This window comes from Vibrio galatheae, from assembly GCF_000967545.1.
Taxonomy (GTDB): domain Bacteria; phylum Pseudomonadota; class Gammaproteobacteria; order Enterobacterales; family Vibrionaceae; genus Vibrio; species Vibrio galatheae.
Genome location: NZ_JXXV01000016.1, coordinates 344526 through 436599, shown reverse-complemented (window position 1 = coordinate 436599; position 92074 = coordinate 344526). Strand labels below are relative to the sequence as shown.

Annotated in this window: 81 protein-coding genes and 2 pseudogenes (1 of these 83 running past the window's edge); 44 read left to right on the top strand and 39 right to left on the bottom strand. The window is 45.7% G+C overall.

Going from position 1 to position 92074, the window contains the following annotated elements:
• Positions 1–1193 (bottom strand): Ig-like domain-containing protein (locus tag TW81_RS10630; protein WP_045955675.1); only part of this gene is annotated, 1193 nt, incomplete at its 3' end.
• A gap of 416 nt (positions 1194–1609) precedes the next feature.
• Here TW81_RS10630 and TW81_RS10625 point away from each other — a divergent pair.
• The 3 genes from TW81_RS10625 (at position 1610) to TW81_RS10615 (ending at position 3982) form a co-directional block, all read left to right on the top strand.
• Positions 1610–2917, top strand: a complete 1308-nt coding sequence (locus tag TW81_RS10625) for a TolC family outer membrane protein (protein WP_045955674.1) — start codon at positions 1610–1612, stop codon at positions 2915–2917.
• A gap of 1 nt (position 2918) precedes the next feature.
• Positions 2919–3530 carry an OmpA family protein gene (locus tag TW81_RS10620; RefSeq protein WP_045955673.1) on the top strand — a complete coding sequence of 204 codons (612 nt, stop codon included), beginning with the start codon at positions 2919–2921 and terminating at the stop codon, positions 3528–3530.
• Between the two features lie 98 nt (positions 3531–3628).
• A complete protein-coding gene (locus TW81_RS10615) occupies positions 3629–3982 on the top strand; it encodes a DUF2750 domain-containing protein (RefSeq protein WP_045955672.1) in 354 nt (117 codons plus the stop codon).
• A gap of 76 nt (positions 3983–4058) precedes the next feature.
• Here TW81_RS10615 and TW81_RS19675 read toward each other — a convergent pair.
• The 4 genes and pseudogenes from TW81_RS19675 to queE form a co-directional block, all read right to left on the bottom strand.
• Positions 4059–4400, bottom strand: a pseudogene (locus TW81_RS19675) (methyl-accepting chemotaxis protein); the annotation flags it as partial.
• 195 nt (positions 4401–4595) lie between these two features.
• Positions 4596–5360: pseudogene (locus TW81_RS19670) on the bottom strand (PAS domain-containing protein); the annotation flags it as partial.
• A gap of 160 nt (positions 5361–5520) precedes the next feature.
• Complete coding sequence (gene queC / locus TW81_RS10605; protein ID WP_045955670.1) at positions 5521–6216, bottom strand: 7-cyano-7-deazaguanine synthase QueC; 696 nt, start codon at positions 6214–6216, stop codon at positions 5521–5523.
• A 10-nt stretch (positions 6217–6226) separates the two neighbouring features.
• Positions 6227–6895: a 7-carboxy-7-deazaguanine synthase QueE gene (queE, locus tag TW81_RS10600; protein ID WP_156980940.1), complete on the bottom strand. Its 669-nt coding sequence runs from the start codon at positions 6893–6895 to the stop codon at positions 6227–6229.
• A gap of 154 nt (positions 6896–7049) precedes the next feature.
• On the opposite strand from queE, the gene TW81_RS10595 reads away from it, so the two are divergent.
• Positions 7050–7859 (top strand): Cof-type HAD-IIB family hydrolase, encoded by an 810-nt coding sequence (locus tag TW81_RS10595; protein WP_045955668.1) that lies wholly within the window; start codon positions 7050–7052, stop codon positions 7857–7859.
• Between the two features lie 20 nt (positions 7860–7879).
• Here TW81_RS10595 and TW81_RS10590 read toward each other — a convergent pair whose 3' ends face one another.
• The 8 genes from TW81_RS10590 to TW81_RS10555 form a co-directional block, all read right to left on the bottom strand.
• Entirely contained in the window at positions 7880–9301 is a 1422-nt protein-coding gene (locus TW81_RS10590; RefSeq protein WP_045955667.1) for an NUDIX hydrolase, read from the bottom strand.
• Between the two features lie 21 nt (positions 9302–9322).
• Positions 9323–9799, bottom strand: a complete 477-nt coding sequence (locus TW81_RS10585; protein ID WP_045955666.1) for a GNAT family N-acetyltransferase — start codon at positions 9797–9799, stop codon at positions 9323–9325.
• A gap of 117 nt (positions 9800–9916) precedes the next feature.
• Complete coding sequence (locus TW81_RS10580) at positions 9917–11794, bottom strand: propionyl-CoA synthetase (RefSeq protein WP_045955665.1); 1878 nt, start codon at positions 11792–11794, stop codon at positions 9917–9919.
• A 52-nt stretch (positions 11795–11846) separates the two neighbouring features.
• Positions 11847–13025, bottom strand: a complete 1179-nt coding sequence (prpF, locus tag TW81_RS10575) for a 2-methylaconitate cis-trans isomerase PrpF (RefSeq protein WP_045955664.1) — start codon at positions 13023–13025, stop codon at positions 11847–11849.
• A 6-nt stretch (positions 13026–13031) separates the two neighbouring features.
• The gene (acnD, locus tag TW81_RS10570; protein ID WP_045955663.1) at positions 13032–15623 is read right to left on the bottom strand and encodes a Fe/S-dependent 2-methylisocitrate dehydratase AcnD; all 2592 of its coding nucleotides are present in this window, start codon (positions 15621–15623) and stop codon (positions 13032–13034) included.
• A 59-nt stretch (positions 15624–15682) separates the two neighbouring features.
• Entirely contained in the window at positions 15683–16825 is a 1143-nt protein-coding gene (gene prpC, locus TW81_RS10565; protein WP_045955662.1) for a bifunctional 2-methylcitrate synthase/citrate synthase, read from the bottom strand.
• A gap of 108 nt (positions 16826–16933) precedes the next feature.
• Positions 16934–17830 carry a methylisocitrate lyase gene (gene prpB, locus TW81_RS10560; protein WP_045955661.1) on the bottom strand — a complete coding sequence of 299 codons (897 nt, stop codon included), beginning with the start codon at positions 17828–17830 and terminating at the stop codon, positions 16934–16936.
• Between the two features lie 11 nt (positions 17831–17841).
• Positions 17842–18537: a GntR family transcriptional regulator gene (locus TW81_RS10555; protein WP_045955660.1), complete on the bottom strand. Its 696-nt coding sequence runs from the start codon at positions 18535–18537 to the stop codon at positions 17842–17844.
• 330 nt (positions 18538–18867) lie between these two features.
• Between TW81_RS10555 and TW81_RS10550 the strand changes: the two genes are divergently transcribed.
• From TW81_RS10550 to TW81_RS10445, 22 genes are all read left to right on the top strand, one after another.
• On the top strand, positions 18868–19599 hold the full coding sequence (locus tag TW81_RS10550; protein WP_239424326.1) for a hypothetical protein: 732 nt from the start codon (positions 18868–18870) through the stop codon (positions 19597–19599).
• 255 nt (positions 19600–19854) lie between these two features.
• The gene (locus tag TW81_RS10545) at positions 19855–21837 is read left to right on the top strand and encodes a type VI secretion system Vgr family protein (protein ID WP_045955658.1); all 1983 of its coding nucleotides are present in this window, start codon (positions 19855–19857) and stop codon (positions 21835–21837) included.
• Positions 21837–22409: a DUF6931 family protein gene (locus TW81_RS10540; RefSeq protein ID WP_045955657.1), complete on the top strand. Its 573-nt coding sequence runs from the start codon at positions 21837–21839 to the stop codon at positions 22407–22409. The genes TW81_RS10545 and TW81_RS10540 overlap by 1 nt, the downstream gene beginning before the upstream one ends.
• Complete coding sequence (locus TW81_RS10535) at positions 22406–22705, top strand: PAAR domain-containing protein (protein ID WP_045955656.1); 300 nt, start codon at positions 22406–22408, stop codon at positions 22703–22705. Before TW81_RS10540 ends, TW81_RS10535 begins: the two co-directional genes overlap by 4 nt.
• Positions 22706–22917: 212 nt before the next feature.
• The gene (locus TW81_RS10530; RefSeq protein WP_045955655.1) at positions 22918–24345 is read left to right on the top strand and encodes a type VI secretion system protein TssA; all 1428 of its coding nucleotides are present in this window, start codon (positions 22918–22920) and stop codon (positions 24343–24345) included.
• A gap of 29 nt (positions 24346–24374) precedes the next feature.
• Positions 24375–24896: an Hcp family type VI secretion system effector gene (locus TW81_RS10525; RefSeq protein WP_045955654.1), complete on the top strand. Its 522-nt coding sequence runs from the start codon at positions 24375–24377 to the stop codon at positions 24894–24896.
• Positions 24897–24915: 19 nt separating this feature from the next.
• On the top strand, positions 24916–25419 hold the full coding sequence (gene tssB / locus TW81_RS10520) for a type VI secretion system contractile sheath small subunit (RefSeq protein ID WP_045955653.1): 504 nt from the start codon (positions 24916–24918) through the stop codon (positions 25417–25419).
• Positions 25419–26897, top strand: a complete 1479-nt coding sequence (gene tssC, locus TW81_RS10515) for a type VI secretion system contractile sheath large subunit (RefSeq protein ID WP_045955652.1) — start codon at positions 25419–25421, stop codon at positions 26895–26897. The genes tssB and tssC overlap by 1 nt, the downstream gene beginning before the upstream one ends.
• Positions 26898–26948: 51 nt before the next feature.
• On the top strand, positions 26949–28346 hold the full coding sequence (locus tag TW81_RS10510; RefSeq protein WP_045955651.1) for a type VI secretion system contractile sheath domain-containing protein: 1398 nt from the start codon (positions 26949–26951) through the stop codon (positions 28344–28346).
• Positions 28346–28771 (top strand): GPW/gp25 family protein, encoded by a 426-nt coding sequence (locus tag TW81_RS10505; protein WP_045955650.1) that lies wholly within the window; start codon positions 28346–28348, stop codon positions 28769–28771. Before TW81_RS10510 ends, TW81_RS10505 begins: the two co-directional genes overlap by 1 nt.
• Entirely contained in the window at positions 28764–30515 is a 1752-nt protein-coding gene (gene tssF, locus TW81_RS10500) for a type VI secretion system baseplate subunit TssF (RefSeq protein WP_045955649.1), read from the top strand. The genes TW81_RS10505 and tssF overlap by 8 nt, the downstream gene beginning before the upstream one ends.
• Positions 30516–30531: 16 nt before the next feature.
• Complete coding sequence (locus TW81_RS10495) at positions 30532–31461, top strand: type VI secretion system baseplate subunit TssG (RefSeq protein WP_045955648.1); 930 nt, start codon at positions 30532–30534, stop codon at positions 31459–31461.
• A gap of 56 nt (positions 31462–31517) precedes the next feature.
• Positions 31518–34130: a type VI secretion system ATPase TssH gene (tssH, locus tag TW81_RS10490; protein WP_045955647.1), complete on the top strand. Its 2613-nt coding sequence runs from the start codon at positions 31518–31520 to the stop codon at positions 34128–34130.
• 28 nt (positions 34131–34158) lie between these two features.
• Positions 34159–36702: an MFS transporter gene (locus TW81_RS10485; RefSeq protein WP_045955646.1), complete on the top strand. Its 2544-nt coding sequence runs from the start codon at positions 34159–34161 to the stop codon at positions 36700–36702.
• Positions 36699–37706 carry an ABC transporter substrate binding protein gene (locus tag TW81_RS10480; RefSeq protein WP_045955645.1) on the top strand — a complete coding sequence of 336 codons (1008 nt, stop codon included), beginning with the start codon at positions 36699–36701 and terminating at the stop codon, positions 37704–37706. Before TW81_RS10485 ends, TW81_RS10480 begins: the two co-directional genes overlap by 4 nt.
• Positions 37703–38404 carry a type 2 periplasmic-binding domain-containing protein gene (locus TW81_RS10475; RefSeq protein WP_239424332.1) on the top strand — a complete coding sequence of 234 codons (702 nt, stop codon included), beginning with the start codon at positions 37703–37705 and terminating at the stop codon, positions 38402–38404. The genes TW81_RS10480 and TW81_RS10475 overlap by 4 nt, the downstream gene beginning before the upstream one ends.
• 3 nt (positions 38405–38407) lie before the next feature.
• A complete protein-coding gene (locus TW81_RS10470) occupies positions 38408–39355 on the top strand; it encodes an FHA domain-containing protein (protein ID WP_045955643.1) in 948 nt (315 codons plus the stop codon).
• Positions 39355–39834 (top strand): type VI secretion system lipoprotein TssJ, encoded by a 480-nt coding sequence (gene tssJ / locus TW81_RS10465; RefSeq protein ID WP_045955642.1) that lies wholly within the window; start codon positions 39355–39357, stop codon positions 39832–39834. The genes TW81_RS10470 and tssJ overlap by 1 nt, the downstream gene beginning before the upstream one ends.
• Positions 39835–39849: 15 nt before the next feature.
• Positions 39850–41181: a type VI secretion system baseplate subunit TssK gene (gene tssK, locus TW81_RS10460; RefSeq protein WP_045955641.1), complete on the top strand. Its 1332-nt coding sequence runs from the start codon at positions 39850–39852 to the stop codon at positions 41179–41181.
• Between the two features lie 4 nt (positions 41182–41185).
• The gene (gene icmH / locus TW81_RS10455) at positions 41186–42385 is read left to right on the top strand and encodes a type IVB secretion system protein IcmH/DotU (protein WP_045955640.1); all 1200 of its coding nucleotides are present in this window, start codon (positions 41186–41188) and stop codon (positions 42383–42385) included.
• Positions 42386–42387: 2 nt separating this feature from the next.
• Positions 42388–45762: a type VI secretion system membrane subunit TssM gene (tssM, locus tag TW81_RS10450; protein ID WP_045955639.1), complete on the top strand. Its 3375-nt coding sequence runs from the start codon at positions 42388–42390 to the stop codon at positions 45760–45762.
• Positions 45763–45764: 2 nt separating this feature from the next.
• Positions 45765–46508 carry a protein kinase domain-containing protein gene (locus tag TW81_RS10445; protein ID WP_045955638.1) on the top strand — a complete coding sequence of 248 codons (744 nt, stop codon included), beginning with the start codon at positions 45765–45767 and terminating at the stop codon, positions 46506–46508.
• On the opposite strand, the gene TW81_RS10440 is transcribed toward TW81_RS10445, so the two are convergent.
• On the bottom strand, positions 46474–49617 hold the full coding sequence (locus tag TW81_RS10440) for an HD domain-containing phosphohydrolase (RefSeq protein ID WP_045955637.1): 3144 nt from the start codon (positions 49615–49617) through the stop codon (positions 46474–46476). The genes TW81_RS10445 and TW81_RS10440 overlap by 35 nt on opposite strands.
• 374 nt (positions 49618–49991) lie before the next feature.
• Between TW81_RS10440 and TW81_RS10435 the strand changes: the two genes are divergently transcribed.
• The 7 genes from TW81_RS10435 (at position 49992) to TW81_RS10405 (ending at position 58086) form a co-directional block, all read left to right on the top strand.
• A complete protein-coding gene (locus TW81_RS10435) occupies positions 49992–50963 on the top strand; it encodes a tripartite tricarboxylate transporter substrate binding protein (protein ID WP_045955636.1) in 972 nt (323 codons plus the stop codon).
• Positions 50964–51162: 199 nt separating this feature from the next.
• Positions 51163–51681 (top strand): tripartite tricarboxylate transporter TctB family protein, encoded by a 519-nt coding sequence (locus TW81_RS10430; protein ID WP_045955635.1) that lies wholly within the window; start codon positions 51163–51165, stop codon positions 51679–51681.
• 17 nt (positions 51682–51698) lie between these two features.
• A complete protein-coding gene (locus tag TW81_RS10425; protein ID WP_045955634.1) occupies positions 51699–53225 on the top strand; it encodes a tripartite tricarboxylate transporter permease in 1527 nt (508 codons plus the stop codon).
• Positions 53226–53375: 150 nt separating this feature from the next.
• Positions 53376–54776: a TolC family protein gene (locus TW81_RS10420; RefSeq protein ID WP_045955633.1), complete on the top strand. Its 1401-nt coding sequence runs from the start codon at positions 53376–53378 to the stop codon at positions 54774–54776.
• A gap of 9 nt (positions 54777–54785) precedes the next feature.
• A complete protein-coding gene (locus tag TW81_RS10415) occupies positions 54786–55766 on the top strand; it encodes an HlyD family secretion protein (RefSeq protein ID WP_045955632.1) in 981 nt (326 codons plus the stop codon).
• Positions 55767–55777: 11 nt separating this feature from the next.
• Complete coding sequence (locus tag TW81_RS10410) at positions 55778–56941, top strand: ABC transporter permease (RefSeq protein WP_045955631.1); 1164 nt, start codon at positions 55778–55780, stop codon at positions 56939–56941.
• Positions 56938–58086: an ABC transporter permease gene (locus tag TW81_RS10405; RefSeq protein WP_045955630.1), complete on the top strand. Its 1149-nt coding sequence runs from the start codon at positions 56938–56940 to the stop codon at positions 58084–58086. The genes TW81_RS10410 and TW81_RS10405 overlap by 4 nt, the downstream gene beginning before the upstream one ends.
• Before the next feature lie 16 nt (positions 58087–58102).
• Here TW81_RS10405 and TW81_RS10400 read toward each other — a convergent pair whose 3' ends face one another.
• The 4 genes from TW81_RS10400 to TW81_RS10390 form a co-directional block, all read right to left on the bottom strand.
• Positions 58103–60304 (bottom strand): putative bifunctional diguanylate cyclase/phosphodiesterase, encoded by a 2202-nt coding sequence (locus tag TW81_RS10400; RefSeq protein WP_239424324.1) that lies wholly within the window; start codon positions 60302–60304, stop codon positions 58103–58105.
• The gene (locus TW81_RS19545) at positions 60280–60819 is read right to left on the bottom strand and encodes a CHASE4 domain-containing protein (RefSeq protein WP_239424322.1); all 540 of its coding nucleotides are present in this window, start codon (positions 60817–60819) and stop codon (positions 60280–60282) included. Before TW81_RS19545 ends, TW81_RS10400 begins: the two co-directional genes overlap by 25 nt.
• Positions 60820–60958: 139 nt before the next feature.
• A complete protein-coding gene (locus tag TW81_RS10395; RefSeq protein WP_045955629.1) occupies positions 60959–61396 on the bottom strand; it encodes a DUF3859 domain-containing protein in 438 nt (145 codons plus the stop codon).
• Positions 61372–61767: an ATP-binding protein gene (locus TW81_RS10390; protein WP_045955628.1), complete on the bottom strand. Its 396-nt coding sequence runs from the start codon at positions 61765–61767 to the stop codon at positions 61372–61374. Before TW81_RS10390 ends, TW81_RS10395 begins: the two co-directional genes overlap by 25 nt.
• 130 nt (positions 61768–61897) lie before the next feature.
• On the opposite strand from TW81_RS10390, the gene metA reads away from it, so the two are divergent.
• A complete protein-coding gene (gene metA, locus TW81_RS10385) occupies positions 61898–62839 on the top strand; it encodes a homoserine O-acetyltransferase MetA (protein WP_045955627.1) in 942 nt (313 codons plus the stop codon).
• A gap of 252 nt (positions 62840–63091) precedes the next feature.
• The gene (gene pilW, locus TW81_RS10380) at positions 63092–63790 is read left to right on the top strand and encodes a type IV pilus biogenesis/stability protein PilW (protein ID WP_045955626.1); all 699 of its coding nucleotides are present in this window, start codon (positions 63092–63094) and stop codon (positions 63788–63790) included.
• A 211-nt stretch (positions 63791–64001) separates the two neighbouring features.
• On the opposite strand, the gene rlmF is transcribed toward pilW, so the two are convergent.
• The gene (gene rlmF / locus TW81_RS10370; protein ID WP_045955624.1) at positions 64002–65054 is read right to left on the bottom strand and encodes a 23S rRNA (adenine(1618)-N(6))-methyltransferase RlmF; all 1053 of its coding nucleotides are present in this window, start codon (positions 65052–65054) and stop codon (positions 64002–64004) included.
• 2 nt (positions 65055–65056) lie between these two features.
• Complete coding sequence (locus TW81_RS10365; protein WP_045955623.1) at positions 65057–65560, bottom strand: M48 metallopeptidase family protein; 504 nt, start codon at positions 65558–65560, stop codon at positions 65057–65059.
• A 113-nt stretch (positions 65561–65673) separates the two neighbouring features.
• Here TW81_RS10365 and TW81_RS10360 point away from each other — a divergent pair, with 113 nt between their 5' ends.
• Entirely contained in the window at positions 65674–65907 is a 234-nt protein-coding gene (locus TW81_RS10360) for a glutaredoxin family protein (protein ID WP_045955622.1), read from the top strand.
• Here TW81_RS10360 and TW81_RS10355 read toward each other — a convergent pair.
• The 3 genes from TW81_RS10355 to TW81_RS10345 form a co-directional block, all read right to left on the bottom strand.
• Complete coding sequence (locus tag TW81_RS10355; RefSeq protein ID WP_045955621.1) at positions 65904–66149, bottom strand: Rho-binding antiterminator; 246 nt, start codon at positions 66147–66149, stop codon at positions 65904–65906. The genes TW81_RS10360 and TW81_RS10355 overlap by 4 nt on opposite strands.
• A gap of 12 nt (positions 66150–66161) precedes the next feature.
• A complete protein-coding gene (modF, locus tag TW81_RS10350) occupies positions 66162–67646 on the bottom strand; it encodes a molybdate ABC transporter ATP-binding protein ModF (RefSeq protein ID WP_045955620.1) in 1485 nt (494 codons plus the stop codon).
• A 116-nt stretch (positions 67647–67762) separates the two neighbouring features.
• Positions 67763–68632 (bottom strand): LysR family transcriptional regulator, encoded by an 870-nt coding sequence (locus tag TW81_RS10345; RefSeq protein WP_045955699.1) that lies wholly within the window; start codon positions 68630–68632, stop codon positions 67763–67765.
• A gap of 107 nt (positions 68633–68739) precedes the next feature.
• Between TW81_RS10345 and TW81_RS10340 the strand changes: the two genes are divergently transcribed.
• A complete protein-coding gene (locus TW81_RS10340; protein ID WP_045955619.1) occupies positions 68740–69975 on the top strand; it encodes an MFS transporter in 1236 nt (411 codons plus the stop codon).
• Positions 69972–70544, top strand: coding sequence for a DUF1415 domain-containing protein (locus TW81_RS10335; protein WP_045955618.1), 573 nt, complete (start codon positions 69972–69974; stop codon positions 70542–70544). Before TW81_RS10340 ends, TW81_RS10335 begins: the two co-directional genes overlap by 4 nt.
• Positions 70545–70607: 63 nt before the next feature.
• Here the strand turns inward: TW81_RS10335 and TW81_RS10330 are convergent, their stop codons facing one another.
• Entirely contained in the window at positions 70608–71684 is a 1077-nt protein-coding gene (locus TW81_RS10330) for a sensor domain-containing diguanylate cyclase (RefSeq protein WP_045955617.1), read from the bottom strand.
• Positions 71685–71858: 174 nt separating this feature from the next.
• Between TW81_RS10330 and TW81_RS10325 the strand changes: the two genes are divergently transcribed.
• Complete coding sequence (locus TW81_RS10325; protein ID WP_045955616.1) at positions 71859–72434, top strand: nucleoside triphosphate pyrophosphohydrolase family protein; 576 nt, start codon at positions 71859–71861, stop codon at positions 72432–72434.
• A 298-nt stretch (positions 72435–72732) separates the two neighbouring features.
• On the opposite strand, the gene btuD is transcribed toward TW81_RS10325, so the two are convergent.
• The 9 genes from btuD to TW81_RS10280 form a co-directional block, all read right to left on the bottom strand.
• Complete coding sequence (gene btuD / locus TW81_RS10320; protein WP_045955615.1) at positions 72733–73488, bottom strand: vitamin B12 ABC transporter ATP-binding protein BtuD; 756 nt, start codon at positions 73486–73488, stop codon at positions 72733–72735.
• Positions 73475–74470, bottom strand: a complete 996-nt coding sequence (gene btuC, locus TW81_RS10315; RefSeq protein WP_045955614.1) for a vitamin B12 ABC transporter permease BtuC — start codon at positions 74468–74470, stop codon at positions 73475–73477. The genes btuD and btuC overlap by 14 nt, the downstream gene beginning before the upstream one ends.
• A gap of 85 nt (positions 74471–74555) precedes the next feature.
• Positions 74556–75584, bottom strand: coding sequence for a succinylglutamate desuccinylase (locus TW81_RS10310; RefSeq protein ID WP_045955613.1), 1029 nt, complete (start codon positions 75582–75584; stop codon positions 74556–74558).
• Between the two features lie 233 nt (positions 75585–75817).
• Positions 75818–77608, bottom strand: coding sequence for a M3 family oligoendopeptidase (locus tag TW81_RS10305; RefSeq protein WP_045955612.1), 1791 nt, complete (start codon positions 77606–77608; stop codon positions 75818–75820).
• 13 nt (positions 77609–77621) lie between these two features.
• Entirely contained in the window at positions 77622–78254 is a 633-nt protein-coding gene (locus TW81_RS10300) for a histidine phosphatase family protein (RefSeq protein ID WP_045955611.1), read from the bottom strand.
• A complete protein-coding gene (gene cobU / locus TW81_RS10295; protein ID WP_045955610.1) occupies positions 78247–78789 on the bottom strand; it encodes a bifunctional adenosylcobinamide kinase/adenosylcobinamide-phosphate guanylyltransferase in 543 nt (180 codons plus the stop codon). The genes TW81_RS10300 and cobU overlap by 8 nt, the downstream gene beginning before the upstream one ends.
• Positions 78789–79562 (bottom strand): adenosylcobinamide-GDP ribazoletransferase, encoded by a 774-nt coding sequence (locus TW81_RS10290; protein WP_045955609.1) that lies wholly within the window; start codon positions 79560–79562, stop codon positions 78789–78791. Before TW81_RS10290 ends, cobU begins: the two co-directional genes overlap by 1 nt.
• Positions 79562–80593 carry a nicotinate-nucleotide--dimethylbenzimidazole phosphoribosyltransferase gene (cobT, locus tag TW81_RS10285; protein ID WP_045955608.1) on the bottom strand — a complete coding sequence of 344 codons (1032 nt, stop codon included), beginning with the start codon at positions 80591–80593 and terminating at the stop codon, positions 79562–79564. Before cobT ends, TW81_RS10290 begins: the two co-directional genes overlap by 1 nt.
• A 9-nt stretch (positions 80594–80602) precedes the next feature.
• Entirely contained in the window at positions 80603–81214 is a 612-nt protein-coding gene (locus tag TW81_RS10280; protein WP_045955607.1) for a flavin reductase family protein, read from the bottom strand.
• 596 nt (positions 81215–81810) lie between these two features.
• Here TW81_RS10280 and TW81_RS10275 point away from each other — a divergent pair.
• Positions 81811–82422, top strand: a complete 612-nt coding sequence (locus tag TW81_RS10275) for a Rossmann-fold NAD(P)-binding domain-containing protein (RefSeq protein WP_084715854.1) — start codon at positions 81811–81813, stop codon at positions 82420–82422.
• Positions 82423–82618: 196 nt separating this feature from the next.
• On the opposite strand, the gene TW81_RS10270 is transcribed toward TW81_RS10275, so the two are convergent.
• From TW81_RS10270 to rbsD, 6 genes are all read right to left on the bottom strand, one after another.
• Positions 82619–83629 (bottom strand): substrate-binding domain-containing protein, encoded by a 1011-nt coding sequence (locus TW81_RS10270; protein WP_045955605.1) that lies wholly within the window; start codon positions 83627–83629, stop codon positions 82619–82621.
• 15 nt (positions 83630–83644) lie between these two features.
• Positions 83645–84565, bottom strand: a complete 921-nt coding sequence (rbsK, locus tag TW81_RS10265; RefSeq protein WP_045955698.1) for a ribokinase — start codon at positions 84563–84565, stop codon at positions 83645–83647.
• A gap of 177 nt (positions 84566–84742) precedes the next feature.
• Positions 84743–85621, bottom strand: coding sequence for a ribose ABC transporter substrate-binding protein RbsB (gene rbsB, locus TW81_RS10260; RefSeq protein ID WP_045955604.1), 879 nt, complete (start codon positions 85619–85621; stop codon positions 84743–84745).
• A 77-nt stretch (positions 85622–85698) separates the two neighbouring features.
• A complete protein-coding gene (gene rbsC / locus TW81_RS10255; protein ID WP_045955603.1) occupies positions 85699–86682 on the bottom strand; it encodes a ribose ABC transporter permease in 984 nt (327 codons plus the stop codon).
• Positions 86679–88184 (bottom strand): ribose ABC transporter ATP-binding protein RbsA, encoded by a 1506-nt coding sequence (gene rbsA, locus TW81_RS10250; RefSeq protein WP_045955602.1) that lies wholly within the window; start codon positions 88182–88184, stop codon positions 86679–86681. Before rbsA ends, rbsC begins: the two co-directional genes overlap by 4 nt.
• A 24-nt stretch (positions 88185–88208) precedes the next feature.
• Entirely contained in the window at positions 88209–88628 is a 420-nt protein-coding gene (gene rbsD / locus TW81_RS10245) for a D-ribose pyranase (protein ID WP_045955601.1), read from the bottom strand.
• Positions 88629–89105: 477 nt separating this feature from the next.
• Between rbsD and sbcB the strand changes: the two genes are divergently transcribed.
• The 4 genes from sbcB to cdd all read left to right on the top strand — a co-directional run.
• A complete protein-coding gene (gene sbcB / locus TW81_RS10240; RefSeq protein WP_045955600.1) occupies positions 89106–90530 on the top strand; it encodes an exodeoxyribonuclease I in 1425 nt (474 codons plus the stop codon).
• Positions 90531–90659: 129 nt separating this feature from the next.
• On the top strand, positions 90660–91025 hold the full coding sequence (locus tag TW81_RS10235; RefSeq protein WP_045955599.1) for a CidA/LrgA family protein: 366 nt from the start codon (positions 90660–90662) through the stop codon (positions 91023–91025).
• Complete coding sequence (locus tag TW81_RS10230) at positions 91025–91702, top strand: CidB/LrgB family autolysis modulator (protein ID WP_045955598.1); 678 nt, start codon at positions 91025–91027, stop codon at positions 91700–91702. Before TW81_RS10235 ends, TW81_RS10230 begins: the two co-directional genes overlap by 1 nt.
• A gap of 235 nt (positions 91703–91937) precedes the next feature.
• Positions 91938–92074, top strand: the start of a protein-coding gene (gene cdd / locus TW81_RS10225) for a cytidine deaminase (RefSeq protein ID WP_045955697.1). Its footprint extends 751 nt past the window's final position; 137 of the gene's 888 nt are visible here — the first part of the coding sequence; it begins with the start codon at positions 91938–91940; the stop codon falls past the right edge of the window.

The following is a 92074-nucleotide window of genomic DNA, read 5'->3' as shown; positions in this document are numbered from 1 at the left end:
AGTAACTGACCGTTAATGTGCGTCACACTTAAGCTGTCGTTTTCTGGATCGCTGTCTTTGCCTGCGCCCGTGTCGTCGCCAATCAGGTTGCCTGACACGTTACCGCCTTCGTTCACATCGTAGCTGTTCGCCGTCGCGGTTGGGCCGTCGTTGGTTCCCGTAACCGTGATTGTTAGTGTCGCTGTATCCGTCGCACCTAAGTCATCAGTTACAGTAACTGGCACTTCAATTATAAATTCTTCACCTTCTGCCAAACGGTCATAAGATGATGCATCAAACGTGTAAGTACCATCTGGATTTAGAGTTAAACCTTCTATTTGTGAAGTAGTTGTAAATAACAATGACTCTCCTTCAGGGAGATCCACATCAGTCCCAGTCATACTGCCAGTAATAACTTGGTCTTCCAGTAGCGAACGATTTTCTGGTTCTGCTACTGGCGCATCATTCACTGGAGTCACATCGATATTTACTACAAGTGTATCGGTGCCACCGTTTCCGTCGTTAACGATAACAGTAAAGCTGTCTGGGCCGTTGTAGTTTTCGTTGGGAGTATAAGTCCATTCGCCAGTTTGTGGATCGAGTTCAACACTACCATTCGAAGGCGCGGAAGACTGGGAGAAAGTTAGGACGTCAGATGGATTTTGGTCTGTTGCGACTAGAGTGCCGCTGATCGGTGTGTCTTCATCTGTAACAACAGCAAGACTTTCACCTAGTGGGTCATTATTTAGGTCAACAAAAATTGGCTCGTAGAGACGGAATTGGTTAAGTAGTGTCAAGCTTTGCGTTGGGGAAAGGCCCAAAGACTCAAAGCCTTGCGTAGCAAAATCTGTACTTGCGATGGTTTCTGTTCCATCACGTACAACAGACCCTGAAGAGGTCAAACTAGAGCCGGTTTGCCCACCGGCGGCAGTCGCGAACTCGTCACCGAGTTGGGTTGGGTCTTGCCCTTCTTCTAATGCAGCAAGAATATCTTCAATTTCTGCTGTCAGATCTTGAGACTGGCCATTGTCATCAACCAGCTCGACTTGCAGTTGTTGACCATCTTCACCAGCTTCTGCATTAGACTGAACGATGACTTCACCTGGTTTAGGTAGTTCACCTTCAACTAAAACACGGACATTGCCATTCGCATCAATCACGATGACTTGGTTAGCTGCAAGATTACCCATTGCTACGTAAGTACCAAAACCCATATTTAAGTCCTTTATCCTTGACCACTTTCTTATTCTATTTTGCCAGTGACAAATAATTGGCAACAATTAGATTCATTACTGTTATAAATTAGCATTTTTCTAGTCAACGCTAAACTTTATTTCTCAATAAAACACTCAATAAACATGATACAGGTTTCATTTCTCAACATTGAGAAACTGAACCAAGATCGCACGAAACACGCCAATTAAAGAATACGCCATACTTATAGACACACCAATTACGATGAGTGACCCAGCTCAAAATTAGCAATTTAACAACAGCTTAAATGTCCAATAGATTAGTTTTACCAAGCTCATGGTGTTATTTTATTGACACTATTAATTAATACATCTCACTATTGAGACAAAAAAGTTGAGTATTATCCTCACCCACGAGCACTTCGAGGAGAGTCAGAGTGAATTGGAATAAGTTGAAAGTACTAAGCTGCGCGGTTGCACTTAGCTTTCCTGCACACAGTCAAACATTGGAACAAGCCGTCGCCTTTACCATTACCACCAACCCTGAAATCAAAGCGTCATACAACGAATTCAAGAGTAAATACTTTGATGCTGAAGCATCAGGTGGTGCATATATGCCAACATTGGATTTGGATGCAGGTATTGGCTATGAAGCTATTGATCCTGCCACAACAGCACCAGAAACAGACCTGACTCGCAAAGAAGCCACATTGACCTTAACTCAGCTACTATGGGATGGTTCAGCAACGCTAAACGATATGGATCGCACCGCTGCAGATGCCGAATCGGTTCGATTTCAATTGATGTCTGATGCTCAAGATATCGCTCTTGAAGTCACGAAAATCTACCTTGACGCAACTAAGGCCTACGAAATCCTTACGCTTTCTGAAAGCAACCTTGCTGTACATAAAGAGATCTATACAGACATTAGGAAACGTGTCGAGTCGGGTATTGGCTCTACTGCGGATATGTCCCAAGTTGAAGCGCGTATAGCCAAAGCACACGGTAACCTTCTTGCTGCGCAAAATAATCTGTTTGATGTACACACCCAGTTTAAACGTATCGTCGGTCAAGCTCCGTTAGGGCTGACTTTTCCTCGCGCAGACCAAACAGCGATTCCGTACACAGTTGACGATGCATTAGAGTCTGCATTTAACGGTCACCCTGTAATAAAAGTCGCACAAGCCGACGTCGATTCAGCCCGTTTCCAATACGATCAAACAAAAGGCGTAAACTATCCGACGATCTCTATCGAGGCTAACCAAATCTGGCGTGATGATGCAGGTGGTATCGAAGGCAGTAGCGATGAGTTTTCTGCTATGCTACGTCTACGTTATAACTTGTACAACGGCGGTTCTGATTCAGATCGAACGGAAAGCGCCGCCTACCAACTCAACAAAGCTAAAGATTTTCGTGATAGAACCTATCGCAGCGTCGAGGAAGGTCTACGTCTATCATGGAGTGCGCTGGATTTAACTGTGCAACAAAAAGAGTTTTTAGCAGACCACGTAGATTCGGCATCCGACACCGTAATTGCATACGAAAAACAATACCGGTTAGGAAAGCGCACCTTGCTTGATCTACTCAATACCGAAAACGAGCTTTTTGAAGCGCGTAAAGGTTATTTAGACGCCAAATATGATGAGCAATACGCCAAATACCGTGTCATGAATGCTACAGGCAACCTGTTGGCCGCATTGCGTGTCGATACACCTAAAGAGTGGAACGAGAAGGTAGAATACTGATATGAATAAATCACTCCTAACCTTAGCGATTGTCGCTGGCATAGTCACCGCTCCGCTTAACGCTGAAGATGTATATGAGTATATTGATACGCCAACACCGGAGCAGATTGACGATCTACTTGATGATGACAACGATGGTGTGATCAACGCCCGTGATTTATGCCCACAAACTCCGTTAATGGCCGAGATCGACAACGAAGGCTGTGGCACTTACGTCAAAACAGAACAAGAGCTCAGCTTACATATTTTGTTTGCCAACGACTCTGATAAAATTCAGTCTGATTTTCTTGCTCAAATTCGTGAGATGGCCGAATTTCTCAAAACATACCCTTCTACATCTATTGAGCTTCAGGGGTATGCGAGCAAGGTCGGCAACCCTGATTACAACATGCAATTGTCAGAGCGCCGTGCAACCTCCGTTGAAGATGCGTTAATTGGCAATGGCGTTGAGTCAGACCGAGTACGCATTGTCGGGTACGGTGATACACATCTAGACGCTGGCGGAATAGATGAGATCAGCCACGCGATGAACCGAAAAGTTGTTGCGACAGTTGTTGGCCACAAAGGTAGCGTTAAAGAAGAGTGGACAATTTTTACTAAGATTAAAAAATAACACTTTTAGCATAAAAAGGGGGCTTGGCTCCCTTTTCTATTTTGCTTTGTGGTTATGAGTGTTAACCTAGCGTCGAATCCACGTATGAGATGATACCAATGAGCAAATTAACTTCTGATATTCAAGCAAACCTTGAGCTTTTCGTTGCTGAAACTCAACAATCTAAACTCGTTTGGGGGATGCGTAATGAAGAAGGATGGCTGTCTTGTGACTCAACAGAATTTGAAAACAGCGAAGTGATGCCTTTTTGGTCTTCGAAAGAAGATGCGCAAACGCATAATGTTGAAGAATGGTCAGATTTCGAAGTTCTTGAAATTCCTTTAGATATCTTCGTTGAAGATTGGCTTTTGACTCTAGCAGAGGATGGTGTATTGGTTGGCACCAACTGGAACAGTCAGCTTGAAGGTAAAGAGTTGGAGCCTTCAGATCTCGCGAAAATGTACCTCGACTAACCGCGCAGGTATTTTACACATAAATTAATGCCGCTCTATCACGCGCGGCATTAATTGCCCCCTTCTCAAACCGCTTCTAAGAGAGCTGTTCTACCGTTTTAGACACCTTCTCAGCATCATTAATGATGTCATCGACCACGCCAGATATTTCTTGTGCTTTTTGCCCACTTTGAGCCGTTTCATCTGTCACTGCTTTAATCTTGTCTTGTAACTCTTTAGTAATGGTACTGTTGCGGTTAATAACATCAGTAATTTCTGCAGTAGATTCTGACGTTCTCGCCGCCAATTTACGCACTTCATCGGCCACCACAGCAAAGCCACGCCCTTGATCACCTGCTCGTGCTGCTTCAATCGCCGCATTTAAGGCCAGAAGGTTGGTCTGCTCAGCAATGTCACTGATGGTTGAAATAATGGTTTCCACACTTCTAGATTGTCCGTTTAGCTCTGCGACCAATTCGTTCATTTCATCGACTGAACAATCAATGCCTTGAGAAATAGCTAATAGCGCAGAAATGGTTTCTTTACCAATGTTTGCAGAATCGACGGTTTGCTCAGCAATAGCGTGAGCCGTTGTTGCGGCCTCTTTTACCAGCACCGCCTTTTCGACGCGCTCGGTAATATCGCTGGCTAACTTAATGATTTTAATGACTTGGCCCGTATGGTTATATATGGGATTGTAAGTTGCCTCTAACCACATGCGATTGCCGTGCTTATCTTTGCGTTCAAATAGTCCGCTTTTAACTGAGCCCGAACGTAGCTCTTGCCAAAAATTGGGATTGTTGTGATAAAACTCATCCAAACAGAAAATTCTATGGTGCTTGCCTTCAATTTCGCTCAGGGTATAACCCATATGCTCGAGGAAATTTTTGTTCGCCGTAATGATTGTCCCGTCCGGCTCAAAATCAATCACGGCAAGAGACTTGTCTAAAGCAGCCAACAACGCCCGGTTTCGTTCACGCTCGCGCTGTGCTTCGGTGACATCTGAGGCGACTTTTGCGACATACTCTACCTTGCCATCTTCAGCACAAACAGGAAAATAGGTCGCTTCAACCCAAACCGCTTCTCCTTGCTTATTTTTACGGATAAAGCGACCATTTCGATATTTTCCTTGTGCGAGATCTTGCCACAGTGCACGATACTCTGAGGTATTGACATCTTCGGGAAAACAGAGCGTGCTGTGATGGGTATCGACTAACTCATCTAATTGATATCCGACAACAGTCAAAAACTGAGCGTTCGCATAACGTATATGGCCATCTGTCGTAAACTCGATATATGGCACAGACTCTTTTACGGATAATTTGAAGCTGTTTGCAAGCTCTAACGCTTTTTCCAACTGCAAATTTTTTTCATGCAACTTGCTGCTACGTTTAAACATCAACAATCCTTCACCAAAAGGTATTTGTGTATGTGAGTAGTTTCAGCTTAGTGGGTTTTTGGCGAGATTTCTAACTCGGATAGACGCTTTTTGGAAGGTAAGGTATTGAGATTAATGGGCGAGTTGTTGATTCAACTCACCCAAGATTAGAGTGAGATGATTAACTTTCTGTCGTCTGTTTACGTACAAGTTCTGCCATAACCGCTTCACGGTTAGCAAGGTAATCATTTAGCCCGACTTTTCTCAGTTCGCACGAAGGGCAATCGCCACAACCATCACCAATAATGCCGTTATAACAAGTTAGGGTTTTTTCTCTCACCAATTGCAAAGCGTCATATTGGTCTGCTAACGCCCAGGTTTCCGCTTTATTCAACCACATCAGAGGCGTTGCAATCTCTAACGGACGATCCATACCCTGAACTAGCGCACTATTCATCGCTTTTACGAAATCATTTCGACAATCTGGGTAACCGGAAAAATCAGTCTCGCACACACCGGTAATGACCGTTTGCGCACCGATCTGATAAGCGTAAATACCCGCTAGAGTAAGGAACAAAATATTACGACCTGGAACAAATGAGTTAGGTAAGCCGTTGTCTTGTAACTCGTGGGAGACAGGGATGTCGTCTCGGGTCAATGAACTGATTGCCAACTCATTGAGTAAACCAACATCCATTACCTTGTGTGCTTTAACACCCAGCTCTTTGGCTAAACTCTGCGCGACTTCAATCTCAAGTTTATGACGTTGACCATAGTCAAAGGTAATCGCATGAACTTCATCAAACTCTTTAAGTGCTTGAACTAGACAGGTAGTGGAATCTTGGCCACCGCTAAATACAACGACTGCTTTTTTCATCTGGAATCCTTTATGCAATGCTGAGATATTTATGCGTTTGAATCGATAAACGCCAGTTTCGTGCCACGCATACATCAATGCAAAGTTGCGTTGCGCGCGGCTTTTGGCTAATGGGTTGCAGTGCAATCGTCGTCTCTGCAGAGACACCAGCACGCACCAATAGCTCATCTAACTGATCAATGTCTTTTTGTGTCGCGACAGGATGCTTAATTTCGTTAGCTCGGAGTAGCGCCGAGTCGAGTACTGGGAGCTTACCTTTCATGGCAATCTTTGGTGACACTGTCACCCAGGTGTTTTCACTGGTGCGCACCTCAGATGTACCGCTGGTTTCTATCTGACACTGGCAATCTATCGCTTCAAATGCAGTAGAAAGCGGCGTTAAATCATAGATACAAGGCTCACCGCCCGTGATCACGATATGCTTTGCCGTGTAACCTTGTTTTTTATATTCATCAACGATTTGTTCCGCCGTCACTGAGCACCAAGTCGGCGAATCTTCCTGCTTAGCAAGAATCTCATCGAGAGGACGCTCATCTTGCGGCGTAGCATCCCAAGTTTGCTTAGTATCACACCAAGCACAACCGACCGGACACTCTTGTAAGCGAACAAATACAGAAGGAACGCCTGTGTAGACCCCTTCCCCCTGAATGGTTTGGAACATTTCGTTAATTTTATACAAGTTAAACTCAGCCTAATTCATCATCAAAATTCTGCAGGAACGAGACCTTAAAGGAGTCATCTGGTAAGGTCAACTAAATCATAAATTGATCAATCGAATAGTAGCGATTATTCTGATTGTTTTTGTCTTTCTGTAGTTAGATTTTAGGTAAGTTATGTATAAACTGATAGCCCTCGATATGGATGGAACACTACTGACCAGTGATAAAACCATTTCGCAAAGAACCAAGCTAGCAATTGAACAAGCGCGTCAGAAAGGGGTAAAAGTAGTGCTTGCATCGGGTCGGCCACTCGATGGCATGCAAAGCAAGTTAGATGAGCTTAACATCGAAGGTGACAACGAGTTTGTGGTTTACTTCAATGGCTCTATGGTTAAAGAGATCGGAACCAGCCGAGTGATTCACTCTGCGATTATCGATGGAAAACGAGCGAAACAGGTTGCTCGTTTAGCCGAACAATTCGGACTTGATTGCCATGCTTTTAGCACCGAATATGGGCTGATTACACCAAGATTGAACGAGTACACGGATATAGAATCCACTATTAATCAGATCCCTGTCAGTGTAAAAGAGTTTGATCAACTCGACGACGACCACCCTATCATCAAAGCGATGATTGTCGGCGATCCTGACAAGCTTAGTGCAGCCATTAAGCAGATCCCAAAGGCATACCATGAACAATTCACCATTGTTCAAAGCGCCCCATTCTTTCTCGAATTTCTAAACCTAGGCAGCAATAAAGGGGTTGGCATCAAAGCTATCGCAGATCATCTAGGTATAGATTCTAGTGAAGTCATCTGTATGGGTGACGCCGAAAATGATCACCATATGATTGAGTACGCAGGTCTTGGCGTAGCGATGGAAAATGCGATGGAGCAAACTAAAGCCATCGCCGATCACATCACCTTGAGCAACAACGACGATGGCGTAGCTGTTGTCATTGAAGATTTTATCCTCAAGGGCTAAATCAAGTTGCGATTGCCTGATTATACAGCTTTCGCCACTTTTCTGATTGCTAGGGTAAATACCACCATTAATAACGGGTAACGCAAAGCTTGAGCAACGAGTGATGCAATACTGCTGCTGGAAACGTAACCCGTTAGATTCTCTAGTACGAGATTCAACGCCACAAGTATAGCGGTGATACCGATGAGCGATTTGCCTGACGCGCTTGCTCCTTCCCGTCTGCTTGTGGGCGCAAGGACCAACAGAGTCAAAACGATCACCAGCCAATATGTGAAACTAGGCGTCGGCCAGATTATGGTCAAGACAATGCAAACGAGCGTGAGAATAATCCAAAGCGTTTTCGACGTAATGAGTGACGGAAAGTCCATGTCAGGACTTGATTGTAAACGAATGAGATGCCAAGCGCAGAGAGAGCCCAATAAAGCACCGCTCAAGCTATCGACTAGAAATGCAGCGGCGCTATAAAATTGGGCGAGAGCAAGCCAGCTAATAAGCACAACCCATACTATAGTGTAGCGGTTTACTGACAACTGGTGGCCTCGGCTCAATGCAAGAGCGCCAACGCATGACCAGATCGCAATAGGTAGATTTGGTAAGCTAAAACCGTAACTGGTTATCAGTGCAAGATCGGGGGAATAAACATGAGGCCGTGCCAATGTAAACCCTTGCTGCGCAACCAAACTGAGTAGCGAAGTTACCGTCACAGCAAAGATGACCGTATAACTAAACTCGCGACCAAAACGCCAATAGATGAGCGGAAACATTACAACCATAAGTGATGGCGCCGCTAAGCCATTTCCTGCCACCAGCAGTCGTTCGACGAAATGAAAAAGACCACTAGGAAATGACGAAAACAGATCCTGCAAAGCCCTCAACCAACGCAACTCACGTTGATGAAACTCTGGCGCGGCTTGTGTTAACTCGCTAACCAACACCACACCTTGATCGGTCGCCTGTGGTAACAAGTTCGCTAACCAATCTAGCTGTTCGGGAAAACGATACTCATCTTTATCCACTTTCCAAGGTTCGATCAGCATCGCCGAAGCCACTTCCACACCGTAGTGAGGCGCAAACCAAACGGGCAACTCATGACCACCGATAGCGTTGCTAGACTGAAACGCTACGATGTCAGAGTCAGATACGCAGTCATAAAACACCGCTTTCTCATAACGACCAAGCTCGCTTTTGGCGGTAACCACCAATCCCGTTTCTTCCCAAGCTTCGCGCTGAGCAGCCAACTTAGGGGATTCACCCTGCTCAACTCCCCCAGCCGGAAGAGATAGTTTATCGGTCAGAATCTCTTTTATAAGTACTAGCTTGTCACCGGAGCGAATCACGCACGCCGCAGCGGATATCGAATTATCGCTGGCTACGCTAAAAGTTGAGAATAAAAGACAAGCCAGCGCGACAAACAATGTGAAGATTTTGGGAATAAGCTTCATAAAAAATAGCTATCTAGTTAATTATTTTACGGATTTTCTTAGCCAGTGGATGTGGTGTTCAAAGCCGAACTGCTTATAAAACGCTAATGCAGACTGATTGAACTCCCAAACCTCAACAAACACTTCCTTTACACCATATTCGATAAATCGCTCTTCTATCTGCTGACACAATTTCAACGCAATGCCTTCACCCCGTCTATCTTCAAAAATATAAAGCTCATCAATACTCCCCATCTGTACTGGCTTGCTCACAGTGGAAATGAGTTCACAAAAATGACCAGTGACAAAACCAATCAGGCTATCTTGCTGACAGGCCACAAAAACCAAACACTCAGGATCATCCAAATATCGAGCGATGCTCTTTTCTTGCTCGATCTCCTCTGCGGTTTTAAAGTAGTTTGGGCATTGCTGATGATGTTCATCATGAAGGGCAAACATTAGTTCGTTTAACTGCTCGAGATCGCGCGCAGTAGCACTTCGAATGATCATATGGGACATAAATATTATCGCATCACAAATAAAGGCACAGTTTGGCGGGTTAATGCGATTATTTCAATAAAAAGCCCCTACTGTTAGGGGCTTAGTACGTAAATACAACGGCTCTATGAACTGTAGCTATGAGTGAAGCGCCTTCTCGATTTCTTCTAAGCTGGTTGGATCATCAATGGTGGACGGCACCGTATATTGCTCACCGTCGGCGATCTGGCGAATAGTACGGCGCAAAATTTTACCAGAGCGAGTTTTAGGTAAACGCTCGACCACCAAAGCGTGCTTGAAGCAGGCCACCGCGCCAATTTGGTCGCGAACTTTACCGACCAGTTCACCTTCTAACTGGAGATCGTCTATTTTCACCCCATCTTTAAGCACGACTAATCCTAGTGGGAGTTGGCCTTTCAAATCATCATGCACACCGACAACCGCACATTCAGCAATGGCAGGGTGAGCACCAACGATTTCTTCCATTTCACCGGTAGATAGTCTGTGCCCTGCTACATTAATCACGTCATCGATACGTCCCATGATAAATAGGTAACCCTCTTCGTCGAGATACCCACCATCACCAGAAACATAATATCCCGGGAACTGGCTTAAATAACCGGACTCAAAGCGGTCATGATTACGCCACACCGTCGGTAAGCAGCTTGGTGGTAGAGGGCGTTTCAACGCAACAAAACCCTGCTGATTAGGTGCAACTGGCTCACCCAGCTCATCCAGAATTTCAACTTGATAACCTGGGATTGGCTTAGTCGCTGACCCCGCTTTGATGGGCATAACTTCAATCCCCGTCGGGTTACCTGCAATCGCCCAACCAGTCTCAGTTTGCCACCAGTGATCCACAACTGGCTTAGCCGTTTTGCTCTCTACCCATTCCTGTGTCGGAGGGTCTAGACGTTCACCTGCCATAAAAATGGTTTTCAGATTCGACAGATTAAACTGCTTGATAAGCTCTCCCTCTGGGTCCTCTTTTTTGATCGCACGGAAAGCCGTTGGTGCGGAAAACAGCACATCAACTTGATACTCTTCACACACGCGCCAGAATGCACCCGGATCTGGAGTTCGCACTGGTTTTCCTTCAAACAGCACGGTAGTACAGCCGTGAATAAGTGGAGCGTAAACGATATACGAGTGGCCGACCACCCAGCCAACATCTGACGCCGCCCAGTACACGCCGTCTTGCGGAACATCGTAAATCGCGCTCATAGAATACTTCATCGCCACGGCATGACCGCCGTTGTCTCGCACCACGCCTTTCGGTTTACCTGTCGTTCCTGATGTGTAGAGAATATAGAGAGGATCCGTTGCTAACACAGGTACACATGCATGAGGCTTAACCCCTTCAAGCGCCTCCGCCCAATCAAGATCTCGTTCGGACTGAAGCTCGGCTTCACATTGCGGCCGCTGTAATAAGATAACGCGTTCAGGCTTCCAGCGGCTATCCATAATGGCTCGGTCAACTAACGGCTTGTATGGGATCACCTTATTAATCTCAATACCGCATGAGGCGGTCATGGCTACTTTTGGCTCCGCATCTTCTAAACGAACCGCAAGTTCATTGGCCGCAAAGCCGCCAAACACGACCGAATGTATCGCACCTAATCTTGCACAAGCCAACATTGCCATCGCCGCTTCCGGGATCATCGGCATGTAAATCACCACACGATCACCTTTAGTTACGCCCTGCTCCGCCAACATTCCCGCAATGTTTGCCACTTGGTCCCTAAGTTGTGAGTAGGTGAACTGCTGCTTACTATCTGTAACGGGTGAGTCGTAAATGAGTGCGACCTTCTCACCCCGGCCTTGCTCACAATGATAATCGAGCGCTAACCAAGCAGTGTTAAGCTCCCCATCAGGAAACCAACGCTCAATACCGTTCTCGTCATTGGCGAGTATGGTTTGCGGTGCTTTAAACCAGTCGATGTTTTTGCTTTGCTCTGCCCAAAACGATTCTGGCTGTGACAACGCCCATTGATACTCTTTTTGATATGCAGACATATTGCGTCCTCCAGTATGTCTTGACATGGCTTTCAGTAATTAACAGTGCCAATTACGCAAAGATATCAGAGGGTACACGCACAAATCCCTCCATGATGATTCGAGCGCTGCGGCTCATAACGGCTTTTTCTACGACCCAGCCTTGTTGGTTATGTGAGGCGCTCGCCCCAACCTTTAAAGTTCCTGATGGATGACCAAACGTGACAGACTCCATGTTTCCTCCGCCCGCTGCGCGATTCACTACCGTCCCCGGAACACAAGATGCTGAAGCAATGGCGACTGCGGCCGTTCCCATCATTGCATGGTGGAGTTTTCCCATCGACAAAGCACGAACCAATACATCAACATCCGTTTCGTTGACAGGCTTTCCACTTGAAGACAGGTAGCTCTTCGGTTTAGAAACAAAGGCTATTTTCGGTGTATGTTGACGCGTCGCGGCTTGATCAATTGATTCAATCAGCCCCATTTTTAGCGCCCCGTAGGCCCGAATGGTTTCAAAACGCTCCAACGCGTCGGCATCGCTATTAATGTCGTCTTGCAGTTCTGTCCCGCTATATCTAAGCGCCTCTGCGTCAATAAAAATCGTTGGAATCCCAGCATTAATCAACGTCGCTTCAAACGCACCAATGTTAGGTACCTCCAGTTCATCGATGACATTACCAGTAGGAAACATACTCCCTTCACCATCGGCGGGGTGCATGAAATCAACCTGTATTTCTGCGGCAGGAAAAGTTACCCCATCCAGCTCGAAATTGCCTGCCTCTTGAACCATACCATCAACAATCGGTACGTGAACCACAATGGTTTTGCTGATGTTCACTTGCCATACTCGAACAGCGACGATGCCGTTGTTGGGAATACGCTCTTCATCGACTAATCCGGCATGAATGGCAAACGGGCCAACTGCTGCGGATAAATTGCCACAGTTACCACTCCAATCAACAAACGGTTTGTCTATCGATACTTGACCAAACAGGTAGTCGACATCGTGATTTGGTCTGTCGCTTTTCGACACGATCACCGTTTTACTGGTACTGGAAGTCGCCCCGCCCATCCCATCAATTTGCTTCTCGTAAGGATCTGGGCTGCCTATCACGCGCAATAACAGTTTGTCTCTTGCCTCACCCGGCTCCTGAGCTGTTAAAGGTAGGTCTTGTAAACTGAAAAACACTCCTTTACTGGTACCGCCTCGCATATAGGTAGCAGGGACTTTAATTTGATTTATCATCATCGCCACCTATTGAGATAAGAAATCTTGCGCAAAACGTTGCAACACACCACCTGCGTTGTAGACGTTCACTTCATCTGCTGTGTCTAAACGACATGTCACGGGCACATCAAACTTTTCACCATTGACGCGCGTCACCACCAACGCTAAGTCCGCACCGGGTTTAATCTCTCCAATAACGTCATAGAGCTCACTACCATCAAGCTGCAGCGTCTTGCGGTCGGTTCCTGCTTTAAATTGCAACGGCAACACACCCATCCCCACTAAGTTGGTGCGGTGAATTCGTTCAAAACCCTCGGCAACAATCGCTTCCACTCCCGCAAGCCGCACCCCTTTTGCCGCCCAGTCACGTGACGAGCCCTGTCCGTAATCCGCACCAGCGACAATGATCAGCGGTTGCTTGCGATTCATGTAGGTTTCAATTGCCTCCCACATGCGAGTCACTTTTCCTTCTGGTTCGATTCGTGCCAGTGATCCTTGTACCACATGACCGTTCTCTTGCACCATTTCGTTAAATAGCTTGGGATTGGCAAACGTGGCGCGTTGAGCCGTCAAGTGATCACCACGGTGCGTAGCGTATGAGTTAAAGTCCTCTTCGGGCACATCCATTGAGGCTAGGTATTCCCCAGCTGCGCTGCTGGCAAGGATCGCGTTCGAAGGTGAGATGTGGTCAGTGGTGATGTTGTCACCCAATACCGCAAGCGGCCGCATACCAGATAAGGTTCTTTCTCCTGCCAGCGCCCCTTCCCAATAGGGTGGACGGCGGATATAGGTACTTTTCGCACGCCAATCATAAAGTGGATTAAGGTTGCGCTCACTCTCATCCAGTTTAAACATCTGAATGTAAACCTGATTGAACTGCTCAGGCTTAACATGTTTACCCACTACCTCATCGATCTCTTGGTCGCTTGGCCATAAGTCGTTGAGGTAAATTGGCTTACCTTGCGGATCGTGGTCCAGCGCATCACGTTCTATGTCAAAACGAATCGTGCCAGCGAGTGCGTAAGCCACCACCAAAGGTGGAGAAGCAAGAAATGCCTGCTTCGCATAAGGGTGGATACGGCCATCAAAATTGCGGTTGCCAGACAACACCGCCGTGGTGTAAACGTCACGCTCAATGATTTCTTGCTGAATTTCTGGATCAAGCGCGCCGCTCATACCATTACAGGTGGTACACGCATAAGCGACAATGCCAAAGCCGAGCTTTTCTAGCTCAGGCAGCAGTCCCGCATCTTCAAGATATAGTTTGGCTACTTTCGATCCCGGAGCAAACGACGACTTGACCCAAGGTTTTCGTACCAGACCCAGCTCGTTAGCCTTTTTCGCGACCAAACCTGCGGCAACCACATTACGCGGGTTGCTGGTATTGGTGCACGAGGTAATCGCTGCAATGATCACTGCGCCGTCTGGCAGCTGCCCTTTAGTCTCTTGAAGGTCACTCTGTTTAGCAATCCCTCGCTCTGCCAGCTGTGAAGTAGGCAACCGACGATGTGGATTTGAAGGGCCTGCCATATTACGCGTCACAGACGATAAATCAAACTCGAGCACGCGTTCATATTCAGCAGTGACAAGAGAATCTGCCCATAGCCCCGTTTGCTTGGCGTAGGTTTCTACCAACTCGACTTGCTGTTCATCACGGCCAGTCAGCTTTAAGTAGTTGATGGTCTGTTCATCAATGTAAAACATCCCCGCCGTTGCGCCATACTCTGGCGTCATATTTGAGATAGTGGCGCGGTCACCGATGGTAAGATCTTTTGCGCCTTCACCAAAGAATTCTAAATAGGATGAGACAACTCGTTCACTGCGCAAGAATTCAGTGATGGCTAATACGATATCAGTCGCAGTAATACCCGGCTGGCGTTTACCGCTTAGTTTGACACCAACGATATCCGGTAAGCGCATCATCGATGCTCGACCAAGCATGACGGTCTCGGCTTCTAACCCGCCGACACCAATCGCGATAACACCAAGCGCATCAACATGGGGAGTATGACTGTCAGTACCAACACAGGTATCGGGATACGCGACTCCTTGTTTTGCTTGAACGACTGGTGACATCTTCTCAAGGTTGATTTGGTGCATAATACCGTTGCCAGCAGGGATCACGCTGACATTTTCAAACGCGGTCTTACACCACTCAATGAAGTGGAAACGGTCTTCATTGCGACGCTCTTCAATCGCGCGGTTTTTTTCAAATGCTTCTGGGTCAAAACCGGCATGTTCAACCGCCAATGAGTGGTCCACAATTAATTGAGTTTCAACTACGGGGTTCACTTTAGCCGGATCACCACCTTGCTGAGCGATAGCGTCTCTCAACCCAGCCAGATCGACCAATGCGGTCTGACCAAGAATGTCATGACATACGACACGAGCAGGATACCAAGGAAAGTCTAAGTCACGTTTTCGTTCTATAAGTTGCTCAAGACTTTGATTGAGAGTGCTTGGATCGCAGCGACGGACTAACTGCTCAGCCAGCACACGCGAGGTATACGGGAGCTTTTCGTAAGCCCCCGGAGAAAGGGCGTTTACGGCTTCACGGGCATCAAAGAAATCTAGATGGGTTCCCGGAAGCGATTTTCGGAATTGGGTATTCATGCTCATATCTACTTCCAATTAGCTAGAGTTTTGCTCCCTTATGCGCAGGGAGCAACAAGAGAGGACTATCGTTTTTCGATAGGCACCCAGTCTTGATGATCTGGCCCAGTGTAGTCGGCACTTGGACGGATAATTCGATTGTTAGCACGTTGTTCAAACACGTGTGCCGCCCAGCCTGTCAATCGGCTCATAACAAAGATAGGTGTGAACAACTTGGTCGGAATATCCATAAAATGATACGCAGAGGCGTGAAAGAAATCCGCGTTACAGAACAGTCCCTTCTCACGCTTCATCACCGCCTCAACTCGCTCTGATACCGCGTAAAGGTGGGTGTCACCGACGGCTTTTGACAACTCTTTAGACCAACGTTTTATCAATGCATTCCTTGGATCGCTCTCGCGATAGATAGCATGACCAAAGCCCATGATTTTGTCTTTGTTCGCCAGCATCTGCATGATGTTCTCTTCGGCTTCGTCGGGGGTTTGCCAGTCTTGGATCATCTCCATTGCGGCTTCGTTGGCACCACCATGTAACGGACCGCGCAATGTACCGATTGCCGCTGTAATACATGAGTGAAGGTCAGAAAGTGTTGAAGCACATACTCGCGCCGCAAATGTAGAGGCATTAAACTCATGCTCCGCATACAGAATCAACGAACAATGCATCACCTGCTTGTGTATCTCGGTCGGCTCTTTATCGGTGAGCATTTTTAGGAAGTAACCGCCGATACAAGTTTGTGACTGGTCTTGCGTATCGATACGTACGCCATCATGACTAAAACGATACCAATAACAAATGATCGCTGGGAACAATGCCAGCATTCGCTCAGTTGCATCTAACTGCTCGGCAAAACTCATCTCTTGTTCCAAATTGCCGAGCATCGAGCAACCTGTTCGCATCACATCCATTGGGTGCGCGCCAGCAGGAATCAATTCTAACGCTTGCTTAAGCTCGTCAGGTAGACCCCGCATCCCTACCAAACGTGTCTTATAATCGTCCAGATCTTTTTGGTTTGGCAAATGGCCGCGTAACAATAGGTGGGCAACTTCTTCAAACTGAGCATTATTGGCTAAATCGGTAATATCGTAACCACGATAAGTCAGCCCTGTCCCTGTTTTTCCGACCGTACACAAAGCTGTGCTACCGGCACTTTGACCTCTAAGGCCAGCGCCACCTAACTCTTCACTCTTTTTCGCTGATAAAGGCATTTTGAACTCCTTTTCTGTTTGATAGCGCTCTCTTAGCGGAGCATGTAATATCAAACCGTTTCACATTATTGGATTGAACTTAAATGGGTTTCTTGGGCTTACGCCGTGCTATTGTCCTTCAGTGAAAAGCTGATCCAGCTTGTCTTCATAATCATGGTATTTAAGATGCGCGTAGAGCTCGTTACGGGTTTGCATAGACTCGGTCAACGCTTCTTGATTACCCACCTCAAGCAGATGTTTGTATACCGTTTCCGCCGCTCGGTTCATTGCGCGGAAAGCACTAAGCGGGTAAAGCACCATATCGACTTTAGACTTAGCTAATTCATCACAGCCATAGAGTGGCGTTTGACCAAACTCAGTAATGTTAGCCAAAATAGGCACATGTTTGCCCGTTGCACTTTCAAGCGCCTCAGAGAACTGAACATATTGCTCGAGCTTGTTCATGGCTTCAGGGAAGATCATATCCGCCCCCGCTTCAACGCAGGCAATCGCTCGTTCAATCGCGCTATCAATACCTTCCACCGCCAATGCATCGGTACGCGCCATAACAACAAAACTGTCGTGGTTGCGAGCATCGACCGCCGCTTTAACGCGATCAACCATCTCTTGTTGGCTCACAATCGCTTTATTCGGTCTGTGTCCGCAACGTTTTTGCGCGACTTGGTCTTCCATGTGCACAGCTCCTGCACCTGCTTTCTCCATCGCTTTTATGGTACGTGCGATATTGAAGGCGCCGCCAAAGCCAGTATCAATATCGACCAAAAGCGGCAAGTCACACGCATTGGTAATTCGTTCCACATCCACCAGCACATCGTTCAAGGTCGTGATACCTAAATCTGGCAAACCATAGGACGCATTGGCAATCCCACCACCCGACAAGTAAATCGCTTGATGGCCGAGATTTTTCGCCATCATGGCGCAGTATGGATTGATGGTTCCTACGATTTGTAATGGATCGTGTTGCTCGACAGCCAGTCTAAACTTGGCACCTTGCGTTAAACTCATGGCACTTTCCTCTAGTCCCTTAGGATCTGTTGTTCGATTAGGGTTCGACTACCTGAGATATGACGACGCATCAGCATCTCAGCCAATTCTTCGTCTCTGTTCTTGATAGCTTGCAAAATGTACTTATGCTCATCCAGTGCTTCGACAGGACGAGATTGTGCTCTAGGTGATTGATATCGATACATACGCAGCAAGTGGTACAGTTCATTACACAATAGCGAAATCAGTTTACTGTTGCGGCTGGCCAAAATAATTCGATAGTGAAAGTCAAAATCACCATGCTGATGAAAGTAAGAAGCCCCTTCCACCTCGTCGATATGATCGGAATGTGTCGACAATACCGCTTCTAATCTCGCAAGCTGTTCGGCGGTAATGTGCCTCGCGGCTAAACGTGCCGCCATGCCTTCTAACGCTTCTCGTACTGCATAAAGTTCGACCAACTTCTCTGGTGAGAAAGTGATAACACGAGCACCAACATGCGGAATTCGCTCGATAAGACCTAACCCCTCTACACGCATTATCGCTTCGCGTAAAGGCCCGCGGCTAACTTGATACTGCTTGGCTAATTCAGGTTCAGAAATCTTGCTACCTGGAGCAATGTCACCGTTGACGATCGCTTCTACTAAAGACTCAGTCAAACTTTCAGACTTGGTGTTTTCCTTTTCAGGGGCACCTTCTTTTAAGCGAGTTTTAAGTTCTATATTCATCTTATTTCGCACTCAATGCTTTGATAGCCATCTGTCTACAATCTGTTCCAATACGTTTAAAATAGACCATAACATTGTCGACAATCAAGAGTATTGTCGACAATTTAGACCAAGGTAGTAGAGGAGCGGCTAGAAAACGCATCATTTTGATAGACACCTGCTATGTGACCTAGGACGACATATTCGCAAACGCTACTAGGAGCGAGTGGTGATATAAGATTAGTATCTTAGCTATAGAAAGGATTCTTCTAGAACAATAGGCTTATGGACAGCGTAGCGATTAAATTGATTTTCTCAGCATTACTCACCACGACGCTTTGTGGTTGCTCGATGTTTACTTCAGATGCACGAGATCCATACTATCCCCTGTTAAGAGACAGCACTTACTCTGAAGAAGAGATAGCCGTCATTGAGTCTGATAATGTGTTGAAATCAGCCTTAAAACACAACCACTATGTTCTGGTCGATGACCAAAATCAGGTCAACCAATCGGTCGACAAAGTCTTCGCAGAAGCGATCCGTAACCGCGCAATTTCTATAACAGATTTGAAAGACAAACCGTTTCATCAGGGGTTGGAAACCATCATCAAGCAGTTTACTTGTGAACTGTACGCAAGCCAGCAACCCTCTGATTCAGTTCAACTCTGCCCACAATCCAACCAAATTGTCGACAATGGGCTTGGCTATTTGCCATTTCAGGAAGGGTTGCGCTTTACACAACGAATCAGAACCGCAGAGCAAAATGCCAATGATTCATTATTACTAGAAATGTTTCTTAAAAGCACCCATGAGCGACCGCTGAACTCGCTGTGGGGCGCCGTCCATGAACTGGGTCATTTCAAAGGCAGTCGACTGCCTGCTGAAAGTTTGGTTCTTACCGTCAACTTACAAGCGTATAAAAAGGATTCCAACGCGCATATGTGGCGCTATATGCATCATGAGCCGCTTATTTTCTTTGTGGTACTTCCATCTGTCGATCATCTAATCAACCGACCTAACGAAATTGAGAGCATGGATTTCGCCTATCGCAGCGCTAAACTGCTCGTGGTTGATAGTCGCTGACATTTGCGGCTGGCGCCAGTTTGGGCGACATTTGGCTGTGAAATTCTTCGGTCTATTCACTTAAATTCGTATCATTGGTTCACAATTTCAGCAAATCAGCTCCTACCACCTTAGTCTTACTTATATATCCAGCTAAATTTGATTTATTTACGAATAAATACCTGCTACTTTTTAATGAATTATTAACAGGCGTTACAACTTATTGTTTCGAATAGATTTACTCGAAGCATTTTCGTCAGTTTTAAAGGATGCAATATGGCTGAAAGATATTCGGCGTCGGCAAGCCCTATGTCTGCAAAAGATTATAAAGGGGTAGAACACAAGGTAAGCGAATTTTCCGTCACTCAAGCGCTATCGGATCTTTTTTCAATTTCCGCAACCCTTGTCTCTAGCAGTTTCGATGCTAAAAGTCAGCTAGGTCAGCTTCTCACCATCAATCGTTACTCGAACAACTCAGGCAGTGCGACTTTAACACGCTCTTTTAATGGCGTGATTACCCGGATTGAAAACTTGGGTATGGACAGCAATTTGCAATACGTGTTGTATCGAGTCACTCTGAGTCCGTGGCTGGGTTTACTCAAACATAGTCATGCGTTTCGTGTTTACCAAAACCAGTCAACCAAAGACATCGTCAGCGACATCTTCGACAATGCGGGTTTCAAAGGCTGCTACAAGATAGCGAAAATGCCAACAACCAAGCGGGAATATTGTCTGCAGTACAATGAGTCTGACTTTGACTTTGTTATCCGTCTACTTGCAGAAGAAGGAGTGCACTACTTTTTCACCCATACAGAGAAAGAGCACACCTTGGTTTTGCAAGATGCTCAGTCGCCATTCGACAAAGCGAGCACGAGCAAGTTTGATATGGCAGAAACACCATCAGGATCTTTGCCGTTATTAGCATCATGGGCTCCAGATCTCGCGTTTCATGGCGCGAGTATTGAACTCACTGCGTACGACTATACACAAAGTAAGCTCGTAACCAGCAAAGCTCAAAAGAGCAGCCACTCAATCGCCAACAACACGAAACTCACACAAGTCCACTATCCACCTCTTGGCATCTCCGGAGACAAAACCGATCTTGCTAGTAATTTGGCAAAACGCCGAATCGAGCAATTGGGACAAAACTACCAAACCATTCAAGTGACTGCGAAACACGATTTGTTCGATATAGCGACTTGGTTTTCTCTTGCGAGCCATTTGGACAAGTCACAACTGTCTGACTACTCAATTGTCGCGCTGCACACTCGCTATACAGAGGATGTTGTCTCTCCGAGTGAAGTAAAAGTCATACCGAAAGCTACAACTTACTACCCAGATCCGATCGATAAACAGCAAGTCCATGGTTTACAAAGTGCAACGGTTGCAGGCTCGACTATTGGTGAAATCAACCAAGACGATCAAGGTAGAGTCAGAATCCAGTTTCATTGGGACACCGAAGCAAGTGGTGATAAGACAAGTTGTTACGTTCGAGTTGCTCAAATGATGGCTGGTAACGGGTATGGTGCGCAATTTGTTCCTCGGGTTGGGCAAGAAGTGCTTGTCGCCTTTATTGATGGAGACCCAGATCAGCCAATCATTACAGGTAGTGTCTACAACAGCAAAAACGTGCCGCCCTATAAAGAAGCAAACACAACCAAAAGTGGCATAAAAACCAAGTTGGCTGGTCAATCAAATGAATTGTATTTCGATGATAAGAAAGACAATGAGCTGATTTATTTACACGCTGCCAAGGACATTACTCAAGAAGTAGAGAATAACCATACTGAAACCATTAAAGGCGAGTTGACCCAAAAGGTTACCAAACAAATGTCTATTTCGACGGAAGACAACTACAGCCTTGCAGTAACAAAAGCGATGTCCGAAAAAGCAAAATCTATCACGATAGAAGCTGATGACAGCATAGATATTAAAGTGGGTTCGAGCAAAATATCGATCTCCTCTTCCTCCATTTCAATCGAAGCGTCGAATATCGATATAAAAGCCAGCAGTGCTTTAAGCCTTGAAGGTACCAACGTAACCAGTAAAGCGACTTCAGCAAATAAAATCTCTGGTACCACAACTGCTTTGGAAGCAACAAGTTCCAATTCTATCAAGGGATTAAGTGTTGCCATTAAAGCCGACACCACACTTTCCGCAGAAGGTTCACTCAGCGCAGAATTTAAATCCGGCTTAAAAGCGACCTTCGACGGCGGTGTTATGGGTGAAGTTAAAGGGGCAATCGTTAAGGTAAACTAATGATTTATAAAAAAATTCCTTATCAAAATTGCGGTCAGATCTTACCTAGATTTACCGCATCTGAAGAAGCTAAACAGCAACTTGACGATACTTTCACAATCGAACAAACGATTCAGTTGCTGATAGACAACGAACTCTACAATGATTTGATGCAGTTTCTTGCACATGCACTTCCAGTCCGTGAAGCCATTTGGTGGGCAAGCTTGTGTATTCAATTGCGCCAAGATGTTTGGAATACGACCCAGATCCAATGCATTCAAACCGCCCAACAATGGGTGCAAAGTCCTGCAGAAGAGCTAAGACGAAAAGCTGAACTGCTTTCTAATCGATTGAACCTTAATTGTGGGCCATCTTGGTTAGCTCAAGCAGTGTTTTGGAACGGGTCTGCGAGCATAGTTGCGCCCGACCTCCCTGCTGTACTTCCAGACCCATATCTGTACGCGAAAGCAGTCGCTGGCTCTATTAACCATGCAGCGGCCTTACCCAACTGGGACGGAACATCAGACTACTACTTACAAGCAACAAATTTTGCGCTTGATATTGCCAATGGCGGCAACGGAGGAAAAGGATGACTTTAGCTGCGCGACTAACCGACATGCACGTTTGCCCAATGCAAACCCCTGCTACACCTCCAATTCCTCATGTGGGAGGACCTATCACAGGGCCAGGAGCACCTACAGTACTGATTGGCAATATGCCAGCCGCCACATTAGGTGATGTCTGTGTGTGTGTTGGCACGCCAGATTCTATCGTGAAAGGCAGTGCAACAGTGTTGTTTACCAGTAAACCTGCCGCTCGTATGGGGGACACTACTGCACATGGTGGCACAATAGTTTTAGGCATGCCGACGGTGTTGATTGGTGGTTAAAAACCTTTCCATCAACAAGGGCTTAATTGAAAATTAACCGTCCTCCGTCCAATTTTCTAGATGTGCATCACCTTTTTGTGCAAATTATAAATTTGAACGGGCCTTTTAAAAAAATAAGCCTAGACTATGGTTTGTGATCAAATACCACTTAATTGCAAATCTAACAATTACTTGAATTAACTAAGTTATAACAATTACGTAACGGAACTTACATGGTAGATATTGCTCAATTATTGACACCCATTTCTGAAGAGTCTCCTACAGGAAATTACCTCAAGCTTGATCGCTCGGCTTACCGTGCCTTACGTAACAGTTACAACACTGCGCAATCTTCTTTCCGTCAATTGATAGAGACTCCTGACGCTTCTAGCGATGAAGCTCTATTAGTTGCTAACGAGTCGAATTGGGCTGAGCTAAGTCGAAATACGCTAGAAGCGCTGACACAAGCCACCAAAGATTTAGAACTGCTTGGTTGGTATATTTCAAGCCAGTTGTTTACCTCTCAGCCATACCAAAACCTAGCTGATTCAACCCAAGTGTTAAAAGGCTTTATTGAAACTTTTTGGTCAGTGCTCCACCCTACCGTTCCTGACAACAAACTTAAAAGTGACGATGAGCAAGGTAAGCTAAAAGAGTTGGCTGATTTTCGCATTAAGCCACTATTGCAACTGGTTGGTGAGAGTAACGATTCGACGGCACTGTTTATGCCACTGCAACTGATTGGCTTAATCGGGGATGTGACATTTGGCGATTACTTACGCGCAGAACGCGCTGGTGAACTTGAACAACTCAAACAAAAAGCAATGCAACAGTTCAGCGCTGACGTTGAACAAACTGTTGTATTGTTATCAGAATCTTATCAAAACTTTTCTCAAGCTGAACTTGCTATAGCGAAAGAGTGTCAACAAGTCGGTGTGACTCCAATTAGCTTTCGCTTCGTCAAAGCCAATATCGCAGATTCGATTAACGCAATCCGTTTTCTATGCGAAGAGAAGTTTTCATTTTGGCCGTTAGATGAGCAGTACCAGCTACAAAAGGAAGACGCTGCCCTAAAGCAGGCGATGAGCGAAACCGCACAGCAAAGTAATCCTAACTCAGAGCCAGAGCAAATAACTCATTCAGAACCATTACCCGCAGCAACGCTGCCTCAAGTAGAGCAGCCTAGCCAAACACATACAGCGCAACATGTTGTTGCTGGTGCCGCACTGCAGGTAGGCACTGAACAGGTCGTAAACCGAGATCAGGCTTTCCAAGAACTCAGAAAAATATCCGAATTCTTTAAAAAAACGGAGCCACATAGCCCTGTTTCATTTTTGCTTGAGCGCGCGATTCGTTGGGGGTATATGAGCCTTCCAGAATTAATGCAGGAAATGACGGCGGGAAACAACGCTGTTATGCAACAAATTAATTTGTTGACTGGGATGGATAACCTAAGCCAACTCGATTTAGATGAGAAGAAAATCTCAAGCCCATCAATCATCAGTCACAGCGCAGTTGCAACCCAAGTTGCGACTGACTCAACTCATCAGACTTTTCCTGTAGAAAATGACAATCAGGACAAGGCCGATACTAATCAAACATTACAAACCGAAGCAAGCTCCACCGAATCATCAGGTTCTCTGAATGACTTTGAGTGGTAACCAAATGCAGATCAGCAAAGGAGAATAAAATGGCTTCTATTTTCATGAGAATCGATGGAACCAAACCTAAAGGTGCGGCAACAGTAGAAAAAATTGGTGGTAAAGATGGTTTCTTCGCTATCGATACCATCACTTGGAACGCAGTGCGCGGTGTCGGCATTGATGTTGGTAATGCGAATAACGCCGACCAAGGTATGGTTGCGCTTGGTGAAGTAAACATCACACGTGGCTGTGACGGTGCAACACCTCACCTAACGACTTTCCTTTACGCTCCGGGTGCAGAAGGCAAGACAGTTGAGATTGTTATGACTAAGCCTAACCGCGAAGGCTCAGGTGCCGATCCATATCTAATCCTAACCCTTAAGTCTGCTCGCATGGCTAGCTACAACATGTCTGCAACGGACGGCGCCCTTCCAAGTGAAGCATTTAGCCTAACCTATACGCAAATTTCTAAAGCGTACTACATCGAAGGTGAAGGCGGAAAAATCGAGAAAGGTCCTGAAGTGGGCTTCGACGCTACGACAGCTAAAGTGACGTCGACTGCAGCGTAATTGAATAAGGAGATCCACTGTGGCACTAAATTCCCAACACAAACGCGTAAGTAAGAACCGCGTAAGTATCACTTACGATGTGGAAACTAATGGCGCGGTAGAAACCAAAGAACTCCCATTTGTCGTTGGGGTAATTGGTGACTACTCTGGTCATAGACAAGACAAGGAAGACGTTGAAGACCGTACTTTCTACAACGTTGATAAAGATAACTTTGATACTGTCATGAAGCGTATCGGCCCTGAACTAAGTATGAAAGTAGACAATGTTCTGGCCGATGATGACAGTCAATTTGAAGCTAATCTTAAATTTAGCTCAATGAAAGACTTCACACCTGAAGCTATCGTTGAACAAGTGGAGCCGCTCAAGAAGCTGGTTGAAACACGCAACCAACTTAAGGTTCTACTTTCAAAAGCTGACCGCTCTCGTGATCTTGAGAAGCTACTTAAAGAAGTTCTTCAAAGCGCAGATACCATCAACGCGCTATCTGAAGAACTAGGTATCAATAAAGAAGGAGCTGAATAATGAGCACAGAAGCTGAAAATCAAGCCCAACCAGAAGCTGCCGAAGGTACTCTTAGTTTTCTTGACAGAGCAATCGAGGCGACCACTCAGACCCCGGCTGATACAACAAAAGAACTCTTCTCTGTTTTAGCAGAACAGGCACTTTCTGGCACGGTTACTTGGGACAAGAACCTCACTAAGACCATTGAAAATGCCATTTCAGAAATTGATAAGAAGCTTTCAAAACAGTTGTCGCAAGTGATGCAACAAAATGACTTCCAAAAGTTGGAAGGTTCATGGCGTGGACTACAAAAGTTGGTTAAAGAAAGTGAACTCGGTCGTGACCTAAAAATCAAAATGGTCGACTTCACGCAAGAAGAGCTTCTAGAGCAATTCGAAGATGCGCCAGCAATTGACCGTAGCCCTCTGTTCAATGCTGTATACCAAGGCGAATTCGGCACTGCTGGTGGTGAACCTTATGGTACCTTCATCGGTGACTATGAGTTCAGCGCTAAGGACGAAGACGTTGCCCTACTTCGTTATATGGGTGAAGTGGCTGCGGCATGTCACGCTCCATTTATTGCAGCGGCTAACGCACAAATGTTTGAGTTCAATGACTTCACGACATTTGATGAAGGTAAACCAGTAGCAGCGGGTTTTGATTCACCAGCATACGCGGCTTGGAACTCTTTCCGTGAAAGCGACGATGCGCGTTACGTAACACTCACCTTGCCTCGTACTATGGCGCGCTTGCCATACGGTGCAAAAGGTCTTGGCACTAATCTATTTGATTACGAAGAGCTAGGCACTGATATGGATGGTAATCCAAACCCAGCAAGTAATGACGAACTTGTTTGGTCTAACGCAGCATACGATCTGGGTCTGAAAATGACACAATCGTACACGGCGTCTGGTTGGTGTACCGCAATTCGTGGCCTAGACAATGGCGGCAAGGTAGAAAACCTACCTAACCTAACCTACAAGACTGAAGCTGGCGATCTCGTGCAACAATGCCCGACCGAAGTTAACTTAACCGACGAGCGCGAAAAAGAGTTGAGCGATCTCGGTTTCTTGCCTCTCGTTCACTACAAAAACTCAAACTACGGCGTGTTTATTGGTGGTCAAACGACTCAAAAACCAAAAACTTACACCGACCCAGATGCGACAGCAAACGCGGCGATTTCTGCACGTTTGCCTTACATCATGGCGAGTGGTCGTATCGCGCACTATCTCAAAGTTATGGGCCGTGACAAATTGGGTTCAAACCTTGAAGCTCCTGATATCCAACGTGAACTTCAACTATGGATTGACCAATACACCAACGCGGGTGCTATCGGCAATGAGCAGCGTGCGAAAACGCCTCTTGCAGAGTCTCGCATTGAAGTAGTAGAGCAACCAGGCCGCCCTGGTTCATACTCTGCTGTCGCTCACCTCCGCCCTTGGTTGCAACTTGAAGAACTGACCACCTCAGTTCGAATGGTCGCGAAAATCCCAGGCTAACTATAATAGTGGCCGGATACGTCCGGCCTATTTTCTCTATCGCAGGACATTATGAATTTGCATTTCGATTCACAATGGCAACGAAAGTTTTCCGAACTAGACAATAAAGACAACGATTTTTTGCAAGAGTCGCTTTCTCTGCTGTCTGAGATATCCCCTCAAGCGCTGACTAATAAAGGCACGCTGGTTGCGTTTATTACTCGAATAATCAGTGAGTTAGATGAGAAAATATCGCAACAAGTCGATGAAATTATTCATCATAAAGAGTTCGAAACCCTCCACAGTAGTTGGCTAGGTTTAGAAGGGCTAGCCAAGCTGCCAGTCAGCCGCCAACGTACCAAACTCAAGTTACTCAATATGGATTGGTCTGAGATATCGAACGATGTCAATCAGGCGTATACCATAAAAGGTTCAGAGCTCTACAATAAAATTGGCAACAAAGAGTTAAACACACTGGGCGGGCACCCTTTCGGCACGATTGTATTCACGCACAAAATCTCCCTTGATATGGATTTTGACGCTGATTACGACGATCTTTTCACTCTAGAGCTGTTAAGCAAGCTTGGAGAGTTGACCTTATGCCCTATGCTATTTTCTCCAGACGAACACTTTTTTGTTCAATCAAACGCAGACTGGCTATCTGACACTAAACGGATAGAAAAAATTCTCAACGGCGTCGATTTTAAGCCTTGGCAAACTCTACGACAAAAATCGTCATCTAAGTTTATTGGCTTAGTAATGCCTTCTATTCATATGCGCAATCGTTATAAAAACGCCAAAATGGGTTTCATTTACAATGAATCTGGAAAAGGGCTATGGGGTAACGCTGCCTTTGCTTTTGCATCGACCATCATGAGGGAACATCACAGGGTCAATTGGTTTGGTTTTTTAAAATCCCGCTGGAATGACAAAGCCCAAGGTGCGCTGGTCAATATTGAAAATCATGAAAGCCAGTTTCTCTCAGCGCCAGAAACAGATGTTGTCCTGTTCGGACAGATTTCAACCTTCTACGCGCAAAGCGGCTTTATACCGCTAAGCAAAAGCGCGCTCAGCGATAAATATTATTTTAATGGCAACAACTCCATTTGGCAGAATTCGGTCCAGACTGACAATGAAAAAGTGTTGACCCAAATACAAACAAGTCTGATGTCCTGCCGTATTGCTCACTACTTGAAAGTCCAAGTCCGTGAAATGATTGGTAGCTTTAACACTGCCGCTGAATGTGAACTGTTTCTAACTCATTGGATAGAAAAGTTTTCCAGCAACGTATCATTTGCGAACGAAGAAACGCTGTCAAAATTTCCACTCAGTTTCGCCAAAATCAGTGTGTTGGAGTCACCCCACCACAAGGGAAGTTTCTCTTGCACGCTACGCATTGTTCCTCAGTACCAGTATGACCACTTTACGGGTGAAGTCGTATTGACGACAGAATTGGATGAGGTGGCGTAATGAGTTTCTGGAAAACCTTCGTACAGCCTCACGAATTATCTGGCCCTAATGACGATATTGAAGACATCAAATACAACTTAACCAAGCTACTTGAGTCGGAGGCGTCTCTACTTGAGATCGATGATAGATTCATTGAACTCCAACGCTCAAATTTTCGCTTTGGTATCGAAGATGTACAACTGTTAAGTGCGAACTTGGACCAAGCTCAGTTGACGCTGCGTATCGAAAACTACATCAGATACTTTGAGCCAAGACTGAGCAACATTATGGTTGAACTGGCTGAGCGCAAGGATAACGAAAATGCCATTGCCTTTAACATTATTGCCAAAGCCAAGACCGCTCAAGGAGAAACCGAGTTGGTATTTGACTCCAAAATTTCATTAAACGATCTTAAGACCGTAATGACGGAGGATAGTTATGAGTGATCCGTTATTAAGGTATTTCGAACAAGAATTAACACTTGTCAGACGTGCACTGGGCCAGTTTGGTCATCAACACTCAACTCACGCTGAACGCCTTAATATTCATCAGGGACAAATTGAAGACCCTAGCCTTACTCGCTTGCTAGATGGGGTAGCTTTACTTAATGCAACCGTTGAGAAAAAACTATCCGATCAGTTGCCAGAAGTCATCGAAGGTTTACTTGGCGTTCTATACCCTAGCTACATCCAAACTGTTCCAAGTGTCGCCTATCTTCAATTAGAGGACAGCGCCGATCTCTCCGAATCAGTGATCTTGCCCAAAGGCTCTCAATTTTCTGCCAATGCACAGGGCCATAGTTGTACTTTTACAACCGTTGATGAGCTGAAAACGACCTCGTTCCAACTCGTCGATACCTCAGCATCCAGCGCACCATTTAAATTTAATCGGCCATCTGGAACTGAGCAAACGACAGCGGTTATTCAACTGCAGTTTTCAACCAATGATCCAGCGGTATTCTTTTCATCCGTTGATTGCGAAGACTTAGATTTTTTTGTTCAAGGTTTTGAAAACAATGCAGACTCTTTAGTGGAGTTGTTATTGGCGGAAACACAAGCCATTTCCATCTCTGATAGCAAATGCGAAAAGCACGTCGTTCTCGACCCTGAACGTTTAAAAAGCCGTATCAGTGATAGTCAGTTTCAATTTCTGCCTCAAAAAGGCAATCAATTCGCTGGCTATCAAATGCTTAGCGAATTTTTCTTCTTTAAAGAAAAACGTCAGTTCTTCCGCTTAAAAGAGTTTGGCAACGCCATTAAGCAATTTGACACATCGAACATAGTGCTAAATTTATTTATGCACAGTTTACCGACTGAATTTATGCGTTTGTTCGACAATCACGTCTTTAAGTTGAATATTGTTCCTGCAATTAATTTGTTCGAGCAAACAGGCGAGCCTACCACATACGATCAGCGTAGCTTAACATTGCCTGTCAATGCAGATGCACACAACGGTAGCGATGTAGAAATTGTCGAAGTTCAAGAGGTGTTTGAAATCACGTCAATGGGTGAAAGAGCACTCACCCCTTTATTTAGAGACACATATCGTTCCAATTCAAGCGCTGACCACTGGCAATCTCTGCGTGGTAGCGACAATGAATTTCTGCTTGCTATTAGCTTAAACAACCAACAAGACCTTGAATTTAACAAGCTTTATGGCACTCGCTTACTGTGTACCAACGGCAAACGTGCTTGTGCGATTCAAGGCGAGTTTGAGTGTTTAGAGAGCATTGATTTACCCGGTGCATTTAGCGCAATTTATCCGCCATCAGCGCCGATTTCTCGTGAGAAAGATCCACACTTACACTGGCAGTTTATCGCCTTGCTCAATGCTAATTTTGTCTCTTTACTGCATGCGGAACAGCCGGAAGAAGCGTTAAAGAGAATGCTTCGTTTGTGTAGTCGGAGTCAGATTTCATCGGACGAAATCCAAGCGATTAGAAACGTAAGTTTACGTTCGCAAGTCTCTGCGTTGCGAATTCTAGGTCAAAATGTCTTTTCACCGGGCACAGAAATCGAAATTACGCTCGATACCACAAGCGGATTCTTAGCTTTCAGCGATGTACTCAATCGTTTTTTCCAGCAATTCTGTAGCTTCGATCGCTATATTCAGCTGTCAATTAAGGTCTACGGCCGCGACGGCTATGCAAAACGTTATCCAAAAATGCACGGTAGCCAGAGCGCTCTTTAGGGTTAGGAATTAACAAATGAATGTCGTACACGACCTAACCCACAATGCACAGAAGTATGATTTCGCTCAAGCGATTCGTATGCTTTCACATTTTGTGGCCTCCTCTCCTGAACGTATTCGGCTGGTCCTTAAAGCGGAGGTCATGCCGACCGGAGACGCGAGTGAAGTGCAGTATTTCTCGCTCAAAAATAATAACGCTAAGCTGCGATTGGCCAAACAAGCGCTCTCCGGCGTAAAGGGAGTCATTCCGTTCTACATTTATGAAGAACTTCTTGCAGCGTTGCATGACGATGACCATGCACTCAAAGATTTTTTAGATGTGTTTAATCAGCGCTATTTCGAGCTTGTCGCACAACTAGAAGTCGCCCCATGGCTAATCGTGCAAAATGAACTTCACCCAGACAAAACAAGCCTGCTGAACAACATTGCGGCACTAGAAGAGCGACACAAGAATTTTTTCCAATATTCTTTTCTGTTGAGTCAAAACAGTCGCAACTTAGCCAGCCTACAGCAGATATTAAATGACTACTTCCCGTTCGACATTGAAGTGTCAACCAAACAACAAGAGCGTCGCCAACTGCCGATGGACTCCTTAACCAAGCTCGGCGCCAAGCGCAATTTTAACAGCCGCATTGGTCAAGGATTTTTACTCGGCAAAACGTGCATGATCCACTTTAGCCATATTGTTGTGTCCATAAAGCCAGCAAATGAACAAGATCTGCTCGACATCCAAAGCGATCGAATGTTAGCGCGCAGCATGCGCGAACTTATTCAGCACTACCTGCGTGATCACACGCCCGTTTCTATTTACCTTAAAGTTAAGCGCGAGTACTTATCTCGCCCAACCCTTTCCAGCAATAAATCTCGTGCCGCCAAACTCGGAGAAGTCGACTGCCTTGCTCCAGAGCGAAAGCCGCACAAAATGATAAGTATCTTGCTCAAATAATGGGAAATAATACGTAGCTTCGTTGTTTTGATGCTTCGAAATACAAGGAAAAATGTATGACACAAGTAACACTGACCAATTTAGTCGCCAAGCTGTCTTCTGAGCTTAAACAAGCGCTTGAAGTCTCTGCAGGCGCTGCCATGAATCAAGGCGTTCCTTCAATCGAGATTGAGCACTGGCTATTGCAGCTAATTTCTCAGCAAGATGCGAACTTGAGCAACCTAATCCAGACACAAAAATTATCTCAAGAAAACCTTGTCAATGAATTGTCGTCCAAGATTGCCCGCCTGCCCAAAGGCAATGAAGGTCAGCCAACGTTAAGTCACGGACTTACGGAACTAATCAAAGATGCGTGGATGATTGCCTCTGTCAATTTTGGTCACGGCGAAGTGATAAGCTTACATTTAGTACAAGCGCTATTGCAGCAAAACGTACTCGGAGTGAACACGCTACAGCTTGAAAGCTTGCAATCCGTATCTCTCGAATCTTTGCAAGGTTTGATCAACAAAACCGCCGTTGCGCGTAACAAAACATCGTCTGTGGAAGGTGGTATTGCGTCAGGTCAGCCAACCGCTAATGATGCTTTAAGTAAATACACGATCAACCTAACTCAGCAAGCACTTGACGGTAAAATTGACCCTATTTCAGGGCGAAATGCGGAAGTACGCAAAGCGATAGATATTCTGTGTAGAAAACGTCAGAACAACCCGATTATGGTTGGTGAACCAGGTGTCGGTAAAACAGCCGTTGTCGAAGGTCTTGCACTTAGAATTGCAGCCGATGAAGTACCTGGTGCACTTCAAGGCGTACAAATTCACTCGTTGGATCTGGGCTTACTGCAAGCTGGCGCCAGTGTTAAAGGTGAGTTTGAGAACCGCTTAAAAGATGTCATCAACGAAGTAAAAAATAGCGAAGTGCCGATCATCGTATTTATTGATGAGGCGCACACCCTTATCGGTGCTGGCGGTGCGGCTGGTCAAAATGATGCTGCAAACCTGCTAAAACCTGCCTTAGCGCGTGGTGAGTTCAAAACAATCGCAGCAACAACATGGGCAGAGTACAAAAAATATTTCGAAAAAGACCCAGCGCTCACACGCCGTTTCCAAGTTGTGTCAATCGAAGAACCAAACGCAGAAGATGCTAAGCAGATGTTGCGTGGCGTTGCCGCTTCATTGCAAAAACACCACGGTGCCTTTATTGCCGAAACGGCTATTGATGCCGCTGTGAATTTATCCATTCGTTACCTACCAAGTCGCCAACTTCCTGATAAGGCGATCAGCTTACTTGATACCGCCAGTGCGAGAATCGCACTTACGCAAGGCGCTAAGCCAGAGATCATCGAATCGTTAGAACAGACCATACGCTACCAAAACAACGAGAAAGCGGCGCTTGAAAAAGAAAATGCCCTGTTTGGTATTGCGGAAGATGAAATCAAGCAAATAACCGATGAAATTCGCGCCAATGAAGTCGAGCTGGAATCTCTTAACGTACGTTGGCAGAAAGAAATTGAGTTGGTCGATCAAATCAAATCATTGCAAGAAGAGATCAGCAATGCGGAAGGTCCAGCTAGCCAAGACTTGAGCAAACAAAAAGCACTTAATGAGACTCTAGATCAGTTGCATGCATTACAGGGGGATCACCCACTGGTGAATGCCATGGTCGATGACAACACCATTGCACAGATCATCGCTAACTGGACGGGAATCCCAGTCGGCAACATGATGAGTGATGAAATCGTCCGCCTGCTCTCGTTAGAAGAAGAACTCGATAAACGCGTAATCGGTCAAGACGTTGCCAAGCAAGAGCTGGCAAAAGCGATCCGTATTTCTCGCGCAGGATTAACCGACAGCCGCAAACCGATCGGCGTCTTTCTCATGTGTGGACCGAGTGGTGTTGGTAAGACTGAAACGGCTATGGCGCTCGCAGAGCAGCTATACGGTGGAAGCAATGATCTCACCGTCATTAACATGACCGAATTTAAAGAAGAGCATAAGATCTCTATGCTACTTGGTTCGCCAGCGGGATACGTAGGGTTTGGCGAAGGCGGTGTGTTGACAGAAGCAATCCGTCGCAACCCCTATTCTGTGCTGTTATTAGACGAGATGGAAAAGGCGCACCCAGGCGTGCACGATCTGTTCTATCAAATCTTTGACAAAGGCCATATCAAAGATAGTGAAGGTCGTACCGTAGACTTTAAAAATACCATTATCATCATGACGTCAAACGCCGCTGATCAAGCGATTTGTGATGCTTGTGAAGATCGTGAACAACGTATGACCAACGAAGAGCTTTTGGAGAGTATCCGCCCAGACCTGCAGCATTACTTCAAGCCAGCATTTTTGGGACGAACCACAATTGTGCCTTACTACCCATTGAATGATGGCGAGCTCGCTAAAATTACTGAGATCTCACTCAATCGAATTAAAAAGAAACTGGCTGAACAGTACCAAGCCAGCTTCACTTGGGACCAAGGTTTTGTTGATTTCGTGGTCAATAAAAATACCGACCCAACGACCGGAGGTCGTGCTGTCGAGCAAATCATCAACCGTTCTCTAATGCCTAAGCTTGCTGAAGAGTGCATTAGTCGTTTAAGCCAACAGCAACCGATCACACAGGTTTCGGTTGTCGCTGCGACGGATCCAAGCGGCTTTGAGTTAACAATCCAATAAGTCGTTATTGCCAAGGAAAGCAGTAAGTATGAACCCTAATCCAATCACTTCACGTCGTACGTTTTTCTCATTGCGAGTCAAACTTGTGTTGGCGATTTTTGCCGTCTTACTGTTTTCCAATGGTTTGAACAGCACACTTAACTACCTAAATTTTGAAAAGAGGCTTACCGAAACAAGTGACTCAACCTATCAAGTTGTCCTGAGTGAAACGGATCAAGATATAAAGCAAGCGATCAGTTTAGGTTTACCGCTCGCGTCAATTTCTAACATTCAGGCTTTACTTGAAAGACGCCTTTCACTTGTTGACGGTATTAGCCGAATGCAGGTTGTCAATGAGAAAGGCGATGTACTGTATTCTGCGGGTAAAGCCTCCGACAATGAGCGTCTGCTAATTGCAGATATCCATAATACCTTTGATGTCAAAGAAGGCGCACTCCAGCTTTATTATTCAACAGACTACTTAGATAGCATCAAGCATAACCTGCTGAAGCAGCAATTATTTGATACTTCGCTGTGGATATTAATTGCGTCTGTAGTTGGCTACTTTGCCCTATACTCGGGGCTTGATTTCCTACTAGTGAAACTGAAAAACATCTCAACCACGCTAGAGCGAGCTGATCTTAGTGACAACGAGCTGATAGAAAACGCCAACCAACGCTTTTTCACTAAAGTAGGAAAGAATAGCTGGCAGCGCTTTAGAGATAGATACTTTCCGCTGCTGATCATCATACTGGCCATCGTGCTGACCATAACCTCTAATCTAGGCAGTTCGTATCAAGCGTTAGATAAATTTTCTACCATCTACCAGACACAATTAGAACAAAAGTCGACCGTCATTGGTGACACCCTGAGTGGAATGATTAATCGACTGCTCAATCAAGGTGTCCCTTTAGATAAGCTGTATGGTCTAGAAGATGAATTTTCTGAATATATAAGAAAGAACAAAGAGTTACTGTCTATTTCATTGCAACAGGCCGATACGCCTTTGTATCAATACCCTGAAAACTTTACGGACAATGACCACTCGTCAAGCATCGATCTTGCCATTGATGCACAGTCCCTAACGCTGATAAAGATGACAACCGACACCAATATTATCCCTAAGCTGATTGAAGATAGCTTGATGGATATGTTAACGGTACTGATCGCCTCTGCCCTAGTGGTCATCGAAATTATTCTATTTGTGTGTAATTTCATGATTATTAAACCTTGGCATCAGATCAAACAATTGCTTATGGATGCAAAGATCGGCGCGTCATTTTGGCTCGCTCATATTTCTGCGCATGATGAGCTAGGTAAAGTAACCAGCGCAATCAATACCATTTTGCAACGTCAGCATTCAACGCAACAGTTGCAAGTGCATAACCTCCAAGATTATCGCTTTATTCGTCTACCCTTGTTTATGCTGGTATTTGCCGAAGCGGCATCTCTCGCCTTTTTCCCAAGTTTCGTCGCCAGCTTACCTCGTTCACAAGATTGGATACCAGATAGCTTAGTTACCAGCTTACCTATCTCACTATTTATGTTCTGCTGGGCGGTGTCTTTACCATTTGCTGGCTATTGGTCAGATAAAGTTGGGCGCAAAAAATCCTTGATAGTGGGTGGCATGATCACCAGCACAGGTTTAGCCCTTACAGCCGTGTGCCAGAGCTTGGAAGTGTTGCTTATCGCACGAGCATATACTGCGGTTGGTTATGGCATCGTATTTATATCGGCTCAAGGCTATATTACCGATACGACAACGGCGAAAAACCGTACCAAAGGAATGTCGACCTTTTTATCTTCATTTTTCTCAGGCTCCCTGTGTGGGGCGGCTATTGGCGGCATTTTAGCGGATAAACTCGGCTACAACGTCACCTTTATGCTCGCATCCATTCTTGCATTGGTCAGCGTAATATTGGTAATGAGCTTCTTCAGTCATGGCAGCACTAACGCTCAGAGTAAACCTGTTCAGCTTAACGATTTTAAGATCCTGCTCAGCAATAAGTACTTCTCATTAATCACTTTCTTCAGTGCGATTCCTGCCAAAGTGGTACTCACAGGGTTCTTATATTATATCTGCCCAGTTTATCTGCAGCACATGGGAGAAAGCAGCGCGGTATCAGGTCGAGTGATGATGAGCTACGGTATCGCGATAATTGTTATCTCACCACTAAGCGCACTACTGGTCGATCGCTGGGACAACAAAATGAAATTCATCGCTTTTGGCGGTCTGCTCTCTGCACTCGCTTTGCTCAACATCGTCTTACTTCCTGGCACTTTTGGCCTACTCATGATCGTGGTACTGATCGGAATCGCACATGGAATAAGCGTATCCCCGCAGATTCCATTGGTCATTGATTTGCTCGCCAATGAAGGAATCGATAAAGGCAAAACTATCGGCATTTTCCGACTAACAGAACGCATCGGTAATATCGCAGGCCCATTACTCGCGGGCTTATGCCTCAGCTTGTTTGGTTTCCAAGACACCATTATTTTGTTTGGTGCCACACTGTTCATTAGCTCAACTGTTCTAATGGTATTTTACGGACTGTTTACTAAAAAAGATCGACAAATGGAGGTAGCCAAATGAGAGTCATATCATTAATTTGTTTGGCGTTAGTCTCGCTATTTGCTGTTCCAACAATGTCCGTTGCAGCAGAGAAGAAACACGTTGTCATGCTGCTGTGGCGGGGTGTGACAGACGCTGAGAACGGGTTTATGGAATATCTGTCGAGTAAAATGCCGGTCAGCTTTACCTTGTTAGACGCTAAAAGAGATAAAGATACTTTGGCGGCTTATGTCGCCAATATAGACAACTATCAGCCAGATCTGGTTTACGCATTTGGCACCACGACAACGCTGTCGCTCCTAGGTACTCAAGACAAGCCGACCTTGTTTCGACGCCAAGGAAATACGCCAGTCGTATTTAGTATTGTCACCGACCCTGTCGGCTCCAAGATAATCAGTACCGATGATACTGAAAAGCGCAACTTCACTGGTGTCAGCCATATTGTTCCTCATCAGGTTCAGTTCAATGCGATTCAAAAACTGCCGAACATCACCACCATGGGTGTGCTATTTAACCCTCTGGAAAGCAACTCTGTCATTACAGCCCGTAAGATACAGATGTTGTCCGCCAAGTTCGGTATGGACGTCTACCTATACCCCTTGCGCACGCAAAACGGTAAGCCCGAGCTGAGCTCACTATCAGCGATTATTGACACTATGCTAGAAGACAAAGTTCAGCTCGCTTACCTGCCGCCAGATTCATACATTATTAGTCAAAGTAAGGGCATTGTAGAAGGTCTTCACTCAAGAGGCATCGCAACATTTTCGGCAACCGAATCTCCTATTCGCAATCATAGCGCTCTGTTTGGTATAGTTAGCCGTTATTATAACGTGGGTGAATTTGCGGGACATAAAGCGGAACAAATTCTGAGTAACAAAAGTACCGCTCAAGATTTGCCTATTGAACCGCTGAGTCAGTACTCCTACATTGTCAATGTAAGTGCTGCGCGCGCTTTAGACTATTATCCCCCAGTTTCAATTTTAAAGATTTCCGAGTTAATTGGAGGAAATGAATGGTCAGAATGACTTTCTGCCTACTAACGCTTATTGGGCTGTTCAGCAACGCTTCTCTGGCTGCACAAGCAAGTATTGGCCCTGGTCGATTGCTGTTAACAACCCAAGAATGGCCGCCTTATCAAGAGTATAAAAACGGCGAAATGCTAGGTATAGCACTTGACAAAGTAAAGTGTGCCTTAAGCAAAATGGGGCAACCTTACCAACTGACGATGACCAGTTGGTCTGACGCTCAACTGCGTGTACACAGTGGCGCACAGCACGGCTTTTTTGTTGCAACACAAACAGACGAGCGTGATGAATACGCGACACTTTCTGCTGCTATTGCAGAGCAAAACTTGATGTGGTATTTCGGCCCCGGCGTTGAACCTAAAATTGATGAGTTGTCAAAACTTAACCTTAAGTTCTCGGCTAAATTTGGGTCTAATAAGTGGTTTTGGCTAAAACGTAACGGCTATAACGTAGTCAAACAGCCCAGAGATGCTAAAGTATTACTAAAGCTTTTAAAACAAAGGGAAATTGATATCGCGTTGGAGGACGACTTAGTCTTTCAAAGCGAATTAGATGAAGCAGGTTTGCCCAAAGATTATTTCCAATCTCAGCTTCTCGAATCTGAGCCGATGGGTGTCTATTTTTCTGATCGTTTCCTAACTAAGTATTCTGGTTTTTTGTCTGCATTTAATGCAGCTGTATCTAAGTGTGAGAGGTAACTAGTGGCTGTCAGTATTCACTTGATTTCTGTACCCACTGAAGAGGTTGTAGCCTCAAGAGTTGTGTATCTTCCTGAGTCAGGAGGCACTCTTGGTCGCGCCCCTGCTTGTGATATCTGTCTACCCGACCAAAGTAAACGAATTTCCCGAACTCACGGTGAGATTCGCCTGACCGAGCGCGGTTACGTACTGATTAGTCGTGGTCAAAATAGTGCCTTACTGAATGATAAATCCATGGCGCGCGAAAAAGAATATCTCCTCAATGATGGCGATATCATCAAAATTGAAAACTATACGATGTTGGTTTCAACCCTTGTCTCCGCTAGCGCTAAGCTATCCGCGCAAGATGACGAAAATGATATATTTTCACAGCCGTTTGAACTAAACCTCAACGATGATGATACCGAGTTTCTCGATCAAACCGACGCTCCACAGCCTAAGCAAAGCAATACCGTTTTTTCGCATAAGAATGTACTCAGTGATGACCCTTTTGCCGCCGATCCATTTGAAGACATTGAGAGCGAACAAATCGCTGCGCATATTGAAGTGGATGAAGTTGAGCACGAGGAACCGTATAAACAACCCGTTGATCTAGAATATTTCCCTGTCAACGCATCAAATCAAGGTACTCAGCTGGAAGCCTCAATAGAAAAACTGTTGACGCTATCTGAAAAGAATCAGCAATATCTGAACAACCCTATGCTTCATCATGACGCGTTATTCGACGCGCTGGAAAAGACGGTTGACCAGTTCCTCGTCGACTTTTCACCACATGCTTTAGAAGAGCAGTTCAGCGAGTATTTATCTGGTGGGTTGTTTAGCAGCAAAGAGAAAAAGTATTGGAATATCTACCGTAAACACTTCAAACATCGCCAGAAAAATGGAGATTTTCGCAGACAGTTCAAAGCTTTGTTTTTAGAGAACATGCAAAAGCAGAGAGAGGACAACTAATGAGACTGTGGTTTTTGGCCGCGATATTTTTGCTCGCAGGATGTTCATCAGATCCCGTACCTGTGGTCTCTCAATACAAATTAGTGATGACATCAGACGCAGCAATAAACCCGTCGGATTCGAATACAGCAAATCCAGTCGTGGTTAGATTGTATCAATTGACCGACGTACAAATGTTCAAACAGTTGCCATTTATCGACCTGTATTCCAATGATATTCAACTGTTAAGCGCCAATTTAGTGTCGAAGCAAATGTTACCCGTGGTGTTGCCTGACACAAGTTCAACGCAAGTGTTAGATATTAACCAAACCACACAGTACGTGGCCGTTTTGGTCGAGTTTGTTAACTACCAAAGCAGTGAAACTAAAGCATTTTCGACTTTGCCTGTGCAAGACGATCAATATCTTCAGCTCAGCATACAAGGCACAAAAGCCTCATTAGAAGTAATCACACCAGAATCGAGCTGGTGGCCATTTTAGTTATAGGGAATTTACGTGGACGCGTTTAAAAAAGTAGTTTGGCAAGAAGGCATGTTTATTGCCCCACAACATTTTCAACAACAAGATCGCTATGTACAGAACTATGTTCGTCAAAACGTAGAAACACTTGCTGGCTTTGCTCCCTTTTATGGTGTAACGGAACTCACCATCAATCACGAATTATTAAAGATTGGCAAACTTTCCATCGCGAGTAGCGCAGGTGTCTTTCCTGACGGCACTCAGTTTGAGATGAACTATGAAGTTGCGCGAGATGTCATCCAGGGCAGTATCGAAACCGTTGTTTATCTGGCTTTACCTATTTCTCTTCAAGGCAACAACGATTACGGACAAGAGCAAGCAGATCAAGGCCGCTACCTTAGTCGCTCGATCAATGTATTCGATACGTCAACATCAGAAAATGCCAGCGTAGAAATCGATGTTGCTCATCTAAATATATCAATCAAGCTAGAGGGTGAAGACACGTCTGGTTTTACTCTTATTCCAGTAGCCAAAATATTGGAATGTACCGAAGCGGGTGAAGTGATCCTTGATCGCGCCTTTATTCCTGCCTGTCTTCACTATGGTGCGTCTCAACTGTTGCTCGAGCGTCTTAAAGAGATCCATGCTCTTACTGCCAACCGCGCAACAACTTTATTGCAAAGAATTCAGGCTGGTCAGGGACAAAAAAGCCCGCAATCCATGATGCAAGACTATCTGTGGCTACAAACCTTGAACAGTTGGTTACCGTGGTTCGACTTGACTATCACCAATCCTAAGACGCAAACACATCATGTGTATGGTGAGCTGCGCAAGTTCGAAGCGCAAATTATGGCTCTTACTCCGGCGATTCCTGATACTTGCCAGCCGTTGAAATATCATAAGCTGTATGAAAGCTTCAATCCTCTATTCGCATCGTTGAGAAATATGCTCACCTTAGTGCAACAGGACTCTGTGCTTGAGTTCACTTGGGACAGCTCACTGTTCGAAAAACGTAGGCTGCTAAGAACCTTGATTAAGGATACGGCAAGCGTCGCAAATCGCCGCTTTGTTTTGTCGGTTAAATCCAACATCAGTAGCGCTGAGTTAAACGAGCTGTTTCCAATTGCCGCTAAATTGAGCAACAACGCAAGAATTGTTGAAATTGTTAGAAATGGTCTGTCAGGAATCGCACTGTCTCCACTTCCGGTTGCACCAAGCGAATTAAAGCCGATGCAAGGGGTTTCTTATTTTGAAGTCGATACCGCCGACCGAATGTGGTTAGAAATGCTTGAAAATCGTGACGCAATCGCACTACACGTTGATACACGCATCCTAGATCTTGAAGTTATGCTGTATGCATTGAGATAGCGATATGAATTATTTGGATGAAGATACCTTAGTCTGGGATGCGCAAGAGTCCGAGTTTGTGGCTAAGCAAGACGATGTCAGCGATACGACTTGGCTGCCAGTGGACGCAAGTCGCGGGCGCAGCGAGTTTTTGCATTACTTTGATAAGGCAGAAAACCAGCTACTCAACATCAGTAGTGAGCTGCTTGCAACGACGCTTAAAGTTGCAACCCTCCCAGAACCTGAGGATGTGGCGACTTTGCGCCACCAACTTGTTGACAGTATTAACGAAATCAAAGCAAAAGGCGCAGAACTCTCCTACCCTGTTGCTGTGATAGACAAACTGTGCTTTTTGTACGCGGTTGTCTTGGACGAGTTAATCATTTATAGCGAATGGGGCGAGTCTCGAGGTTGGGAAAATAAAACGTTGCTCAGTGAACTGTTTGGAATGAGAAACGGTGGCGAACTCTTCTTTACCGTTGCTGACAAAGCGCTCAGACAGCCACATAAGATGATTGATCTATTAGAGATCATCTACATCTTCTTGAGTATTGGTTTCAAAGGTCAGTATCGCGAATCAGGCAATGATCAGCTAAAAACGTTTATTCACCAACTTGAGCAGCTTATCAGTCAATACCGTCAAACCAGTACGATGTATTGTCATACTCGCACTAAGCTCCCGAAGGTGCGTAAGCCAACGCGTCGCAAACGCTACTTAGTCACCTCTGTATTCTTCTTATGTCTCATCTCGACCTGTGTGGGTTTAACCTACTTTTGGTACGACAAAACTCACTCTCAACGTGCCAGAGATTTCAATAACTTACCTGATTTCAGCACTCGATATGTGATGTCTGGTCAAGTGAGCGACATCGTGTTTATTAGTGAAGACACTGATTTAGAAACGGCGCCTCAACGTGCGAGCAAAGTGGAACTGGTTGATGCACCAGCACCAGCTAATCTCGCGACCAGTCAATCATCATGGCTGGTTCAGTTGGCAACTTTTACCACCAAAAAAACGGCTGAAAGCTTTATATCTCAGTTATCCGCATCACAATACAGCCCCATCGTTGATGAGTACGAATCCTATTTCCGCGTCATTGTGCAAAGCGACTCTTCAGAGCAAGCGCGAGACATTAAACGTTGGTACACAGATAAAGACAAACTCACTCCCATCATCGTGAGAAACATGCAAGGCAAAAAGAATAATGAGAACGAGGCACAATAACGATGAGTGATGCTAAACCTGCCCAGAATACACGCAAGCGCGGACTAATAGTGTCACTCGTACTCGCTCTTCTTGTCCTGCTAATTGGGGGAGCAATAACTTGGTGGTTGGGTTATCCAGAGAAACTGATACTTGGTAGCGTATTAACGCTAGTTTCTGCACTAGTTACTGGCTTGATTACCTATTGGCTAATGCAGCGCAACAAAGAGACGGAAAGTACCCCAGACCAACAGAGATTATTGATTCAAAAGCGCAGTAAACTCCTTGCACAACACTTTAAGCTGATGCTTGGGGTACAAAAGCGTAAGAAACGTCTCAATAGTCGTTATGATCAACCTATTTACCTATTGTTGAGTGATGAACCAAGTAAAGATAAAAGCATCATCACTCAAATGGGTTATGAAGCATACAAGGTTGATGATTTCGGCAACGACATTGAATTCCCGGTGTTATTTTGGCTTAGTGAGCATTCGATCCTTATCTCTATTAGCATGGGCGAAGATCAGCAGCCTCAATATCTTAAAACACTCTCTGCGTGTTTAAATAAATGGCGTCCAAGACAAGCGGTTAATGGCATTCTTTTAACCACAGAAGTGGCAACCTTACTAGGAAGTAAAGAGAAGCTAACCCAACGTGCAGATGATGTTAAATCCACTATCAAAACGTTTAATGATACGTTCGGTCTTAGCCTCCCGGTTTATAACCTGATTACCAACATGGGTCAGATCAACGACTTCTGCCAGTTCTTTTCAGCCTTTGACGAAGCGAAACGTAATGATGTGTTTGGTGCTACGTCACCCGTACTCAATAATGGCGGCATTGATGCAGATTGGTTCCACCAAGAGTATGACTATCTGATAAGCCAGTTGATCGCCAATACAAGTAGTGCCCTCTCTTCTCAGCTCAATCAGGAATATCGCAACTCTATTTGTGCCGCACCTTATCAATTCGGGTTGCTCAAACAGAACTTTTGGCATTTCTTACAGCGTCTTTATCGAGGTGACCAGCTCAATAACGGGCTTAATTTTCGTGGCTTTTACTTCACTCATAGTGGTTCTAGTGAGCAACAATACGATCTGCTCGCCAACGTGGTAAACGAATCACTTGGCAATGAGAAGTTTCAACAGCAGCAACAGATCCCGGTCACTCAAACGTTATTTGCTCAGCATATAATGAGCCACGTGGTATTAAATGAAAATGCTCTGGTGGGCGTAAACCGACGCAAAGAAAACATGCTGCTGTTCTGGCAAGGCGCTTATACAGCGGCTTGTGTCGTTTTACTGGTCTCAGTACTTGCGATCATTAAACTCGATTTTGATTATCAGAATGCGCGTGAAACACGTGCTGACAATATGCTTGAACGCTACAAAGAAGCCATTAGCGCTTCTCCCTATGATATCGAGAATATGGCGGACAACATTCCCAACCTATATTCACTGAATCGAATTTATGCGCTCTACCTTCAGCCGGATCCTTGGTACACCTTGCCATTCATGCCAAGTTCAAGCATCAAACAAGAGGTTGAAACCGCCTATTTTGATGAGCTCGCTCGTGTATTGATCCCTTCAATGGAAAATACACTCGAAAAGGACCTGTTCGTTTACGTCAATCTGGAAGACCAAGCCAAGACCTTAGCTCTGTTAAATAACTACCGCCTGCTATTTGATCCTCAACGGACAAATATTGAAGAGCTAAAGAGTTACTTCATGTCAACTTTAGCTGATCAAGGCGAAGCAGACAGTGTCAACCTCGCGCAATTAAAACTTCTGCTCGATGATGTCTTCGCTCAAGATTTAGTGCCGACAAAGGCTAACTACGATCTTGAAAAGCTGGCACAAAAAGTCATCAATCAGACAGGTATAGAAACCTTACTTTATGAACATATTGTCAATTCTCCAACCTATTCAAAGCGTATTGACGTACGCCAAGAGCTAGGGGCGAATTTTGCTCAGTTATTTAGTTTTTCACCAAACTATGTTGGCTACCTAGTTCCATATCTATACACGCCTTCTGGTTTTAATGAGTTGGATCTCTCCGTCGGCTCACCGGTGCTCAATGAAGCGCTACAAGCTTACGAAGGAGTGGCCGGCAATTCACCAAGTGCTCTGGAGTTATATCGTATCAGCCGTGATCTCAAGCAGATGTATCAAAATGACTATATCAACTACTGGCGAGACTTCACCTCACACATTGAAGCCAATCAGGTCGATACCGCTGATACGTTAAAGAGCACTATGTCGGTGTTGACGACGGCTTCTGATAACCCACTTGCTCAACTCTATGGCACCATCAGCAAATACACGTCGGTTGAGATAGAAGTTCCTCAAACTGAAGAGGGTCAGCAACCACCAGCTCAAGATACGGATAAGAAAGAGTCTGCACGCCAGATCTATATTGCGTTTATGCCCTATCACCAACAGGTAGAGACCAACGATCAGGGTATCAAGCCGATTGACACTCTGCTTGGTCTATTTACCGATATGGAAATATATTTGGAGAAGTTTTACTCTGCCGATAAGCCGCAGGAGCTTGCTTTTACAACGCTCACCGCTGAGCTCAAAGTCAGTAATCCGGTGTCTGCTGTTGCCAAAACAACCGGCAAGCAACCTCAGTTATCGACCGATATTATTGCCGCTGTCACTAAACAGGCCGACGAAATGGTGATGTATTTAGCTCATGGTTACCTGAACAGCGCTTGGAAGTCGGAGGTGTTTCAAACCTATCAAAATACCATTGCCGCGTACTATCCGTTCAATAAGTCTGCAAGCGTAGACGCGACCACCAGTGATGTCGCTTCATTTTTCAGAAGTGAAGGTGTGCTGGATAAATTCTATCAAACCAAGCTAAAAGGGTTTTCAAACGATGAGCGTTCGCCTTCCCTACCTGGCTTACTGCCTAACTCTGGCTTAGCCCTCGACCCGACGGTATGGCAGATGATTAGTAAAGCGACAGATATACGCAATGCGCTGTTCCTACAAGACCCACAAAATTTGTCTTTGCAGTTCCAAGTGAAAGCGATGGAGATGAGTTCGAATTTAACGCAATTCTCAATTATTGCGGAGAAATCGCTCTTTACCTATCAGCATGGGCCTAGACTTTGGAGCCAACAAACTTGGTCGGCCAAAGATATTGACAAAGACTCCATTGGATTTACATTACAAGCTCAAGATGCGCAAATCGCAGATGAAAAGTTCACGGGGAGCTGGGCTTGGTTCAAGCTCATTGAGCCAAGAGTGGTGTCGACTACCTCTCAAGATACGACCGTTAAATTTGTCTATGACAACAGTCTGGTACAGCTCAATATTAAGACCCAAGGGCAGAACAACCCGTTCGTACCCAACTTCTTTTCGGCGTTTACGCTACCAGCCAGTATTTAGCTATGCTTGATGCTAGTAAAAACCTCCACCCTAGCATCAATAACTGTATGCGAGCATTGGGCCTTTCCCAATGCTCGCACATAAGTCATTCCGTCTTTCGAGCTTATCATCCGCTATATGGCGAATTAGTGGCAAAATTCGCTTTGTCGACTCGCGCTAAGTTTCAGCTACGTAGTGAGGCTCATTTTCTACAGCATCATCAATCGCCATACTGGCCCCAGTTTTTCGACTCGAATAGTCACCAGCATGTTGACTGGCTAATGATGTCACTAGTTGAAGGAAAATCTCTAGAACAACAAGAAGATCGCTTCAACGTTAGACAAATTAAACAATTGGAAACGGGCCTGCATGCGATTCACTGCACAGGATTTATTCATGGAGACATCAAACCCGCAAACATAGTCATTAAACCAGATGGTAGTGCTGTTTTTGTTGATTTTGGTAGCGTATTACCAATCAGCAAACACTATTTCGAACAACCCTATTCATCTGTTACTCCACGCTTTGCCAGTTTCAACGCATTAGTGCGTAATGACAGAGTTCGCGCATACGATGATTTCGCATCACTGGCGATAGTTGTTCACACCCTAATGTATTCTCACCCTTTTTCTGGACTGTCTGTGGCTGAATTTTCCCAAACGAACAAAAAGACAAAAATCGCCCAGATACCCGCTAAATATCAACTCATTCTTACCCAAGAGCTCGAACGTGCTAACCATTTTCATTCTCGGTTAAATACTGACTGATATCCACATCATCAATTTGGCTCTCTGGTAAATAGGCTTTTGCGTATTGTAGATAGACCCCGCTTTGCAGAAACAGGGTAAAGAGCTCTTTGTCGACGTGATCATCCAACGCCATCTTGTGTAGAATATCGATAGCGACACTGATAGGCTTCGCTTTTTTGTACGGCCGGTCTGCCGCAGTGAGGGCTTCAAAGATGTCGGCAATAACCAGCACTCGTTCTGGAATAGAGAGATCTTCACCTGTGAGTTTTCTCGGGTATCCAGTGCCTTTCAGAGTTTCATGATGCGTTGAGGCGTAGCGCGGAACACGGCTCAACTCTTTAGGAAACGGCAAGGCTTCCAGCATTTTTATCCCGCTGATCATGTGCTCGTTAATCTTGAATCGATCCTCAGCAGTTAACGTACCGCGTGAGATCGACAGGTTATACACTTCGCCGAGATTGTATTGATAGCGCGGGACTTCGACATTTATGCCAAATTTCTCGTCAAACTCCAAAGGACGCACCCGCTGATGTATGTGTTCCGGCTTGTCCGACAGCAGCCGTTCTGTAGTAGGTAACGTGACTGATTGCTTTGACTGGCTCAAGTTTTCCAACGGCGAGAGCCCAATACAGTCATCAAAATGCCGTTGCCAGGTTCTCTCACTAATCTGTTTTATCCGATCGATGTCTTCCTGGCTCATAAACTCACCGCCCACATTGGCACGAGCAACAAACTCAAACTCTTCCTGTAACGTACTCCTCATTGACTCAAGCTCATTCTTCGCTTGTTGCTTGTCTTTGGATTGGTTTAGCTGTGAGGTCAAAAACTCTATTTCAGCGTCACGCCACAGAACTTCAAAGCGCATACGTATTTCGTGAATGCGATTGTAAATGGCTTCAAGCTTAGTGCCTTTATCGACAATATGCTCAGGCGTAGTGATCTTGCCACAATCATGTAACCATGCTGCAATTCTGAACTCCCTCCTTTCGTCATCATTGTTGAAGCGGAAATCCTTAAACTTACCGTACTGACACTCTTCTACCGCTTGTGCCAGCATCAGACCGAGTTCAGGAACGCGATTACAATGCCCAGCGGTATAAGGAGATTTGTCATCGATCGCTTGTGCAATCAGCTTAATGAATGACTCAACAAACTCTTCTTGCTGCTTTTCATGTTGCTTCAGCTCTGCGCCCATTAGCGCAATCGACTCAGACAGCTCTGACACTTCTTTGATACGCGTGTTAACCAGAGTCACCTCATTGTAACGCCGCTCGCGAATGGCTTTGGTCTCTTGTCTTAATGCTCGAATCGGAGCAACGATTGGCGAGCTGAAACGCCACGCTAATGGAAGCAGCCCTAACATGATTAATATCGACAACACGATAGAGGTTAACAACCTCGGCCAAATTTGCGTAAAAATGATATCGGCGGGAAACACGACTGCGAAGTATTCAAGATGATCTTGCGCTGACAGCATTGGGCTGACATACATAAAATACCCTTTACCTTGCCTATCGAACTCAATCATCCTGTTATGCAGTGCCGGATTCTGCGCCAATTCAATCACTTCAGGATAAGGGACATAAGTTCCCCGCCACTGTTGTGAGTCGAGCCATTTTTGTTGTAAGACTGCGCGCTGAGAATCCGTGATCGCGGCTAGCGCTCGATCGATCACATCAACCAGCGCTCGGTTTTCACTCTTCATATACAAATGAAATGCTAATGTCTCGGTATCATTAAGTGATGAAATCGACACTGGCTTATCTTTAGGAAACTCGTTTAGCTCGAGCAAGGTATGATAAGTATCTATAATGTAATCGATTTTTTGCTCAGAAAGTCGCTGTTTCGCCTCATCTAAACTTGAGAGTTCAACAATATTTAAGTTCGGCTGTCGATTTAGCAACCAAGACTTCATACCATAGCCACCGACGACCCCTACCTGCTTGGCGGACAACTCGCTGAGCGATTCCACCAACTGGTTATTGTGAGATGCCACCGCCAACTGACCAAAAAACATCGGGTCACTTCTCGCGCCATTGACCGACTCCGTGTCGACTACAGACTGTAAGACATCAATGTCGCCATTGCGATACATCTCCGCGAGAGTGGCAGAATCAAATCCATTAACAAATTCGAGCGTGAGTCCGGTCATCTGAGAGATCAACTCCAATACGTCAATCGCATAGCCTTTAGGCTGACCAGATTGCGCATAGTCATAGGGCCCCCAATCGTTTTGATTCGAGACCTTAAGTGATCCGACATTATCTAGAAGTGCCAATTCTGACTGAGCAAGTTGCAACGGCTGCGAGCTAGGGATAGTAATATCATCAAGCAGGCGCGCATTGGCTGCGATCACCTCACCTGCACGATTGAAAACAAAAGATTCCGTGCCACTATCCGATGCCAACCCCATTTGCGCAGGGGCCATTTTCTGCTTCATCGCTGAGTGAACAATATCGACACCAATGACACCATCATTGGTACGAATTGAATAAGTTTGTCCGGTAATCTTAAGGTGCTGGAAAAGGTAAGGTTCGGTTTTAGCAATCTGCTGGTGCTGCGTTACTGAGTACCAAGGTCGTTGGGTTGGAAAGTAGTTACTGATCTCGGATGTTTTTTTGCTCAGTGTAAAGTCGGCGGTGTAGTATTCGTTGATTCGTGTGCGCTGACGCTTATCCCCAGAGATTTTAATCACCACCCAGCGATCACTCTCCGCTGCAGAGATCTTTTCACGCACTATGGGAGACGATTCCAAATTAATGACTTGAAAAAAATCATCATTATCTTGGCCATAATAAAGGCTATAGAACAGAGGATTGTCGGTTAGAATTAAGGTAAAAATGTCGCGTATTTCTCGCTCAGACAGTGAGTTTTCGCTCGAATTTGTCACTTTTTGCAGCAGTTGAACGCTTTTAGTGGCATTTTTATCAACCAGTTCGAAGTACGAACCAATATCTGACGACGCAGTGGTTAACTTCGCTAATACATTTTCTTCAGACAGTTTCTTACCGAAATAGTATTGCAAGCCAATCGCACACGTAGCGGTAAATAGAGTTGCCAATAAAAACATCGTTCCCACAGTAAACTGTATGGAGAACTTCCTAGCCAGACGTAAATCGCTTTTCATTGCTTAAAGTCCCCTAATGACCAAGACATAGCGAACATGTGTTGTATTAAGTAATTAATTCTCAATTAAGTATTTGAATGGAATCCTCAAATTGCTAGTTATTAGCGCTAAATGAGAGCAACTTTTACATTTATTGCTCATAACTGAGATACGCAGCACCGTTCGTAATATAGAAGCTTAATGTCGCTTGTGAACTTTATGAACAAAATCCTCACAATGAACAATATTCTTTTTATCAACGTATTGCAGACATGGATTTAACACATCATTAACCTTAGATACATCCACTGATGGGATTACTCCGCTCAGTGGAGAGTAAATAACAATAAGTGTGTTCTCAAAGAAGAATATGCCCTACATAAGGAACGTGAATCATGTTTAAGGTATTCAAACCAACCCTAGCTGCATCTATCATCGCTGCGTCTTTTTCTTTTAACGCTCTGGCAGCTGATGTAGAGAAAATCCACTTTTTGATTCCTGGAGGCGCTGGCGGCGGTTGGGACATGACCGCTCGTGGTACAGGCGATGTGTTAGTGAAATCTGACATCGTCGACAACGTCTCTTTCCAAAACTTATCTGGTGGCGGTGGCGGTAAAGCAATCGCTCATCTGATTGAAACCGCTGAACGTCAAGAAGACACCCTAATGGTCAACTCGACCCCTATCGTTGTACGCTCGCTGACGGGTATCTTCCCGCAATCTTTCCGCGACCTTACACCAGTGGCCGCAACCATTGCTGACTACGGTGCAATCGTGACTTCAGTAGACTCGGGCTACAACACGTGGGAAGACGTCGTCAAAGACTTCGAGTCTGAACCACGTAAAGTCAAGATCGCGGGTGGTTCGGCACGCGGCAGTATGGATCACTTAGTGGTCGCCGCCGCATTTAAAGGCGAAGGTTTTGATGCCAAGAAAGTTCGTTACATTGCTTATGATGCAGGCGGAAAAGCCATGGCGGCACTGCTTTCTGGTGAAACACAACTGCTGTCAACTGGTCTTGGTGAAGTGCTAGAAATGTCAAAGTCTGGTCAGGTTAAGATTCTTGCCGTCACAGCACCGAAACGTTTAGAAGCGGCACCAGATATTCCAACATTGACGGAATACGGCAATGAAACCGTCTTCGCTAACTGGCGTGGATTCTTCGCTGCACCGGGTGCAAGTCAAGAAAAGATTGATGAATGGAACGCTGCGCTGACTAAGATGTACAAAACAGATGAATGGCAAGTGGTTCGTGACCGCAATGGCTGGATCGATAACTACAAAGCAGACAAAGAGTTTTACGCTTTCCTAGAAGATCAAGAGAAGCAAATGGGTGACCTAATGCGTGAACTTGGTTTCCTCAAGTAAAGACGACAACAATCAATGAGAGTGGTCTGCCACTCTCATCTCCTTTTGCCGTACATGAGCAAACTACACAATCTCCTCTGTTTAATGATTAAACAGCGAGCCTTCTTGATTAGCAGCAAAAGGCTTATTTGTTGGTGAAACATGCTCATTAACTCTCATGTACGGCTTTTTCTTACCTGAAAGGCAAATGGAGTTGGATATGTCGGACTTGCCAACAAACTCAATCACAAAAGGTAACTTGTTCTCAAAAGAGAATTTACTCTGTCGCGACCGTGTTGGCGCGATGATTTTTTTGCTGGTCTGCCTATGCTACGGCTACCAGACTACTCAAATTCCACTCTTTCCCGGAGATGAATACGAACCCTTTACAGCACGCACACTGCCGACACTGTTAACCTTTATTGGTATCGCACTGGCTCTGATGCTTTTAGTCACGGGTCAACCGGATAGCAAAAGCGGTGCAGTGATCGAGTTTAACTGGAAACTGCTGATCGGTTTTCTGCTGTTGATGGCGTTATATGGCGTCGGTTTAACCTACATCGGCTTCGTGCTTGCAACTGGGTTGTTCTTACTCGCTGGCTTTTACCTCCTTGGTGAACGTCGCAAGAAAGTGTTATTCGGCGCTTCATTCCCCTTTGTCATCGCCTTCTATCTACTGCTTACCCAAGGGCTCGATATCTACTTAGAGCCGGGCGTTATCTTCACCATGTGGTCGTAATTTAAGGAATTAACATTATGTTGGATGGAATTCTACAAGGTCTGTCGACCGCCGTGATGCCAATGAATATCATGATGGTGATCGTCGGCTGTTTCGTCGGTACATTTATCGGCATGTTACCCGGACTTGGCCCGATTTCAGCGATCGCACTAATGATCCCTATCACTTATGGCTTGGAGCCATCTTCGGGTTTGATTCTAATGGCTGGCGTTTATTATGGCGCCGTATTCGGAGGCTCAACGTCTTCAATTTTGATCAACGCTCCGGGTTGTTCTTCAACTGTAGTGACTGCTTTTGACGGTTACCCTATGGCGCAAAAAGGCCAAGCAGGCAAAGCATTGGCTCTAGCCGCTTACTCTTCGTTCACGGGTGGTACGCTGTCTGCGATTATGTTGCTCGTTGCTGCGCCAGCCTTGGCCAATGTCTCGCTGAGCTTTCAGTCTTCTGACTATTTCGCCTTAATGCTACTAGGCTTATCAGCGGTTGCGGCTTTCGCAGGTAAAGGGCAAGTGATTAAAGCGTGGATGATGACCATTCTTGGTCTGATGCTTTCCACCGTGGGCATCGACAAAGGTGTCGGCGTAGAGCGCTTTACGTTTGGCTTAACTGACCTAATGGACGGCTTCAGTTTCTTGTTGTTGGCAATGGCGACTTTTGCGCTAGGTGAAACACTGATGGGGATCTTGAAACCCGACAGCGACACTCGTTCTGATGAACAAGATAAAATGAACAATATTGGCAGCATGAAAGTTACCCGAGAGGAAGTGCGCGAAGTGGCGCCCGTCTCTATACGCTCGTCAATCTTAGGCTTCTTTACCGGTGTTCTACCCGGCGCTGGGGCCACCATTGCCGCTTTTCTAAGCTATGGTATGGAACGCAACCTTGCGCCAAAAGACAAAAGAGAAGAGTTCGGTAAAGGCAGTATTCGCGGCCTTGTTGCACCCGAATCGGCCAACAACGCGGCATCAAGCGGGTCATTTGTGCCACTTCTAACACTTGGTATTCCAGGTTCAGGGACAACGGCAATTATGCTTGGTGCGCTCATCGCCTACGGTATTCAGCCAGGACCACGCCTGTTTGTCGAACATCCAGATGTGTTTTGGTCGGTGATCATTTCCATGTATTTTGGCAACATTGTACTGGTGATTTTGAATTTGCCGTTGATTCCCTACATCTCGAAACTTCTGGCAGTACCGAGAACCGTGTTGTTACCTATGATCCTGTTCTTCTCTATCACAGGTGTCTATTTAGTCTCTTTCAATACCATGGATGTCTTTATCATGCTGTTGATTGCGATGGCTGCGATCGCCCTAAGACTGGCGAACTTCCCCCTCGCCCCGCTGCTACTTGGATTTATTCTCGGCGGCTTAATGGAAGAGAATTTAAGACGCGCGTTAATGATCAGTGACGGTGAGTTGAGCTTCTTGTGGGAACGTCCCATTACGATGACATTTACTCTGTTGGCGGTACTGGTGTTGTTTAGTCCTGTGTTAGTCAAACTAATCCATAAGCTCAAACCGACACCCAAAGAGTTAAAACAGTAACCTTCACCTTAAGCGATTGAATTTAATTACACCTAAGCCAGTCGGTTACCTCGACTGGCTTTACTTTTTCTAAGCGCTTTTTAATCTCGAAAGATTGTAACAACACCAGCTAGAGTATAGACTCTAATTTTTCATGCAGAGTACTCCACTATGACGTTGCGTCCGATCGCATTACTAATTGGTTGTCTGAGCGTTTATTCTCCTTTTTCTCAGTCAGCAGCCATCAGCTTCGACCAAGCATGGCAAGTTCTTCAACAAGAGAACAACTCACTTGCCGCACAGCGATCCAATGTCGAACGCTATGAGCACCTCGAAGACGCGACCGATAACCTTAACCTGCCCTCACTGACACTTGGCGCCAATTACACTCGGCTAGACACCGATATTACCGTATCAGGCAGCCAACTATTTGAAAGCACAGGACAAACCTTACCTAACCTCGGCCCAGTATTTAATCAGCTGCTCGCTGGTCTCGGCGGCGTGACATCCACCATCAGTGAGAGAGACATTTTTAGTTCATCCATTCGTGCAGTTTGGCCGATTTTCACTGGTGGCCGAATTAACGCGGCGCAATCTGCAGCCGAAGGTCGCAAAGAGCAAGCGCAGAGCGAATTGGCGATGGAGACTCAGGCCCGTTTTGAAGATTTGAGCAAATATTACTTTTCTGTTCTATTGGCGCAAGAAGTGGTCAATACACGTCAACTGGTCGAAACAGGTCTGACTAAGCATAGAGACAACGCAGTTAAGCTAGAGCAGCAAGGGCAGATTGCGCGCGTCGAGCGTTTACAAGCAGAATCGGCGTTAGACAAAGCTGTGATTGAACGCAAGAAAGCCCAACGAAGTTTACAAATAGCCCAAGCCGCTCTGACTCAGGTCCTTAACCAAAATTCAACCGTCGAACCCGCTGACAGCCTATTCATCAATCACACTCTTCCTGCGCAAGATGTGTTTATTGACCGTACACTCGCCACCTATCCAGGACTGGCATTACTCGAAGCAAAAGAAAAACAAGCAGACAGCCTTATCAAAGCCGAGAAAGGTAAGTATTACCCAGAGGTGTATCTATACGGCGACTACAGCCTGTATGAAGACGACTCTATGGCAAGCCAACTAAAACCTGACTGGTTGGTTGGGGTTGGGGTCAATATTCCTCTTATTGAAAGTTCTGGCCGCACTGACCAAGTAAAAGCGGCGCACAGCGCCGTTTCACAAGTGCGTTTTTTAAAAGCACAGGCCAAGCAAGACCTTTCTGTACTCGTGCAAAAGACTTACCTTGAAGCAGAGCAAGCACAGGAAGAAGTTCTTGGTCTGGAGTCGAGTATCGAACTTGCCAACGAGAACCTCAACTTACGTCAAAAAGCGTTTTCGCAAGGTCTGTCTACCTCGACAGATGTCATTGATGCACAGCTTTACATTGCGAGCGTGCAAACTCAAAAAGCGGCGGCGAGTTTTAACTATTTGATTTCGCTTTCAAAGCTACTGGCTCTATCAAATGAAATGGATGCATTTCGTCAATATCAACACAACGCTATTACAATTTCGAGTCACTAAGGATTTCAGATGAAAAATGCAAAAACCATTTTAACTACGGCGGTCGCATTAGGCGTTGCAACTTGGATTGGCTACAGCTTCTATCAGGCCTATCTTCCGAAACCGATTCGATTGCAAGGACAAATCGAATCTCAGCAATACAGTATCTCTTCTAAAGTTCCGGGCAGAATTGACCAAGTGCTGGTTCGTAGCGGTGACCAAATTAACAAGGGTGATTTGGTATTTACTCTCCATAGTCCAGAGATTGAGGCCAAACTGCAACAAGCAAAAGCAGGTGAAAAAGCCGCCGGAGCATTGGCACTGGAAGCCGAAAAAGGTGCGCGGACTCAACAAATTCAAGCAGCGAAAGATCAATGGCAAAAAGCCAAAGCTGCTTCTGCGTTGATGGAAAAAACCTATTTGAGAGTCAACAACCTATACAACGAAGGCGTGGTTGCTGAACAAAAACGTGACGAAGCCAAAACACAGTGGGATGCAGCGAAATACACGGAAAGTGCCGCGTTCCAAATGTATCAGATGGCTCAAGAAGGCGTGCGCAGTGAAACCAAACTCGCTGCCGCAGAAAAAGCGCGCATGGCGGCGGGAGCTGTGGCCGAAGTCGAAGCGTACGCTGAAGATACACGTATCGAAAGTTGGTTTGACGGCGAAGTATCACAAGTGCTATTGAAAAGTGGCGAACTCGCGCCGCAAGGCTTCCCTGTCGTCACAGTGATCGATACCAATGACTCGTGGGCAGTATTAAATGTGCGCGAGGATTTGCTACGTCATTTCGAGAAAGGTCAGACTTTTTCTGCTTTTGTACCCGCGCTCGACAAACAGGTGGTGTTTAAAGTGGCACACATCGATGTAATGGGTGATTTTGCGACTTGGCGCTCGACCGATGCCGCACAAGGATTCGATTTGCGCACTTTTGAAGTCGAAGCGCGTCCAGTTGAATCTGTTGGCAACCTGCGCTTAGGTATGAGCCTTGTCGTGGAACTGAGTGAATAGTTGGAAGCACTATGAATAACGCTAGCGTTTCCCAACTCGAGATCATCAGGCGAGATAAATGGCTGCTGTCGAGTCTGACTTGGATTCCTGTCATGCTCGCAGTGATGATTTGGGCGATATTCTCCCAAGGCATAGCGAGAGATCTGCCAATTGGCGTCGTCAACCTCGACTCTGGAAAAATGTCCCAGCACCTTATCCGCTACTATGATGCCACCGCAACGATGAAGGTTGAGCAGCAATTCTCCAGCGTCTTAGAAGCAAAAGAGGCGCTAGTTGCAGGCAATATTTACGCTTATGCCGTTATTCCAGATAACTTTGAGCAAGAGATATACAAACAACTGGCTCCGCAAGTAAGCGTATTTTACAACAGCCAAATGATACTGGTCGGTAAATTAGTCAATGCTGCATTTCTGCAAGCACAAGGCACCTTTAACGCCGAGATAAGCACTGTCAGCAATTTAAGCCATGGCAATGCCACTTTGTCATCTGCTATGGCTAAAGCGGTACCAATTCGCACTCAAATCACGCCGCTGTTTAACAAAAATTCCAACTATGCACAATTTCTAATGTCTGCCATTATCCCCGCGTTATGGCAGATATGTGTTGTCGTCACGACCATCTTGGTGTTGTCGGCAAATTTACGTGATAGAAGACTTCGACCTTGGCTAAGTGACCAGCCAACGCTCGCGATCTATCACACCTTGGCACCATACACTTGGGTGTTTATGCTGCAAGGATTTGCCTTTCTATGTTGGTTCTATCTTGGTTTTAAGTGGCCAATGAATGGGAGTTTTTTCGCCCTACTGTTTGCGCAATGGCTAACAACTATTGCTTGCATGGTGATGGGCAGCTTATTTTTCTTCCTTACCCTTGATGCTGCGCGGGCAATGAGTTTTGCTGGTGCGTTTACCGCCCCAAGTTTCGCCTTTATGGGGATAACCTTTCCGGTCACTGACATGAATAGTCTGGCTCAGTTTTGGCGGAGTCTACTGCCGATTAGCCATTATATAGAGGCTCAGGTCAGCCAAGTTAGCTATGGTCAGAATTGGACTACCTCTATAAGCCATTTATTGCCGATGCTGGGCTACCTTATTCCAGCCTTTGTAGTTATCGCCTTAGCCAAAAAGCATTTAAACACTCTGGTGCAAGACGCACACCATGGGAGCGTGTCATGAGCTTGTTCAAATTGATCAGAGCCGAACTCAAAGCACTGTTCACCAACCCCGTTGTCACTCTCACCGTGTTTGGGGGCGTGGTGTTTTATTCGTTCCTCTACCCGCTACCATACAGTCATCAAACGCCAACAGAACAAAAGATCAGTGTGGTGAACCTAGACAAAAGCCTCACCAGTTTTCGGTTAGAGCGTATAGTGGATGCAACACCACAAGTCCAGGTCGTCCAACGCGATTACACCATTGAAGATGCTCACCAAGCCTTTATTAAAGGTGAGGTCAGCGGAATATTAGTCATTCCAGAGCATTTTTATAAGGATTTAATGTTAGGCAAAAGCCCGACCCTTTCTTACGCGGGTGACGCGTCATACTTTTTAGTATACGGCACTATCGTCGAAGGTTTAGCTCAGGCGGGCGGAACGTTGGCGGCTCAAACGACTGTGACTAAATTGCTGATAGACGGCCAGCCGTTGGCAAAAGCAGAAGACCAATACGCCGCGACCAAGCTTAACCTCAAACCGACATTTAACCCTCGAATGGGTTACGTCGACTACGTCGTCCCTGCTGTGTTTGTTTTGATCTTACAACAAACGCTCGCCATGGCAGCGGGCTTAATGGTCGGTACACAAAAGCATGGTACGGGTTATTGGAGTCATGTATCGCCAGCCAAACTTCTCGCTGCGCGAACCTTAGCCTTGCTCGCTGTCTATTATCTGCTCAGCATGTACTATTTTGGCGCAAGCTTCACCATGCATGGTGTGAACCAACTGGCCCATGCGACAGAACTATTGGCCTTGCTGTTACCTTTTTTGATTGCCACCAGCTCGATTGGCATTTGGCTTGGCGCAATAACGCCAAGAAGAGAGCTTGTTACGCTAGTGGTGTTGATAAGTTCGATGCCCTTGGTATTTAGTGCCGGTTTCATTTGGCCTGTTGAAGCCATTCCGAGGCCCATAGTTTGGTTGTCGCAACTATTCCCAAGTACACCAGCCATTAAAGGCTTTTTGACCCTAAACCAAATGGGTGGAAGCTGGCAAAGTGTGAGCAGCAACTTTAGTCAACTTTGGCTGCAAAGCTTAGCTTGGACGGCGATTGCTTATTGGTCACTCGCTGGTAAACGCTCGGCCATTAGCCCTAAGCATGATTAGCACATGTGACTATGGGTTATCGGTTGACTAAACGAATAGCCTCGTCGGCAGGCACAGGTTTGTAGAAGTAATAGCCTTGTATCTCTTCTACATTCCAGTTACGCAGCCTACTGACCTGTCCAGCAGTTTCAACACCTTCAGCGACTGTGGTCAACCCAAGTTCTTTAGCCATGCTGCTGATGTTGCGTACTAAGCTTCTAGCGCGATCATTGCTTTCGATATGGTCAATGTAGGATTTATCGAGTTTGACAATATCAAGTGGAAAACTGCACAAGGTACTAAATGATGAGTATCCGGTACCAAAGTCATCCAATGCTAGAAGTACACCAAGGGATTTGATGTTTTCCATTCGCTCTACAATGTCTTGTTCCACCCCCATCAACATGCTCTCTGTCACTTCGATGACAAGTTGACCCGGTTGAATCTGATATTTATCAATTAAATGCATGAGCTGGTTAGGTAGCTCTTGGTAGTGAAAATGGGGAGGGCTTAAATTAACATGCATGGTTAACAAACCAAGCCCTGCTCGACGGCGAGTTTGATTGACTTGAGCGATGAACTGACAAGCACGCTCTAAGATAGACTCGCCCAATTCAATAATCAGTGCGCTTTGCTCCGCCAGTGGGATAAATACCGCAGGTGAAACAAAGCCATACGATGCATGCTGCCAGCGAGCAAGCGCTTCAAAGCCACTAATTTCTCCCGTTTTGCTATCCACAATCGCTTGATAATGCGCGTCTATTTGCTGATTTCGCACTGCGCCAGAAAGATCGCGATTGATCGCTGCTGACGTTTCTGCCATATCAAATACCGTGGCGTCAACGTCGACTACCTTAGGGGCCAATGTTGCGGTATGTCGATGCTGAATCGCATAGATCGCTGCTTGAATTTGGGCATCAAGCGGCTTGTGCGAGAGTTCACTCGCAACCAATGCGGCTTGGCATTCTAGGCTGATTCCAACCCCTTCTATCATCTGCTTATTGGTCAATAGTTCGATGATCTTTTCCGTACCTTTACGGGCCTGTTCTCGATCTTTATTCTCTGACACTAAGACTAAGAATTCGTCATTACTGATCCGACCGATTGGGAAAGGCGTCAGATATTGACCAAAATTATGCGCAATCCGCTCAATCGATTGATCAAAGACTTGATGACCATAAATTTCGGCAACTTGGCTTAAATTCGGCACAACGATGTAGAGAAACGAACATTGGTTTGGGCGCTCATCCACCAGCCACCTCGCCTTATCCATAATGGCCTTGCGATTCCATAGGCCAGAGAGGTGATCCCTATCCACCAAATTTTCAATCAATTTCTCTTGCTGCTTTTTCTCTCTTAAATCGCTAAGCGATAACATCAATGCCGCTTCGCCTTGGTATTGAATCGCTTTTATCTCGATATGACAGTCGACAACTTCCCCCGCCCGTGTCAGGAGTTGGCTCTCAAAAAGCGTCTGCCCCAGTTCAAACTGACTGTACATCTTATCAACTTGGCACTCATCTGTTTGTTTGTCTGCACATAAATCATCTAAGGTTTGATGAATGATCTCTTCTCTTTGATAACCCAACAGTTCAAGTGCGGTCTGATTGACATCAATAACCTCTCGGGCACGAACCAGTAACACGCCAATTGAGCCACTTTGGTACAAGGCTTCAAATTTCTGTTGGGTATCAAGAAGCTGCTCCTTGGTTTCCACACCATCATTCGCCAGTGCCTGAATTAAACCTGACAAACGTTCCAATTCATCTTTGCTGGGATGATTTAGGCCCTCAAGTTGATAGGCTGAGATCAGCTCGTCAATGTCCTTTTCAAGATCGGTAAAGCGCGCTGAGACGCGGCGACGAAAGATTAAAAATGTCACAAATGAGATGAGCAAAACCACCACAGACACTGCATAGAAAAGGTAAGAAAACATCACATTACCTTGGATAAAATACGTTCTTTCAGTTGTTGTAGTGAGATTCGCTATCAGCATACCTGACATATCGTTAAGAGGGGTGCGTTGGGTGATGAATTGTTGCGATTTTTCGACTTCAGGATACTCGACTGCAATGCTGGTATTAGCATCATTACCGACAAGAATAAGCTCGTTTTCGCCGATGAGTATAGACTCAAAGTCACCGGGAAAACGTTCCGTGAGATTTTTACCCCACAATAGCCAGCCAGACGATGCAGAGGTGCCTTCACTATCTCTTACGGGGTCAGGCTTATCGCCCATACTTGCTGGCCGACGACCAACAGACCACTCGCACTGCAGCGTTGACTATCAAGTAAGCCGTTCATCTGTTGAATGTGACGTGTAACCACATCTGCCTTAACAACCGCGTCAATATCCACAGGCTCATCATCAGGCGAACGTACAATCGATTCGATAACCTTGCCGTGCAGGTCAGCAAAGATCATCATATCAAGGCCGAGAACATCGAGTGAATCCGGAGAAAGGTTGCGGTCGCGATAGGCCTGCTTGTCACCACCAGTAAGCAGTTCGAACGTTTCATCCCAATAGGCCCAATCGTACGAGCGTTCTTCCATCTGTGTGACCATCAGAGTGACCACACTACTCGCCTGTTGACTCGCACTTTGGGACTCCATTGATTCTAGGCTATCGAGACTGGTTAAGAAGAAATAACGAGTAATAAAGATGCAGCTAAAAGCAATACCCAACATACCGATGGTAAAGTAGATCGCGGTACGGGTTTGCAAGTTAAAGTTCAACAACCGAGGTGATGTCATCGCGCGCTTCTATTTATCTTATCTACTGATAAGTTTATTAGAAAATTTTCACTCCGATGTTATTCAACCCCCAATTTTTGTACACGGCCAAGTTCAAGTGTTCATAAATTAACCCGTTAGGTACATTCAGAACAAGGGGCTAGAAACCACGACGCTTCCAGAATTCACCTTCATCACGAGCAAACACGTCAAATGTCTTGTCAGCAATTACCCTACCGCCTAGCTCAATCGTCATCCGCCATTTGCCAATGTTAGATTTAAAACCGTCTACCGGATCGAGCAGTTGGATAGTATCCCCGAGGTAAAAATCCCAATCGTTGCTGCCTACATGCATGTCGCCAGTAAAAGGCTCCAGTCTTTGCCCTTTTTTGCCTTTGATTCCAGGATGATCGATACAGAACTCGATCACCTCACCCTTGGCCTTCTTGATATTGACAATAAAACCAAACTCAATCTCTTCATCTGCGGGGACTTGAGTGGTGAACTCTTGGATTTTAGGTAGGTGTTTCGATTTTGAATCCCACTCTTTGTAAAGACCGTAAGAGGTCATTTCTACAACTGGGGTACGTTTTGCCATTCTTGCCACCGCTTTTTCATTGAGTTTATGGTTTTCGCTTCAACACCGTGCACATTGCCATAGTTGTCGTGACATTCAATCACTTCGAATTGAGCGCTATAGCGTTTAGCCAACTTTAGGTAAGGCACCATTTCCCACCGCTGAACAAAAGTATTTGCAACAACCACACTATGCCCTTGAGCCAGTGCTTGCTCTGTTTTGGTTTTACACCATTGATGTGCTTGTGCAATTTTGTTGGCCTGATATACATACTCACCACTCTCGTTGATAAAATACATATCAGCTTCGTAATGTTGGGCCGGGATAGTTTGGGCTAACGTGCTTTTCCCTGAGCCGGGCAATCCACGTATCAACGTTAGTTTTAGCGTCATAATCAATCTTGTTAGTGAATTGGCGGGCAAATATTAATATAAATTGGCCTAAATTGGCTATCGACATCTCTGGTTTATTGGGTTAACTTTAGAAGTATAGACGTCCATAATTACGCTTAGGGAGTAAGCTGTGCCGATTAAGATCCCCGATCAATTGCCCGCATCTGACGTATTACGTACCGAAAATATCTTCGTCATGCCAGAATCTCGTGCGTCGACCCAGGAAATTCGTCCGCTTAAGGTGCTGATCCTTAATCTTATGCCGAAGAAAATTGAGACGGAAACTCAGTTCTTGCGTTTGTTATCCAACAGCCCGCTGCAGGTAGATATCGAATTGCTGCGCATTGACGATAGACCCAGCAAAAATACCCCGACTGAACACTTAGATAATTTTTACCGTCAATTTGAAATGGTCAAAGGACGTAACTTTGATGGCCTGATCATTACAGGTGCCCCGCTTGGTTTGGTGCAATTTGAAGACGTTATCTACTGGGAGCATTTGCAAACCATCATGACGTGGGCCAAAGCACATGTGACCTCGACATTGTATGTTTGTTGGGCCGCACAGGCAGGCTTGAAGCTTCTGTATGATTTACCGAAACGCACGCGTAATGAGAAGCTGTCTGGTGTTTACAATCATACTATCCATCACCCGTATCACCCGATATTGCGTGGCTTTGATGACACCTTCTTAGCCCCTCATTCGCGTTACGCCGACTTCTCACCCGAGTATCTAGCTGAGCATACCGATTTGGATATTCTTGCCACATCTGACGTTGCGGGAGTGTACTTGGCGACAACAAAAGATAAGCGTAATGTGTTTGTCACGGGTCACCCGGAGTATGACTCTCATACCCTCCACCATGAATATGTGCGCGATCTCGGTGAAGGCATGGAGCCCGCAATTCCCGTCAACTACTACCCAAATAACAACCCAGACAACAAGCCATCAGCAAGTTGGCGAAGTCACGGACACCTGCTATTTGCTAACTGGCTAAACTATTGCGTCTACCAGCAAACGCCTTACGATCTCGATCACTTCAGTGAAGATAACTTCACCAAAGACGACTGATACGCACAGCAGAACCTTATACAAGAGCACGTGGTCGCGTGCTCTTTTTAATTCGATTTTCCTTCACTTACGATCTAGGCCACCACCACCAAAAAATCGCGCGATTCGAACTACTCATCAATTTCTAGTTCTAAACTTCCAGTGCGTTACATAGCGCAACTTAAATTCTGTCGCAATACTCCCACTAAGCCGTGACGTCAGTAATCAAGTTCAGCACTATATTGAACCGTTCTCTTAATTTAAACACGCATAATGCCGTTACTATTCATCATTGTGGTACTGATACTCGCCGGATGTTCTTTTGCACCTTCCGTACAGCACGACGAATCGATACAACGTGCAGAAGCTCGCATTGCGCTGGGTGTGGGCTATATAAACAAAGGGGATATGACAAAAGCACGCGAAAACCTCCAACTCGCGTATGAGCATGCGCCTAACTACTATCGGAGTCAGCTCTCGCTTGCCCACTATTTTGAATTAGTCGGTGAACCAGACTCGGCGCAACACCTCTACCAATCAGCCTTGACGCAACACCCTAACAATGGCGATGTGCTGAACAACTATGGCACATTCCTGTGCAAACAAGAGCAATACACTCAAGCCGACGACTATTTCCATCAAGCCATTGCCCAGCCCAGCTATTTTCTAACGGCAGCCAGTTATGAAAATGCCGCGCTGTGTGCGATGAAGGCAGGTAATACCCTACAAGCGAGTGACTATTTAAAAAGAGCACTCGACTATGAACCCAAGCGAGCGCGATCAATACTGACACTAGCCAAGTTGGAAATTGAGTCTGGTGAGCTCGATACAGCACAGATGAGACTGACCCAGTTTCACAACTGGTATGGGACACAAGCGGTTTCACTTAAGTTACTGATGAAATTGGAACAAAAGGCCGGCAATGCAGTTCAAGCAAAACAATATCAAGAGAGATTAAACGACTTTCACTAGCGCTTGCGTTGCGAATGAGGCACTTTTCGTCTTTGCCGAACGCGGTTGGCTCTCTGTATCTTGAGGTACTCTTTGTAAAGGATATAAATAAACCCCAGCAGACCTAATACAAACAGCACGGCGAAGAGCATTAAGAAGCTGTCACACAACCACACTGGCTCACAGGGCATATAAATTTCAAATTCCACATGCCCTCCTTCGAGAATTGGGGTTAACTTTTAAGCTTCAACCACTGTTGACGCTCCGTTTCACTTTTGAATGTCCAAGCGATGAAGCGACTGATTTTCTGCCCTTGGCTCATCTCAACAATGTGGACTTCTTTGGCGCCTGCTTTGTCTAGATTCTTACGCATCCAACGAACGTTGTCCTTTTTGGAAATCAACGTCGAGAACCACAACACTTGATGGGCAAACTCACGGCTTTCAAACGCCATATTCTTTATGAATGCGGCTTCTCCGCCAGGGCACCAGAGCTCAGCTTGCTGGCCACCAAAGTTAAGTATAGGCGAAGCAGTGGATGTCTTGCTTGCATTAGCTTGCCCACGCTTGCCTTTATTCGCTGATAAGTTGCGAATTTTCCTTTCTGTTCCCTGCTGGGCTTCCTCAAGTGATTTGTGAAATGGTGGATTACATGTCGTCACGTCGTAAAATTCATTAGGCTGAATAATATCTTTAAAGAAGTGACGGCTCTGTTTTTGTAACCGACACTCAACCCGCCCTTTTAATACCTCGTTTGCTTGCGCAATTGAGTTTGAATTTTCTACCGACACCGGATCAACGTCAGCTCCCACGTACTGCCAACCATACTGAGTGGCCCCAACAATGGGATAAATACAGTTCGCACCAACGCCAATATCCAATGCTCGAACTTGGTTGTGCTTAAGGTTTTTGCTCTCTTTACTCAGCAGTTCAGCCAAGCGGTGGATATAATCGGCGCGCCCCGGAATCGGAGGACATAAATACCCAGACGGAATATCCCATTCCGTGACGCCGTAATGATGGGCAAGCAAGGCTTTATTCAGCAGTTTGACCGCAACAGGGTCGGAAAAATTAATACTTGGCTCACCTTGCGGGTTTTTGATCACATGCTTTTTTAGCGCCGGAAGCGCGACAATCAGTTTAGGGAAATCGTAGCGGCCTTGATGCAAATTGCGCTTGTGTAAGCCTTTGTGACCCGTAACTGAGACCACTTTCATCTGTGACTTTTTGGCTAGGTCTTTTTTGCCACTCTCTTTCGGCGAAACAGTTTTTTTACAGCGAGTCATAGTCATTTTTGCTTTGAAGTTTCTAGATAGATCATAAACAGGCGAGCATCAAGCTCCAGTTGATGGTAGTCCGGTTCCATATGGCAACACAGTTGATAAAAGGCTTTATCGTGCTCTTTCTCTTTCAAATGTGCCAATTCATGGACGACGAGCATTCGTAGTAGTGGCTCTGGTGCATTTTTAAATACACTTGCAATACGAATCTCATTCTTTGATTTAATTTTTCCGCCATGCACTTTTGCTACGTAGGTGTGTAGACCAAGCGCATTGTTGATCAAGTGGATTTTATTGTCGTACACCACCTTACTGAGCGGCGCGGTTTTCTTCATATAGCAATTTTTCAGCGCCATGGTGTACTCAAACAGAGCCTTCTCACTTTTTATCTGGTGATTATCAGGATAGCGCTGTTCAAACCAAGTGGTTAATCGGCCAGACTCCACCATCTTAGTGACAGGAGTAACAATGTGTTCTGGATATCCTTGGATGTAACGGAGCGCTGAATTCATTTTGACCCTAGAAGAGTTGAGCTAAATAAAGGTGCCCAAGTCTACGCTATTCGCACTTGCCATTCACGACCTTTTCATTAAACTCTGCGCTGATAACTGAGTAGGAACAGACCATGAAACGACTTGTACTGTATGTGAAAGATAAATGCCCACACTGTAAAGACGCACAACGCTACCTTGACTCGAAGGGCTACCAGTACCGATTGACGAATGCAAAGATGCAGCGCGGTCGTAAAGAGTTGGACGCGATTGGCGCACGTTCATTACCGGTACTGAAAATTGGTGACCGCTATATGATTGGCTGGAACCAGAAGAACTTTGAACAAATATATAACGCGAAAAACTAACCAAACCGCTTGTTGGTGAAGTGTGGGTTCTCTACCCTCACTTCAAGTTCAGCCAACTCATCAAGCACAACTAAGCGCTCGCCCCCTTCGACAGATAGCTTAATGCACTCTTGCTTGTTGTCATTACGCTTAGTATCTAGCGCCACACCTTCGATATTGCCCCCCGACTTAAGGTGCAAGCGTACCGGGTAGCGATATAAACAAACAATTTCAATGTAGTCGTAGTCACTGCAACTTAGCATAAATACCTACCGTCATACCATATGACTCTTGTATTGAGACTCTATATTAGTTGTTACTTGCGGTTTATAGCAGTTCACACTGTGATCGTAGATAAACTCCACTTCATTGCGAATGCTCTCTAGCTTATCTTGCTGATAATGGGAGACGTAAAGCAATTGGCTCAAATTCTCTTTGGCGATCAATTCAAGAGTATTTTTCACCAATCTACGACCTAAGTAGTCCAGCCCCTGATAAGGCTCATCTAATATCAGTAAGGCTGGCTGTTTGACAATCGCACGAGCAATCAACAGCAAGCGTTGCTGACCATATTCCAGTTGCCTAAACGAGGTATTGGCATGTTCACTCATGTGCAATATGGCTAGCCATTCGCGTGCCACTTGAATCTCTTTTTTGCTTGGCTGTTGATAAAGACCAATAGAGTCATAAAAACCGGACAGGATCACTTCAATCGCTTTACAACTGACACGATACTGAAGATGCAATGCCGACGATACCATACCGATGTTCTTCTTAATCTGCCAAATCGACTCACCTGAGCCACGCTTGTTGCCAAAGATTTGAATGTCGTTGGAATAACACTGGGGATGGTCACCAAATATCAACCCGAGTAGCGTGCTTTTTCCACAGCCATTAGGGCCTTTGATCTGCCAATGCTGACCATTTTCAATCCGCCAATTTAGCTCGGTGAAAATGGTCTTTTCCGTGTACGCCACTTGCCCATCGCGAATTTCAAACACTGGATTGTCAAAATGGTGGCTGTGTTGATAGCGGTGGATCAGTTCAAGCATTTGCTCGCTTTGCGTTGTTGACTGCGCTTTAATCTGGCTGATGACAGGATGAGATTCCCATTCCGCTCGGTCCATCACACTGTCTAGCTTTCCGTGATTAAAAAGCGCAATTTGCTCGATCCAATCGGGGATATCTTCCTCACGGTTAAACGTCACTATCATCTGCGTCGTCTTAGCAAGTTGTGCTAAGTAGTGTGCCAAAGAGGCTCGATGAGCGGTATCCAGACCAGTAAAAGGATTATCCAGCACAACAAGGTCTGGTTTGGACGCCAACGCACGAGCCAGCATAACGCGCCTCGTTTCGCCAGTCGATAAAACGCGGAACCCACTCAACTTAAGATGTTCGAGATCTAAATCCGCAATCAATTGCTCTGTTAGTGACTGCGATTGGCTCTGCTGAAAAATTAGTGCGTACACGGTTGAACCTGTGTCTATTTTATCTAGAAAATCCGTATCATCCTTGGCAATTTCCTCTTCTAACAAGCGTTGCTGCTCAACTAGAGACACTTGCGCTATTCTGCCCGTGGAGATTTGTACCTTCGCTGCGTCGACATCATATTCACCACACAATAAACAACCTAACGCCGAGCCAATATCCCCCTCGGTCGCAAAGACGCCCCATGATTGACCATCGGTAATATCCCATTGTTCGATGGCTAATTGACTGGTGGAGGATTCGATATGGAATTGGTTGATACTGATGTGCATAGAATGGTTTCCCTACCCTTCGTGGCTAACGTTCAAGCAATCCAAATTACTCTAACTGATGCAAAGGTGCGATAGGAAAAGCCCAAAATGTGATATTTGCAGGTGATAACAAAAACTTAAACGTATTGCTTAACGAAATCGATAAAGGTTTTGTCTGCAATCGACAGATAACCATCCTTGCGCCATGCTAGCGCGAGATCTAATTGCACTCGATCATCGAACGGTATTGCAATCACATCTTTCTCATGTTGGGTAACCAGCTCTAGCAAAGCAGTAATCGCAAACTCATGTTTTACAATACTAAGGATCATAGGCAGCAAGTTGGTTTCAAAGGAGAACTTCATCTCTTTACCACACAAGTTGGCTTGGTTTTCAATGAAGTCGCGATGGAAGTAACCAGCCTTAAACATCACCAATTCGTGTTCAAAAAATTCATCAAAGCTGATCGAGTTTCGCGACGCCAACTCATGTTCGCGCGCGACAACGGCCACCATTTCTGATCGTAGCAGATGATCGGTTTCGAGATCTTCAGGTACGTTTTCGTCGTTAATCACCCCAATATCCAGCTCACCATCTAGCAGCATCTGACGGATAGAATGGGTTCCGGCATCGACCAAGGTCAACTTTAAATTGGGGTAGCGACTTTTAAATGCCATTAATACTTGTGGGAAAAAATACGACCCCATCATACTCGGCGCGCCGAGGCGAACTTCTCCTTTTTCTAACCCTTTCAATTCGTTAATGGCAAGCTGGGCGTCATCTAGCTGCTGCAAAACCCGTTTGGCATGTTCGAACAAAACCGCCCCTTCATCGGTGAGCGAAACCTTGCGATCTTCACGGCGAAAAAGCTCTACCCCTAAGCTTTGTTCAAGTTTTTTAATCGAAATGCTCAATGCAGGCTGAGCGATGTGCAACGCCTTCGCTGCCTGAGTAAAATGCTCATGTTCAGCGACGGCCACAAAGTGCTTGAGGTGTTTAGAATCCAACGCCATCTCCATATATAAAATATATCAACACAATATTTTTAATATATTTTATATATCACCATTGGACTGATATTTTGCTCACATAACTTCCACTTTGATGCGTGAAAATGATTGAGCTAAAAACAAAACAATACCGACAAGTGACCTTTAGTTTGGCCTTAGGCTCTTTTCTCGTGTTCTGCAATTTGTATCTATTCCAACCCATGTTGCCTTATATGGCGACGCACTTTGAGGTTACTGAAACACAGGTTAACTGGGTCTTTGCTGCCAGTACGCTTGCGCTGTCGGTGTCTCTGGTTCCTTGGGCTGTCGCTTCAGAGTCAATCGGGCGTAGAAAGGTGATGCTGATTGGCCTACTGGCGATGCCATTTATCGGTTTTGCCATGCTCAGCAGTGACTCGATTATTACCATTGTGATACTCAGAGCTATGATGGGCATCGCACTAGCGGCATTTGCCTCAGTCGCTGTCGCATACATGGTTGAAGAGTTGTCGGCTAAAGCGTTCAGCCAGGCGATTGGCGGTTACATTGCCGCAAACTCATTGGGCGGAATAACTGGCCGTATTGTCGGCGGCACATTGACCGATGCTCTAGGCTGGCAGCAGGCGGTCATATGCATGGCAATTTTCACCTTGCTCGGTGGTATGGTTGTTGTATTCAGCCTGCCGAAACAGAACAACTTTACCCCACAACGTGGCATGCTGCGTTACCACAATCGCGCGTTGATCAAGCATCTGCAAAACAAGACCATTTGGATTGCCATGCTGATCGGTGGCGTTAACTTTGCCTTGTTTGTCAATCTCTACTCTGTCATGGGATTCAGACTGGTTGCTGCCCCGCACAACCTGCCGATTGGTTTGGCCTCGCTGATTTTCGTCTGTTATTTGTCGGGCACATTAAGCTCCAAACTCACCTCAGTATGGAGTAAACACCACCAAAGTGTTTCAGGCATGATAACAGGCACAATGATCAGCTTACTCGGCATGCTTGTCGCTTATGTCGACCACCTGAGTTTCATGATGCTAGGGCTAGTATTGATAAGCTTTGGTGCGTTTTTCACCCATACGTTAGCTTATGCATGGGTAAGTCAAAAAGCGACCCATGCTAAGGCGACCGCCACCGCTCTTTACTTAGTTCATTACTATGTTGGTGGTAGTATCGGTGGCTTTTTCCTCATTTATTGTTGGCAGCATGGCGGTTGGGAATATGTTATCGCGGGTGGTTCTCTGCTTTACAGCGCTATTTTTGTCCTCTGTCGCAAACTGTCTCACTGGGAAGAGCACGAGCCACGGACGTTGGATTCTGCTATTCTTGCGCCAAATTCTAAATTGGAAGCAAAATGACCAACCAGCGCTCAACTCAAACAGACTCACAAGTGGTTTCCCAGGCGGTCGAACAGTGGCTCAACGATGTCGTCATCGGCTTAAATTTATGCCCTTTTGCCGCCAAACCACAGCGTAATAAGCAAATCAAAATCTTCGTCAGTGATGCACAAGTAGAAGAAGTCTTGCTTGAAGATATTCTCACCCAGCTTATGGAGCTAGACTCAACACCCGCAGATCAGTTGGAAACCACCTTAGTCGCTGTGCCTAACATGCTCGACGATTTTTACGATTACAATATGTTTATTGATTGGGTCGAAGCCTTGATTCGTCAGCAAAATTGGGAAGGTGTGTTTCAACTTGCGACCTTCCACCCGGATTACTGCTTTGGTGGGGCAGACCCAGACGACGATGAAAACCTGACCAATCGTTCGCCTTACCCTGTGTTTCACCTCATCCGCGAAGAGAGTATGGAGCGAGTTCTCAAGCACTACCCTAATCCAGAAGCGATTCCAGATACCAATATCGCGCGCGTCGAATCTTTATCGCCGCAAGAAAGACGCAAGCTATTTCCCTACTTGTTTAGCTAAGCAAAAGCCAATAACAAAAAAGCGCCAGCACGGCGCTTTTTAAACTCTGTAATCAACCAATGATTATGAAGCTGTCGAGGTAGTGCTCCAGCACGACGTCACCGTATTATCTCGGCCATTGTCTTTCGCCACATAAAGGTTGTCGTCAGCGACATGGATGATTTCATCTAACGTCGCCTTGTCACATTGCTCACACACTTCGTTGCTGCAGTCAAAATCGAAATCACATGCGCCAATCGATACGGTTATCGGTTTGTCATTGACCTCAATCTTATTCACACACTGACGTAGCGTTTCAACCAACGCTGCTCTGTCTTCAGTGCTTCTTTCAGGCAACCAGACAACAAACTCCTCACCGCCAAATCGCGCTATAAAATCACGCGCAGACAGTTGTTGTTTTAATGCCTCAGCGACCCTTTTCAGGACATCGTCACCAATTTGATGACCATACCTGTCATTGACACGTTTAAAGTGATCAATGTCGATCAGCGCCAACGTTCCCTTACCACGAGCACGTTTCATCCGCTCAATATCTAGGTGAACGTTCTTAAACATACTGCGACGATTGGCAACCCCAGTCAGTGCATCATGGTAAGCTTGGTACTCAAGACGTGCGTTGAGCGCATGGAGACGCTCTTCTTGATGTCGGCGTATCAGTTCAACTTCCACCCAAGACGCCATCAGCTTAAGCACATCGATATCAATATCTTTGAATTTACGCGGATAAGGAATAGCCGAAGAAAAGTTCAAGGTACCGTAGATTTCATCATCAATAAAAATGGGGATCCCGATGTAAGACTCCAAACCAAACGCGGTATAGGCGGGATGCGTTGCATACTGATCGTTTTCACCCATATTCTCAATCATAACTGGGCCAAACGAGCGACACGTGATTTCGCAATAGGTATGGTCGTAGTCGAAGGTATCGCCATCACAAAGCTCTACACCTTCAGGAGTAACACAATGAAGTACCGTGTAGGTATTGTCTTCTATACGCGATAAAATTCCGATATCTAAGTCAAAACGCTCCAGTCCCATCATGATGAGCTGGCTGATTTGGATATCAAACCCCTTTTGATAATCATTGGTAATCTGATAAAGGCGGCGAATAATCGTCTCGCTCTCGCTTTCAACTTCCATACCGTCCTCTTGTTGTTCATTTTGTTATATTTAAGATAGGGTTAGGCGAATATTCAATGCAACTATTTTCTCATTTGCTGCGCTAAATATTTGCCATTTAGCCCAAACCACATAGCGAGAGTTAAGCCGCTTTGGTAGTATTGGCCAATCTTAAAAACATCCGGGTTTATGGATATGCGCCTTTCAAAATTGACTAACGAAATTTTCGACCACCTCTACCGTGACATTTCAGAGTTCCGTAGCACTTTCGATTTACCAGTGGCTTCTCCAGATAGTTTAGACGACAAAGCCGATACGCTGCATACTTCTCTGGCGATTGAAGAACTGACAGAACTCGCAGAAGCCGACAACAAAACTGAACAAGCTGATGCCATTGTCGACAGTGTGTATGTATTGATGGGCCGTTTGGTGCATTTGGGTGATGACAAAATTGAAGCCAACCTAGCCATTAGCTACTTAATCGATTTGCTACTTAATGTTGCCATCAATCGCGGCATCGATTTCTTACCTTGTTGGGATGAGGTGCACTCAAGCAATATGAGCAAAGTGTGTCGCAACGAGCAAGAGTACGCCGAGACAGAAGTCTTCTACGCTGAGCAAGGGATCAAATTAATGGCGGTACAAAAAGGTGATTACATCATCGCTAAATGTGCCGAAGATTTTGTTTCTGACGCCAAGACAATTCGTCAGGGTAAAGTGCTTAAGTCAGTTTACTATCGTCCAGCCGATCTCACGCCGCTGACACAATAAGCAGATAAAAAGACGCCACCTTCGGGTAAACCCTTGGGTGGCGTAAGCTGCCATAGTCAAAACAGGACTTCATCAAGCTTTAGATAGATACCCACCTATATTTGTATCCACATTCACTTGAATCCGCCTAACAAGAACGAGAATGTATCGTTCTTACTATTGCCAATTGTGTGCCAAGTTTAAAATATTTTTAACTGATTGATTTTAAACGAATTTTAAAATTCACTAATTTTTTACGGCGAGCAAAGCGATCGATTTGAGTGCAGCCTGCACCAAACATAACCCTAAAGGGGTATCATCATTCAAATAACAATACGGGTGAATCAGCCACAATGACACGCTGAACCTCGGTTCTAAACACGCGCGACAACTCAGATACAGAAAGCGCCTCTTCGACCTCCCCCACTTTTTGCAGTACACCTTTGTCTAATAACAAGGCCTTATCGGCATGTTTGAGCGTTCGGTTGAGATCATGGTTAGACATAATTACCGCAATACCCATATCTGCCACCCGCTGGATGAGCTTATACAGCAAGGTTTCTTGACCGATATCGAGTGGTGCAGCTGGCTCATCAAGAATCAGCAATCTGGCGCGCGGGTTTAACGTCGGCCAAATCTGCAGGCATATGGCACACAATCTCACCCTCTGCCATTCTCCGCCCGACAAGTGATAAATTGAGCGATGCAATTTGTCGTCGATTTCCAATAGCTGGGCGAGCTGTTCAATGACACCAGTGAGCTCTGTTGACGTCGTTTTCAATGACGCGGGCAGAGACAAAGAGAGATAGTGAACCACATCAAGATTAAACGCAGGTCGATCACTCTGCATCAAAAACGCTCGGCAACTCGCCAGCGCTTCAACCGATGCATGTTGCACATCTTGCTCAAAGATGGTCGCCTCGCCGTTAAAATCCAATAAACCAGCTACGGCCGAGAGTAGAGTACTTTTGCCGCTGCCGTTTGGGCCAATCACATGCAGAATTTCGCCAGCAGAAACCGAAAATGACAGCGGTAACAAGCGCGAACCGACAGACAGGCTATTAACGTGAATCATGATGACTTACCAACATCCAGATAAAGATTGGCGCACCAATTGACGTGGTGACCACACCCAATGGCAGCTCAGCAGAGTCCAGCGCGGTTCTCGCGATGAGATCTGCAAGTACCACTAATATTGCCCCCGCAAGCGCTGAGATGGGTAACAGATAGCGATTTTCACTGCCTAGCGCAAGCCTGAGTAAATGCGGTACAACCAGTCCAACAAAACCAATCACACCACCTAATGCGACCGCACCGCCGACTAAAATGGACACCGCACAGATGAGTTGCCAGCGAGCTTGATCAACATCCACCCCCAACTGTTTTGCATGTTGCTCGCCCATCATGAGTTTGTCGAGCAAGCTTCCTTTGCAGCACAACCAAATAAGTACCGGTAAGAGAATGAGCGATAGAAGATGATGATACCAACTTGCCGCACCAATACTGCCCATTAGCCAGTACATCAACTGGCGTAGGCTGAGATCATCACTAAAATAGAATGCCCAAGTCACCACGGCACCAGACAAGATGCCAAGCGCAACGCCAACCAGCAGCAAACGCGTTGTGGTTAAGCACATACTTTTAGCGATGAACACGAGCAGTATGGTAAAAGCTAACGCACCGATAACGGCGGCGAGCATAAAGCCGAATGGAGTAGCTAATGCAGGGGCAAAAAATAACACCAAAACCATCAACACACTCGCGCCACCTGAGATACCCAATACACCCGGTTCTGCCAGCACATTGCCGAGTAACACTTGCAACACCGCTCCCGATACCGCCAAAGAGGCACCAACAGCCAACGCAGCAAGAAGTCGCGGCAAGCGGAGTTGCAGTATCAGTTGTTCCTCGAGCGCGGAAAGCTCCTCAAGTGGAGAGATAAAAACTTCGCCAACGACTAAATACAAGCCGCTAATGAATACAAGAAAAAGAGTGAACAAAAGAGCAAAGCGCGTCCACCGTTGACGTCTACGTTCGAGTAGCTGAGTAAATTCCATGTTGTCTAGCAAAGTCGACAAAAAATAATGGCTTAACGATACCGTTAAGCCATTAAAATAGAAAGCTTGCCAACAGAATAGTTGATCAATCGTATACTATCTGCCCTTCTTCATAACGTGTTTTGACCGGACACACCATCAAGGCGGCACGCTGACCAATGGCGACATGACGGTTAGGGAATACGATTGCCTCACCTTCATTTTTGGCCATTAATGGTTTATCACCATCATGACCGAATACTTCACCGTGCTTAAACGCGGTGAAATTTTCAACGTTGTCGTCAAATAGGAAATCAAAATCGTCATGGATGCGAACTATGGTGCGACTGACACGATACATAATCGGCTTACGGGGTAAATGCTCTGATTCACTGTTTGAAACCAGATCACGCAGTGCAAGATCAAACGCCACCAGTTTATCTAGCTCGTTTTCACCGATTCTTGCCACTCGCCCTAACTCGACCGTGAGCGCCTGAGCGCCAAAGTTTTCGGCACTAAACCAACTAAAGGTACTTGACGGCGCGTTAGAAAACATCACCGCATCAAGATGAGCACTCGCAACAAACTTCATCAAGGCTTCACCGCGTACCGGGTGACGAACTTTCGGGCTGACGACAAATGAATAGTGCTTAGAAAGTCGGATTGCGCAGTGTAGATCAAGGTGCCAACGCTTATCTTGCGGAGTGTCTTGATAAAACTCTGTAACGACTCGTTTTAAGTCTTTGGCTATCTCTAACTCTTTAGAAGGTTGGTATTCTTTGTCATCAAACAGACGATTCAGATTGGTTTCGATAAAACGTGTATGAGCATTAGTCGCTTCAGGATGAGCATTGATAAACAGCAAACGTTCTGTCACGGGTTGAAAACCCGTTTGGATATCCGTGATGATTTTATCGGCAATTTCCATCGGTGCGGTTTCATCGCCATGAATACCACATGAAATAATGATGTGTTTACTGTCCGCTGTCAGGTTGGCAGGAATCACCTCCAACACACCACGTTGATGTAATTTAAAGACAACTCCACCAGCTACGGTTAGCTCACCGGCTGGCATTTCTTGTTCTAAGTCTAAGCTGTCAAAAAGAAAAGATTGGCGAAAGAGGGTTTTCGTCATGCGCTACTCCTTTATTGCACAGCGGGTATGTTAATGAATTGCTCAGACAAATTATGTAGAAGTGATCCCACTTATTGACACAAATCGTGTGCCTCATCGTAATTTATCCAATTCCTCTCCTTACGGAGATTAAGAATTATCTCGCTGTACGAAATTAGCCGAGCATTCGCTCGGCTAATTGATGTTTGCAAATCATCTCATTAAATGAGATTTCTTGGCTATAGTATCGTGATTTATTCTTGATCTAACAACAACTCAAATTGATCAATTTTTTCTTTTACACGATCAATGCTCTGCTGCCAGAAATCTGGCTTAGATAAATCCATACCAAGGTGTTTACCCACCACCTCTTCAGCCATCATTGAGCCTGTGTCACGCAGCAGATTGACATAGTCAGTATAGAACTGTGCGCCCTTGCTGGTTCTCTGCGCATAGACGCCAATACTGAATAAATAACCAAACAAATACGGATAATTGTAAAAGCTGACTTCAGAGATAGAAAAATGCAGTTTGCTCGCCCAAAAATAAGGATCTGGCTCTGACATCGAGTCACCATACCACTCAGTCCACGTTTCACTCATCAATTGGCACAGTTGCGACGGGGTAAATTCGCCGCCACTGCGTTGCTCGTAAAAACGTTTTTCGAATTCAAAACGCACTGGAATGTTGACCATTAACGCGTAACAACTCGACAGCTCTTCCCATAACATTTCGAGTTTTTCCTCACGGCTTTCCACTTGTTCAAGCAGATAATCGCGAACAACATTCTCAGCAAAGATAGACGCGGTTTCTGCTAGCGTCATCGGGTAGCGAGTTTGACATAACGGCATGTCACGCATAACCCAGTTATGGAAGGCATGACCAAGCTCATGCGCCAATGTCAGTAGATCAGAGCGGCTACCACCCCATGTCATAAAGACCAAAGGCGTTCTTGTCGCGGCAAACTTGGTGCAGTAAGCGCCAAGTCGGCGATTTTCTGTTGGTTCCGCGTCTATCCAACCGTTTTCAATCATGACGTCGACAAATTCGGCCATCTCTGGATCTACGTGAGAAAATGCAGCACGAATAATTTCGATCGCCTGATCAAAACGATAAACCGTCGGCTCAGCTTGGGTAAGGCTAGGCATACCTGCTAATTGATTCCAAGGACGCATCTGCTCTAAACCATGGACACGCGCCATCAGCCTGCCAGCCTTTTGTCCAATTTCACGATTTTGTTTGGCCACTGACATCATGGCATCTAAAGTTTGCGGCTGAATACGACTCTCATGCAAACTGGGATCGAGGAAATGGACATCAGTTTGGCTCGAGCGTTTCTGATATTCAGTTAAACGCCAGCCTGACAATGCATTTAATATTGCAGCAAACGACTCTTGATTCTCGGCCATCGCCTGTTGTATGCCTCGCCATGCGGGTTCTTGGCGATCAAAGTCTGTGCCGTACAAGATGCTGGCAGCTTGCGAAAAACCCATTTTGCTTTGTTGCTCATCACCGAGGGTAACCTGCAGTGAACCGGTAATGTTGTCATACAACCTACCCCATGCATCGCGCCCATCCACTTCCATCGCTGTGAGAAGCTGCTCTTCTGCCACACTCAACTTGGTCGCTGCGAGCTTACGCGTACATTCAATTTGAAATGCTTGACCGGCGACATCTGGGCTATCATGGTTTAGCACATCAGTAATAAAACTATCAGGTGCTTTGGTGAGTGTATTCTCGTAAGGCGCAAAGGCTTGTGAAAGCTCAGAATTCAACTTAGCCACTCGCCCTACCAAAGCTTTCGCCTCAGAGTCGGTCGCATCGATTGAAGCATGGCACTGGGCGAAAGTATTGATGGTCGCTAAAAGCTGGCCCGCAGCTTCGCTAGTCTGAATTGCATTCTGTGCCACCGAGACGGAATCTCGGTTATCTACATGTAGGTCCAATGCCTGAATACACTGTTTGATCAGTACAATATCTTGTTCAATTTTTGGGTCATTAAGATCTTGATAAGCAATGGATAAATTCCAGCTAGGTGCAGTCATTCTATTTCCTTAGTTATCCGGTTAACGGTTTCCCTATCGTGCAAACCCGAAAGTAAATCTGGTCTGCATTGGTGATCTGTATGTGCGTTAATGATTGATGAGCAATATTCAACGTCGAGTAAAGCGCGGCGTTGCGCCAGTCTAAGTTGAGTAGACAAGCAAGAATCATTCTTATCGTACCGCCATGGCAGACGATTAGTGTGTCTTTGTCGACAGTTTTAGCAAATGCTTGCCAAGCGTTAGACACTCGGCAATAAAAATCACCCAACGGCTCCGCACTAGGTAATGGATTCTTGCTTGGATTTTGCCAAAACGCATCCAATAGCGGCCATGATGATTTGGCCTGCTCAAACGGCACACCATCAAGCACGCCAAAATACATCTCCTGCCAATCTTGATTTACATCCAGCAGCAACTCAGGTTGGCTCGCCTTAATTTGCTCGGCCAATTCGCGACATCGCTTAAGTGGAGAAGTTTGCAACGCAGAAAACTGCAGCGCCTCTTTGAGTAAACTGTGGCAAATGGCCTGTTGCCTATCCGCAGCCACTGCTACGTCCGTGTGGCCATAAAGCGCTGGCTCGCCAACTGTCTTACCGTGGCGAACCAGATAAACATTGAAGGTTTGCGCTACCGTTATTTCATCCATCGGTTGACCCCTTGAGCGGCATGGGTAAACCTGCGGCAACAAATGTCACCTTATCAGCAATACGAGCAATAGCTTGGTTCGTCCACCCAGCATGGTCAACAAACAAGCGCGACACTTGCCCGAGAGGAATCACCCCTAACCCCACTTCATTAGACACCAATATAATATCTGCCTGAGATTGCTCTAGAGTTTTCGTTAATCGCACTACTTGCTGCTTTATCTTGGTCTCATGCAAAGTTTCGCCATCATTATAAATGATGTTGTTGATCCACAAGGTCAAACAGTCAACCAGCACCACATCTTGGTCGCTAAATGTAGCCAACAAGTCGGGTAATTGAATTGGACACTCGTGTTCCACCCACTCCTCATCACGTGACGCTTGATGATGTGCAATACGCTTTTTCATCTCATCATCAAAAGCAATCGCCGTCGCCACATAATGTTTCGCTTTTTGGCTACTTAGCTTCTGTGCTTGAGCTTCGGCAAAACTTGATTTGCCGGAGCGTGCGCCTCCCAAAACCAAGTGGATCGTCATTAGCTGTGCCCCCATATTGCTAGCAAAGTGAGATAGATTAGTATTTCAGAGAGTTGTTGAGCTGCGCCGAGGCAGTCGCCTGTAAAACCACCGAGGCGAGCCGTTAACCAGCTCTTAAACAGCATTCTAAACACCAGCATGACGGTAATCAGCCAAAGCGTGATCGTCAGTCCTAGCAGCAAACAAGGTAAAACACCGGTAACGAGTAGGACGGACAATTCGAGTCTAGATTGTTGCTGAGCAAGCGGCTTGCTCTTACTGCCATCCGTAGCGCTGACATATGGCATGTCATAGATTAGAGATGCTGCGATAGCACGACTTAACGCGTAGGCAATCACGATGACCACTAGGGTATGTTGGTAATGTATCAGCTCAGACAGCAAGACAAATTTTGCCAGCAGTGCCATTATTAATGCGCTCGCACCATAGGTGCCAATCCGGCTATCTTTCATAATCGTCAGACGGCGCTCCAACGTCATACCGCCGCCAATACCATCTGCCATATCGGTCAAGCCATCTTCGTGAAAGGCCCCAGTGAGCAACAAGCTAAACACCATCATAACCAAGATGGCAACACTCGCCGGAAATAGCAACTGGGCTCCCCATAACACCAGCGCGCATAAAACGCCAAGCAAAACGCCAACCGCAGCGAAGTATCGCCCAGCTTGGTTCATGCGCTGCTCACTGTAAGGAATGCCTTGTGGTATGGGAAGACGAGAAAAGAACCCCAATGCCAGCATAAACAATTGATATTGATACTTGAGCATAGCCATCAATCGACAACCACACCCGCTTCTTCAAAGCTTGCCATGTGGTTATAAAATTCAGCGGCGGCACGTATCAATGGCATCGCCAGTACGGCACCTGTTCCCTCACCCAAACGTAGCGAGAGATCAAGTAGAGGTTGAGCATTGAGTTCACTCAGTAGAGCTTGATGACCCACTTCATGGGACTGATGGGCAAAAATCATCACATCACGACATGTTGGTTCAATCAAGCATGCGGCGTAGGCCGCGGCAGAGACAATAAAACCATCGACTATGACCGGTGTATTGCTTTCGCGCGCAGCAAGGAATCCACCGACCATCTGCACAATTTCAAACCCGCCAACTTCGGCTAATACCTCGACAACGCTAAGGTCTTCACAACGAGATACCGCTTTGGTTACCAGTTCGACTTTTTTCGACCATTGCTGATCGCTAATGCCCGTGCCACGCCCGACACAATCGCTCGCTTCTTTGCCACTTAGCGCACTTAAAATCGCCGCTGCACTGCTGGTGTTGCCGATGCCCATTTCACCAAACATCACGATATTGGAACCGGACTCAATGACACGTTTTACCAAGGCTTTACCCAATGCGATTCCGCGTTCAGCCGTCGCAACCGTCATCGCGGCTTGCTGAGCAAAATTGTGTGTCCGTGAACCCAATCGTTGGACAATAAAATCCTCCGATGAATGGTCAACGGGCAGCAGAATCCCTGCATCGACAACTTTAAGCGCAACCTGATTAGTGCGACAGAAACAATTGATGGCCGCGCCACCAGCAAGAAAGTTGAGCACCATCTGCTGAGTCACTGCACTTGGTGCAATACTTACGCCTTCATCAGCGATGCCATGATCGCCGGCAAAAACGATGGCGGTCGGTTGATTGATCTCAATCTCAGTGACAGCGTCACAAGAATACTGGCTTTGAATGAGTGCAATTTGGTGAGCGAGCATTTCCAATTGGCCAAGCGCACCAAGCGGTTTGGTCTTTTGATTAATACGATGCCAAATGGCATCCGAATGAGTTTGATCAAGCATAATTAGGAGTTACTTAGGTCGAGCGACAGAAAATACGTTATCAATGGTGGCATATTGGCTGCCACCTAAACGAGAAAGCGGATTTACTTTGAGAGCGTCAATCACAAGGCGGTCACTACGCTCACCGATAACATCTGGGTCAATGTAGGCTTTCTCAATCTCAGCAAATATCAAGCTTTGCGGTGTTTCACCTATCTCTTTGACCTCGTAAAGTTTACATGCAAACGCAATCGGACACGCTTTTACGCGCGGCAAATCGAAGCCGTCAAAGTCGACAAGTTCTAACTCCGCCGCCTCTACTTCTGAGTCCCCATGTACCAATGTAGCGGCAGTTTGAGTCACCTCAGGGGCAGAATCTTGGTGGGCGATATGAACCACCATGCGGCCTGTTTCTAATACGTTGCGGGTGGTGTCTTTTATCTCTCCGGTCGGCTTTTTACCCACTGAAAACATCAATAAGGGCGGATTACTGGAGATAGGCGTAAAGTAAGAGAATGGCGCTAGGTTGTAATTGCCTTGTTCCGAGTCGGTCAATACCCAGGCAATCGGTCTCGGAATGACCGTTTGGGTCATCAAATGATAGATTTGAGTCGGTGCCAGTGTGCTAAGTTCAATGTTCATCCTTAATGCTTCCTCGCGATTCCTATTGAGGTCAGTGTAACTTGAAATCAAACAGTTAACACCCTTAATCCACCGCCCCCTTGCTTGTATTTGTTAGCGATATATAGCGGTTGATTTAGCCAACCATGAAATTTTTCATCATTTTAGCCTATCCTTATTTATGGGAGTGCGCTTACAACGGCATAAACTGTGCATTGAATTTGTCGTGACATTGTTTTCTCCCATTTGATAGCGCAAGGAGGTTTTATGACTGCTAATCAAACATCGAAAAAACAACAACAGAATAAACCAAAACAACGCAAACAAAACAAAGTCCCTCTTTCCTTAACATAACCAAGCAAACTAGACCTCGCCAAGCGCGGGGTCTACTAAAGTTTGTCACCCAGCTAACTTCATCTCAGCATCAACCGAACATTGTATGCCACGGTCAACTAAAATTGGATTAGATCACAGACATTGAGCGATGAATGTTAGATGCTCAAACTTTGATTCATGCGACTGTTGGAAAAGGTTGATTAATCTTGGGAACATCAAACAATTTCACTGTGATTATCGCTGGTAGCACCGGATTAATTGGCAACGAGCTGATTAAACAGATGTTAGAGCAAGACCCGATTGAACATATCTATGCTCTGTCGCGACGTAAACTGCCCTTCTTTCACCCTAAACTGGAAGAATTTCTCCACCCAGAACTTCGCATCCAAAGCTGGGATGAAAGCAAACCTCGTCCTAAATATGGGTTTATTTGCTTGGGCACGACGCTAAAACAAGCGGGTTCAAAACAGGGGCTGGAAAGAATCGATTATCAATTAGTGTGTGATGTCGCCCAAGAGATGAAACTGTTAGGAGTGACTGATTTGGCCGTCGTGTCGAGTTATGGCGCTTCAGCTCGTTCGCTGTCTCATTACCTAAGGTGTAAAGGAAAAATGGAACTCACCATAGAACGAATGGACTTCGAGCGTGTGGTGTTTGTCAGGCCGGGGCCGTTGAAAGGGCTAAGAGAAACTCCACGCAAAGATGAGGTTATTACACAAACCATGCTGATGATCTGTCAGCCATTGATGCTAGGTCCTCTCGCCAAATTTATTCCCATTGATGCTTCTGATGTAACGTTGGCTATGCAGTACGCGCTGCTCTCCCCCGGCAAGAGAAAACGACAAACTTTAGACACGACTGAGATGCGACAATTGATCAAACAATACCGTTAATATTCGTTCGTCTGATAATGTAAGGTAAATGGCTATCAAACCACTGATTGATAACGTGCTTGCAGGGTTTATTCGACCTGATTACGAGTTGCCAATGAAGACGGCCGAGTAAACTTCCCCATGATGTTGACATCATTAAGCAATGAAGCTTAATACCGCAATAATATCTCAATTATTAGTAATTGGATTCGTTGTATTAGCTATCTAATCGCTTTACGCTTTTACGTTCGACCAATGTTGGTTCTAACTGTACCACCTGTGGCTCCAGCGTTTTTTCGTCTAACTTTCTCAATAGTGTTTCTACCGCCGCTTGCCCTAGACGGTATTTGGGCTGGTGAATCGTCGTTAACGAGGGTGACATATATTTAGAAATATGGATGTCGTCATAGCCAATAATTGACAGCTGCTCTGGTATGGCGATGCCTAACTCATTGGCTGCATTGATGACTCCCATCGCCATCATATCGTTAGAAACAAAGAGCGCACTAGGCAGTGCTCCCTGCTCTGCCATTTTTTTCAGTGCTTGATAGCCGCCTTCACATTCAAAGTCAGATTCAATAATCCACTCGGAATGAAACTCAAATTGAGCTTCATTGAGTGCCCGCTTATAGCCTTCATAACGCATTTGGGCTTGGTGCTTAGTAAGAGGGCCTGTGATACAACCGATTTGTTTATGACCACAGTCGATAAGGTATTTTGCCGCCAGATAACCACCACGAAGTGAGTTGTCTTGGATTTTATCGCAGGTAAACAGCATTGGCCCCCAATCCATAACAACGACTGGGATATCTGGGTAACTCTCGAAGATGTCTAAGCGCTCACCTTCCAGCGATGAACACATCAAAATCAATCCATCGACTCGCTTTTGCAACAACGTATTGATGGAATCACGCATGCGTTCATTGTCGCCTTCAGTGTTACACAAGATTAGGCTGTAGCCTTTTTGATAACAGCTACGTTCAACACCTTTTACCACTTCGCCAAAAAACGGGTTGGTTGAGGTGGTGACCAACATGCCAATCGTTTTAGTTCGATTGACTTTGAGGCTACGCGCCACAGCCGATGGCGCGTAGTAATTGAGTTCTTTTGCTGCGCTAGTGACGCGTAGGGAGATCTCTTCACTGACGAAGCGAGATTTGTTAATAACATGACTCACCGTTGACGTAGAAACCCCAGCCAATTTTGCGATGTCTTTCATCGTCGCCATGTTATTACTCCCTGTTTATTGAAATTGCGCCAGAAACGCATCGACTTCTTCACGGTTTGGAATAGAGGTTTGTGCACCAAAACGAGTTACTGAGATAGCCGCCGCTGCATGAGCAAACTTAATAGCTGATTTTAAAGGTAAATCTTCTAATAGACCAGCAACGAGTGCACCATTGAACGTATCCCCAGCGGCGGTGGTGTCCGTTACTTCAACCCGGAAACCAGGAATGATGTCACCGCGTCCATTAATGCTCAACCAAACACCTTTTGCACCGAGAGTAATCATCACAATTTCAATGCCTTTTAAATGCAATACATTGGCGGCTTGTTGGGCACTGGCGTTATCTGTCACCGTTACACCCGTTAATACTTCGGCTTCGGTTTCATTCGGAGTAATCACATCAATGTTAGACAGCAACTCATCGGACAATTCGTGTGCTGGCGCAGGATTTAAAATTACATTGGTCTTGGCTTCTTTAGCGATTCGCGCCGCTTTCTCGATGCCACACATTGGCGTTTCCAACTGCATCAGCAAGTAGTCCGCTTGACGGATGCGTTCTAAATCTGGCTCGATTGCCTCTGCGGTGAGTTTGGCGTTCGCTTCAGCCGAAATGCAAATGCTGTTTTCACCACTATCGGTGACTTGGATCATCGCAATACCTGTCGGACAGTTAGGCTGTATCTTTACGCCAGTAATGTTGATCCCGCCCAGCTTAAAGTTTTCGCGAATATTGATGCCGAACGAGTCATCACCTACGCATGTGATAAAACCGATATCAGCATTTAATCTTGCCGCCGCCACAGCTTGGTTGGCACCTTTGCCTCCGGGAATGACTTGATAATTGTGACCGTGGAGCGTCTCGCCCGGGCGAGGAAAAGAAGGCACTTGAAGAACATGGTCAGCGTTTACACTACCTAATACCACTAACTTATTCATACGGTTATCCTCGGTTCTAAGTGAACCCTTGTAGAAAATGTAACAGATGACTTTGGCTTTTTTACTAAGTAAGGAGCAATAAAAAGCCACAGGCATCTACTCTCGCTCTCTCCTCTCCAACAACACAATTTGGCGGAGGAGAGAGCAAGAAATTACAACAGATTACTCAGTGTGAACTTATTTAGTCACCACTTTAAGCGGCACAGGGATGTACTCCTCCACTTGCTCGCCTTTCAATACTTTGTCTGCGGTTGCGACACCTAACGCGCCAATAAGCTCAGGTTGCTGAGCAATCGTCGCTGCAAGCTTGCCACGATTAACCGCCGCAATGCCGTCGTCGGTTCCGTCAAAGCCGACAATGACAACATCTTTGCCCGAAGCTTGAACTGCGCGAAGTGCTCCTAGTGCCATCTCATCGTTTTGCGCAAACACCGCTTGAACATCAGGGTTAGCCGCCAGTAGGTTTTCCATGACATTCAAACCTTTAGTTCGGTCGAAGTCTGCAGGCTGGCTAGCAAGTAAGTTCATTTCACTACCACCAACCGCGTTCATAAAGCCCTCACCTCGTTCACGCGCAGCAGAAGTACCAGCGATACCTTCAAGTTGAATAACTTTCGCTTTCATGCCCACTTTTTCAACGATGTAGTTACCCGCCATTTCACCGCCGACGACGTTATCAGACGCGATGTGACTTACCACTTCACCACGACTTGCACCACGATCTAGCGTTAATACTGGAATCTTAGACTGGTTGGCCATACGAATCGCGTTCGACACTGCATCTGAATCCGTTGGGTTGATCAGAATTGCCTTTACACCACGAATAGTCAGATCTTCAATATTTGAAAGTTCTTTACTCGGGTCATTTTGTGAGTCCAATACAATCAAGTCGTATCCCAGTTCTTTCGCTTTTGCTTCTGCACCCTCTTTCATCGTTACGAAGAACGGGTTATTTAGCGTAGAGACCACGATCGCCATTGTGTCCTGAGCTTGCACCGCGATAGACACAGTTGAAGAAAGAAGTGCAGCAGAGATGAGAGTTGCGAGTTTTTTCATCGTTCTAGTCCTTTGTGTAGGGTGAGCTAGAAAGCGTTATCTAGCTCGGTTTATATTCAAGAGTTGTTGGTTGTGAATTACTTGTTTTTGTTATCGACCAAAACCGCGAGCAAGATAACCACAGCTTTGGCAATCATTTGGTAGTAAGAAGAAACATCGAGTAAGTTGAGCGCATTGTTCAAGAAACCGATGATCAGCGCACCAATCAGCGTACCCATGATGCGACCTTTACCGCCCATCAAGCTGGTACCGCCCAGAACCACCGCCGCGATAGCATCTAGCTCGTAGCCCATACCTGCCGTTGGCTGCGCCGAAGAGAGACGAGAGGTGACGATAATGCCTGCAAGCGCGGCCAACATACCGCAGATGGCATACACACCAATCTTCACTCGGTCTACGTTGATACCAGATAAGCGAGTTGCTGACTCGTTACCACCAAGCGCATAAACATAGCGGCCAAATCGAGTGTGGTTAAGGAGATACCAAGCCGCAGAAAACACAATCACCATCAGCCAAACTGGCACCGGAATACCTAGTGCGTAACCTGTACCAAACCAAGCGAAGGCATCAGTTGTGTCAGTAAATCCGGTTGAGATTGGACGGCCATCGGTGTAAACCATGGTCACACCGCGTAATAACGTCATGGTAACCAGCGTAGCGATAAAGGCTTGCACCTTGCCTTTCGCAATGATGATGCCGCTGATTGCACCCAGTGCTGCACCTGCAAACAGCGCCGTTGGAACCGCAATCAACACCGGAACTTCTAGTGCAATCATGCTCGCGGCAAACGCACCACAGAGGGCAAGTACCGAGCCCACACTTAAGTCGATGCCCGCGGTGAGGATTACCAGTGTCATACCCACCGCAATGATCGCGTTAACTGAGGTTTGACGCAGGATGTTAAGAATATTGTCTACCGTAAAAAAGTTGGGGTTCAAAAATGACACAACTACTATTAAAAATAGCAACGCAATCAGCGACTTTTGCTCAATCAGCCACGCTTTTGTGAACAGCTTTTTGCTGCCAGCTTGGTTTGGTTGGCTCATGGTATTAGTACTCATGCTGCTTCCTCATTGATCTTCTTACCCACGGCACAAGCGAGTAGTGTTTCTTGATCGGCGTCTTTTGCGTCAAATTCGCCCGTAATACGACCTTCATGCATCACTATGATGCGGTCACTCATACCTAGCACTTCTGGCATCTCAGAAGAAACCAAGATGATGCTCATGCCATCGGCTTTAAATTTGTTAATTAGTTGGTAGATTTCTTTCTTCGCGCCGACATCAACACCGCGAGTTGGCTCATCTAGAATCAGCACCTTAGGCTTGGTCATTAGCCCTTTTGCGATGGCTACTTTTTGTTGGTTACCGCCAGATAGATTGCCGATGACTTGGTCGCGGCTAGGGGTTTTGATATTGAAAAGAGTAATGAAGTCTTCAACCGCTACGACTTCATTACCATGCTGGATTTGAAAGCCTTTGGTGAACTTATCTAATGCACAAAGAGACATGTTCTCTTTCACTGATAACCCCAGCACTAAACCGTCACCTTTACGGTCTTCCGAAATATAAGCAATTCCGTTGGCTAACCCGTCCTGTGGGCTAACCGGATTAATGGTTTTGTTGTCTAAGTTGATAACTCCACGCTCACTCGGCAGCGCACCGTAAATCACTTTCATTAGTTCCGTACGGCCAGCGCCCATCAAACCAGATACGCCAAGAATCTCACCACGCTGAAGCGTAAAACTCACATCGGAAACACCCGAGCCTGTTAACCCGACGACTTCAAGGCAAACCTCACCATGAGTCACATCAATTCGCGGGTATTGCTCTTCCAGCTTACGCCCGACCATCATCTCGATCAGTCCATCTTCGTTGGTTTCTGTTACTTGACATTGACCAATAAACTTACCGTCACGCAGGACAGTAATATCATCACAGATTTCGAAGATTTCTTTTAAGCGGTGAGAGATATAAACAATGCCACAGCCTTGATCACGCAATTCGTTAATCACTTTAAACAGCGATTCAGTTTCATGGTCTGTCAATGCATCCGTTGGCTCATCCATGATGATGACCTTAGATTCGAACGATAGTGCTTTGGCAATTTCCACCATTTGTTGCTCGCCAAGGCTCAAATCACCAAGCAACGTTTTGGAAGAGTGTTTTACATTAAGACGTTGTAGAAGCTCGTCCGCTTGTTTGTACATTTTGTCCCACTGAATACGTCCCAACGTGCCAGTAAATTCACGGCCTAGGAAGATATTTTCTGCAATCGTCAGTTCTGGGATCAGATTTAACTCTTGGTGAATAATACTGATGCCAGCCTGCTGAGAGTCACGTGGACCTTTAAACGCCGCTGGCTGACCTTGATATTGAATGCTACCAGTATCCATGTGGTAGATACCCGTAAGCACTTTCATCAAGGTCGACTTCCCTGCTCCGTTCTCACCCATAAGCGCCATTACCCGACCTGGGTAAACATTAAGGCTGGCCTTGTCCAGCGCCTTAACACCCGGGAACGCTTTCTCGATGTCGCTGAGTTGTAGAATGGCTTGAGTCATAATTTGTCCTCAATTAGTTGTGGTCTAAAACACCACGCCAGCTTGGAAAATCACGTTCGCGTAAGGTGTACACTCGCCAGTTCTAACCACAGCGCGGCTTTGTTCTGTACGAGCTTTAAAGGCTTCGTGCGTTACGTAGTCAATCGTGATTTGCTTGCCAGTGAGCTCGCTCTCTTTAGTTAACTCAGTGATCAAGGCGTCATGGTGAACCGGGCTAACATTTGCGAACTCTTCAGCAATGATGACCCCTTCAATTTGCGATTCAGAAAGAATCACGCGCACCGTATCAAGGAAACCAGGAACGCCATGAGTCAACGCTAAATCAATGCGTTGCACGTGGTCAGGTATTGGCAGGCCCGCATCACAAATGGTGATTTCGTCGGTATGGCCCAACGTTGCCACCAAGTAAGAAATTTCTGAGTTAATTAAGTTGCTTTTTTTCATTTTATCGACCTTTCGGTTACACGTTCATACAACTGTGAGTGTCTATCTGGAGTTTTTTCTAATTGACAGAAAACTCATCGAAACGTTTCGATGTAGATAATAGAACAGCAAAGTGAATTGAACAGATAGAGATATATAAGGTGTGAGAATGATCCGCAATTGACGTTAATGTCATGAACAAAAAGCCATCGCGGTCACAGTTTTCCATCGAAACGTTTCGACAAATGACGAATTTCAGCCGTAGCCCCTTTATACATCAACAATTAAAACTGGATGCCGATAGAAAAATGAATACGAAACTCATCTCTTTCAGGGGAATCTAACCCATAAGCAAAGTCCACTTTAAGTACGCTCACAACAACTTGAGAACTGAATGAATTTTTGTCACTCAGTTTAAGATCCGACTAACTCCATTGCCTTGTTGCGATGGCAATGGTCTAATATCGCCGTGAATGACAAACCCTTGGTAAAGAGATAATGCAACAAGCGCAGCAACCTACGTTTTTCTTTTTTGACTATGAAACGTGGGGAACCAGCCCGGCCAAAGATCGTCCGTGTCAATTTGCGGGTGTTCGAACCGATATGGATTTCAATATTATCGGCGAGCCGCTTGTGATTTATTGTCAACCTCCTGCGGATTACCTACCCGCCCCTGAAGCCGCGTTAATTACTGGAATCACACCTCAAACCGCAGAAGCGCAAGGTCTTACTGAGCCAGAGTTTATTGCCAAGATTCATCAACAATTGGCCATGCCCAATACCATCAGCTTGGGTTACAACAGCATTCGTTTTGATGACGAAGTCACACGTTACACTTGCTATCGTAATTTCATTGACCCGTATGCATGGAGCTGGCAAAACGGCAACTCGCGCTGGGATTTACTTGATGTTATGCGTGCTTGCTATGCTCTGCGTCCTGAAGGCATCAACTGGCCTGAAAACAATGAAGGCTTTATTAGCTTTAAGCTGGAACATCTTTCTGTCGCTAACGGCATTGAACACGAAAACGCGCACGATGCGATGGCCGATGTGATCGCCACCATCGAGATGGCCAAAAAGATAAAAGCAGCGCAGCCAAAATTGTTTGATTACTTCCTGAGTATGCGTCACAAACGTAAGCTCAATGAGCTGATCGACATTGTTAACATGACGCCGCTTATGCATGTTTCAGGCATGCTTGGCAAAGAGTGTAACTACACCAGTTGGATAGTCCCAGTCGCTTGGCATCCAACCAATCAAAATGCGGTAATCTGTGTCGATTTAGCCAAAAATCCGCAAGCACTTCTTGACTTAGATAGCGATCAGCTCAACCAACGTCTGTATACAAAGCACGCCGATTTAGCACCTGACGAGCTTCCAGTGCCAGTAAAACTGGTTCATTTAAACAAGTGCCCTATCCTCGCGCCTGCCAAAACGTTAACCGCCGAGAATGCTGAAATCATTGGCATTGACCGCCAGCAATGTTTAGACAATTTAGCTTTGCTTCGTCAACATCCAGAAATTCGGGAAAAGCTTATTGGCGTTTATGCCCGTGAGAGGGATTACGAAAAAAGTGGTGACGTTGATACCATGCTGTATGACGGTTTCTTTTCTCCTGCCGATAAAGCAGCAATGGACATTATTCGCGAAACCGAGCCAAACAACCTTGCCGCGCTAGATATCACATATAGTGACGAACGTATTGCACCTCTGCTTTTCCGCTACCGTGCACGTAATTTTCCGTGGACGCTTGATGAAGCAGAGCAACATCGCTGGGCCGCTCATTGTCGTGAGTACTTCGAAAGTCGTATTGAAGAGTACATGCTCAATCTGGAAAACTTGGTTCATGAACATGAAAGTGACGAGAAGAAAATTGCGATCTTAAAATCTATCTACCAATACGTACAAAAACGAGTATCCTAGTTACTTCAAAGTCCTGCACCCTACAACCTAGCCTAATTTCACTCATAACACTCAAAATACGAGGTTAGGCATTTGAATAATTCGAACTGACCGTTTTATGTTGGTTCAGCAGTTGGACGATTCTACACCATGGCGAAAACTTTGCTTCAATACGTCGTATCTATGGGGCTGATATTTTTGTGTCTCATTGCGGGCATTAATATTCAACATTTATTAGGTACTGCAATCCCTGGCAGCATCATCGGTATGCTCATTTTGTTCGGTCTGTTGGCAAGCGGGCTTGTCCCTTCAGATTGGGTGAAACCCGGCGCGTCACTTTTCATCCGCTACATGGTTTTGCTGTTTGTCCCTATCAGTGTGGGATTGATGGAGCATTTCGATATGTTGCTCGCCAATGCTGTGCCGATTTTGGCAAGCGCCGTTGGTGGTACACTCATTGTGCTGGTCGTACTCGGCTTAATGCTCGATCGTATGCTTAAGGGAGGACAAAAATAATGTGGTTACTGGTCACTATCATTGTCTTCTTTTCTGCTCGCTGGTTATGCCAGAAATTTAATAGTCCCTTTATGAATCCTTTGCTGGTCAGTCTTGCAGTGTTAATCCCGCTGCTGACTTACCTCAAAGTGCCGTTTGAAAGCTATTATGCAGACAATCAGTGGATAAATTATTTGCTCCAACCCGCTGTTGTCGCGCTCGCTTACCCGCTTTATGAACAACTCCCCCAAATACGTGCTAACTGGCGTATCATTATGTTGGCATGTGGCGTAGGTAGTGTGATGTCGATGCTCACTGCCAGTATGATTGCCGTCTATTTGAATGCGGATATTTCACTGATTGCCAGCTTACTCGGCAAATCAGTCACTACACCGATTGCGATGGAAGTGTCGAGCAATCTGGGGGGAGAACCCGCAATCGCTGCGATCTTAGTTTTGATTGTCGGTCTGTTTGGCGCGATCATGGCCTACCCTATCTATAACTTACTTAATATCACCCACCCTATTGCCAAAGGTTTAACTATGGGTACCGTTTCTCATGCGCTCGGTACTGCAACCTGCGCTGAAAAGGATGGACAAGATGCCGCATTCAGTTCTTTGGCATTAGTGGTATGCGGTGTTATTACTTCGATACTCGCACCATCCTTTTTCACTTTTGCGCTTTGGCTGGCTAATTAATTGACATAGAGCCTCTATTCGATGGCTCAGTTCATAATCCGATCAGTCTGCAATCGTTATCATGTGTGAGCTCACTCAAATAATGAAACGAACAATGATATTACATTTATTTTTGTGACATATATCTCCGACATATTCTCTACTTTACATAAAATGTAATACCAATATCGGAGTTTACACCCTGTTTATGGCTCTAAACTCAAAGATATCAACAATGTTTATTAAAGGACTCACTATGAGAAGCCGCATTGAACAGGCGCTATCTGAAGTGCCAAAAAACGTAGCAGATTTTCTATCTCCTATTCTTCTTGCTGACGATTTTGACGCAACGCTTTCTTCAGAGCAATTTGAGCAACTGTTAGCAATCTCTGG

Coding starts and splice junctions, on each gene's coding strand:
- rbsB (WP_045955604.1), bottom strand. CDS start 85,621: ATGAAAAAACTCGCAACTCTCATCTCTGCTGCACTTCTTTCTTCAACT.
- TW81_RS10555 (WP_045955660.1), bottom strand. CDS start 18,537: ATGAATATAGAACTTAAAACTCGCTTAAAAGAAGGTGCCCCTGAAAAG.
- tssM (WP_045955639.1), top strand. CDS start 42,388: ATGAGTGATGCTAAACCTGCCCAGAATACACGCAAGCGCGGACTAATA.
- TW81_RS10485 (WP_045955646.1), top strand. CDS start 34,159: ATGAACCCTAATCCAATCACTTCACGTCGTACGTTTTTCTCATTGCGA.
- TW81_RS10620 (WP_045955673.1), top strand. CDS start 2,919: ATGAATAAATCACTCCTAACCTTAGCGATTGTCGCTGGCATAGTCACC.
- TW81_RS10430 (WP_045955635.1), top strand. CDS start 51,163: ATGTCGGACTTGCCAACAAACTCAATCACAAAAGGTAACTTGTTCTCA.
- btuC (WP_045955614.1), bottom strand. CDS start 74,470: ATGGAATTTACTCAGCTACTCGAACGTAGACGTCAACGGTGGACGCGC.
- rbsD (WP_045955601.1), bottom strand. CDS start 88,628: ATGAAAAAAAGCAACTTAATTAACTCAGAAATTTCTTACTTGGTGGCA.
- TW81_RS10290 (WP_045955609.1), bottom strand. CDS start 79,562: ATGGCTATGCTCAAGTATCAATATCAATTGTTTATGCTGGCATTGGGG.
- TW81_RS10230 (WP_045955598.1), top strand. CDS start 91,025: ATGTGGTTACTGGTCACTATCATTGTCTTCTTTTCTGCTCGCTGGTTA.
- TW81_RS10510 (WP_045955651.1), top strand. CDS start 26,949: ATGAATTTGCATTTCGATTCACAATGGCAACGAAAGTTTTCCGAACTA.
- TW81_RS10235 (WP_045955599.1), top strand. CDS start 90,660: ATGGCGAAAACTTTGCTTCAATACGTCGTATCTATGGGGCTGATATTT.
- TW81_RS10525 (WP_045955654.1), top strand. CDS start 24,375: ATGGCTTCTATTTTCATGAGAATCGATGGAACCAAACCTAAAGGTGCG.
- queC (WP_045955670.1), bottom strand. CDS start 6,216: ATGAAAAAAGCAGTCGTTGTATTTAGCGGTGGCCAAGATTCCACTACC.
- tssF (WP_045955649.1), top strand. CDS start 28,764: ATGAGTGATCCGTTATTAAGGTATTTCGAACAAGAATTAACACTTGTC.
- pilW (WP_045955626.1), top strand. CDS start 63,092: ATGCCGTTACTATTCATCATTGTGGTACTGATACTCGCCGGATGTTCT.
- TW81_RS10365 (WP_045955623.1), bottom strand. CDS start 65,560: ATGAATTCAGCGCTCCGTTACATCCAAGGATATCCAGAACACATTGTT.
- icmH (WP_045955640.1), top strand. CDS start 41,186: ATGAATTATTTGGATGAAGATACCTTAGTCTGGGATGCGCAAGAGTCC.
- TW81_RS10335 (WP_045955618.1), top strand. CDS start 69,972: ATGACCAACCAGCGCTCAACTCAAACAGACTCACAAGTGGTTTCCCAG.
- TW81_RS10495 (WP_045955648.1), top strand. CDS start 30,532: ATGAATGTCGTACACGACCTAACCCACAATGCACAGAAGTATGATTTC.
- TW81_RS10330 (WP_045955617.1), bottom strand. CDS start 71,684: ATGGAAGTTGAAAGCGAGAGCGAGACGATTATTCGCCGCCTTTATCAG.
- TW81_RS10355 (WP_045955621.1), bottom strand. CDS start 66,149: ATGCTAAGTTGCAGTGACTACGACTACATTGAAATTGTTTGTTTATAT.
- TW81_RS10405 (WP_045955630.1), top strand. CDS start 56,938: ATGAGCTTGTTCAAATTGATCAGAGCCGAACTCAAAGCACTGTTCACC.
- TW81_RS10535 (WP_045955656.1), top strand. CDS start 22,406: ATGACTTTAGCTGCGCGACTAACCGACATGCACGTTTGCCCAATGCAA.
- rbsC (WP_045955603.1), bottom strand. CDS start 86,682: ATGAGTACTAATACCATGAGCCAACCAAACCAAGCTGGCAGCAAAAAG.
- TW81_RS10415 (WP_045955632.1), top strand. CDS start 54,786: ATGAAAAATGCAAAAACCATTTTAACTACGGCGGTCGCATTAGGCGTT.
- TW81_RS10435 (WP_045955636.1), top strand. CDS start 49,992: ATGTTTAAGGTATTCAAACCAACCCTAGCTGCATCTATCATCGCTGCG.
- TW81_RS10475 (WP_239424332.1), top strand. CDS start 37,703: ATGACTTTCTGCCTACTAACGCTTATTGGGCTGTTCAGCAACGCTTCT.
- TW81_RS10590 (WP_045955667.1), bottom strand. CDS start 9,301: ATGAAGCTTATTCCCAAAATCTTCACATTGTTTGTCGCGCTGGCTTGT.
- TW81_RS10325 (WP_045955616.1), top strand. CDS start 71,859: ATGCGCCTTTCAAAATTGACTAACGAAATTTTCGACCACCTCTACCGT.
- tssC (WP_045955652.1), top strand. CDS start 25,419: ATGAGCACAGAAGCTGAAAATCAAGCCCAACCAGAAGCTGCCGAAGGT.
- cobU (WP_045955610.1), bottom strand. CDS start 78,789: ATGACGATCCACTTGGTTTTGGGAGGCGCACGCTCCGGCAAATCAAGT.
- TW81_RS10440 (WP_045955637.1), bottom strand. CDS start 49,617: ATGAAAAGCGATTTACGTCTGGCTAGGAAGTTCTCCATACAGTTTACT.
- TW81_RS10310 (WP_045955613.1), bottom strand. CDS start 75,584: ATGACGAAAACCCTCTTTCGCCAATCTTTTCTTTTTGACAGCTTAGAC.
- TW81_RS10580 (WP_045955665.1), bottom strand. CDS start 11,794: ATGTCTGCATATCAAAAAGAGTATCAATGGGCGTTGTCACAGCCAGAA.
- TW81_RS10395 (WP_045955629.1), bottom strand. CDS start 61,396: ATGGCAAAACGTACCCCAGTTGTAGAAATGACCTCTTACGGTCTTTAC.
- TW81_RS10425 (WP_045955634.1), top strand. CDS start 51,699: ATGTTGGATGGAATTCTACAAGGTCTGTCGACCGCCGTGATGCCAATG.
- TW81_RS10420 (WP_045955633.1), top strand. CDS start 53,376: ATGACGTTGCGTCCGATCGCATTACTAATTGGTTGTCTGAGCGTTTAT.
- TW81_RS10300 (WP_045955611.1), bottom strand. CDS start 78,254: ATGGATGAAATAACGGTAGCGCAAACCTTCAATGTTTATCTGGTTCGC.
- TW81_RS10410 (WP_045955631.1), top strand. CDS start 55,778: ATGAATAACGCTAGCGTTTCCCAACTCGAGATCATCAGGCGAGATAAA.
- TW81_RS10360 (WP_045955622.1), top strand. CDS start 65,674: ATGAAACGACTTGTACTGTATGTGAAAGATAAATGCCCACACTGTAAA.
- modF (WP_045955620.1), bottom strand. CDS start 67,646: ATGCACATCAGTATCAACCAATTCCATATCGAATCCTCCACCAGTCAA.
- tssH (WP_045955647.1), top strand. CDS start 31,518: ATGACACAAGTAACACTGACCAATTTAGTCGCCAAGCTGTCTTCTGAG.
- tssJ (WP_045955642.1), top strand. CDS start 39,355: ATGAGACTGTGGTTTTTGGCCGCGATATTTTTGCTCGCAGGATGTTCA.
- TW81_RS10505 (WP_045955650.1), top strand. CDS start 28,346: ATGAGTTTCTGGAAAACCTTCGTACAGCCTCACGAATTATCTGGCCCT.
- TW81_RS10585 (WP_045955666.1), bottom strand. CDS start 9,799: ATGTCCCATATGATCATTCGAAGTGCTACTGCGCGCGATCTCGAGCAG.
- prpF (WP_045955664.1), bottom strand. CDS start 13,025: ATGATGATAAATCAAATTAAAGTCCCTGCTACCTATATGCGAGGCGGT.
- TW81_RS10595 (WP_045955668.1), top strand. CDS start 7,050: ATGTATAAACTGATAGCCCTCGATATGGATGGAACACTACTGACCAGT.
- TW81_RS10480 (WP_045955645.1), top strand. CDS start 36,699: ATGAGAGTCATATCATTAATTTGTTTGGCGTTAGTCTCGCTATTTGCT.
- TW81_RS10280 (WP_045955607.1), bottom strand. CDS start 81,214: ATGAACATTGAACTTAGCACACTGGCACCGACTCAAATCTATCATTTG.
- acnD (WP_045955663.1), bottom strand. CDS start 15,623: ATGAGCATGAATACCCAATTCCGAAAATCGCTTCCGGGAACCCATCTA.
- rbsA (WP_045955602.1), bottom strand. CDS start 88,184: ATGACTCAAGCCATTCTACAACTCAGCGACATCGAGAAAGCGTTCCCG.
- rbsK (WP_045955698.1), bottom strand. CDS start 84,565: ATGAATAAGTTAGTGGTATTAGGTAGTGTAAACGCTGACCATGTTCTT.
- TW81_RS10530 (WP_045955655.1), top strand. CDS start 22,918: ATGGTAGATATTGCTCAATTATTGACACCCATTTCTGAAGAGTCTCCT.
- TW81_RS19545 (WP_239424322.1), bottom strand. CDS start 60,819: ATGACATCACCTCGGTTGTTGAACTTTAACTTGCAAACCCGTACCGCG.
- TW81_RS10400 (WP_239424324.1), bottom strand. CDS start 60,304: ATGGGCGATAAGCCTGACCCCGTAAGAGATAGTGAAGGCACCTCTGCA.
- cobT (WP_045955608.1), bottom strand. CDS start 80,593: ATGCTTGATCAAACTCATTCGGATGCCATTTGGCATCGTATTAATCAA.
- TW81_RS10270 (WP_045955605.1), bottom strand. CDS start 83,629: ATGGCGACGATGAAAGACATCGCAAAATTGGCTGGGGTTTCTACGTCA.
- TW81_RS10540 (WP_045955657.1), top strand. CDS start 21,837: ATGATTTATAAAAAAATTCCTTATCAAAATTGCGGTCAGATCTTACCT.
- TW81_RS10340 (WP_045955619.1), top strand. CDS start 68,740: ATGATTGAGCTAAAAACAAAACAATACCGACAAGTGACCTTTAGTTTG.
- sbcB (WP_045955600.1), top strand. CDS start 89,106: ATGCAACAAGCGCAGCAACCTACGTTTTTCTTTTTTGACTATGAAACG.
- TW81_RS10275 (WP_084715854.1), top strand. CDS start 81,811: ATGTTAGAGCAAGACCCGATTGAACATATCTATGCTCTGTCGCGACGT.
- btuD (WP_045955615.1), bottom strand. CDS start 73,488: ATGATTCACGTTAATAGCCTGTCTGTCGGTTCGCGCTTGTTACCGCTG.
- rlmF (WP_045955624.1), bottom strand. CDS start 65,054: ATGACTCGCTGTAAAAAAACTGTTTCGCCGAAAGAGAGTGGCAAAAAA.
- TW81_RS10445 (WP_045955638.1), top strand. CDS start 45,765: ATGCTTGATGCTAGTAAAAACCTCCACCCTAGCATCAATAACTGTATG.
- TW81_RS10390 (WP_045955628.1), bottom strand. CDS start 61,767: ATGACGCTAAAACTAACGTTGATACGTGGATTGCCCGGCTCAGGGAAA.
- prpC (WP_045955662.1), bottom strand. CDS start 16,825: ATGCCTTTATCAGCGAAAAAGAGTGAAGAGTTAGGTGGCGCTGGCCTT.
- prpB (WP_045955661.1), bottom strand. CDS start 17,830: ATGAGTTTAACGCAAGGTGCCAAGTTTAGACTGGCTGTCGAGCAACAC.
- TW81_RS10305 (WP_045955612.1), bottom strand. CDS start 77,608: ATGACTGCACCTAGCTGGAATTTATCCATTGCTTATCAAGATCTTAAT.
- TW81_RS10615 (WP_045955672.1), top strand. CDS start 3,629: ATGAGCAAATTAACTTCTGATATTCAAGCAAACCTTGAGCTTTTCGTT.
- TW81_RS10550 (WP_239424326.1), top strand. CDS start 18,868: ATGTTTACTTCAGATGCACGAGATCCATACTATCCCCTGTTAAGAGAC.
- TW81_RS10545 (WP_045955658.1), top strand. CDS start 19,855: ATGGCTGAAAGATATTCGGCGTCGGCAAGCCCTATGTCTGCAAAAGAT.